104 protein-coding genes (2 of these 104 cut by a window edge) are annotated in these 113,471 nt (G+C 62.3%); 50 read left to right on the forward strand and 54 right to left on the reverse strand.

The genetic code is table 11. The features are described from left to right. The 3 genes from ACQ4LH_RS06230 to ACQ4LH_RS06240 form a co-directional block, all read right to left on the reverse strand. Positions 1–399: the beginning of an iron-containing alcohol dehydrogenase gene (locus ACQ4LH_RS06230; protein WP_430696420.1), read on the reverse strand. Its footprint begins 765 nt before the window's first position; only the first 399 of its 1,164 coding nucleotides appear in the window; it begins with the start codon at positions 397–399; its stop codon lies beyond the left edge, outside the window. Positions 400–468: 69 nt separating this feature from the next. Continuing rightward, a complete protein-coding gene (locus ACQ4LH_RS06235; RefSeq protein WP_430696421.1) occupies positions 469–2,259 on the reverse strand; it encodes an acyl-CoA dehydrogenase C-terminal domain-containing protein in 1,791 nt (596 codons plus the stop codon). Further along, positions 2,256–3,494 carry a 3-hydroxyacyl-CoA dehydrogenase NAD-binding domain-containing protein gene (locus ACQ4LH_RS06240; protein WP_430696423.1) on the reverse strand — a complete coding sequence of 413 codons (1,239 nt, stop codon included), beginning with the start codon at positions 3,492–3,494 and terminating at the stop codon, positions 2,256–2,258. Before ACQ4LH_RS06240 ends, ACQ4LH_RS06235 begins: the two co-directional genes overlap by 4 nt. A gap of 100 nt (positions 3,495–3,594) precedes the next feature. Between ACQ4LH_RS06240 and ACQ4LH_RS06245 the strand changes: the two genes are divergently transcribed. Continuing rightward, on the forward strand, positions 3,595–4,494 hold the full coding sequence (locus tag ACQ4LH_RS06245; RefSeq protein WP_430696424.1) for a LysR family transcriptional regulator: 900 nt from the start codon (positions 3,595–3,597) through the stop codon (positions 4,492–4,494). Positions 4,495–4,562: 68 nt separating this feature from the next. Next, positions 4,563–5,207 carry a methylamine utilization protein gene (locus tag ACQ4LH_RS06250; RefSeq protein ID WP_430696425.1) on the forward strand — a complete coding sequence of 215 codons (645 nt, stop codon included), beginning with the start codon at positions 4,563–4,565 and terminating at the stop codon, positions 5,205–5,207. Between the two features lie 46 nt (positions 5,208–5,253). Here ACQ4LH_RS06250 and ACQ4LH_RS06255 read toward each other — a convergent pair whose 3' ends face one another. The 5 genes from ACQ4LH_RS06255 to ACQ4LH_RS06275 are packed head-to-tail and all read right to left on the reverse strand — an operon-like array spanning position 5,254 to position 10,793. After that, entirely contained in the window at positions 5,254–6,258 is a 1,005-nt protein-coding gene (locus tag ACQ4LH_RS06255) for a caspase family protein (protein WP_430696426.1), read from the reverse strand. Continuing rightward, positions 6,255–7,076 carry an alpha/beta hydrolase gene (locus tag ACQ4LH_RS06260; protein WP_430696427.1) on the reverse strand — a complete coding sequence of 274 codons (822 nt, stop codon included), beginning with the start codon at positions 7,074–7,076 and terminating at the stop codon, positions 6,255–6,257. The genes ACQ4LH_RS06255 and ACQ4LH_RS06260 overlap by 4 nt, the downstream gene beginning before the upstream one ends. Positions 7,077–7,093: 17 nt before the next feature. Then, the gene (locus tag ACQ4LH_RS06265) at positions 7,094–8,203 is read right to left on the reverse strand and encodes an autotransporter domain-containing protein (RefSeq protein ID WP_430696428.1); all 1,110 of its coding nucleotides are present in this window, start codon (positions 8,201–8,203) and stop codon (positions 7,094–7,096) included. Between the two features lie 36 nt (positions 8,204–8,239). After that, positions 8,240–8,899, reverse strand: a complete 660-nt coding sequence (locus ACQ4LH_RS06270) for a hypothetical protein (protein WP_430696429.1) — start codon at positions 8,897–8,899, stop codon at positions 8,240–8,242. Then, the gene (locus ACQ4LH_RS06275; RefSeq protein WP_430696430.1) at positions 8,886–10,793 is read right to left on the reverse strand and encodes a CHASE2 domain-containing protein; all 1,908 of its coding nucleotides are present in this window, start codon (positions 10,791–10,793) and stop codon (positions 8,886–8,888) included. The genes ACQ4LH_RS06270 and ACQ4LH_RS06275 overlap by 14 nt, the downstream gene beginning before the upstream one ends. Before the next feature lie 146 nt (positions 10,794–10,939). On the opposite strand from ACQ4LH_RS06275, the gene ACQ4LH_RS06280 reads away from it, so the two are divergent. Further along, positions 10,940–13,297, forward strand: coding sequence for a putative bifunctional diguanylate cyclase/phosphodiesterase (locus ACQ4LH_RS06280; protein WP_430696431.1), 2,358 nt, complete (start codon positions 10,940–10,942; stop codon positions 13,295–13,297). A 69-nt stretch (positions 13,298–13,366) separates the two neighbouring features. Here the strand turns inward: ACQ4LH_RS06280 and ACQ4LH_RS06285 are convergent, their stop codons facing one another. The 3 genes from ACQ4LH_RS06285 to ACQ4LH_RS06295 all read right to left on the reverse strand — a co-directional run bounded on the left by ACQ4LH_RS06285 (position 13,367) and on the right by ACQ4LH_RS06295 (position 15,989). After that, complete coding sequence (locus ACQ4LH_RS06285; protein ID WP_167143638.1) at positions 13,367–13,537, reverse strand: hypothetical protein; 171 nt, start codon at positions 13,535–13,537, stop codon at positions 13,367–13,369. A 181-nt stretch (positions 13,538–13,718) separates the two neighbouring features. Then, on the reverse strand, positions 13,719–15,209 hold the full coding sequence (locus ACQ4LH_RS06290; RefSeq protein WP_430696432.1) for a flavin-containing monooxygenase: 1,491 nt from the start codon (positions 15,207–15,209) through the stop codon (positions 13,719–13,721). Between the two features lie 177 nt (positions 15,210–15,386). Beyond that, on the reverse strand, positions 15,387–15,989 hold the full coding sequence (locus tag ACQ4LH_RS06295) for a nitroreductase family protein (protein WP_430696433.1): 603 nt from the start codon (positions 15,987–15,989) through the stop codon (positions 15,387–15,389). A gap of 151 nt (positions 15,990–16,140) precedes the next feature. On the opposite strand from ACQ4LH_RS06295, the gene ACQ4LH_RS06300 reads away from it, so the two are divergent. Both ACQ4LH_RS06300 and ACQ4LH_RS06305 read left to right on the forward strand, forming a co-directional pair. Then, the gene (locus ACQ4LH_RS06300) at positions 16,141–17,079 is read left to right on the forward strand and encodes a class I SAM-dependent methyltransferase (RefSeq protein WP_430696434.1); all 939 of its coding nucleotides are present in this window, start codon (positions 16,141–16,143) and stop codon (positions 17,077–17,079) included. Positions 17,080–17,210: 131 nt separating this feature from the next. Beyond that, on the forward strand, positions 17,211–17,864 hold the full coding sequence (locus ACQ4LH_RS06305) for a DUF3313 family protein (RefSeq protein WP_430696435.1): 654 nt from the start codon (positions 17,211–17,213) through the stop codon (positions 17,862–17,864). 11 nt (positions 17,865–17,875) lie between these two features. Here ACQ4LH_RS06305 and ACQ4LH_RS06310 read toward each other — a convergent pair whose 3' ends face one another. Continuing rightward, positions 17,876–18,217 (reverse strand): cupin domain-containing protein, encoded by a 342-nt coding sequence (locus ACQ4LH_RS06310; RefSeq protein WP_090250378.1) that lies wholly within the window; start codon positions 18,215–18,217, stop codon positions 17,876–17,878. Between the two features lie 190 nt (positions 18,218–18,407). On the opposite strand from ACQ4LH_RS06310, the gene ACQ4LH_RS06315 reads away from it, so the two are divergent. Genes ACQ4LH_RS06315 through ACQ4LH_RS06340 form a run of 6 tightly spaced genes read left to right on the forward strand, consistent with a single transcriptional unit; the run spans position 18,408 to position 23,324 of the window. After that, entirely contained in the window at positions 18,408–19,334 is a 927-nt protein-coding gene (locus tag ACQ4LH_RS06315) for a hypothetical protein (protein WP_430696436.1), read from the forward strand. A 60-nt stretch (positions 19,335–19,394) separates the two neighbouring features. Then, a complete protein-coding gene (locus ACQ4LH_RS06320) occupies positions 19,395–20,540 on the forward strand; it encodes an MlaE family ABC transporter permease (protein ID WP_430696437.1) in 1,146 nt (381 codons plus the stop codon). After that, on the forward strand, positions 20,537–21,325 hold the full coding sequence (locus ACQ4LH_RS06325; protein ID WP_430696438.1) for an ABC transporter ATP-binding protein: 789 nt from the start codon (positions 20,537–20,539) through the stop codon (positions 21,323–21,325). Before ACQ4LH_RS06320 ends, ACQ4LH_RS06325 begins: the two co-directional genes overlap by 4 nt. Further along, on the forward strand, positions 21,326–22,243 hold the full coding sequence (locus tag ACQ4LH_RS06330) for an MlaD family protein (protein WP_430696439.1): 918 nt from the start codon (positions 21,326–21,328) through the stop codon (positions 22,241–22,243). Next, the gene (locus tag ACQ4LH_RS06335; RefSeq protein WP_430696440.1) at positions 22,240–22,851 is read left to right on the forward strand and encodes an ABC-type transport auxiliary lipoprotein family protein; all 612 of its coding nucleotides are present in this window, start codon (positions 22,240–22,242) and stop codon (positions 22,849–22,851) included. The genes ACQ4LH_RS06330 and ACQ4LH_RS06335 overlap by 4 nt, the downstream gene beginning before the upstream one ends. Before the next feature lie 35 nt (positions 22,852–22,886). Next, positions 22,887–23,324, forward strand: coding sequence for a nucleoside deaminase (locus ACQ4LH_RS06340; protein WP_430696441.1), 438 nt, complete (start codon positions 22,887–22,889; stop codon positions 23,322–23,324). Between the two features lie 36 nt (positions 23,325–23,360). On the opposite strand, the gene ACQ4LH_RS06345 is transcribed toward ACQ4LH_RS06340, so the two are convergent. Continuing rightward, entirely contained in the window at positions 23,361–23,711 is a 351-nt protein-coding gene (locus ACQ4LH_RS06345; RefSeq protein WP_430696442.1) for an antibiotic biosynthesis monooxygenase family protein, read from the reverse strand. Continuing rightward, positions 23,708–24,055: an NIPSNAP family protein gene (locus tag ACQ4LH_RS06350; protein WP_430696443.1), complete on the reverse strand. Its 348-nt coding sequence runs from the start codon at positions 24,053–24,055 to the stop codon at positions 23,708–23,710. The genes ACQ4LH_RS06345 and ACQ4LH_RS06350 overlap by 4 nt, the downstream gene beginning before the upstream one ends. A gap of 74 nt (positions 24,056–24,129) precedes the next feature. On the opposite strand from ACQ4LH_RS06350, the gene ACQ4LH_RS06355 reads away from it, so the two are divergent. Then, the gene (locus ACQ4LH_RS06355) at positions 24,130–24,873 is read left to right on the forward strand and encodes an ArsR/SmtB family transcription factor (RefSeq protein ID WP_430696444.1); all 744 of its coding nucleotides are present in this window, start codon (positions 24,130–24,132) and stop codon (positions 24,871–24,873) included. 21 nt (positions 24,874–24,894) lie between these two features. Here ACQ4LH_RS06355 and ACQ4LH_RS06360 read toward each other — a convergent pair whose 3' ends face one another. After that, entirely contained in the window at positions 24,895–26,814 is a 1,920-nt protein-coding gene (locus ACQ4LH_RS06360) for a RecQ family ATP-dependent DNA helicase (protein WP_430696445.1), read from the reverse strand. A gap of 166 nt (positions 26,815–26,980) precedes the next feature. Here ACQ4LH_RS06360 and ACQ4LH_RS06365 point away from each other — a divergent pair, with 166 nt between their 5' ends. Continuing rightward, positions 26,981–27,406, forward strand: coding sequence for a hypothetical protein (locus tag ACQ4LH_RS06365; RefSeq protein WP_430696446.1), 426 nt, complete (start codon positions 26,981–26,983; stop codon positions 27,404–27,406). A gap of 63 nt (positions 27,407–27,469) precedes the next feature. Here the strand turns inward: ACQ4LH_RS06365 and ACQ4LH_RS06370 are convergent, their stop codons facing one another. Together ACQ4LH_RS06370 and hslO are read right to left on the reverse strand one after the other, a co-directional pair. Continuing rightward, the gene (locus ACQ4LH_RS06370; RefSeq protein WP_339409045.1) at positions 27,470–29,011 is read right to left on the reverse strand and encodes a phosphoenolpyruvate carboxykinase; all 1,542 of its coding nucleotides are present in this window, start codon (positions 29,009–29,011) and stop codon (positions 27,470–27,472) included. Between the two features lie 297 nt (positions 29,012–29,308). After that, the gene (gene hslO / locus ACQ4LH_RS06375) at positions 29,309–30,196 is read right to left on the reverse strand and encodes an Hsp33 family molecular chaperone HslO (protein ID WP_430696447.1); all 888 of its coding nucleotides are present in this window, start codon (positions 30,194–30,196) and stop codon (positions 29,309–29,311) included. A gap of 216 nt (positions 30,197–30,412) precedes the next feature. Between hslO and ACQ4LH_RS06380 the strand changes: the two genes are divergently transcribed. Next, a complete protein-coding gene (locus ACQ4LH_RS06380) occupies positions 30,413–31,207 on the forward strand; it encodes a phosphatase PAP2 family protein (protein ID WP_430696448.1) in 795 nt (264 codons plus the stop codon). Between the two features lie 42 nt (positions 31,208–31,249). Here ACQ4LH_RS06380 and ACQ4LH_RS06385 read toward each other — a convergent pair whose 3' ends face one another. Next, positions 31,250–31,645 carry an RNA-binding S4 domain-containing protein gene (locus ACQ4LH_RS06385; RefSeq protein ID WP_430696449.1) on the reverse strand — a complete coding sequence of 132 codons (396 nt, stop codon included), beginning with the start codon at positions 31,643–31,645 and terminating at the stop codon, positions 31,250–31,252. Between the two features lie 98 nt (positions 31,646–31,743). On the opposite strand from ACQ4LH_RS06385, the gene ACQ4LH_RS06390 reads away from it, so the two are divergent. Both ACQ4LH_RS06390 and rimK read left to right on the forward strand, forming a co-directional pair. Continuing rightward, the gene (locus tag ACQ4LH_RS06390) at positions 31,744–32,211 is read left to right on the forward strand and encodes an ATP-dependent zinc protease family protein (RefSeq protein ID WP_430696450.1); all 468 of its coding nucleotides are present in this window, start codon (positions 31,744–31,746) and stop codon (positions 32,209–32,211) included. Further along, positions 32,208–33,113 (forward strand): 30S ribosomal protein S6--L-glutamate ligase, encoded by a 906-nt coding sequence (rimK, locus tag ACQ4LH_RS06395; RefSeq protein ID WP_341435648.1) that lies wholly within the window; start codon positions 32,208–32,210, stop codon positions 33,111–33,113. Before ACQ4LH_RS06390 ends, rimK begins: the two co-directional genes overlap by 4 nt. 32 nt (positions 33,114–33,145) lie before the next feature. Here the strand turns inward: rimK and ACQ4LH_RS06400 are convergent, their stop codons facing one another. The 3 genes from ACQ4LH_RS06400 to ompR form a co-directional block, all read right to left on the reverse strand. Further along, positions 33,146–36,916 (reverse strand): EAL domain-containing protein, encoded by a 3,771-nt coding sequence (locus tag ACQ4LH_RS06400; RefSeq protein ID WP_430696451.1) that lies wholly within the window; start codon positions 36,914–36,916, stop codon positions 33,146–33,148. Between the two features lie 68 nt (positions 36,917–36,984). After that, complete coding sequence (locus ACQ4LH_RS06405) at positions 36,985–38,298, reverse strand: ATP-binding protein (protein ID WP_430696452.1); 1,314 nt, start codon at positions 38,296–38,298, stop codon at positions 36,985–36,987. Positions 38,299–38,304: 6 nt separating this feature from the next. Then, positions 38,305–39,039 carry an osmolarity response regulator transcription factor OmpR gene (ompR, locus tag ACQ4LH_RS06410; RefSeq protein ID WP_304870374.1) on the reverse strand — a complete coding sequence of 245 codons (735 nt, stop codon included), beginning with the start codon at positions 39,037–39,039 and terminating at the stop codon, positions 38,305–38,307. Between the two features lie 225 nt (positions 39,040–39,264). Between ompR and ACQ4LH_RS06415 the strand changes: the two genes are divergently transcribed. The 5 genes from ACQ4LH_RS06415 to aguA all read left to right on the forward strand — a co-directional run bounded on the left by ACQ4LH_RS06415 (position 39,265) and on the right by aguA (position 46,142). Then, on the forward strand, positions 39,265–41,589 hold the full coding sequence (locus tag ACQ4LH_RS06415) for a Tex family protein (protein ID WP_430696453.1): 2,325 nt from the start codon (positions 39,265–39,267) through the stop codon (positions 41,587–41,589). 233 nt (positions 41,590–41,822) lie between these two features. Next, a complete protein-coding gene (gene gshA, locus ACQ4LH_RS06420; RefSeq protein ID WP_430696454.1) occupies positions 41,823–43,403 on the forward strand; it encodes a glutamate--cysteine ligase in 1,581 nt (526 codons plus the stop codon). 149 nt (positions 43,404–43,552) lie between these two features. Next, positions 43,553–43,762, forward strand: a complete 210-nt coding sequence (rmf, locus tag ACQ4LH_RS06425; RefSeq protein WP_275960262.1) for a ribosome modulation factor — start codon at positions 43,553–43,555, stop codon at positions 43,760–43,762. A 302-nt stretch (positions 43,763–44,064) separates the two neighbouring features. Beyond that, positions 44,065–44,946 carry an N-carbamoylputrescine amidase gene (gene aguB, locus ACQ4LH_RS06430; RefSeq protein WP_430696455.1) on the forward strand — a complete coding sequence of 294 codons (882 nt, stop codon included), beginning with the start codon at positions 44,065–44,067 and terminating at the stop codon, positions 44,944–44,946. Between the two features lie 89 nt (positions 44,947–45,035). Continuing rightward, positions 45,036–46,142, forward strand: a complete 1,107-nt coding sequence (aguA, locus tag ACQ4LH_RS06435; RefSeq protein ID WP_430696456.1) for an agmatine deiminase — start codon at positions 45,036–45,038, stop codon at positions 46,140–46,142. A 36-nt stretch (positions 46,143–46,178) separates the two neighbouring features. Here the strand turns inward: aguA and ACQ4LH_RS06440 are convergent, their stop codons facing one another. The 9 genes from ACQ4LH_RS06440 to desA all read right to left on the reverse strand — a co-directional run bounded on the left by ACQ4LH_RS06440 (position 46,179) and on the right by desA (position 54,421). Next, positions 46,179–47,900 carry a SulP family inorganic anion transporter gene (locus tag ACQ4LH_RS06440; protein WP_430696457.1) on the reverse strand — a complete coding sequence of 574 codons (1,722 nt, stop codon included), beginning with the start codon at positions 47,898–47,900 and terminating at the stop codon, positions 46,179–46,181. Beyond that, entirely contained in the window at positions 47,890–48,753 is an 864-nt protein-coding gene (locus ACQ4LH_RS06445; RefSeq protein WP_430696458.1) for an MBL fold metallo-hydrolase, read from the reverse strand. The genes ACQ4LH_RS06440 and ACQ4LH_RS06445 overlap by 11 nt, the downstream gene beginning before the upstream one ends. Before the next feature lie 43 nt (positions 48,754–48,796). Further along, positions 48,797–48,988 carry a YgaP family membrane protein gene (locus ACQ4LH_RS06450; RefSeq protein ID WP_430696459.1) on the reverse strand — a complete coding sequence of 64 codons (192 nt, stop codon included), beginning with the start codon at positions 48,986–48,988 and terminating at the stop codon, positions 48,797–48,799. A gap of 20 nt (positions 48,989–49,008) precedes the next feature. Continuing rightward, the gene (locus ACQ4LH_RS06455) at positions 49,009–49,425 is read right to left on the reverse strand and encodes a DUF6691 family protein (RefSeq protein WP_430696460.1); all 417 of its coding nucleotides are present in this window, start codon (positions 49,423–49,425) and stop codon (positions 49,009–49,011) included. A gap of 2 nt (positions 49,426–49,427) precedes the next feature. Next, positions 49,428–49,859 carry a YeeE/YedE family protein gene (locus ACQ4LH_RS06460; protein ID WP_430696461.1) on the reverse strand — a complete coding sequence of 144 codons (432 nt, stop codon included), beginning with the start codon at positions 49,857–49,859 and terminating at the stop codon, positions 49,428–49,430. Continuing rightward, positions 49,859–50,182: an ArsR/SmtB family transcription factor gene (locus tag ACQ4LH_RS06465; protein WP_430696462.1), complete on the reverse strand. Its 324-nt coding sequence runs from the start codon at positions 50,180–50,182 to the stop codon at positions 49,859–49,861. The genes ACQ4LH_RS06460 and ACQ4LH_RS06465 overlap by 1 nt, the downstream gene beginning before the upstream one ends. Before the next feature lie 177 nt (positions 50,183–50,359). Then, the gene (locus ACQ4LH_RS06470) at positions 50,360–51,619 is read right to left on the reverse strand and encodes an OprD family porin (RefSeq protein WP_430696463.1); all 1,260 of its coding nucleotides are present in this window, start codon (positions 51,617–51,619) and stop codon (positions 50,360–50,362) included. Between the two features lie 467 nt (positions 51,620–52,086). Next, positions 52,087–53,058: a GGDEF domain-containing protein gene (locus ACQ4LH_RS06475; protein WP_430696464.1), complete on the reverse strand. Its 972-nt coding sequence runs from the start codon at positions 53,056–53,058 to the stop codon at positions 52,087–52,089. Between the two features lie 175 nt (positions 53,059–53,233). Beyond that, positions 53,234–54,421, reverse strand: a complete 1,188-nt coding sequence (gene desA, locus ACQ4LH_RS06480) for a delta-9 fatty acid desaturase DesA (protein ID WP_430696465.1) — start codon at positions 54,419–54,421, stop codon at positions 53,234–53,236. A gap of 168 nt (positions 54,422–54,589) precedes the next feature. On the opposite strand from desA, the gene dibA reads away from it, so the two are divergent. The 9 genes from dibA to ACQ4LH_RS06525 all read left to right on the forward strand — a co-directional run bounded on the left by dibA (position 54,590) and on the right by ACQ4LH_RS06525 (position 68,350). Further along, positions 54,590–56,878: a phosphodiesterase DibA gene (gene dibA, locus ACQ4LH_RS06485; RefSeq protein WP_430696466.1), complete on the forward strand. Its 2,289-nt coding sequence runs from the start codon at positions 54,590–54,592 to the stop codon at positions 56,876–56,878. A 10-nt stretch (positions 56,879–56,888) separates the two neighbouring features. Continuing rightward, positions 56,889–58,022, forward strand: a complete 1,134-nt coding sequence (locus tag ACQ4LH_RS06490) for an HDOD domain-containing protein (RefSeq protein ID WP_430696467.1) — start codon at positions 56,889–56,891, stop codon at positions 58,020–58,022. A gap of 40 nt (positions 58,023–58,062) precedes the next feature. After that, on the forward strand, positions 58,063–62,541 hold the full coding sequence (locus tag ACQ4LH_RS06495; protein WP_430696468.1) for a PAS domain S-box protein: 4,479 nt from the start codon (positions 58,063–58,065) through the stop codon (positions 62,539–62,541). After that, the gene (locus ACQ4LH_RS06500; RefSeq protein ID WP_430696469.1) at positions 62,534–62,920 is read left to right on the forward strand and encodes a response regulator; all 387 of its coding nucleotides are present in this window, start codon (positions 62,534–62,536) and stop codon (positions 62,918–62,920) included. The genes ACQ4LH_RS06495 and ACQ4LH_RS06500 overlap by 8 nt, the downstream gene beginning before the upstream one ends. Further along, complete coding sequence (locus tag ACQ4LH_RS06505; RefSeq protein WP_430696470.1) at positions 62,913–64,565, forward strand: diguanylate cyclase; 1,653 nt, start codon at positions 62,913–62,915, stop codon at positions 64,563–64,565. The genes ACQ4LH_RS06500 and ACQ4LH_RS06505 overlap by 8 nt, the downstream gene beginning before the upstream one ends. 8 nt (positions 64,566–64,573) lie before the next feature. Beyond that, positions 64,574–65,035 (forward strand): GNAT family N-acetyltransferase, encoded by a 462-nt coding sequence (locus tag ACQ4LH_RS06510; RefSeq protein WP_430696471.1) that lies wholly within the window; start codon positions 64,574–64,576, stop codon positions 65,033–65,035. Positions 65,036–65,120: 85 nt separating this feature from the next. Continuing rightward, the gene (locus ACQ4LH_RS06515) at positions 65,121–66,410 is read left to right on the forward strand and encodes an NAD(P)/FAD-dependent oxidoreductase (protein WP_430696472.1); all 1,290 of its coding nucleotides are present in this window, start codon (positions 65,121–65,123) and stop codon (positions 66,408–66,410) included. An 11-nt stretch (positions 66,411–66,421) separates the two neighbouring features. Next, positions 66,422–66,979: a helix-turn-helix domain-containing protein gene (locus ACQ4LH_RS06520; RefSeq protein WP_430696473.1), complete on the forward strand. Its 558-nt coding sequence runs from the start codon at positions 66,422–66,424 to the stop codon at positions 66,977–66,979. A 24-nt stretch (positions 66,980–67,003) separates the two neighbouring features. Beyond that, positions 67,004–68,350 carry a glutamine synthetase family protein gene (locus ACQ4LH_RS06525; RefSeq protein ID WP_430696548.1) on the forward strand — a complete coding sequence of 449 codons (1,347 nt, stop codon included), beginning with the start codon at positions 67,004–67,006 and terminating at the stop codon, positions 68,348–68,350. A gap of 189 nt (positions 68,351–68,539) precedes the next feature. On the opposite strand, the gene chrA is transcribed toward ACQ4LH_RS06525, so the two are convergent. Next, positions 68,540–69,883 (reverse strand): chromate efflux transporter, encoded by a 1,344-nt coding sequence (chrA, locus tag ACQ4LH_RS06530; RefSeq protein WP_430696474.1) that lies wholly within the window; start codon positions 69,881–69,883, stop codon positions 68,540–68,542. Positions 69,884–70,026: 143 nt separating this feature from the next. Here chrA and pbpG point away from each other — a divergent pair, with 143 nt between their 5' ends. Further along, a complete protein-coding gene (pbpG, locus tag ACQ4LH_RS06535; protein WP_430696475.1) occupies positions 70,027–70,932 on the forward strand; it encodes a D-alanyl-D-alanine endopeptidase in 906 nt (301 codons plus the stop codon). 57 nt (positions 70,933–70,989) lie between these two features. Here the strand turns inward: pbpG and ACQ4LH_RS06540 are convergent, their stop codons facing one another. Then, positions 70,990–72,663, reverse strand: a complete 1,674-nt coding sequence (locus ACQ4LH_RS06540; protein WP_430696476.1) for a putative bifunctional diguanylate cyclase/phosphodiesterase — start codon at positions 72,661–72,663, stop codon at positions 70,990–70,992. A 266-nt stretch (positions 72,664–72,929) separates the two neighbouring features. On the opposite strand from ACQ4LH_RS06540, the gene rep reads away from it, so the two are divergent. Then, positions 72,930–74,939 (forward strand): DNA helicase Rep, encoded by a 2,010-nt coding sequence (rep, locus tag ACQ4LH_RS06545; RefSeq protein ID WP_430696477.1) that lies wholly within the window; start codon positions 72,930–72,932, stop codon positions 74,937–74,939. A gap of 205 nt (positions 74,940–75,144) precedes the next feature. Further along, positions 75,145–75,717, forward strand: a complete 573-nt coding sequence (locus ACQ4LH_RS06550; protein WP_430696478.1) for a xanthine phosphoribosyltransferase — start codon at positions 75,145–75,147, stop codon at positions 75,715–75,717. Positions 75,718–75,729: 12 nt separating this feature from the next. Here ACQ4LH_RS06550 and ACQ4LH_RS06555 read toward each other — a convergent pair whose 3' ends face one another. The 6 genes from ACQ4LH_RS06555 to dadA all read right to left on the reverse strand — a co-directional run bounded on the left by ACQ4LH_RS06555 (position 75,730) and on the right by dadA (position 81,944). Then, a complete protein-coding gene (locus tag ACQ4LH_RS06555) occupies positions 75,730–77,859 on the reverse strand; it encodes an acetyl-CoA hydrolase/transferase C-terminal domain-containing protein (RefSeq protein ID WP_430696479.1) in 2,130 nt (709 codons plus the stop codon). Between the two features lie 114 nt (positions 77,860–77,973). Further along, positions 77,974–78,396, reverse strand: a complete 423-nt coding sequence (locus ACQ4LH_RS06560) for a c-type cytochrome (RefSeq protein WP_430696480.1) — start codon at positions 78,394–78,396, stop codon at positions 77,974–77,976. 110 nt (positions 78,397–78,506) lie between these two features. Beyond that, entirely contained in the window at positions 78,507–79,055 is a 549-nt protein-coding gene (locus ACQ4LH_RS06565; protein WP_430696481.1) for a cupin domain-containing protein, read from the reverse strand. A gap of 102 nt (positions 79,056–79,157) precedes the next feature. Beyond that, positions 79,158–80,231 (reverse strand): alanine racemase, encoded by a 1,074-nt coding sequence (alr, locus tag ACQ4LH_RS06570; protein WP_430696482.1) that lies wholly within the window; start codon positions 80,229–80,231, stop codon positions 79,158–79,160. A gap of 89 nt (positions 80,232–80,320) precedes the next feature. Next, positions 80,321–80,671: a RidA family protein gene (locus ACQ4LH_RS06575; RefSeq protein ID WP_090250506.1), complete on the reverse strand. Its 351-nt coding sequence runs from the start codon at positions 80,669–80,671 to the stop codon at positions 80,321–80,323. Further along, positions 80,646–81,944, reverse strand: coding sequence for a D-amino acid dehydrogenase (gene dadA / locus ACQ4LH_RS06580; RefSeq protein WP_430696483.1), 1,299 nt, complete (start codon positions 81,942–81,944; stop codon positions 80,646–80,648). The genes ACQ4LH_RS06575 and dadA overlap by 26 nt, the downstream gene beginning before the upstream one ends. Positions 81,945–82,099: 155 nt before the next feature. Here dadA and dadR point away from each other — a divergent pair, with 155 nt between their 5' ends. Then, positions 82,100–82,588 carry a transcriptional regulator DadR gene (gene dadR / locus ACQ4LH_RS06585; protein ID WP_090250512.1) on the forward strand — a complete coding sequence of 163 codons (489 nt, stop codon included), beginning with the start codon at positions 82,100–82,102 and terminating at the stop codon, positions 82,586–82,588. On the opposite strand, the gene ACQ4LH_RS06590 is transcribed toward dadR, so the two are convergent. Continuing rightward, on the reverse strand, positions 82,585–82,938 hold the full coding sequence (locus tag ACQ4LH_RS06590; protein WP_430696484.1) for a YkgJ family cysteine cluster protein: 354 nt from the start codon (positions 82,936–82,938) through the stop codon (positions 82,585–82,587). The genes dadR and ACQ4LH_RS06590 overlap by 4 nt on opposite strands. 175 nt (positions 82,939–83,113) lie before the next feature. On the opposite strand from ACQ4LH_RS06590, the gene ACQ4LH_RS06595 reads away from it, so the two are divergent. Continuing rightward, on the forward strand, positions 83,114–84,439 hold the full coding sequence (locus ACQ4LH_RS06595; protein ID WP_430696485.1) for an NAD(P)/FAD-dependent oxidoreductase: 1,326 nt from the start codon (positions 83,114–83,116) through the stop codon (positions 84,437–84,439). A 43-nt stretch (positions 84,440–84,482) separates the two neighbouring features. Here ACQ4LH_RS06595 and ACQ4LH_RS06600 read toward each other — a convergent pair whose 3' ends face one another. After that, positions 84,483–84,728 carry a DUF1127 domain-containing protein gene (locus ACQ4LH_RS06600; RefSeq protein WP_430696549.1) on the reverse strand — a complete coding sequence of 82 codons (246 nt, stop codon included), beginning with the start codon at positions 84,726–84,728 and terminating at the stop codon, positions 84,483–84,485. Positions 84,729–84,910: 182 nt separating this feature from the next. Here ACQ4LH_RS06600 and ACQ4LH_RS06605 point away from each other — a divergent pair, with 182 nt between their 5' ends. Further along, positions 84,911–86,353 carry a PLP-dependent aminotransferase family protein gene (locus ACQ4LH_RS06605; protein ID WP_430696486.1) on the forward strand — a complete coding sequence of 481 codons (1,443 nt, stop codon included), beginning with the start codon at positions 84,911–84,913 and terminating at the stop codon, positions 86,351–86,353. Between the two features lie 5 nt (positions 86,354–86,358). On the opposite strand, the gene ACQ4LH_RS06610 is transcribed toward ACQ4LH_RS06605, so the two are convergent. From ACQ4LH_RS06610 to ACQ4LH_RS06620, 3 genes are all read right to left on the reverse strand, one after another. Continuing rightward, positions 86,359–87,315 (reverse strand): DUF4892 domain-containing protein, encoded by a 957-nt coding sequence (locus ACQ4LH_RS06610; protein WP_430696487.1) that lies wholly within the window; start codon positions 87,313–87,315, stop codon positions 86,359–86,361. A gap of 99 nt (positions 87,316–87,414) precedes the next feature. After that, positions 87,415–88,563: an MFS transporter gene (locus ACQ4LH_RS06615; RefSeq protein WP_430696488.1), complete on the reverse strand. Its 1,149-nt coding sequence runs from the start codon at positions 88,561–88,563 to the stop codon at positions 87,415–87,417. A 239-nt stretch (positions 88,564–88,802) separates the two neighbouring features. Next, positions 88,803–90,296 (reverse strand): aldehyde dehydrogenase, encoded by a 1,494-nt coding sequence (locus ACQ4LH_RS06620; RefSeq protein ID WP_275960227.1) that lies wholly within the window; start codon positions 90,294–90,296, stop codon positions 88,803–88,805. A 251-nt stretch (positions 90,297–90,547) separates the two neighbouring features. Here ACQ4LH_RS06620 and ACQ4LH_RS06625 point away from each other — a divergent pair, with 251 nt between their 5' ends. After that, entirely contained in the window at positions 90,548–90,913 is a 366-nt protein-coding gene (locus tag ACQ4LH_RS06625; RefSeq protein ID WP_339523654.1) for a cupin domain-containing protein, read from the forward strand. Positions 90,914–91,116: 203 nt separating this feature from the next. Here the strand turns inward: ACQ4LH_RS06625 and rpmG are convergent, their stop codons facing one another. Together rpmG and rpmB are read right to left on the reverse strand one after the other, a co-directional pair. Beyond that, a complete protein-coding gene (rpmG, locus tag ACQ4LH_RS06630; protein ID WP_022960960.1) occupies positions 91,117–91,272 on the reverse strand; it encodes a 50S ribosomal protein L33 in 156 nt (51 codons plus the stop codon). A 10-nt stretch (positions 91,273–91,282) separates the two neighbouring features. Continuing rightward, positions 91,283–91,519, reverse strand: a complete 237-nt coding sequence (rpmB, locus tag ACQ4LH_RS06635) for a 50S ribosomal protein L28 (protein WP_090240685.1) — start codon at positions 91,517–91,519, stop codon at positions 91,283–91,285. A 345-nt stretch (positions 91,520–91,864) separates the two neighbouring features. On the opposite strand from rpmB, the gene ACQ4LH_RS06640 reads away from it, so the two are divergent. After that, positions 91,865–93,454 (forward strand): ABC transporter substrate-binding protein, encoded by a 1,590-nt coding sequence (locus ACQ4LH_RS06640; protein ID WP_430696489.1) that lies wholly within the window; start codon positions 91,865–91,867, stop codon positions 93,452–93,454. On the opposite strand, the gene radC is transcribed toward ACQ4LH_RS06640, so the two are convergent. After that, positions 93,451–94,125, reverse strand: a complete 675-nt coding sequence (radC, locus tag ACQ4LH_RS06645) for a RadC family protein (protein WP_430696490.1) — start codon at positions 94,123–94,125, stop codon at positions 93,451–93,453. The genes ACQ4LH_RS06640 and radC overlap by 4 nt on opposite strands. 193 nt (positions 94,126–94,318) lie before the next feature. Here radC and coaBC point away from each other — a divergent pair, with 193 nt between their 5' ends. The 5 genes from coaBC to ACQ4LH_RS06670 all read left to right on the forward strand — a co-directional run bounded on the left by coaBC (position 94,319) and on the right by ACQ4LH_RS06670 (position 100,176). Next, positions 94,319–95,527, forward strand: coding sequence for a bifunctional phosphopantothenoylcysteine decarboxylase/phosphopantothenate--cysteine ligase CoaBC (gene coaBC / locus ACQ4LH_RS06650; RefSeq protein WP_430696491.1), 1,209 nt, complete (start codon positions 94,319–94,321; stop codon positions 95,525–95,527). 29 nt (positions 95,528–95,556) lie between these two features. Beyond that, a complete protein-coding gene (dut, locus tag ACQ4LH_RS06655; RefSeq protein ID WP_430696492.1) occupies positions 95,557–96,012 on the forward strand; it encodes a dUTP diphosphatase in 456 nt (151 codons plus the stop codon). Positions 96,013–96,056: 44 nt separating this feature from the next. Further along, entirely contained in the window at positions 96,057–98,657 is a 2,601-nt protein-coding gene (locus ACQ4LH_RS06660) for a phosphomannomutase/phosphoglucomutase (RefSeq protein ID WP_430696493.1), read from the forward strand. Between the two features lie 31 nt (positions 98,658–98,688). Then, positions 98,689–99,594, forward strand: a complete 906-nt coding sequence (argB, locus tag ACQ4LH_RS06665) for an acetylglutamate kinase (protein WP_430696494.1) — start codon at positions 98,689–98,691, stop codon at positions 99,592–99,594. 135 nt (positions 99,595–99,729) lie between these two features. Further along, positions 99,730–100,176 (forward strand): acyl-CoA thioesterase, encoded by a 447-nt coding sequence (locus tag ACQ4LH_RS06670; RefSeq protein ID WP_430696495.1) that lies wholly within the window; start codon positions 99,730–99,732, stop codon positions 100,174–100,176. 2 nt (positions 100,177–100,178) lie between these two features. Here the strand turns inward: ACQ4LH_RS06670 and ACQ4LH_RS06675 are convergent, their stop codons facing one another. Continuing rightward, the gene (locus ACQ4LH_RS06675; RefSeq protein WP_430696496.1) at positions 100,179–100,772 is read right to left on the reverse strand and encodes a DUF4124 domain-containing protein; all 594 of its coding nucleotides are present in this window, start codon (positions 100,770–100,772) and stop codon (positions 100,179–100,181) included. Positions 100,773–100,795: 23 nt separating this feature from the next. After that, on the reverse strand, positions 100,796–101,437 hold the full coding sequence (gene pyrE, locus ACQ4LH_RS06680; RefSeq protein ID WP_430696497.1) for an orotate phosphoribosyltransferase: 642 nt from the start codon (positions 101,435–101,437) through the stop codon (positions 100,796–100,798). A 93-nt stretch (positions 101,438–101,530) separates the two neighbouring features. Between pyrE and ACQ4LH_RS06685 the strand changes: the two genes are divergently transcribed. Continuing rightward, positions 101,531–102,310, forward strand: a complete 780-nt coding sequence (locus ACQ4LH_RS06685; RefSeq protein WP_430696498.1) for a catabolite repression control protein Crc — start codon at positions 101,531–101,533, stop codon at positions 102,308–102,310. A 134-nt stretch (positions 102,311–102,444) separates the two neighbouring features. On the opposite strand, the gene ACQ4LH_RS06690 is transcribed toward ACQ4LH_RS06685, so the two are convergent. Continuing rightward, positions 102,445–102,816 (reverse strand): DUF4870 domain-containing protein, encoded by a 372-nt coding sequence (locus ACQ4LH_RS06690; RefSeq protein WP_160013746.1) that lies wholly within the window; start codon positions 102,814–102,816, stop codon positions 102,445–102,447. 40 nt (positions 102,817–102,856) lie between these two features. Next, positions 102,857–103,579 carry a ribonuclease PH gene (gene rph, locus ACQ4LH_RS06695; protein WP_090250558.1) on the reverse strand — a complete coding sequence of 241 codons (723 nt, stop codon included), beginning with the start codon at positions 103,577–103,579 and terminating at the stop codon, positions 102,857–102,859. 141 nt (positions 103,580–103,720) lie between these two features. Here rph and ACQ4LH_RS06700 point away from each other — a divergent pair, with 141 nt between their 5' ends. From ACQ4LH_RS06700 to ACQ4LH_RS06725, 6 genes are all read left to right on the forward strand, one after another. Continuing rightward, positions 103,721–104,584: a YicC family protein gene (locus ACQ4LH_RS06700; protein ID WP_430696499.1), complete on the forward strand. Its 864-nt coding sequence runs from the start codon at positions 103,721–103,723 to the stop codon at positions 104,582–104,584. A gap of 49 nt (positions 104,585–104,633) precedes the next feature. Then, positions 104,634–105,254 (forward strand): guanylate kinase, encoded by a 621-nt coding sequence (gene gmk / locus ACQ4LH_RS06705; RefSeq protein ID WP_339523674.1) that lies wholly within the window; start codon positions 104,634–104,636, stop codon positions 105,252–105,254. 114 nt (positions 105,255–105,368) lie between these two features. After that, positions 105,369–105,632, forward strand: a complete 264-nt coding sequence (gene rpoZ / locus ACQ4LH_RS06710; RefSeq protein WP_430696500.1) for a DNA-directed RNA polymerase subunit omega — start codon at positions 105,369–105,371, stop codon at positions 105,630–105,632. Positions 105,633–105,692: 60 nt separating this feature from the next. After that, a complete protein-coding gene (gene spoT / locus ACQ4LH_RS06715) occupies positions 105,693–107,801 on the forward strand; it encodes a bifunctional GTP diphosphokinase/guanosine-3',5'-bis pyrophosphate 3'-pyrophosphohydrolase (RefSeq protein ID WP_430696501.1) in 2,109 nt (702 codons plus the stop codon). A 147-nt stretch (positions 107,802–107,948) separates the two neighbouring features. Beyond that, positions 107,949–108,329 (forward strand): RidA family protein, encoded by a 381-nt coding sequence (locus tag ACQ4LH_RS06720; RefSeq protein WP_090250570.1) that lies wholly within the window; start codon positions 107,949–107,951, stop codon positions 108,327–108,329. Positions 108,330–108,377: 48 nt separating this feature from the next. Beyond that, positions 108,378–109,112 carry a hypothetical protein gene (locus ACQ4LH_RS06725; RefSeq protein ID WP_430696502.1) on the forward strand — a complete coding sequence of 245 codons (735 nt, stop codon included), beginning with the start codon at positions 108,378–108,380 and terminating at the stop codon, positions 109,110–109,112. Between the two features lie 19 nt (positions 109,113–109,131). Here ACQ4LH_RS06725 and ACQ4LH_RS06730 read toward each other — a convergent pair whose 3' ends face one another. The 4 genes in view from ACQ4LH_RS06730 to nuoL are tightly spaced (at most 30 nt apart) and all read right to left on the reverse strand, a layout consistent with a single transcriptional unit that may run on beyond the window. Continuing rightward, entirely contained in the window at positions 109,132–109,983 is an 852-nt protein-coding gene (locus ACQ4LH_RS06730; protein ID WP_430696503.1) for an SDR family oxidoreductase, read from the reverse strand. 30 nt (positions 109,984–110,013) lie between these two features. Further along, positions 110,014–111,489: an NADH-quinone oxidoreductase subunit NuoN gene (gene nuoN / locus ACQ4LH_RS06735; protein ID WP_339523681.1), complete on the reverse strand. Its 1,476-nt coding sequence runs from the start codon at positions 111,487–111,489 to the stop codon at positions 110,014–110,016. 7 nt (positions 111,490–111,496) lie between these two features. After that, positions 111,497–113,026, reverse strand: coding sequence for an NADH-quinone oxidoreductase subunit M (nuoM, locus tag ACQ4LH_RS06740; RefSeq protein ID WP_430696504.1), 1,530 nt, complete (start codon positions 113,024–113,026; stop codon positions 111,497–111,499). A 15-nt stretch (positions 113,027–113,041) separates the two neighbouring features. Continuing rightward, positions 113,042–113,471, reverse strand: partial view of an NADH-quinone oxidoreductase subunit L gene (gene nuoL, locus ACQ4LH_RS06745; RefSeq protein ID WP_430696505.1) — the 3' portion only. Its footprint extends 1,421 nt past the window's final position; only the last 430 of its 1,851 coding nucleotides appear in the window; its start codon lies beyond the right edge, outside the window; the stop codon is at positions 113,042–113,044.

The following is a 113,471-nucleotide window of genomic DNA, read 5'->3' on the forward strand; positions in this document are numbered from 1 at the left end:
CAGGCGCTGGCCTCGGGCATTGCCGACACCGTAAATCTGCGCCAGCTCCTGGCCGCAGTCGGGATGGGCGAGCAGCGCCACCAGCTTGGCCACGTCCATCGAGCTGCCGCCGCCAAAGCCAACGATCAGCTGCGCCTTAAGCGCCCGGGCCTGCTCAACCGCTGCCAACAGAATGGCCTCGGGCGGGTCGGCGACCACCTGATCGAATACCTCGACGGTCAGCTCGGTGCGGACAAAGCCTGGCAGCACGTCCGCCAACAGGCCGAGCTTGCTGATGCCCGGATCGGTGACGATCAGCACCCGTTGCGCGCCGCGCTCGCGGCACAGCTCGGCCAAACGCCGGGAGGCGCCGATCTCGCAGAGAATCTGCGCGGTGGTGGCAAAGCTAAAGGGCAGCATGGGGTGATCCTCTTGTTGTAATAAATGGCTCGCGAGCAGCGTGGCTGGTACCCACGCTACGCGCTTCGGTCAGAAGGCGAAACTCGCCTCATCCATGGCCATCAGGCACGCCGCGCCACCAAGCAAGGCTTCGCGATGGGCACTGGCCCGTGGCAACACCCGACGCAGGTAGAAGTCGGCGGACTGCAGCTTGGCCTGGTAGAACGCTGCCTCACCGTCTCCCGCCTCCAGGGCATCCTGGGCCCGTGCCGCCGCCTGCAGCCAGAAGCCGGCCAACAGCACATAGGCCGAATACTGGAGAAAATCCACCGAAACCGCGCCGATCTCCTGCACATCGCGCTGGCTGGCGGCAATCACCGCGCTGCTCAGCTCGCGCCACTCGCCCAGACGCGTCTGCACTGTTTTAGCCAGTGCGGCCAGGGTCGGCCGGCCCACCTGGGCATCACACAGCTCGCTGAACTCGGCCTGCAACGCCGACAGTTCGGCACCGCCGTCGCCGAGCACCTTGCGGCGGATATAGTCCAGCGCCTGGATGCCGTTGGTGCCTTCATACAGCTGGGTGATGCGGCTGTCGCGCATCAGTTGCTCGATGCCCCACTCGCGGATAAAACCGTGGCCGCCATACACCTGCACCGCGTGGCTGGCGACTTCCTGGCCCATATCGGTAAAGAAGGCTTTAACGATCGGGATCAGCAGCGCCGCGCGCTTGCCGGCGGCCTTGCGCGCGGCGGCGTCCGGATGGCCGTGCTCAAGGTCGAGCTGGCGCGCGCAGTAGGCCGCCAGCATACGGCTGCCTTCGACCAGGCTCTTCTGCGTCAGCAACATGCGCCGCACATCGGGGTGAACAATGATCGGATCGGCCGCCTTGCCCGGCTCAGCCGGCCCGCTCAGCGCGCGCGACTGCAAGCGCTCGCGGGCATAACGCAGCGCGCCCTGAAACGCCGCTTCGCCGATGCCCAGGCCCTGCAAACCGACCTGGAAACGCGCGTCGTTCATCATGGTGAACATGCCGGCCAAACCCTGGTTGGCCTCGCCGATCAGCCAGCCGGTGGCGCCGTCGAAGTTCATCACGCAGGTGGAGGCGCCCTTGATGCCCATCTTGTGCTCGATGGCGCCGCAGGAAAGCGCATTACGCTCGCCGGGCGTGCCGTCGGCCGCGGCGATAAATTTTGGCACCAGCAGCAGGCTGATGCCCTTCACCCCGGCCGGGGCATCCGGCAGACGCGCGAGTACCAGGTGAATGATGTTCTCCGACAGGTCCTGCTCGCCGCCGCTGATAAAGATCTTGCTGCCGCTGACCTTGAAGCGGCCATCCGCTTGCGGTTCGGCCTTGGTGCGCAGCAATGCCAGGTCGGTGCCCGCCTGCGGTTCGGTCAGGCACATGGTGCCGGCCCATTGGCCACTGACCAGCTTGTGTAGGTAGGTGTTTTTCAGCGACTCGCTGCCGTGTTTGTACAGCGCCAGCACCGCGCCCTCGGTCAGCCCGGAATACACCCGGAACGACAGCGAGGCGCCCATCAGCATCTCGTGAAAGTTGCACGCAAGCATCTGCGGCAGCGCCTGGCCACCGTAGTCGCTCGGCCCGGTCATGCTCGCCCAGCCGTTATCAACGTATTGCTGATAGGCCTCGGCAAAGCCATCCGGGGTGCGCACCTGGCCTTCGCTCAGCTGGCAACCTTGCTCATCACTGTTGCGATTCAGCGGCGCCACCACCTCGGCGGCGTAACGCGCGCCCTCTTCCAGCACACCGTCGATCAGCTCGCGATCAAGGCCGTTACCGAGCAGCTCACAGTGGCCGCTGACATCGAACAGCTCGTGCAGCACAAAGCGCATATCGCGCAGCGGGGCTTGGTAGCTCATACCCGGCCCCCCTGCACATCGGCGAAACGCTGACCGCTGGCTGCCAGCTGCTCAATCAACCGTGCCGGCAACCAGTGCTCACCGAACGTCGCCTGCAGCGCCTTCAAGCGGTCATGAATCGCCGCAACACCCTGACTATCCGCCCAGCTCATTGGCCCGCCTTTGTCGGCGGGGAAGCCGTAGCCGTTGAGGTAGACCAGATCGATGTCGTGGCTGTTGGCGGCGATATTCTCTTCGAGAATCTTCGCACCCTCGTTGACCAGCGCCAGCAGGCAGCGCTCGAGAATCTCCGAAGGATCAATGTCGCGGCGGGTGAAGCCCATCTGCTCGGATACCTGCAGCACCAGTGCATCCACTTCAGGGTCATGCTCGGCCTGGCGACTGCCTTCGGCGTAGCGGTAATAGCCCATGCGCGCCTTCTGGCCGAACCGACCGAGGCCGCAGAGGCGGTTATCCACCTGAACCGCCGGATCATTCTGGCCCTTGCCGGCCAGCTCGCGGGCGCGCCATTCCAGGTCGATGCCGACCACGTCATACATGCGGAACGGGCCCATGGCGAAACCAAAACCCTGCAACGCGGCGTCCACCTGATGCGGATAAGCCCCTTCGAGCAGCAGCATGCGCGCCTCGCGCACATAGGTGTGCAGCATGCGGTTGCCGATAAAACCGTCGCAATTGCCCGCAACCACGCTGACCTTGCCGATGCGCTGGCCCAGGGCCACAGCCGCGTCCAATACCGTCGGCGCAGTTTTGGCGCCACGGACGATTTCCAACAGCTTCATGATGTGCGCCGGGCTGAAGAAGTGCAGGCCCAGGACCTGCTCGGGGCGCGCCGTGACGGCGGCAATCGCGTCGATATCCAGCGCCGAGGTGTTGCTGGCGAGGATCGCGCCCGGCTTCAGGGTGGCGTCGAGTGTGCGGAAGATCTGCTGCTTGAGCTCCAGGTTCTCGTACACCGCCTCGATCACCAGATCGGCGTCGGCCAGCGCGGCGTAATCGCCCACCGGGGTGATGCAGGCCAGGCGCGCGGCTGACTGTTCTTCGCTGATGCGGCCCAGTTTGACGTTATGCGCGTTGGTGTCGGCCACCACAGTCATGGCCTGCGCGAGCATCTGCGGATTGTTGTCCAGCCACAGCACCTGGATGCCGGCGTTGGCCAGGCTCATCACAATACCGCGGCCCATGGTGCCCGCGCCGATCACCGCGGCCTGCTGAACCTCAAATGCCTTGCTCATGCCCACCCCTCTGCCAGTTGCCTAAAGAAATTCGCCAACCACCATAAGCAAGGCGTTACTATTTTTGAAATTTAGTCTTGTGATAAGTCGTATTCAGCCAATGAATATCTCAACCTTCGACCTCAACCTCCTGCGCGTGTTCGATTCACTGATGCGCGAGCAGAATGTCTCCCGCGCTGCCGAACGCCTGTCGCTCAGTCAGCCGGCAGTGAGCAACGCCTTGAATCGCCTACGCGAACTGCTCGACGATCCGCTGCTGGTAAGGGTGGGTCGCAGCATGCAGCCGACGCCGCGCGCCCAGGCGCTGGAAACCCCGATCCGCGCCGCCCTGCAGCAGATCGAGCAAAGCCTTAGCGCTGGTGAGGTCTTTGACCCGGCCAGCAGCCGTCAGCACTTCAGCATCGCCGTCACCGACTATGTCGAGCTGATCTGCATGCCACGCCTGCTCAAGCAGCTCAGCCAGCAGGCCCCCGGCATGCGTATCGACATCCGCCACCTGAGCCCTAGCCTGCCGGCCGAGGCGCTGGACAAGGGCGAGCTGGATCTGGTGCTGGGCCGCTTCGAGGAAATCCCAGCGCGCTTTGCTCGTCAGCACTGGATGAGCGAAACCCTGCAACTGGCGCTGCGTCGTGATCATCCCCTAGCCCGCACGACCATGGATCTGCCGACCTTTCTGCAACTGCGCCATCTCTGGGTTCACGGCGGCCAGACCCGCGGCATGGTCGACCAGTGGCTGGGCGAACAGGGCCTGTGTCGGGAGATTCTCTACACCACGCCCAACTACCTGCAGGCCGCGCATATCGTCGCCAGCAGCGAGCTGGCTGCGGTGCTGCCGACCCAACTGGCGCGCCACTTCGCCAGCCTGCTGCCACTGCAACTGTTCGAGCTGCCGTTCGCCCTGGGGCCGTTTCATCTGGAAATCGTCAGCCTGGCCCAGCGCCAACGCGACCCGGCGCTGCACTGGCTGATTGAACAGATCCAGCAGATCGCCCAGCGCTGATCACCCGGCAGCCGCACAAAGCCTTCCTATACTGACGGCTACTGTCGTGCAGTCTTGGGGAATCGATCATGCTGAAATCGGCTTTGGCGTTACTGCTGGCGCTGCTGGGCACACTGGCGCAGGCCCAAACTCTGGAGATCGTGCTACTCGACAATCAGGGCAACCCGCTCAGTGACGCAGTGCTCTGGGTCGAGCCGGGGCCGACGCAAAGCCAATCCGCCACCGCGCTGATGGACCAGCAGAAGCGCCAGTTCACCCCCTATATCCTGCCGGTGCAGGTCGGCACCACGGTGAGCTTCCCCAACTCCGACCCGATCAACCACCACGTCTACTCCTTCTCGCCGGCCAAGCGCTTCGAACTGCGCCTGCACCAGCAGAAGGCCGCGCCCCAGGAGATGCGCTTCGACCAGCCCGGCCTGGTCACCCTGGGCTGCAATATCCACGACTGGATGCTCGGCTTTATCCTGGTGCTCGACACACCCTGGTTTGCCCAGACCGACAAACAGGGCAAAACCCGCCTGGACTTCGATGCCGCCGCCGGACAAACCCTGCACCTCTGGCACCCGCGCATCGCCGACCCGCAGGAAGCCATGAGCCGCGCCGCACCAAATGACGGCGCGCTAACCTGGCAACTCACCGGCGCACTAAAACGCGACCCACGACCGAAAGCTCCCGCCATGCGCCCACAGGGGAAAGGCGGCTACGTGCCTTAATGTCAGATCAGATCAATAACCCGAAGGTATCTGCGCAATGCTGCAGCTAATTCGGCAAACGCTCGAATAGATACTCGCCACCTGCCTCATGCCCGGCTACCGATACAGCGCCGTACTGCGGCTGTTGCGGGTAGTCTTGGCTGACACCACGGCGCACCACCTGATACAGATTGAAACCAGGCACGGTGGCATCCAGCCCCTGCAAGCTACGCAGAAAATGCCAGGCGAAGATCGAATGGCCGTCTTTACCCTCATCGGACACCGGCTCCTCGCCACCGGAAGACAACACCAGTACGCTACGTTTGCGCAGTACCTCAGCGGGTGCAATCCGTCCACCCTGGTAGGTCTGGCCACGCACTAAGGTGCCGGAAAAACAGCTGTCCGAAACCAGCAATACCTGACGCGCGGGAATCGCCCGCAGCAGGGTGGCGATGTCCTGATTGGAGATCCATTGCGCCGCTGTTTTTACCGAGCCATCGCTGGGTATCCAGTAACCCATTTCGGTGTCATCCATCAGGTAGCCATGCCCGGCGTAGTAGACGAATACCGCATCGGCCGGCGTCATTTCCCGCGCCAAGGCGGCCACCGCGCGGACAATATCGGCCTTGCTGGCGTTGTTCAGCACGCGCAGCTCAAACCCCAACACCTGCTTGAGAGTGGCGGCAACTCGCTCAACATCACGGATCGGGGTACGCAACGCGGGGATTGGCGACTGATACTGGTTATTGCCAATCAGCAGTGCTACGCGCCGCTCGATCGGCCGCCCGGCAATCGCTGCCGGCACGCCGCCCAGCGCAGCCTTGGGCAAGCAGTAAGCCTGATCGTCATCGGCGGCGGTGCACTCACGCACATCCACCACCCGCGGATTGCGTCGCAACTCTTCCAGCGCTTCACGGTAGAGCAAGGTACGGGCCTGGTGGCGCTGCAGATCAATGGCTTGCATCTGCGCACGCCCGGGTATACCGCCGGCGAAAGCCGGAGGGCGAAAATCGGCCAGCACTGGCTCGATTAGTACCAGTAGCGCCAAGGCTAACCAAGAAGTTGTTTTCATTGCTCGCCCTCCAAACCCATCAACAGTGCAGGCCAGCGTTGTAGCCAACAACATGCATGGTCGAAGCCGGGCAGCTGTTCCAGACGCCCACCATGGTGAGAGACGAAATACGCAGCTACCGCAGTGGGTACCACCCGATCCGCCGCACCACTGAAATGCAGCGCCCGCGCACGCTGACGTGGCCCATCCAGCGGGTCCAGCGAGCCATGCAAGGGTGACAGCTGCAGACGCCTGGTCCACTCGTTCAGTGCCAGGGGGGCAGCCAGCGTAACCAACAGCTCAACATCATCACGCTGTTGCGCCAGCAGGGTCGCCAACACGCCACCGCCGGAATAACCGACCAAGCGCAGCCGCTCGGCTCCCGCCTGTTTCTTGAGCTCGCTTACCGCCCGGTCCATAGCCTGCAATACCTCAGCGGAGAAACGCCGTTCGCTCCAGTACAAGGGAGAGCACTGGCGCAACTCGCTCGTGCTCAGATACTGGCAAGGGCGCCCCAGGTAGGCGACGGCCACTGCTGTATCGCGCTCGGCAAGCAGCATCGCCAACGGACGAATGGGCGTGGGATCTTGCGGCGGCCTATAGACGGAAGGCCAAGGTGCGCCATCGCCCTCGATATAGAGGGTGAGCGCCTGCGAGGCAGCCGTCTGCCGCAGCAAACCCAACAGGTTGAACGGCTGAGCCACCAGCTCAACCGACGACCAACCCCGCTCCATCACCCAGGCCTCAGTCTTTAGCCGCGAACCCTGTAGTTGAACTGGCTGAGTGCAGCCACCCAGCCAGCACACGCATGCACCCAGCAGCACCAAACGCCAGAGCACTGCGCCTACCACAACAATCAGAATCGCAGGTTAAGGTTGGCCATCCAGGTATTCATATTCTGATTGCCACGGCCTTCCTCTTGCTCATAGGCCAGCCCGGCGCTGACACCATGAGCCAGGGAGAGGTAGTTGACCCCCAAGACCCAGACCCAGGCCTCCCGACCTATAGGATCAGAAGGGGCAAAGTTCTGCGTGGTCGAACGATGTACATCGTCCATATAACGCAGCCCAGCGTACGGCAGCCAACCATTCCACCAGTAACCGACCTGACCACCCAGCTGAATACGGTCAAGTTCATTGGTGGCATCAGAGTTCTGCAGTTTCTGCAGCCCGCCTAACTGCTGCTGGGTCTCACCACGCAGGCGAATATCGTCATACGACTCTTCGGCATGCAGGTAACTGGCCCGCCCACTGAACTGCCAACTGCCTAACCAGCGCTGGTAATTGAGGTTTAGTCCGGCATACCAGCGGTCAACCTCCTGTCGGCTGCTGCCACTGGCATCCAACTCGCCTTCACCAATACCCACACTGGCATCCAGTGCCCAATGCTCATTCAACTGCCAGCCGAGATAAGGCGCGAGCATAAAACCGCGACTAGTCAGCTCGTTTTCTTCTGCACCAATAGCGGTATTGATCCCAGAGATATCTCCGTTATCAATCGCTAGGGAAACGCCCAAGATTAATGCTGGAGAAAGGCCAAAGTCGGCGCCAACAATGTAATTCTGAATATCAAAATCGTTCTTCGTGGTATTACCGGAAATATTGCCATAGCGCTGATCAGTATCTTCGTCCGCAGCACTGGCCCACAGATTCAAACCAGGCAGAGCATCACCTGCAGCCATCCCGCGGCCTGCTGCATTGCCCGCCATCGCAGGCGCGCCAGGGGCAATCCAGCGCCGCGCCAGATTGTCCGAGATGGCAAGAGATTGTTGGCCCGCGGTGGCATTGAACAGCACTTGGGAGGTCGTCGCACCACCACCAAAACACTCTGGATGGTTAGATAAAGACTCCGCAGCAAATATGCCGCCAGAAATATAGTTCGAGTAAGCAGTTAAACAGTTGGCTGAAGAAACGAAGGGAAATAGTAGACACATGCCGGCCAGCGCCAGCCTGAAGGTGGCTTTCATTCAGAATCTCCTACAAGTGCGGTCTTCTTGTTCTGGCTACGGCTCGGCTGCCATCTTGGCGTTATTCACAGCGCGCGCATAAAGGGAGCGGAGCAGCGCCACTTCCTTATCACCAGGGGATTCCTTCTCCATCCGCGTCAGCACCTGCTGCAACAACTCAAACTCACGCAATTCGAAATACCCTGCCAACAGGTATAGCTCTGGATTTCTATCTGTCGCCATTGCGGCTTCACGCAGCTGCGCATAATTTTTTTCCACCGACTCCAGGGTGCCGCCACTCGGCATGCTGCGCAGCCGCACCATCCCCGCCTTGACCTGGGCATCCGGGGCCGGGGTCTTGGCCAGTTGCTTGACCAGCAACTTCGGCAGCTGACGTACCTGAGGCTGTAATGCCGCATCCTGGGCAGTGATGCCGCTGCGGTGCACCTGCAACTCGCCCGGCCCCTGCCAGACCTGCTCTTCGCCACTGTTGAAAAGCACCAGTTGCAGACTGGTTTTCTCCGGCAGAATCAGTCGATCGCCTTCATGTAGTTTGCTAAACACCTGCAGCGTCCTGCTTTCCGTCTGCGCAGGCACACTCAAGGTCACCGTGCCGCTGAGGCCTGTCACCAAACCGACCTCAAGCGCCAGCGCCAGACCGGGCAGCCACAGCACAGAACACAGCCCCGCGCGGCACCACTGTCTAAGCATTTTCATGGTCTCCCTGATGTAGCCCGATGACCTCAAAGACGCGAATCGGCGCTTCGCGGCCCTTGACCCGAATCACCTCGCTGCGCCCGCAACTCACAAGCTCGCCTGCTTCGGCAATACACTCGGCACTGGCCAGAATGGCGCAGCCAAGTTCCTTGGTCATGCCTTCCAGGCGCGAGGCCAGGTTCACCGTGTCGCCAATGGCAGTGAACTCCATGCGCACCGGTGAGCCGATATTGCCCAGCACCACCTCACCACTGTGTAAACCGATGCCTACGGCAAAGGCCGGCAGGTCGCGGCCGGGGAAGCGCTGCTGCATCCAGCCGGCGAATTCCTCGGAGACTTTCTTCAAGGCTAGCGCAGCGCGAATGGCCCGTTGCGCGTGGTCGCCCAACGGTACCGGGGAGCCAAACTCGACCATCACCGCATCGCCAATAAACTTATCGATACTGCCGCCCTCGGCCAGCAAGGGCTCACAAGCGCGGGCGAAATAGGCATTGAGCATCTCCACCACCTCCTTGGCCGTGAGCCGCTCGCTGATACTGGTGAAGTTGCGGATATCGGAAAACAGCACGGTCACCCGCTGCGCCTGACCGCCCAGCTCCGGCCGCTCACCAGAGCTGAGCAGGGCTTCGACCACCTGCTCCGAGACATAGCGGCCGAACATCTGCCGCAGGCGATTGCGCTCCCGCTCTTCGCCAGTCAGGCGCAGCCCCAGCACACCCAGAAAGCTCAGCGACAGAGCCAGCCCCGCCGCACTCTGCGGCAACAACCAACCCAGCCGGAACAGCCACTGACCCAGCGCCAGCAACAGCGCCAGCCCCAGCAACCAGGCCAGCAAGGTTGCCCACACCGGCAGACGCAACACACAACACACCACCAGCAGGCTCAGGACCAGCAGGCCGAATACTTGCCAAACAGTTTCAGGGCTACGCAACAGACGACCGTCGAGCAATGCCTGCAGCACATTGGCATGCACCTCAACCCCACTCATCAGCAGGCTGCGCCCCCCCAGCCAGTCGCTGCTGAACGGGGTGAAGTGAGCATCGTTGAGCCCAGCGGCCGTGGCCCCGAGTAGCACCAGCTTGCCGCGCAAGGCCAGTACCTCAGGATCACTCAGGGCGTCGTCTGCCAACAACCGGTGCAGGGGCAGGCTGTGGAAAGTGCCGGGCGGCCCCAGGTAAGGAATGACGGCCGCCGGCTGATCCAGCTGTACGGCGCGCCCGCCCAATTGCCAAGCTCCGGCGCGCACATCCTGCCCCGCAGCGCGCACAGCCAGCAGCGCAGGCAGACTCAGGTGCGGCAAGTCATCCTGCAACTGCGCTCGCTCCGCCGCAGCAACGGGAGCCAGGCGAAAGCGCCGCACCAGTCCATCGCCCTCAACCAGCAGATCAGCCAGGCCGACATGCGCCTGCAGATCATAATCAGGCAGCGCCAACAGATAATCAGGGCTCGGCAGCAGGTAGTCGCTCACCGCCGCCCCGCTGCCGGAACGACTGGCCACCAGCAGCAATTGACCGCTGGCCAGTTGCTCGCGGAAGGCCCGGTCATAGTCTCTGGCACCCGGAAACTGACCATCGCCCAGCGTGCTCAGCCAGCGTTCGGGGCTGATGCTGTAGAGCATGTCCAGCCCCACCAGCGGTACCCCGACCTGACGCAGGCGCTCGACCGCCACGGCGAGCCGGTCGGTCCAGAACAGCATGGGGGCGTCCGGGTAACGAGCCAGGCTGTCTTCGTCGATGGCCACAATGGCGACCTGCTGCTGTGTATCACGCTGCCCCTGCAGCTGGAATTGCAGATCCAGCAAGCGTCGTTCGCTGCCGTCGAGCAGGCCGGCGCGCGCCAGCCATTCGACCAGCGCGACGCTGAGCAACACCAGCGCCAGCAGCTTCAAGGGCATGCGCCATGCCCGCGCTATTCGCATCCACGCCCCCTTGTGCATACCAGGTGCTGCGCCCGCCCGAGGTCTTTCTATACTCAAGGCATTTCGCCATCGGCGGGCCGACTATCCACAAGCCCGATTATCCACAAGCATAGGCACATGCCATGACCCTGCGCGGCAAGATTCTCGGCTTCTTTCTGCTGCTGTTGCTGGCGGTAATGGTGCTGCTACTGGCGCTGGTCTATCGCTCCACGTATCAGCACACCCTGAGCCAGGTGGCCGGGCAGCTGAACTTTGCCCATGCAGTGCTGAGCAACGAGCTGCAGAGCCGGCGGCAGGCGCAAAGCGCCATGGCCGACTTGATCGCCAAGGATTTCACCCTGCTCGGCGAAATTGCCGACCTGATCGCCAGTCCGCAGCAGGAGGCGCAGTCGCTGTCCGCTGCGCTGGAGTCCTTCGCTTCGCGAAGCCAGGCCAGCTTTGCCCTGGTCAGCGCGCCCGAGGGGCTGATTCTGGCCGGCACCAGTGGCGAACTGCTGCCCGGCGCCCCACTGCCGTGGAATGACCTGTTGGATGAAGACGACCCACAGAGCGCCGATCGCCTGGTGGTATTTGGCGAACGGGTGCTGCATATCAATGCCACGCCGATCTTCGCCCCACGACCCAACCTGATGGGTTGGCTGCTGATGGCCTTCGAGCTGGACGATCAGGCCACTGCACATCTGGCCCGCCTCAGCGGCGCCGATGTCGCCCTGCTCGACGGCAGCGCCGGCCAATACCGGGTGCTCGCCAGTAATCTGCAGGCACTGCCACGGGCCGAGCTGGCCGGCCAGTTGCTGCCGAATGCCGATGGTGTATTTCGCTTCGAGTTGCAGGGCCTGGAACAGGTGGCCCTGCGCGCACCACTGATCGGCACCAGCAGCGAACTGCAGGTGCTGCTGATGCGCTCGCTGTCCGCCGAGCTGGCCGATTACCAGCCGCTGCAATGGCAACTGGCAACCATCTTCGCCATCGCTCTGCTGCTGGCCGGCCTCGGCGCGCTATGGATCGCCAATACGGTCAGTCGGCCGCTGAGTCAGATGGTCGACAACGTGCGGCGCATCGCCAGCGGCGACTATCAGGTACCGATGTCCACCCAGGCCAGCGGCGAAGTCGGCTTGCTCGCTCGCGAATTCGTCGCCATGCAGCAAGGCATTGCCGAGCGCGAAACCACCATCAGCTTTCTCGCTTACCGTGACCCGCTGACCGAACTGGCCAACCGCAACCGCTTTGTCGCCGAACTGCAACAGGCCCTGGCGCATTGCCCGCCGGGCGAAGGTGTGGCGGTGCTGCTGATGGACCTGGACAACTTCAAGGACCTTAACGACACCCTCGGTCACGATGCCGGCGACCACTTGCTCTGCCAACTCGCCGCACGCCTACAGGCGCTGCTACGCCCAGGCGAGCAACTGGCGCGCCTCGGCGGTGACGAATTTGCCCTGCTGATCAGCCCCTGCCAGCCCGGCAGGCTGATCCCCGCCGCCGAGCATTACCGCACAGCCCTGCACGAGCCCTTCGCCGTGCGCGGCATCAGCATGACCCTCAACGCCACAATCGGTATCGCCCTGTATCCGGACCACGGAGAAAGCGCCGGCAGTCTGCTGCAGCATGCCGAAGTGGCGATGTACCTAGGCAAACAGCAGCGCTCGCCCTACGCGCTCTACCGACCAGAACTGGACCGCCACAGCCTGCTACGCCTGGCGCTGATGAGCGAGTTGAAAGGCGCGGTGGAAGGCGGCCAGCTCGGCCTGTACTTCCAGCCGAAACTGAATATTCGCGCGCGCAGCCTATATGGCGTGGAGTGCCTGGTGCGCTGGATTCACCCGGTGCACGGGTTTATCCCGCCGGACGAATTTATCCCCCTGGCCGAGCAGACCGGTAACGTCTGCGCCCTGACCCGCTGGGTGGTGCGTACCGCCGTGGCGCAGAGCCGCGCCTGGCAGGAACAGGGGCTGGAGTTGAAGACCGCGATCAATATCTCCGCACTGGATCTGGCCGACCCCGGCTTTGCCGGCTTTATCGCCGCGCAACTGGCCGAGCATGGTGTGCCGCCATCCGGCCTGATCGTGGAAATCACCGAAAGCGCGGTGATGGCCGACCCGGAACTGGCCATGGGCCAACTGCAGCAGCTGTGCGAGCTGGGCGTGCGGCTGTCGATTGACGACTACGGCACTGGCTATTCGAGCATGGCCCAGCTCAAACGCCTGCCGGTTCATGAGCTGAAGATCGACAAGTCCTTTGTTCTGGACCTGCTGAACAATCCCGATGACGACATCATCGTCCGCTCGACCATCGAGCTCGGGCACAACATGGGCCTGAAGATTGTTGCCGAAGGGGTGGAAACCGAGGCAATTCTCGAACGCCTGGACCAGCTCGGCTGCGACATTGCCCAGGGTTACCTGCTGAGCAAACCGCTACCGCCGACGGCGTTTGCCGACTGGCTGGCGGCGACCCAATGGCAACTGCCGCGCCATACGGGCTAATCCAGGCCAGAAAAAAGGCCGCTGCCGATCACTCGATCAGCAGCGGCCCGGGAAAACGGTGGGCAAAGGTTAAAACGCGTTATCACCAATCAGCATTCCGTGCACAACCATATAGGTCTTGCGCCCGGACTGCAGGGTCAGCGGGCTACGCTCGGCAATCACCCAGCCCTTGGCCAGCAGTTTGTCGATATGCGCCCGCAACTCTGGCAGGTAGCGTTGCTCTTGCTGAAGCGATTCCATTCTGTTCATCCTCTAGAGGACTCCTTTGTGACTACAACCAGGGATACCTGGCCCACTCATCCGTGATATCTGTCACAAAGCATAGTGGCCCTGTGCCTGCTTCTAAAGCGGCAAATGGCCACATATCTGTAGGCATAACGCGCCAAGCTGCTATAGCGTTTGGCTTACATTGCTTTGCAGTTTAGACCGCTGTGGCTGTGGCGGCGGGTTCGCCGACATGCGGTGAGCTGAACTCCAGGTAGCCGTCTTCAACCTTGCCGTAGCGCAACAGCGCCAGGTCCAGCAGGTAGTTCTGATAGAGCTTCCACGGCGCGCGGTCACCCTGGCTGGGAATCTTGTCGGCCGCGCGCTTGATATAGCCGGAAGCCAGGTCGAGGAAGGGTGCGTCCTTGACCTGCCGCGCCGTGTCACGCGGGGTGCACTGGCGCATGCCCGTGGCGTCCATATGGTTGATCAGCCGGCAGAAGTACTCGCTGGAAAGGTCCGCCTTGAGCGTCCAGCTGGCGTTGGTATAACCCAGCACCACGGCGGCATTGGGTAAATCGCGCAGCATAATGCCGCGATAGCCCATGCTCTTGGCCGCATCGAAGGGCACACCATCCACCGCCACTTGCATGCCGCCAAACAGCTGCAGTTCCAGACCAGTGGCGCTGATGATCACATCCGCCGGCAGCTCTTTACCGGACTTCAGGCGGATACCCTTGGCGGTGAAACCGTCGATATGTTCGGTGACCACCGACGCCTTGCCCTCGCGCAGTACCTTGAACAGATCGCCATTGGGCACCGCGCACACCCGCTCATCCCAGGGTTTGTAGCGCGGGCTGAAGTGGCGCATGTCGAAGTCCTTGCCCAGCTGATGCCGGGCCATACCGAGCAACGCCTTGCGCACCAAGCTGGGGAAGGCCTTGGACAGTTTGTAGAAACCCAGCTGCACCGCCACATTGCGCGTGCGCGCCAGGCGGTAGACCCAGGTTTCCGGTAGAAAGCGGCGCAGGAAGGCGGAAATTGGATCGCCCTGCGGCAGACTTATCACGTAGGTCGGTGAGCGTTGCAGCATGGTCACGTGCTTGGCCTTGTCGGTCATCGCCGGTACCAAGGTTACTGCCGTCGCGCCACTGCCAATCACCACCACGTTCTTGCCGCGGTAATCGAAGTTTTCCGGCCACAGCTGCGGATGGATAAACTCGCCCTGGAACTGTTCGCGGCCTTTGAATTCGGGGGTATAGCCCGCTTCATAGCGGTAATAGCCGGTACACATCAGCAGGTGCTGGCAGCTCAACTTGACCGGCTCAGGCTCATCACCGCGCTGCACTTGCAGGGTCCAGGTGGCGCGCTCGCTGCACCAATCGGCCTTGAGCACCTTGTGTTGAAAGCGGATGTGTTCCTGAATGCCGTTTTCCTGCGCGGTTTCTTCGATATAACTGCGGATCGACGGGCCGTCGGCAATCGCCAGCGGGTTGGTCCAGGGTTTGAAGTTGTAGCCGAGGGTGAACATGTCCGAATCGGAACGAATACCCGGATAGCGGAACAGATCCCAGGTACCGCCCAGCGCCGCACGACCTTCGAGGATGGCGAAGCGTTTGCCGGGGCAATGCTTCATCAGGTGATAGGCCGCACCGATGCCGGACAGGCCGGCACCAATGATCAAGACATCCAGATGTTCGGCAGACATGGGGGCTCCTCAGGCTTCTTCTTATGCATGCTGGCCGACGCGTGTCGACCCGTAATGCCCGCCAGATTCACCCCCAATAGCGGTTTTGTCATCCAACCTTTAGTGGTGTGCACAGTCGCAGGCTGACCACAGTTATGGCTGAAGAATGACTAAACCGCTCAGAAACCTGCGCAGCGATCAGAAGCTGTTGCGCAGTACCACTTCGTTGAACGGCAGCTTGCCGATGCGTGGCTTCGGCTCGATGGTCTTCTTGCCGACTGCGACCATCAGGGCAATCACATGGTTTTCGGGCAGCTTGATAAGCTTGGCCACGGCGTCGAAGTCAAAGCCGTCCATCGGGCAGGAGTCCAGGCCCTTGCCGCGCGCGGCGAGCATCAGGGTCTGCGCCATCAGGCCGCAACTGCGCATGGTTTCATCGCGCTGCACCTGCGGCTTGTCGCGGTAATAGGTGTCGATGGCGCCGGCCATATAGGCCTGCACTTCCGCGGGCGCGCCGTCCCAGACGCGGCCGACATCTTCCTGCCAGCTGTCGAGCTTGGCGCACACCACCACCAGCATCGAGGCATCGGTCACCTGCGCCTGGCCCCAGGCCACTTCGCGCAATTGCTGACGCAGCGCCGGATCGCTGACTTCGACCATGCGTACATGCTGCAGGTTGAACGCCGACGGCGCGAGCAAGGCCAGCTGCAGCAGCTCGTCCTTTTCGGCATCACTCAGGGTAAATGCCGGGTCATAGCCTTTGACGGCGCGGCGGCTGCGGATAGCTTCATCTATATGCATGGGAGTTCCTTATATGCAGGTGTGAAAGAGGTCAATGCTAGGCACTTGGCGGGCGTAACGCCAAACGCCTTTCCCGATAACAATGATCGATACAGACGATTCTAGGCGGCCGCCTGTTAAAATCGCCGCCTCGCCAAATTGACCGCAGCCCATGACCCCAGACGCCCTTCTCACCCTGCAGCAACAGCTGCTCAACGCCCTGAATAGCGCGCCCAATGAAACCCGTCGCCTGTTCCACGGCCGTGGTCGCTGCTGGCCGGGGCTGGAACAGATCACAGTGGACTGGCTGCAAGGCGTGCTGCTGGTCGCGCTATTCAAGCCGGTGAGCGATGCCGAACTGGCCGCGCTGCAGCAGATGCTGCTCGAACTCGGCCAATCCGTCGCCTGGCAGCAAAGCGGCGCACACAGCCTGTTGCTGCAGCAGCGCTACCTGCCGGAAAGCCCCACGCAATGGCTGCTTGGCGAGCCCGTTGAGCATTGGGATATCTGCGAACACGACCTGCATTACCGGCTCGACCTGGGCAAAAAGCAGAACAGCGGGCTTTTCCTTGATATGCGTTATGGCCGTCAATGGGTACAAGCCCAGGCGGCGGGCAAGCGCGTGCTCAACCTGTTCGCCTACACCTGCGGTTTCTCGGTGGCAGCGCTGGCCGGTGGCGCGCGTCAGGTGGTCAATCTGGATATGGCCCGGGCCGCGCTCAGCCGTGGGCGGGACAATCATCGGCTGAACCAGCACGACCTGAGCCAGGTGGTGTTTCTCGGCCATGACCTGTTCAAGTCCTGGGGGAAGGTGGCCAAGTACGGCCCCTATGACCTGATCATCATCGACCCGCCGTCCTTCCAGCGTGGCAGCTTCGTGTTGAGCAAAGATTACCCGAAGGTCCTGCGCCGCTTGCCCGAACTCTTGAGCGCTAACGGTGTAGTGCTGGCCTGCAGCAACGAGCCGGAAATCGGCCCGGATTACCTGATCCAGGCCATGGCCAGCGAAGCGCCGGGCCTGCGCTTTAGCGAACGCCTGGAAAATCCGCCGGAATTCCCTGACAGCCAACCGGAAAGCGCCCTGAAGGCCCTGGTGTTTTGCCGCGACTAAGGCTTTGCAGTTGCCCCTAGAGGGCGCTAAAACACAGTTTGCAGACTGCGCTGTGGCCGCTGACAAGTTGACCAACGGTTATGCTAGCTTGGTCTACAGTTATGCCAATTTCCCCCACAGAGAACTCCGGTATGCCATTCAAAGTCCTAGCGCTCAGCCTGTCCGTCACCTTGCTGCTGGCGGGTTGCGCCAGCAAAACCACCCAGCCGTCGCAATACTCGGGCTTTCTCAGTGATTACTCGCAGCTACAGCCGGCGCAATCAGCCAGCGGCGCGCCGGTAATGCGCTGGGTGTCGCCAGATTTCAAAGCGCAGAACTACCGTTCGGTGCTAGTAGAGAAGCCGGTGTTCTATCCCGCTCCAACCCCTAGTGAACAAGTCAGCCAGAAAACTCTGGATGAAATTACCAGTTACCTGCAACAGGCCATGCAACTCGAACTGGCCGGGCAATATCGCGTCGTCCAACAAGCTGACCAGGACACCCTGGTATTACGCAGCGCAATCACCGCAGTAAACCTGTCGGCGGAAGGCCTCAAGGTCTATGAAGTAGTACCGATTGCCCTGCTTGCCGCTGCCGCCAGCACCGCCGCCGGCACCCGCGACCTCAACACCAATATTTATGTTGAACTGGAAGCCATCGACGGCCGTAACAGCCAGCCTATGGCGCGAGTTGTACGCAAGGGCCACGGCCTGCAACTGGAAAACGACAGCACCCAACTGAGCCTCAAGGACATCAAGCCGGCGCTGGATGTGTGGGCCAAGGATGCGCGTAACTTCAAGCCCTAAGGTCTGACGGCTTAGGCAAATACAAAGTATTTGCGCACCGTCTCGACCACCTCCCAGGTGCCCTTCATCCCGGGTTCGACGATAAAGATATCGCCAGCCCGCAGATGAATCGGCGCCTGCCCCTCCGGGGTGATGATGCAATACCCCTCCTGAAAGTGGCAGTACTCCCATTTCTCATAGGCCACCTGCCATTTGCCGGGTGTGCAGATCCAAGTGCCCATGATCTTGCTGCCGTCCGCCGAGGTGTAGGCGTTCAGGTTGACGGTGTGCGGCTCACCGGCGATTCGTGTCCATTTGCAGGCGTCCAGTAACGGAATCGGCTGGGTATCACGCAGTACGGTAATCGGCGACATGCTGGCTCCTGAGGTCGGTCGAACATCAGGCGCCAGCCTAGGACCGCAGGCTGGCCTGGACTGTCCTGAGGTCGACCTTCAGCTGCCTGGAAGCGCAGCCTCCTTGTCCGGGCTGATGGACAAACCGCGTGCTACTTTGAATGGGGCCTGTTGGTTTATTCCCGCCGCTTGCCCGATCCGGAGATGCTTTATGTCCAGTCTTTACCGCTTGGTCACCCGCAGTGATTTTGACGGCCTGGTGTGCGCCGCCCTGCTCAAACACCTCAACCTGATCGACGACATCCTCTTCGTCCACCCCAAGGACATGCAGGACGGCAAAGTGGCGATCACCAGCAACGACATCACCACCAACCTGCCCTATGTACCTGGCTGCCACCTGGCCTTCGACCATCACCTCAGCGAGACCATCCGCAACCAGCCGGCGAGTAATCACCTGATTGATGCCGACGCACCCTCGGCAGCGCGGGTGGTGTGGAAGCACTACGGCGGCCACGAAGCATTCCCGCGGGAGTGGGACGAGATGATGGAGGCCGTGGACAAGGCCGACGCTGCGCAATTCAGCCGTGACGAGATCCTCGACCCGCATGGCTGGGAGCTGCTGAGCTTTATCATGGACGCGCGCACCGGCCTCGGCCGCTTCCGCGACTTCCGCATCTCCAACTACCAGCTGATGATGCAGCTGATCGACTTCTGCCAGACCCACGGCATTGATGAAATCCTCGAACTGCCGGATGTCGATGAGCGTGTAGCGCTGTACCTGGAGCACCAGCGCGAAGCGAAGGCGCAGATCCAGCGCTGCGCCACGGTCTACCACAACCTGGTGGTGCTCGATCTGCGTAACGAGGAGACGATCTATGCGGTCAACCGCTTCGTCATCTACGCCCTCTACCCGCAGTGCAATATCTCCATCCACGTGATGTGGGGCGTAAAGCAGCAGAACACCGTGTTCGCTATCGGCAAATCGATCCTCGACCGCAGCTCCAACACCAATGTCGGCGAGTTGTGCCTGAGCTACAACGGCGGCGGCCACGCCAATGCCGGCACCTGCCAGGTGGCCAACGAGGACGCCGAAGCAGCGCTGCGCGAGCTGATTGCCGAAATTACCGCAGACGGTTAAGCCGCAATGAACCGCAAGCAGGCTGGGCGTAGCCTCAGCTAGAGGGTTAAGCTGTGGCGCATGAGCACAGCCCCCTTTATCACGCCGCTTGAATCCAGCCGCACGGATGCGCCCTCTGGCTTGCGCATCGGCGGCGACTGGACGCTGCCTCACTACGCCAGCCTGGGAGCCGAAGTGCTGGCGCTGCGCGGCACCCTGAACAGCGCTGCCAATATCGATCTGCAAGGCCTGGGCGCGCTGGACACCGCCGGCGCCGCGCTGCTTGTGGAATTGCTCGGCAGCCAGCGCCTGGCGCAACTGGCCAACGATGCCCCGGGCCTGGCCAGCGAGCGCCGCGCGTTGTTGCAGGCAGTGGGCAATGCCATCGCCGATGCCGGCGACGCGCTGCCAACCAAACGTATCCCCGCCTGGCGCGAGTTTTTCGGGCAGATCGGCCAGGCAGTGGAAGAACTCTGGCAGCAGGGCGTGGCGCTGCTCGGTTTTATCGGCATGACCCTGGCGGCAATGTTCGCCATCCTTCTGCGCCCGGGCCGCTGGCGCATCACCTCGCTGGTCGCGCATCTGCAGCAGAGCGGCCTGAATGCCGTGCCCATCGTCGCCCTGCTGACCTTTCTGGTCGGCGCGGTGGTGGCCTTTCTCGGCGCTACGGTGCTCGCCGATTTTGGCGCGAGCATCTACACGGTCGATCTGGTGGCGTTCTCCTTTCTGCGTGAGTTCGGCGTGCTGCTCACCGCCATCCTGATGGCAGGGCGCACCGCCAGCGCCTTTACCGCGCAGATCGGCTCGATGAAGGCCAACGAGGAAATCGACGCCATCCGCACCCTCGGCCTCAACCCGCTGGAGCTGCTGGTGCTGCCACGGGTGTTCGCCCTGCTGATTGCCCTGCCGATCCTCACCTTTATCGCCATGCTCAGCGGCATCCTCGGCGGCGCGGTGGTCTGCGCCCTGAGCCTGGATATCTCGCCGGCCATGTACCTGGCCATGCTGCAGGAAAATATCGCCCTCAAGCACTTTGTCGTGGGCATGGCCAAGGCGCCGGTATTTGCCTTCCTGATCGCCGTGATTGGCTGCCTGGAAGGCTTCAAGGTCACCGGCAGCGCGCAATCGGTGGGCGAGCGCACCACCTCCAGCGTGGTGCAGTCGATTTTCGTGGTGATCGTGCTCGACGCTCTGGCCGCACTGTTTCTGATGGAGATGGGCTGGTGACGGGCGAAGCGATTATCGAAGTACGCAACCTGGTCAACCGCTTCGGCGCGCAGACCGTACACCAGGACCTGGCGCTGGATCTGTACCGCGGCGAAGTGCTTGGCGTGGTCGGCGGCTCGGGCACCGGCAAGTCGGTGCTGTTGCGCAGTATTCTCGGCCTGCGCCGCGCCAACTCCGGCACCGTGCGGGTATTTGGCGAGGAACTGCTGAGCCTGCCACCCGAGCAGCGCTCACAACTGGAGCGGCGGTTTGGCGTGCTCTATCAACGCGGCGCGCTGTTCTCCTCGCTGACGGTGACCGAAAACATCGCCCTGCCGCTGCTCGAACATGCCGGCCTCAAGCGCCCGGCTGCCGAACGCCTGGCCCAGGTCAAACTGGCACTGGTCGGTCTGCCGCGTGAAGCCGGCGACAAATACCCGACCGAACTGTCAGGCGGCATGATCAAACGCGCCGCCCTGGCCCGCGCGCTGGCGCTGGAGCCGGACATCTTGTTTCTCGATGAACCCACCGCCGGGCTCGACCCGATTGGCGCGGCGGCCTTTGACCAATTGATCCTGACCCTGCGCGACGCCCTGGGTCTCAGCGTGTTTCTGGTCACCCATGACCTGGATACGCTTTACACCATCTGCGATCGAGTGGCCGTGCTGGCGGAAAAACGCGTGCTGGTGGCCGACCGCCTGGACGTCGTGGCCGCCACCGACAACCCTTGGATACACGAATATTTTCACGGCCCGCGCGGACGCGCAGCCGAACAGGCCGCCACCGGCGCGCCAGGGAGCAACTGAATGGAACCGCGTGCGCACCACGTGTTGATTGGCCTGTTTACCGTGCTGATGGTCGCCGCCGCACTGGGCTTTGCCCTGTGGTTGAGCAAAGCCAGCTCGGATCAGGAACTGCGCGACTATGACGTGATCTTCAACGAGGCCGTCAGCGGCCTGTCCCAGGGCAGCGCCGTGCAATACAGCGGGATCAAGGTCGGCGACGTGATCAGCCTGCGCCTCGACCCGAATGACCCGCGCAAGGTGCGCGCGCATATCCGCGTCAGCGCCAATACGCCGATCAAGGAAGACACCCGCGCACGTCTGTCGATCACCGGAATCACCGGCGCGGCGCTGATCCAGCTGCACAGCGGCTCGCCAGAGAGTCCAATACTGGTCAGCAAGAACGATCAGCGTGCGGAAATCATCGCCGACCCCTCGCCGCTGTCACGCCTGATGGCCAATGGCGAAGACCTGGTGCTCAGCGTTACGCGCCTGCTCAACCGCGCCAACCAGCTGTTCTCCCGCGACAATATCGGGCGCATCTCGCGCACCCTGGAAAACATCGAACAGACCAGCGCCAGCGTCGCCGAACAGCGCGACGAGCTGCGCACGGCCCTACAGCAGATGAGCAGCGCCAGCCAGGAAGCCGCCGACCTGATGCGCAACGCCAACCAGCTGCTCAGCGGCCAGGGCCGCGAAGCGATGGACAGCGCCAGCCGCCTGATGGCCTCGCTGGAGCGCAGCAGCAGCAATGTCGAACGCCTGCTGACCGATAACCGCGCCGCCCTCGACGGCGGCATGCAGGGCATCGGCGAGCTGGGCCCGACCATTATCGAACTGCGCGAAACCCTCAGCGCCCTGCGCTCCTTCGCCCGCCGCCTGGAGGAAGACCCGGCCGGCTACCTGCTGCGCAGCGACACCATCAAGGAGTTTCAACCATGAGTCGTCTTCGCCTGCTTGCCGCCCTGCTGCTGATCGGCAGCCTGGCCGCCTGCTCGGTATTGCCGAAAAGCCAGGTGCTGAGCATCTACCGCCTGCCGGCCAGCAGCCTGCCCAGCCATGACGCCAGCGCCGATTGGGCGCTGCGGGTGAACAAGCCCTACAGCAGCCAACTGCTCGACAGCACGCGGATTGCCGTATTGCCGCCGGGCGACCAGATCAGCGCCTACCAGGGCGTACGCTGGAGCGACCGCGCGCCGCTGCTGCTGCGTGATCGGCTGATCGACGCCTTCCTCGACGACGGCCGCCTCAAGGCCGTCAGCAGCGATGAAAGCCGCCTGCAGGCCGACCTGGAACTGGACGGCGACCTGCGCGCCTTCCACAGCGAATACCTGAACGGCCGCCCGGCCGCGCGCATTTTGTTCGAAGCCCGTCTGGTGCAGAGCGGCAGCCTGCGCATCCTCGCCAGCCGGCGTTTCGAAGTCAGCCAGGCGGCCAGCGACACTTCGGTGCCCGCCGTGGTCAACGCCTTCGGCCAGGCCGGCGATCAACTGGCCCGCGAAGTGCTGGAATGGACCCTGAACCAGGGTCAGACGGCACAACAGCAGTGAACTGAACACTTCCACCGACAGCGAGAGGCAGGCCCATGGACAAGTTTATGCAAGCAGCCATCGACGAAGCCCGCCAGGGCCTGGCCGAAGGCGGCATCCCGATCGGTTCGGTGCTGGTGCACAACGGCCAGATTATCGGCCGCGGGCACAACCGCCGCGTGCAACAGGGCAGCGCTATTCGTCATGGTGAAATGGACGCCCTGGAAAACGCCGGCCGGCAGAGCGCGCAGACCTACCGCGAGTCGGTGCTCTACACCACCCTCTCACCCTGCTCGATGTGCAGCGGGGCAATCCTGTTGTACGGCATCCCCAAGGTGATCATCGGCGAGAACCAGACCTTCCTCGGCGAAGAAGCGCTGTTGCGCGAACGTGGCGTGCAGCTCGATGTGCTGCACAACAACGAATGCCTGCACCTGATGCAGGACTTTATCGCCGCCCAACCGACGCTGTGGAACGAGGATATCGGCGAGTAATCACCACCAGGGCGCGCCCCAGTCGCGCCCTGACGGTTACAGCAGGTCATGTACCCGGCGCGAGTCACTCGGCGCCTGCTCGCGCTCATGCAGGCCATAATCACGCACCACCTCGGCCACCCGCAGCCGATAGTCGGCGAACACGCCGCCCCGCCCGGCCGTCTGGGCATGGCGATGCACCTCCAGGGTGCGCCAACGCTTGACCGCCGCCTCGTCCCGCCAGAACGACAACGACAGCAGCTTGCCCGGCTGGGAAAGGCTGGCAAAGCGCTCCACCGAGATAAAGCCATCCACCTGTTCGAGTTGCTCACGGATCGCCGCTGCCGTGTCCAGATACTCCGACTCCCGGCCAGCCTGGGGCTGCACCTCGAAGATCACCGCGATCATGCTGCAATCCCCGCGAAGCCAGGCGGAACACCCAGGGTGCCCTCGACGCCTTCAACGAAGGAGCGCTCTTCGCGCAGGATAAAGCGCATCTGTTGGGCCATGGCGAAGTTGGCGCGCCCCTCTGGATCATCCTTGAGCCGCGCCCGATAGGCCTCGTAAGCAGCCAGGCTGGCAAAGCCGATCAAGCCCCAGGCCACATAGTTGCTGCCTTCATGGGGCAGGAAGTAGCCAAGCAACTGGCCGCCGCAACGCGGAATAATGCGCCCCCAGTTCTCCGCATATTCCTTGAAGGCGGCGCGCTGAAACGGGTCTATTTCATAGCGGATTACACACGTGATTTGCATGGGGTCACTCCTCTGATTGGTGGAGGAGACCTTAGCCAATTGCCGCTGCCATATGGTTCGACTAGCATCGAACCATGATCGAAGGCCCCAACATCACCCGTATCGCCGCCCTGCTCGGTGACAACGCCCGCGCCGCGGTGCTGTCCGCACTGATGGCTGATCGCGCGTTGACCGCTACCGAGCTGGCCGATATCGCTGGCGTGACCAAACAGACCATCAGCTCGCACCTGGGCAAATTGCTCGACGCCGGCCTGCTCAGCGTCGACCAGCAGGGCCGGCATCGCTACTTCCGCCTGGCTGGCCGGGAAGTCGCGCAACTGCTCGAATCGATGATGGGCCTCGCCCTGCGCGCCGGACCGCCGCTGCCACGCACCGGACCACGTGACCTGGCCTTGCGCCGCGCGCGGGTCTGCTACGACCACCTGGCCGGTGAACTGGGGGTGCTGGCTTACGAGGGGCTGCTGCGCCGCGAGTTGCTGCAACAGCTGGACGCCGGGCCGGCGCTCACCAACAGCGGGCGTCAGTGGTTTCGCCAGATCGGTATCGACCCCGACGCCCTGGCGCTGCAACGTCGTTCATTTTGCCGGGCTTGCCTGGACTGGAGCGAACGCCGCCATCATCTGGCCGGCGCGCTCGGCGCCGCGCTGTTTGTGCGGATCCAGGAGCTTGGCTGGGCCAAGTGCGTGAACGACTCGCGCGTGGTGGCGTTCACTGCGGCCGGCGAGCAGTCATTCCGCGCCTGGTTCCAACCGGCCCCTGGCGAGCCGCTCAGCCACCCCGCCGATAGCGAAACTACGACGCTGGATGCGCTCGCTTAGTAACCGCTGCAGCGCTTCTTCCTAAGCCTTGAGCCAGTCACGCACCTCGGCGTAGGGATAATCTTCCAGCGCGGCAAACCCACCGAGCTGGCGCGCCTTGAGCTTGGTAAACAACGGCACGCTGATACCGCAGAGAAAGCGCGTCAGGCACTCGACGCTTGGCTCTCTGCCTTTGAGCTCCTGGTGTTTGCGTATAAAGCCGTCGCATAGCCCGCGTGCATCCTGCTCCGCAAGCGGCGGTAAGGCTGGCGGCGCGGGCAGCCGAGCCACGTGCCCACGGCACACTGAACAATGCCCGCATTGTTGCGGCGCGTTGGCGTCCCCGAAATAGGCCGCCAAGCGTTGGCTCAGGCACTGCTCGCTGGCAAACAGCGCGAGCATGGCGTGAATCCGGCGGATTTCGCTGGCCTCCTGCTGGCTGAAATAGCCATGCAGTTCGACGCTTAAAGCCGCCGGGTCGAAACCCGGGTCGAGCAGCGCGTACACCTCGGTCATCTGCTTGCTTTCCAGCTCGACCCAGCCCTTTTCCTGGAAGTAATCCAGGGCCTTGATCACCCGGCCGCGCTCGGCCTGGTGCTGTTGGTAGAGCTGATCGAAATCCACCGTGCACCAGGTGCGCGCGCGTTGCGAGGTGCTGATCAGCGCCTCGACAAACTGCCGCCGCTCGCCGTCGAACTTCTCCAACAACGCTTCGGGTTCCAAGAGGAACTTGAAGCGATATTCGGCGAAATAGGCGTAACGCGGGGCAATGATGCCGCGCAACTCCAGCTGCACCAGCAGGGTTTTCAGTGGCAGCTGGCGGATATTGCTCTGCTCGGAAAGCTGGTTGAGCATCAACTCCCACTCGCCGCCATGACCGCTGGCCAGCAGCTCATCCAGCACACAGCGAATGCCGTCCAGCTCCGGCGTATCGCCATAAACGAAGTTTTCCAGCACGTTGAGGCTGTCGCGGTTGGCCAATACCAGGCAGTCGGAAGGCTGGCCATCACGGCCGGCGCGGCCGATTTCCTGGCTGTAATTCTCGATGGATTTCGGCAGGTCGAAGTGCACCACATTGCGGATATCCGACTTGTCGATACCCATGCCGAAGGCGATGGTGGCGACGATGCAGTTGATCTGCCCGGCCATAAACTGACGCTGAATCGCCTCACGCGCCTCATGCGGCATGCCGGCGTGGTAAGCGCTGGCGGCAATGCCGCGCTGGCTCAGGCGCGCGGCCACCTGCTCGGCGGTCTTCTGCTGGGTCACGTAGACAATACTTGGCTGCCCAGCCTTGGCGCCCAGCCACTGCTCCAGGCGCCGCTGCTTGTCGGCACCACTGACCGGCTCGACCAGCAGGTTGAGGTTGGCGCGGTAGAAGCCGGTAGTGACCACGTCATCGGCGGCGATGGCGAACTTCTTCTGCATATCGGCAATCACCGGCGGGGTAGCCGTGGCGGTGAGCAGCAGCACCTGCGGGATGCCGAACTGGCGTTGATAGTCCGGCAGCTTGAGGTAGTCCGGGCGGAAGTTATGGCCCCACTCGGAAATGCAGTGGGCCTCGTCGATCACCAGCAGGGAGATCGGTACCTGGGCGATAAAGTTGCGAAAACGCTCATTTTTCAGGCGTTCGACCGAGATCATCAGAATCTTCAACTCTCCGGATTTCGCCCGCGTCATCACCGCACTGGCATCCTCGCGGCTTTGCGCCGAGTCGATACTGGCCGCGCTGATGCCACAGCCATGCAGAAACGCCAGCTGGTCTTGCATCAGCGCCAGCAAGGGCGAGACCACCAGGGTCAGGTGCGGCAAATGCAGCGCCGGCAGCTGATAACACAACGACTTGCCAGAACCGGTGGGGAAGATCGCCGCAGCCGAACGCCCAGCCAGCACGGCCTCGACCACGCGTTGCTGGCCGGGGCGCAGCTGGGTGAAGCCAAACACGCGTTCAAGGGTACTCATAACGATCACTCCAGAAAAACCCAGGCGGCACGGCGCTCTGCGCCAAGCCGGTCAAGCCAAACAACGATTAGATAACTAGAGCCAGACCCGCTATTACCAATCCAACTAACAGGCCCGGCAGTGCTGGAGTACATTGAATTCACTGCAGGCAACAAAGGAGGTGAGTATGCAGGTATCTGGTTACAGCGGCAGCTTGCCCCTCTCGACCCAGATCATTAAAAAAGCCGGACAGGCTGCACAATCACCCACGGCTCCGGTGAGCCCTGAACAGGTGAACAAAGCAGTCGACCGCGCCAGTGATCGAGTCGCCGAGCAGCAAGAAAGTCGAGACCTGAGCCAGTCCAACCGGCGTAGCGCCGCCACTCAGTTGTACAGCGCCACCAGCCAGCAGCGGCAAATCGATACATATCTGGCAGTAGCCAGCGAAGGTGAGATCGACAGCCCGCCGAGCAAGGTGGAAACAGCACTGGAACTGCGTGACGATGTACGCCGCTACGAAGTGGCCCAGAACATTGCGAGCGACACCAACCGCCCAGAGCGGCCCGAAGCAGAGCCGGTGAAACCGGAGCCTTATATCAGCACCCGTGCTTGATCTGCCTTTGCAGATGCGCACAAAAAAGCCGCCCTCAGGCGGCTTTTTCTTTGCCACTACAACTTACAGTTGCGGGCCGGCGTTGCGGATGGCGTCGGACACATCGAACTTCTTGAAGTTCTCGATGAACAGACCGGCCAGGCCTTTGGCGGCTTCGTCGTAGGCGTTCTGGTCAGCCCAGGTGTTGCGCGGGTTGAGCAGGTTGGTTTCAACGCCCGGTACCGACTTCGGCACGCTCAGGTTGATGATCGGCAGCAGCTCGGTTTCGGTACCGATCAGCGCGCCGCTCTGAATGGCTGCAATCACGCCACGGGTGGTCGGGATGTTGAAGCGCTTGCCAACGCCGTAGCCACCGCCGGTCCAGCCGGTGTTGACCAGGTAGACCTTGGAGCCGAAGCCGCGGATACGCTTGATCAGCAGCTCAGCATATTCGCCAGCCGGACGCGGGAAGAATGGCGCGCCGAAGCAGGTGGAGAAGGTCGACTTGATGCCGCCGCCCGAACCCATTTCGGTGGAACCGACCAGAGCGGTGTAACCGGAGAGGAAGTGGTAAGCCGCTTGCTCTTCGTTGAGGATCGACACCGGCGGCAGTACGCCAGTCAGGTCGCAAGTCAGGAAGATCACTGCGTTCGGCTCACCGCCGAGGTTCTTCTCGCTGCGCTTCTCGACCAGCTCCAGCGGGTAGGCCGCACGGCTGTTCTGGGTCAGGCTGTCGTCGGCGTAGTTCGGTACGCGGTTCTCGTCGAGCACCACGTTTTCCAGCACGGCACCAAACTGGATGGCTTTCCAGATCACCGGCTCGTTCTTCTCGGACAGGTCGATGCACTTGGCATAGCAACCGCCTTCGATGTTGAACACCACGCCCACGCCCCAACCGTGCTCATCGTCGCCGATCAGGTAGCGGCTTTCGTCGGCCGACAGGGTGGTCTTGCCGGTGCCGGACAGACCGAAGAACAGGGTCACGTCGCCTTCTTCACCGATGTTGGCCGCGCAATGCATCGGCAACACGTCGGCGTCCGGCAGCAGGAAGTTCTGCACGCTGAACATGGCTTTCTTCATTTCACCGGCGTAACGCATGCCAGCGATCAAGACTTTCTTGGCGGCGAAGTTGAGGATCACGCAGCCATCGGAATTGGTCCCATCACGCTCTGGTACGCACTCGAAGTTGGCGACGTTGAGCACTTGCCACTCGTCTTTGCCAGCCGGGTTGTACTGCTCCGGATTGATAAACAGGCAACGGCCGAACAGGTTCTGCCAGGCGGTGGCGGTGGTCATCTTGACCGGCAGGTAGTGCGCGTCGGCAGAACCTACATGAACGTAAGAAACGAAGCTGTCCTGCGCGTCGGAGAACGCTTGTACGCGGTCCCACAGGGCATCGAACTTGTCGGCCGGGAACGGACGGTTGATCGCGCCCCAGGCGATTTTCGCCTCGGTGCTCGGCTCTTGCACGATGAAGCGATCAGCCGGCGAACGACCAGTACGATGGCCTGTGCGTACAACCAGGGAGCCGTTGGCGGCCAGCTCGCCTTCACCGCGACGAAGGGCTTCTTCGACCAGTTGGGCAGCGCTGATGTCGGTGTACACGGCGTTGTTGGCTTGCGTCATGTGGGTCCCCGTCGGCCAAGCGGCCGAGTCTTCCGAACGTTTTGTAGTAGAAAGCTGAGCACTACTACAGCGAAAAAAGTGCGCCGGATTATGCCAGAAAAAGCCGGCTGCGGGTGCAGCCTCTGATCAGATCATTCCGGCACGGTTTACGTGCTATTTGCCCATCAACCTACTTACGATATAGCGAGCTAGAGCCCTGCAAGGCAAAAACAGGAGAGGAAGCGGAGTGTACTTTTGTACATGAGCATTCCGAGCCTGTTTTTAACGCAGCAGGGCCGACGCGCAGCAGATCGTAAATCAGTGGCGCGTATCCGATGGAGCTTCGATGCTGCCATCGATAAACAGTTGCAACACATCGGCGGCATCGAAGAGATAACGCTCGTTGCAGAACTGGCAATCGATTTCCACGCTGCCGCCGTGTTCCTGCACCAGCGCCTCGGCATCGGCCTGGCCGAGGCTAATCAGCGCGCGGCTGGAACGTTCACGCGAGCAGCTGCAGCGGAACTGCAGGGCGCGCGGATCAAACAGACGCAGTGCTTCCTGGTGATACAGGCGGTGCAGCAGGGTTTCGTTATCCAGGCCCAGCAGTTCTTCAGCCTTCAGCGTATCGGCCAGGGCCATGGCGTGCTGCCAGCTGGCTTCACGCTCATCGGCTTCCTTCAGGCGGTCAGCCGGCAGCTGCTGCAACAGCAGGCCGCGAGCACGCTGGCCATCGGCGCTGAGCCAGAAACGGGTGGGCAACTGCTCGGAAGTGGCGAAGTAATTGGTCAGGCAATCGGCCAGGGTCTCCCCTTCCAGATCGACAATGCCCTGATAACGCTGCCCGGATTTCGGGTCGACGGTCATGGCCAGCACGCCATCAGGCATCAGCTCGCGCAGATTGGCATCGGCAGTGATCTGTTCGGCGTGGTAGCGGGCGATACCGCGCAGCTCGCCTTCGCTGGAGCATTCGACCATCAGCAATGGCACTGCACCGGAAGAGCGCGCCTGCAGAATCAGCAGGCCTTCGAACTTCAGCGTACCAATCAGCAAAGAGGCGGCGGCCAGCAGCTCACCCAGCAGTTGGGCAACCGGTGGCGGGTAGGTGTGTTTGGCCAGCACATGGCTGTAGCTGTCGGTCAGGCCGACCAGTTCGCCACGGATATCGCTGTCGTCGAACAAGAAGCGTTGGGAAAAATCAGACATGCCAACTTCACTGAATGTGACTCGGCCCGCGATTTTAGGCGCAAACGCCCGTCCGACCAAGCGCCTCTTATCTATCGGCGCTGCGGGCGGAAGCTATCGATACAAACCCGAGTCACAGTTGCCGACAAAAGGCAGAGCGAATCTTTGCAATCAGAAGACAGAATACCTAGCATGCGCGCCGCCTTAATCCCTTACAGATGACAAGGATGCCACTGCATGAACCCTTCTTTTATTAACCAGCAGTGGCGTATCCGCCCGCTGGTTGCCTGCCATATCGTCGCCCTGCTGCTGCTCGCCAGCTGGCTGTGGGCGCCCGGCCGCGCGCTGTGGGACCAGTTCGACCTGCAGCTGTTTGCCCTGCTGAACGAACCCGTGCATAGCGCCGGGCTGTGGGCGCAGACCTGGGCAATCGGCAGCATGCGCCCGGTGGACATGGGTGTCGGCGTGCTGATGCTGGCCGTGATGCTCAAGGCTGACCTGGTGTTCACCGGCGCTCAGGTGCGCAAAGCGCTGTATGCCTTTCTCGCGGCGCTGATCGTAATGCTGCTGTTTCGCGTGGGCTTCGCCGAGCTGGTCAAGCTGATGGGCTGGCAGCGCCCGAGTGCATCCCTGGTGGTGGAAGGCGCCGCGCGCCTGACCGAACTGTTCCCTACCTGGGAAGAACGCTGGGATATGAAGGACAGCGCCACCCGCAGCTTTCCCGGCGATCACGCCTCGGTGCTGTTGATCTGGGCGATGTTTATGAGTTTCTTCGCGCGCAACTGGCGCTTGCTGCTGGTCTGGAGCATGGCCGTGATCTTTATGCTGCCGCGCCTGGTAGCCGGTGCACACTGGGGCTCGGATGCTCTGGTGGGCGGCCTGTTCCTTGCACTGCTGGGCCTGGCCTGGGCCTGTTTTACCCCGTTCGCCTACAAGGCCAGCGAATGGCTGGAATACGTCACCCAGCCGCTGCTCAAGAGCCTGGCCAAGCTGCCCCTGCTGGGGCGCCTGAGCATCATCAGCGGCCGCTAGGCGGATCTGCGCGGCGGTTTGCCTTGAGCCAGGCGCCGCGCTTTATTCCTGATTGCCGTGAAACTGCTGAAACTGCCGGCGCTGCTTCTTGCTCGGCCGGCCATCGGTCTGCATACCCAGTGCCCCCGCCTTACGCTGCGCGGCAGCCTGCTCGCGGCGCTCGATGCTCTCGGCGGTTTCGGCATATAGCGCCTGGGCTTCCGGTGCCCCACGACGCACCACGGAAAGCGCCTGTACCACCACGCTGCGCTCCTCGAAACCAGTGCGAATCACATAGACATCGCCGACTTTCGGTTCTTTTCCCGGTTTGCAGCGCTCGCCGCGATGGTGCACCTTGCCGCCTTCGATCGCCGCCTTGGCCAGGGCACGGGTTTTATAGAAGCGCGCGGCCCATAGCCATTTATCCAGGCGGACCTTGTCATCGTCTTTATCGCTCATCTGATCCCCATTCATACCCGCTGTGCAGGCGGACATTTTGCCTGATGCAGTTGTCATAAGGGCCAACTAGAATGCCCGCACTTACCATGGATCAGCCTTTGAAGACTTTTGACCAACTGGGCGTAATCGGCCTGCGCGAATGGATCAACCTGCCGGAGCTGGGCATGGTCGGCCTGCGCGCCAAGATCGATACCGGCGCGAGCACTTCCTGCCTGCATGCCAGCGATATCCAGCCGTTCGACCGCGATGGCGAACCCTGGGTGCGTTTTACCGCGCATCTCGGCACCCTGGTGCAGCGCCGCCACCGCTGCGAGGCACAACTTGTGTCGGTGAAAACCATCAAAAGCTCCAACGGCCACAGCCAGTCGCGTTATGTGATCCACACCAACATAACCCTGGGCGAGCGCGAATGGCCGGTGGAATTCACCCTGACCTGCCGCAAGACCATGCGCTACCGCGTGCTACTTGGCTCCAAGGCACTGATTGACGGACAGCTGCTGGTCAATCCGGCGCTGACCTACGTACAAAACAAACCCACCCTTGCTGAACCTTCTGGTGACCAATGAAGATCGCCGTGCTGTCGCGCAACCCGCGCCTGTATTCCACCCGCCGCCTGGTTGAAGCCGGGCAGCTGCGGGGCCACGAGATGGTGGTGATCGACACCCTGCGTGCCTATATGAACATCGCCAGCCACAAGCCGCAGATTCACTACCGGGGCAAGCCGCTGGAGGGCTTTGATGCGGTAATCCCGCGAATCGGCGCCTCGGTGACCTTCTACGGCTGCGCAGTGCTGCGTCAGTTCGAGATGATGGGGGTGTTCCCGCTTAACGAGTCGGTGGCCATCGCCCGCTCGCGGGACAAACTGCGCTCGCTGCAACTGCTGTCACGCCGCGGTATCGGCCTGCCGGTCACCGGTTTCGCTCACTCGCCGGACGACATCGCCGACCTGATTGACATGGTTAACGGCGCGCCGCTGGTGATCAAGGTGCTGGAAGGCACCCAGGGCATCGGCGTGGTGCTCTGTGAAACCGCCACCGCTGCCGAGTCGGTGATCGAGGCCTTTATGGGCCTCAAGCAGGACATCATGGTGCAGGAGTACATCAAGGAAGCCGGCGGTGCGGATATTCGCTGCTTCGTGGTCGGCGACAAGGTGATCGCCGCAATGAAGCGTCAGGCCAAGCCAGGCGAATTCCGCTCCAACCTGCATCGCGGCGGTAGCGCCAGCCTGATCAAGATCACCCCGGAGGAACGCATGACTGCCATCCGCGCGGCCAAGGTCATGGGTTTGAGTGTGGCCGGTGTGGATATCCTGCGCTCCAACCACGGCCCGCTGGTGATGGAAGTCAACTCATCCCCAGGCCTGGAAGGCATCGAAACCACCACCGGCAAGGACGTCGCCAGCCTGGTGATCCAGTACCTGGAGAAAAACAGTGGTCCACACCTGACCCGTACCAAAGGCAAGGGGTGAGCCGGACATAGGCCGCCCCAAGCACAGCAAGCCTATAGCTGGTGCTGCTGCATCCAGGCCTGGAAATCCGCCTCTTTCAGCGGCCGACTGAAGTGATAGCCCTGCCCCAGCGAGCAGCCATGCTCACGCAGGCTGTCGAGCTGCCACTGGGTTTCGATACCTTCGGCCACGCACTCCAGGCCCAGGTTGCGGGCGATCACCAGAATGGTCTGCACCAACATCAGGCCGCTGCCATCTTCGCCGTCCATGTCCCAGGTAAAGCTGCGGTCAATCTTCAGACGATCCAGCGGTAAGCGCTTGAGGTAGGTCAGTGAGGAGTAACCAGTGCCGAAATCATCAATGGCGAAACGCACGCCCAGCGCCTTGAGCGCCTGCATATTGGTGATGCACTGCTCGACATCCTCAAGCAACACCCCTTCGGTGATTTCCAGCTCCAGCGCCGTGGCCGGCACCTGATGGCGTTGCAGGCATTCGCTGATGCGCGCGACACAACTACGTTGGCGCAATTCACGCGGGCTGAGGTTGACCGCCAGCACCAGCTGCGGCCAGTGCGGTAACCAGCGCGCCAGCGCTGCGCAGGCCTGTTCCAGCACCCAGGCACCCAGTTCCTCGATCAAGCCGGTCTCTTCGGCCAGCGGAATAAAGTCGCCGGGCATGATCTCACCGCGCTCCGGATGCACCCAACGCAGCAGCACTTCGGCGCCAGCAATACGCTCGGTGACCAGCGCCAATTGCGGCTGAAACACCAGATGCAGCTGATTGCGCTGCACCGCCTGACGCAGCTCGCTCTGCAGTTGCAGACGCTGATCGATGGCCGCCTGCATTTCCGGGGCGAAGAAGTGCAAGGCGTTACGCCCGCCCTGCTTGGCCCGATACATGGCGGTATCTGCCTGCTTCAGCACGTCGGCGGCAACCTGGCTGCCGAACGGATGCAGGGCGATGCCAATACTGGCGCTGATCGACAGCTCATGACCGTCGATCCAGCAGGTGCCGACCAGACTTTTCAGCAGTTTTTCCGCAGTGATAGCCGCCGCTTCCGCCGCCAGTTGCGGGTTGCTGTCGAGCCCTTCGAGCAGCACCACAAACTCGTCGCCGCCCATCCGCGCCAGGGTGTCTTCAGCGCGCAAGCCACTGGCCAACCGCGTGGTGACTTCACGCAACAGACCGTCGCCGACCAGATGGCCGAGGCTGTCGTTGACCGTTTTGAAGTGATCGAGGTCGATAAACAGCAGCGCGCCCAAGGTGTTTTCGCGCTGCTCGCGGTCCATCGCGTGCTGTAGCCGGTCCAGCAGCAGGCGCCGATTGGGCAGCCCGGTGAGCTCGTCGCTGAAGGCCAACCGTTCGATCTCACGCTGATAGCGCTGACGGTCGGAAATATCGGTGACGCTGCCGCGAATCAGCACCGGCTCACCGGGCATGCGCACCAGACGCACCTCACAGGGGATCTGCCGGCCCTTGCTGTCGCGGTGCAACCAGTCGAATACCGGTGCCTCACCGGCCATTGCCCGCTGTAAATACACCTGGCCGAGATCGGCGGTCAGCTGGCCGTCCGCCTGCTTGCTCGGGCTCAGTTCAAATACGCGCTTGTTGGCAATTTCTTCGCGGCTGTAACGCAGCAGTCGCAGGGCATTGTCGTTGCACTCGACCAGCGTGCCGTGCAGGTCGAACAGCATGATCGCCTCGGGCGCATTCTCGACAATAGTGCGGTAGCGCGCCTCGGCTTGCAGGCGCTGGCTGATGTCCTCGACCAGCAGCAGGAACATACGCACCCGCCCGGTGCTGTGGCGCACCGCGCGCAGGCTGACGCGGGTGTGCACCAGGCTGTCGTCGGCGCGGCGGAAACGTTTTTCCAGTTCAAAACCTTCACGGCTGCCGCTGAGCACCTGATCGAGCAGCGGCTGCTCGACCAGCAGATCGTCTTCCAGCGACAACTCTTCCCAGCTGCAGCCCAGCAGTTGTTCGCGGCTGAGCCCGAGAATGCTGCAGAGCTTGTGATTGACCTCCTCCCAGGCGAGATTCGGGCTGGTCAGGGCCATACCGATCAACGGCGCTTCGAAGAACAGGCGCAGCCGTTCATCACGCTCGCGCAGCTGCTGTTCGGCGTATTTGCGCGCACTGACGTCCTGCAGCGCGCCATACACCCGCACCAGCTCGGCACCGTCGCGCTCGGTAACGCCACGAATGCGCAGCCAGCGCGTCTTGCCCTTGGCGGTGAGCAGGCGCACTTCGATATCGAATTGCTCCAGCCCATCGATCAATTGTTGCAACACCTGTTCGGCCAGCACCCGGCCGCTGGCATCCAGGTAACTCAGGGCACCATTGAGGTCAGGTGTGCCGTTTTTCGGGTCCAGCTCGTAGATGCGAAAGCAGCCGGCGCTCCAGTCCATATCCTGTTCCGGCATGTTCAGCACCCAGCCGCCGAGGTTGGCGATGTGCTCGGTCTGGCTGAACAGGTAGCTCTGCTTGAGCAGTTCGTCACTCTGCGAGCGCACCTGGGTGGCCAGTTGCTCGCGAGCGGTCACATCACTCTGCAGGGCGACAAAATGGCTGATGCCCTGCTCATCGCGCATCGGCGCGAGGGTGAATTCATTCCAGAACTGCTGGCCGTCCTTGCGGTAGTTGCGCAGCACCACATCGCAGCCCATGCCGTCGCGCACCGCCTGCTGCAGACGGCTCAAGCCCTGTTGCTGATGATCATCACGCAGCAGAAAGTTCCAATTGTTGCCCAGGGTTTCCTCGCGGCTGTAGCCGGTAATCTGCTCGAACGCCGGGTTGCAGTAGATCAGCGGCAACGCCGGCTGGCGCGCGTCGGCAATGATCACCCCCAGTGGGCTGGCCTCCAGCGCCAGGTTGGCCAGGGCCAGCTGCTGCTGCATCTGCGCACTGCGCGCCAGCGCCTGACGCAGGTCACTCAGGCTGCGCCCCACCAGCAGCGTGGCGAGCATAAACAGCAGCACGCTGAAGTGCAGTTCCAGACGTTGCGGGTCAAGCCAGGCCTCACTATTCACCAGACCGCGCAAAAGCGGCAGGATCAGCACCATCAACACACTGAGCACCGCGCCGCAGAGGCCGCCGGCAAAACCCCAGATCAACGCCAGACCAAGCATCATTACGCCAATCAGCGGCAGATTGAGGGTCAGCGGCAGCACCCCAAGCAACCACGGCATGCCGATTAACAGCAGCACCAGCAGCGGCAAGGGTGGTAACTGGCGCAGCGCCTCGGGTACTTGCTCGCAACCGCTGAGCACCGGCGCAGCCAGCCAGCCGCGACGACGCAACCAGGGCGTCAGGTAAGCCAATAGGGGGATGGCAATGGCCAGGGCGGTGAGGCTATCGGCCAGCCATAGAGTCATGCTGCCCGTGAGCAGATCCTCCAGCAGCGCATGGCCGAGCAGCATGAGATTACCCTGCACGCCCAGCGACACCGGGAGGATTGGCAACAGCACGCCGAGCAGCATAAAACGCAGCAAATGACTGAGGTCAGGCAAGGCTGGATCAAACGGGCGCAACCGCAACAACAGCCAGGCCAGCGCTACGCCAAGGGTTTCCGGCAGGGCATAGAGCGGGGCCCACTGCCATTCCAGCCCCCAGAGCGGGGTCGACAGCATGGCATTGAGATACACCGCCGGCAGCACGCGCGGCCCCCACCACAGGACAAAGACCAGCGCCAGGGCAAACGGTGGATACCAGAGCGCCGCCCCATCGGCGAACTGGGTCGCCAGGGAAAGCCAGGTGGCCAGATGGAGCAATGGCAGCGGCAGCAACCAGGTCCATGGAGAGAGGCGGTGGGGAACTGCAGGCATGCTGACCTCATGTCATCGCACTGAGAAAGCATAGTTCAGCGCAACGAGGGCAGCATGCCAGGGTTTTCTTACACAGCGTCGCGCGGCAACAGCAGCCCCAGAGGCAGACAGACCCGCGCTTCCAGCCCACCGCCGGAGCGGTTACGCAACTCGACACTGCCGCCATGCAGCGCGGCGATGCGCTTGACGATAGCCAGCCCGAGCCCGGCACCCTGGCCGCCACGGGCACGGTCGCCACGGATAAAGGGGTTGAAGATGCTGCCCAGCTCGGCCGGATCGATGCCCGCGCCGCGGTCCAGCACGCTCAGCACCACATAGGGGGCGCTGTGGTCGCCGGACAGGGAAACCGCCACTTCCACCGCATTACCGCCGTAGCGCAGAGCATTCTCGATCAGGTTGACCAGCAGCCGCTTGAGCGACACCCGGCGCAACGGGAAGGCTGGCACGGACTCCAGGCACATGCGCACGACTTCCTGCTTCTGGTTGTAGGGCGCGACTACTTCGCGGATCAGTTCGAGCAAGTCGAGCTGCTCCAGCGGCTCGTCACGGCCATCGCGGATAAAGGCGAGAAACTGGTCGAGGATCGCATCCATGTCCTCGATATCGCGCACCATGTCCTCGGTCAGCTCCGAATCGGTGTGCAGAAATTCCATGGACAGGCGCAGCCGAGTCAGCGGCGTGCGCAGATCGTGCGACACCCCGGCGAGCATCAGCTCCCGCTCGCGAGCGGCCTGTTCAACGTCTTCAGCCATCTGATTAAAGGCCCGGTACACCTCGGCCATCTCGCTCGGCGTATCGCCCACTGGCAGACGCACGCTGCGGCCTTTACCGATCTGCCGGGCAGCAAACACCAGGCGCTTGAGTGGCGCGCTGAGCTGGCGCACGAAAATCCACGCCGCCGCCGTCGACAACAGACCGATGGCAAGAAACCAGCCGAGCACACTCCAGATCCGCTGGCCACGCAACGGATGCGGATACAGTGGCACCCGCAGCCAATCGTCACCTAGCGCCGGCGCATGCACCCAAAGCGCCGGCGGGCTCTTGGCGCGCACCCGCACTTCGGTGTCCGGGCCCAGTTCGGTTTGCATCTGCCGGGCAAAAATCTCGCTGTACGGCCAATGCTGCTCGGTGGTGGGCACCTCTTCATACGGCACGCGCTTGAGCCCGGCCGCTTCGGCGATGGTCGCGCGGTCTTCCGGATCCGCCGCCCAATAAGCGCGCAGGGTCAGCGCGGCGCCGTGGCTGTACTGGCGGTCGACCAGCACGTCCTCGTTCATCATCAGATAAACCAGGGTCAGCGCCTTGGAGAACAGCACCACGATCAGCACCAGCCACAGCGTGCGGGCGAAAAAGCTTTGCGGGAACCAGAGAGGGGTTTTCATCAAGATCTATTTATTACCATCCGGCACGAAGACATAACCCACGCCCCAAACCGTCTGGATATAGCGCGGTTTGGACGGGTCCGGCTCGATCAGCCGGCGCAGACGGGAAATCTGTACGTCGATGGAGCGCTCCAGGGCGTCCCACTCGCGGCCACGGGCCAGGTTCATCAGTTTGTCGCGGGTCAGCGGCTCGCGGGCATGCTGCACCAGCGCCTTGAGCACGGCGAACTCGCCGGTGGTGAGCATATGCACCTCATCACCCTTCTTCAGCTCGCGGGTGGCCAGGGACAGTTCGTATTCGCCGAAACTAACGCTTTCGTCTTCGCTGCCTGGCGCGCCCGGTACTACCGGGGCCTGGCGACGCAGCACGGCCTTGATCCGCGCCAGCAGCTCGCGCGGGTTGAACGGCTTGGCCAGGTAATCGTCGGCGCCCAGCTCCAGGCCCTGAATACGGCTGGCTTCATCACCCTTGGCGGTGAGCATGATGATCGGCACCTGGTTGTTCGCCTCGCGCAGGCGACGGCAGGCGGACAGGCCGTCCTCGCCCGGCAGCATCAGGTCGAGCACTACCAGATTGAACAGTTCGCGGGCCAGCAGACGGTCCATCTGCTCGACGTTTTCCACCGCACGCACGCGGTAGCCCTGCTCCTCGAAGAAGCGCTCTAGCAAGCGACGCAGACGGGCATCGTCATCGACGATAAGGATTTTTTCGCCTTCAGCGGGAAGTGCAGTGCTGCTCATTCAGGGCTCCTTGACCAGGCCTCCGCCGGGCGCGGGCGCGCTGGCAGGGTGCAATGGCCGGCATTATGGCTCAGGAGCCGCAGCCGACGTGCAGCCCATTGTTAGCAGATTTTTCCCCGACTGGTTCCCGGCGCACTGCCGGGCAGTGTTTATAATGCGCGGCTTTCGTGTCTGGCCCGTGGTCTGCGTGGCTGGTTTTTCGTTTCAGTGTGGGTAGCTTTTTATATGCTCAGCATCAACAACCGCATCGCCGAAGAACTGGGCGTACGCCCGCAACAGGTCGCCGCCGCCGTAGCGCTGCTCGATGAAGGCTCCACCGTGCCGTTTATCGCGCGTTACCGTAAAGAGGTCACCGGCAGCCTGGATGACACTCAGCTGCGCAACCTGGAAGAACGCCTGCGCTACCTGCGCGAACTCGACGAGCGCCGCGCCAGCATCCTCGCCAGCATCGAGGAGCAGGGCAAACTGACCCCTGAACTGACCCGCGAGATCAACCTGGCCGAAACCAAGACTCGCCTGGAAGACCTGTACCTGCCGTTTAAACAGAAGCGCCGCACCAAGGGCCAGATTGCCCTGGAAGCCGGCCTCGGCGAGCTCGCCGACGCACTGTTTAACGACCCCGAGCTTAATCCCGAGAGCGAAGCCGAGCGCTTTATCGACGCCGAAAAAGGCTTTGCCGACATCAAGGCCGTGCTCGAAGGCGCTAAATACATCCTGATGGAGCGCTTCGCCGAAGACGCCAACCTGCTGGCCAGCATGCGCAGCTACCTCAAGGACAACGCCATCCTCAGCGCCCGCGTAGTCGCCGGCAAAGAGAACGAAGGCGCCAAGTTCCGCGATTACTTCGAACACGACGAGAAGCTCAAGGGCGCGCCCTCGCACCGCGCCCTGGCGATCTTCCGTGGCCGTAACGAAGGCATCCTCAGCGCCAGCCTGAAAGTCGGCGACGAGCTGCCCGGCAGCATGCATCCGTGCGAAGGCATGATCGGCGAGCGCTTCGGCATCAGTGCCCGTGGCCGCGCCGCCGATAAATGGCTAGGCGAAGTGGTGCGCTGGACCTGGAAGGTCAAGCTCTACACCCACCTGGAAACCGACCTGTTCGGCGAGCTGCGCGAAGCGGCGGAAGACGAGGCGATCAACGTGTTCGCCCGTAACCTGCACGACCTGCTGCTGGCCGCGCCGGCCGGCCCGCGCGCCACCCTGGCGCTGGACCCGGGCCTGCGTACCGGCTGCAAAGTGGCGGTGGTGGATGCCACCGGCAAGGTGCTGGAAACCTCCACGGTGTACCCGCATGCGCCGCGCAACGACTGGGACGGCACCCTGGCGATCCTCGCCAAGCTGTGCGCCAAGCACGCGGTCGACCTGATCTCCATCGGCAACGGCACCGCCAGCCGCGAGACTGACAAACTGGCCGCTGACCTGATCAAGAAGTTGCCGGGCCTGAATCTGACCAAGGTCATGGTGTCCGAGGCCGGCGCCTCGGTGTATTCCGCCTCGGAACTGGCCGCCAAGGAGTTCCCGGACATGGACGTGTCGCTGCGCGGCGCCGTGTCCATCGCCCGTCGCCTGCAGGACCCGCTGGCCGAGCTGGTGAAGATCGACCCGAAATCCATCGGTGTCGGCCAGTACCAGCACGACGTTTCCCAGCTCAAGCTGGCACGCTCGCTGGATGCAGTGGTAGAGGACTGCGTAAACGCCGTCGGCGTCGATGTGAACACCGCCTCCGCCGCGCTGCTGGCACGCATCTCCGGGCTGAACACCACCCTGGCGCAGAATATCGTTGCCTTCCGCGACGCCAACGGCGCGTTCAACAGCCGCGCCGACCTGCTCAAGGTGCCGCGTCTGGGCGACAAGACCTATGAACAGGCCGCCGGCTTCCTGCGTGTGATGAACGGCAGCAACCCGCTGGATGCCTCCGCCGTGCACCCGGAAACCTACCCGCTGGTGCAGCGCATCGCCGCCGATACCGGCCGCGATATCCGCTCGCTGATCGGCGACTCGGGCTTCCTCAAGCGCCTCGACCCGAAGCAGTTCACCGACGATAAATTCGGCCTGGTAACCATCGGCGACATCCTCAGCGAGCTGGAAAAACCCGGCCGCGACCCGCGTCCCGAGTTCAAGACCGCCGAGTTCCAGGAAGGCGTGGAAACCCTCAACGACCTCAAATTGGGCATGATGCTCGAAGGCGTGGTGACCAACGTGACCAACTTCGGCGCCTTCGTCGATATTGGCGTGCACCAGGACGGTCTGGTGCATATCTCGGCGCTGTCGGAGAAGTTCATCAAAGACCCGCACGAGGCGGTCAAGGCCGGCGACGTGGTCAAGGTCAAGGTCATGGAAGTCGACATCCCGCGTAACCGCATCGCCCTGTCGATGCGCATGGGCGACACGCCTGGCGAGAAAATCGAAGGCCCGCGTGGCGGTGCACGTGGCAGCAAGCCGGCCGGCAATGCGCCGCGCAGCGAACGCCATTCCAGCCAGGAAAAGCCGGCTCCGGCCAGCGGTGGCATGGCGGCGCTGTTTGCCAATGCCAAGCAGCTGAAGAAATAAGCCAACGCCCGTCGGTACACGGACATACGCCGTATGTCCGTGCTTTCGGCAGTGCCACGCACCCTGCCCTCCCGCGTCGTCCTAACGCAAAAGCACTGCGCCCAGCTATAACCTTCTTCGCCCGCCTCGGGTTATAAAGCGCTATCGACCGCTGAAAGCGGTTTTCTCGCCCCCTTGTAGAGCACGCTTGTCGTCCCCATATTGAGGCGACCGATGCGTGAAGGAATGCAATCTTGAGCGACCTGTTACCCCGCCGCCTGGCCCAGCTTGGCGAGCGCGCCAACCTCTCCCTGCTTTCCCAGTGCCTGCACGGGATCGAGCGCGAATGCCTGCGCGTCGATGGCGATGGCCAGCTGGCGCTGACCCCGCACCCGGCCGCCCTCGGCTCGGCGCTGACCCACACGCAGATCACCACCGACTACTCCGAATCACTGCTGGAATTTATCACCCCGGCCGAGCCTGATCCGGCCGCGACCCTGGCCGATCTGGAGCAGATCCACCGCTTCGCCTACAGCAAGCTGGACGGCGAATACCTGTGGAGCCCGTCCATGCCCTGCGCCCTGCCGGACGAAGAGACGATCCCTATCGCCCGTTACGGCAGCTCACATATCGGCGAACTCAAGTACGTCTACCGCAAGGGCCTAGCCCTGCGTTACGGCAAAACCATGCAGTGCATCGCCGGCATCCATTACAACTTCTCCCTGCCGGAAGCGCTGTGGCAGCTACAGCAGCAGGCCGAAGGCGATACGCGCAGCGCACGGGATTACCAGTCGGCGCGCTATATCGCGCTGATCCGCAACTTCCGCCGTTACAGCTGGCTGCTGATGTACCTGTTCGGTGCCTCACCGGCGCTGCACAAGGGCTTTATGCGCGGCCGCCCGCACCAGCTGCAGGAGCTGGATGGCGAAACCCTTTACCTGCCTTATGCCACCAGCCTGCGCATGAGCGACCTGGGCTACCAGAGCACCGCCCAGGCTGGACTGACGCCTTGTTACAACGATCTAGTCAGCTACACCGACAGCCTGCGCCAGGCCGTCGGCACGCCCTACCCGCCCTACGTGGAAATCGGCGCGAAGAAGGATGGCCAGTGGCTGCAACTGAACACCAATATCCTGCAGATCGAAAACGAGTACTACTCGAACATCCGCCCCAAGCGCGTGACCTACAGCGGCGAGCGGCCGATCCAGGCGCTGATGGCCCGTGGCGTGCAGTACGTCGAAGTGCGCTGCCTGGACATCAACCCGTTCCTGCCGCTGGGCATCGACCTGACCGAATCGCGCTTCCTCGACGCCTTCCTGCTGTTCTGCGCACTGTCCGACAGCCCGCTGCTGGAAAGCGGCGAATGCCATGCCTGCACCGACAACTTCCTGGCTGTGGTCAAGGAAGGTCGCCGTCCAGGCCTACAGCTGCAACGCAATGGCCAACCGGTGATGCTGCAGACCTGGGCCGATGAGTTGCTCGAACAAATCCGCCCGCTGGCCGAACTGCTCGACCAGAACCAGGGCGACAACGCCCACCGTCTGGCCTTGCAGGCGCAGCAGGCCAAGGTCGCCGATGTCAGCCTGACGCCTTCCGCTCAAGTGCTGGCGCAGCTGCAAACGGGCCTGAGCTTTACCGAGTTCGCCCTGCGCCAGAGCAAGCTGCACGCCGAATACTTCCGCAGCCACCCGTTAAGCGCCGAACAGCAAGCAGCCTTCGAGGCCAGCGCCGCCCAGTCGCTGCAGGACCAGGCCGAACTGGAAGCCCAGGAAGAAGGCGACTTCGACAGCTTTGCCGCCGCCTATCAGGCCAGCATCCTGGCCCTCGCGGTTTAAGCCAAAAGAATGCCGGCTCGCGCGCAGCCGGCATTTCGCCAACTGCATCACATAAACCGCCAGCGGTGGCAAAAGCGGGATCAGCGGCGCAGCCCTGCCCAGGCGATGCGGCTAGCATTGCACGGGTAAATCCACTGCGAGCTGCCACCATGGCCTGCGCCGACCTCAACACGGAAGATGACCAGCACTGGAGCCTGGAAAGCCTTAACAAAGCTTACCAACAGGGCTACATGGCAGGGCTGACTGGGCAAACCAACACTCCGCGCGGGCTCGCCGCCGATGTGCTGATCGCCGCCTGGGAAGCCGGCTGGGACGACGGCCACGAGCAATTCGAGCTGCACAAACGTTACAGCGCCTGACCCCTCGCTCTACCCAACCCTCATCTGCACACCCCGTTAATGCCCGCAGCACTTCAATCTGCGCGGCGGCGTATCGCCTTGCCTTTGATCGGTACTCGCTTTATTGCAGCGAAATAATTCGATTTTTATTCGATATAAATCAATAAAAACTCGATAACCGCTTTATATTTTGCTTTTAAAGCCGATTTTTATCGGATATAAATAGGCCATCCACTGCCATGACTCACCCGCGAGGCATGGCACAGTCGCCGGCCTCTGCTAGTGTCAGATGACCGCCCCAACTGCTCTTGAGGTGCCAAATCATGCCCCGTATCGTTACCGTCGCCGCCACCCAGATGGCCTGTTCCTGGGACACCGCTGCGAATCTCGCCAACGCCGAGCGGTTGGTGCGTCAGGCCGCCGGCAAGGGCGCGCAGATCATCCTGCTGCAAGAGCTGTTCGAGGCGCCGTACTTCTGCCAGAAGCCCAACCCGGACTACCTACAGCTGGCCACCCCGGCCGAGAGCAACCCGGCGATCCTGCACTTCCAGAAAATCGCCAAAGAGCTGCAAGTGGTACTGCCGATCAGCTTCTATGAACTGGCCGGTCGCGCGCGCTTCAACAGCATCGCGATCATCGACGCCGACGGCAGCAATCTCGGGATTTATCGGAAAAGCCATATCCCGGACGGCCCGGGCTATCACGAGAAGTACTACTTCAACCCCGGCGACACCGGCTTCAAGGTGTGGAACACCCGCTACGCCAAGATCGGCGTGGGCATCTGCTGGGACCAGTGGTTCCCCGAGTGCGCGCGCAGCATGGCCCTGCTTGGTGCCGAGATTCTGTTCTACCCGACCGCCATCGGCACCGAGCCGCATGACCCGAGCATCAGCTCGCGCGACCATTGGCAGCGCGTGCAGCAGGGCCACGCCGGCGCCAACCTGATGCCGCTGATCGCCAGCAACCGCATCGGCCGTGAAGACCAGGGCGATTACCACATCAACTTCTATGGTTCGTCGTTTATCGCCGACCAGTTCGGCGCCAAGGTGCAGGAAGCCAACGAAACCGACGAAGCAGTGCTGATGCACAGCTTTGATCTGGATCAGCTGGAGCATATCCGCAGCGCCTGGGGCAGCTTCCGCGACCGCCGCCCGAACCTCTACGGCCCGCTAAAAACCCTCGACGGCCATCTGGCCTCCGAGTAACAACGCCCCTGTAAGAACGCCCCTATAAGATGGGAGGTGACGCGCAGCGTTAATACCCATCCGTCCCCGCTCAATGTTTTGGTGAATTTATGACAACCCTGACGACTACCCCACGCGCCGACGGCTTCCGCATGCCCGCCGAGTGGGAAAGCCACAGCCAAACCTGGATGGTCTGGCCCGAGCGCCCGGACAACTGGCGCCTGGGCGGCAAGCCCGCGCAAGCCGCGTTCACCGCCGTGGCCAGGGCGATTGCCGAGTTCGAACCAGTGACCGTGTGCGTGTCCGCCGGCCAGTATGAAAACGCCTGCGAACGCCTGGCCCACGCCAATATCCGCGTGGTGGAAATCACCACCGACGACGCCTGGGTGCGCGACACCGGGCCGACCTTCGTCACCAACAAAAACGGCGAAGTGCGCGGTGTGGACTGGGCGTTCAACGCCTGGGGTGGCCTGAATGGCGGCCTGTATGCCAACTGGGTGCGTGATGACCAAGTGGCGCGCAAGATTCTGCAGATCGAAGGCTGCGCGCGTTATCGCACCGACGATCTGATCCTCGAAGGCGGCTCGATCCATGTCGACGGCGAAGGCACCCTGATCACCACCGAGGAATGCCTGCTCAACCCCAACCGCAACCCGCACCTGAACCGCGAGCAGATCGAGCAGTACCTGGCCGATCACCTGGCCATCGACACGGTAATCTGGCTGCCGGACGGTCTGTTCAATGACGAAACCGACGGCCACGTCGACAACTTCTGCTGTTACGTGCGCCCCGGTGAAGTGCTGCTGGCCTGGACCGACGACGCCACCGACCCCAACTACCCGCGCTGCCAGGCCGCCATGCGCGTGCTGGAAAGCGTGCGCGATGCCAAAGGTCGTCAGCTGGTCGTGCACAAGATGCCGATTCCCGGCCCGCTGTATGCCAGCGATGAAGAGTGTGCGGGAGTAGATCTGGTGGCCGGTACTCAGGAGCGCGATCCATCGATCCGCCTGGCCGGCTCCTACGTCAACTTCCTGATCGTCAATGGCGGCATCATCGCGCCCAAGTTCGACGACCCCAAGGATGCCGAAGCCGAAGCAATCCTGCGTCGCCTGTTCCCCGAGCACCGCGTGGTAATGGTGCCGGGCCGGGAGATTCTTTTGGGCGGCGGCAATATCCACTGCATCACCCAGCAGCAACCCGCGCCGCAACAGCGCTGAGCCCTATGACCGGGCTGTGCTGTGCACAGCCCCTTATTAAAGAGGCCTCGCCGCTTGGGCAACGCTTGCCGGATCAAGCACCTGCAAGGCTTGGTACTGGCTGATAAACACCTGCCCGCCAAAACGCTCGATAAAGTCCGAACGCTGTAGCCGGTCCATCACCGGGCCCTTCACTTCAGCCAGGTGCAACTGCACGCCAGCGCTCTGCAGGCGCTCGCTGATGGCCTCCAGGGTATCCAGCGCGCTGGCATCGATCTGATTAACTCCGGAGCACATCAGCACCAGATGGCGCACGTCCGGGCGCTTGGCAATCAGCGCGCCGATGCGCTCTTCCAGGTAACGCGCATTGGGGAAGTACAGGCTTTCATCGACGCGCAACGACAGCACGCTGGGGCTTTCCACGACTTTGTAGCGTTCGATATTGCGGAAATGCTCACTGCCCGGCAGCTGACCGACCACCGCCATATGCGGTCGGCTGGTGCGCCAGAGAAACAACAGCAACGACAGACTCACACCGAGCAGAATGCCGGCCTCGACCCCGTACAACAGCACGCCGAGCAGCGTTGCCAGTTGCGCCATCCCTTCCTGCGGCGAGTAACGCCAGATGCGGCGCAGGCCGGATACATCAATCAGCCCCACTACCGCGACAATAATGCTCACGGCCAACACCGCTTGTGGCAGGTGCTGCAGCAACGGCGCCAGGCCCAACACGGCCGCCAGCATCAGGCCGGCGGCAAATACACCAACCAGCGGGGTGGCCACATTGCTTTGCAACGCCAGCGCCGAGCGCGAGAAGCTCGCCGCCACCGGCATGCCGCCACTGCAGGCGGCGGCGATATTGGCCGCGCCCTGGCCGAGCAGTTCCTGATCAGGATTGATCGACTGACGCTTGCGCATCGCCAGGCTCTGGGCGATGGACACCGACTCGACAAAGCCCACCAAAGCAATCAGCAATGCGGCCGGCAACAGATCACGCAGCAAGCTCAGCTCCAGGCTTGGTAGGGCCAGCGGCGGCAAACCCGCCGCCACCGTGCCGACCACGCGCACGCCATAGGCCTCCAGTTGCAGCAGCGCGCCCAGGGCCATCGCCAGCAACATCAGCAGCAACGCACTCAACTGCCGAATGCGCAGCGCCAGCGCTTCAGACAAACCGAACATGCCAAGGTTACGCAGCAGCACCAGCAACGCCAGGCTGCTCAAACCCAGCAGCAGCGTCGGCAGATGCAGCGCCGGCAACTGCGCATACAGCGCTGGCAGCACCTGCAACAGCGTCAGGCCATCGGCCGAAATGCCCAGCAGGTGCTTGAACTGGCTGACTGCAATCAGCAACGCCGAGCCGCTAACAAAGCCGGAAATCACCGGATGGCTAAGAAAGTTGGCGACAAAGCCCATCCGCAGCAGGCCCATCAGCAACAGCAATACGCCGACCAGCAGAGTCAGGGTGGTGGCCGCCAGCAGATAAGCCGCGCTACCGGCAGCAGCCAATGGGGCCAAGGCCGCCGCAGTCATCAGCGAGAGCACTGCCACCGGTCCGAACGACAGCGCCACGCCAGGGCTGGCGCCAATCAAGGCATAAACCACCAGCGGCAGAATGCTCGCGTATAACCCCACCACCGCCGGCAAACCAGCCAACTGCGCATAGGCCAGCGCCTGCGGCACCAGCAGCAGACAGACCAGGCCGGCGGCCAGCAGATCGCGACCGGCCTGGTCGCGGTCGTAGCTGCGCAAGGTATGGATCAGCGGCCATTTAGAGAACATTCAACGGAACCTTGAGGTAACGCACGCCATTGTCTTCGGCAGGAGGCAGATGACCGGCGCGCATATTCACCTGCACGGCAGGCAGCATCAGCGCGGGCATCTCGAGGCTGGCATCGCGGGCCTGGCGCATGGCGACAAAAGCTTCTTCATCGATGCCCTGGTGCACATGCACGTTATGCGCGCGCTGTTCGGCCACCGTGGTCTGGTAGCAATGCTGCTCGCGCCCCGGCGCCAGGTAATCGTGGCACATAAACAGCCGGGTACTGTTTGGCAGGGCAAACAAACGGGCAATCGAACGGTACAGCACGCGCGCATTGCCGCCGGGGAAGTCGCAACGCGCGGTGCCGTAATCCGGCATAAACAGGGTGTCGCCAACAAACGCTGCATCGCCGATCAGGTAAGTCATACAGGCCGGCGTATGTCCCGGGGTATGCAAAGCGCGGGCAGCTAAGGTGCCGATCTGAAAAGCATCACCATCCTCAAACAGCTGGTCGAACTGGCGACCATCGACGGCGAATTCGCTGCCGGCATTGAACAGCTTGCCGAAGGTGTTCTGCACCACGCGAATCTGCTCGCCAATTGCCAATTGCCCGCCCAACGCGGCCTTGAGATAGGGCGCGGCGGACAGATGATCGGCATGCACGTGGGTTTCCAACAACCACTGCACGCTAAGCCCCTGCTCGCGCACGTAGGCGATCAAGCGGTCGGCACTGGCGTGGGCGGTGCGCCCAGCAGCGGCGTCGTAATCCAGCACCGAATCGATAATGGCGCACTGCGCGGTGGCCGGATCACTGACGACATAGCTGTAGGTCGAGGTGGCAGGGTCGAAAAAAGCCTGAATTAGCGGGGACATGGCAGCTCCAGCCGACCGGCCAAAGCCGGTCAGCACTCCAGCGTTAGGTCTTGGTCTTACAGGTACTGACACCCAGCAGCGGGTACAGCGGACAGAAACGAAACAGACCGGTTGCCAGCGGCACGATGCCGATCAAGCCCCAGAGGCCAATCACGCCGCTCAGGCTCAAGCCCAACAGAATCAGACCTGCGGCAATGCGCAGGCTACGGTCGAGGGTGCCAACATTTGCTTTCATAGTGATCTCCCGATCATCAATTACCCGCGCCGGCGTTCCAGCGCAGCAAACACAACCATTCCCACCAGCATGGCCGCCACGAACAGCAGCACCTGCCAGCGTCCGGTGAGCAGAATCGCCACGGCCGGCCCCGGACAGATGCCGGCAATCCCCCAGCCGATGCCGAACAACAGGCTGCCGCCGATCAACCGACGATCCAGCTCACGCTTGCCCGGCAACTGCATCAGCGCACCTAGCAGACTGCTGCGCTGCGAGCGCGCCCAACTGAACGGCAGAAACGCCACGCCAATCGCCGCCATCATCACCAGGGCCAGCGATGGGTCCCAGGCGCCGGCCAGGTCGAGAAACGCCAGCACCTTGGCCGGGTTGGCCATACCTGCGCTAAGCAGCCCGATGCCGAAAATCACACCAGCGAGAAACGCCAACAGCTTGCGCATATTCAGCCCCCCAGCAGATGACGCAGGACAAACACTGTGGCGAACCCGGCGGCCATAAATGTCAGGGTCGCGGCCAGTGAACGCGGCGACAGCCGCGATAAACCGCAGACGCCATGCCCGCTGGTGCAACCGGCGCCATAACGGGTACCGATACCCACCAGCAGGCCGGCAACCGTCAGCGCCAGCCAGCCGCTGTCGATCTGAATCTCCGGCAGGCGGCTAAACAGCTGCCAAAGCAGCGGCGCGAGCAGTACGCCCAACAGAAACAGACCTTTCTCGCCACACCCTTCGCCACGCTCCAGCAAGCTGCCGAGCAGGCCACTGATGCCGGCAACCCGGCCATTCATCACGACGAACAGGCTGGCTGCCAAGCCGATCAGCGCGCCACCGGCCATGGCGCTCCAGGGTGTGAAGTTGTACCAGTCGATACTCATCAATGGTCACCGGCGCAAAACAGCTGATACAGGGTGTTGATCACCGCCAGCGCGGCCGGACTGCTGATGCAGTAATAGATCTGCTTGCCCTCACGGCGGGTCGCCACCAGCCCTTCACGGCGCAGCACCGCGAGCTGCTGGGACAGGGTCGGCTGCTGAATACCCAGCAGGGTTTCCAGCTCGCTGACATTGCGTTCGCCCTGGGAGAGCTGGCACAGCAGCAGCAGGCGATCTGGATTGCTCAGAGCTTTGAGCAGCTGCCCCGCCGCATCGGCATTAGCGCGCAGTTGCTGGATATCGAGCGGAGGATGTTCAGGCGTCATGGCAAGCAGCTCAGTTAAGATAAAAACAATCTATTCTTTTATATATTGAATGGCAAGTCCGCCCGCGACACCGCACAGAGGTAAATCACAGGCGATAAAAAACCCGGAACAGAGTCCGGGTTTCTTGGGTTGCTCAAGCCAAGCTGGATGCAACAGCTCAGCCTGAAACCGCCACAATCAGAGCAGTGGCAGGGTGTAGCTGACGATCAGGCGGTTTTCGTCGATGTCACGGCTGAAGTTGTTGCGCATGGTCGCGTTGCGCCACTTGATACCGAGGTTCTTGAAGGTGCCTTCCTGAACCACATAAGCGATATCCATGTTGCGTTCCCACTCTTTACCCTCTGAAGCTGCGCCGCGATCAATATTGTCGCCAGTCAGGTAGCGGGTCATAAAGGTCAGGCCGGGGATGCCCACGGATGCGAAATCGAAGTCATAACGGGCCTGCCAGGATTTCTCGTCCTTGGCTGCGAAGTTGCCGATTTGCACATAGTTGACCAGGAACGGATCAGTGCCACCTACATAGGCGAAGCCCGTGTCACCGCTCATTTTCTGGTAGCCCAGGCCAAATTTATGAGCACTCAGGCTGTAGGTAACCATCGCACCGAATGCCTTGTTATCAACATTGCTCAGGCCATCATCGGTGGAGCGGGCATAACGCACGTCGGTCTTCAGGCTCTGCTTGTCGCCCAGCGGCAGTACATGCACCAGATTGAAGGAATGCTGTTTGTACAGGTCTTCCAGATTGGAATAGTAATAACCAGCCGTCAGATCCTTGGTGAGCTTGTAGTTACCGCCAGCAAAGACGAACTCGTTGGACTGATTGACAGCACCACCTTTAATGCTGATACCGCTCAAGGAGTAGGTGTTCAACACCATGTCTTCATAGTCTTGCGAGTTGCGGTTGTTGACCTCATCGAGGTAACCCGCATCCAGGGTCAGACCATCAATTTCCTGGGATACCAGGTTACCGCCGCGGAAAATTTGCGGCAGCAAACGGCTATCGCTGGAGGCGATCGCCTGGTTCTTGAACTGCATCTGGCCGACGCGCAGGGTGCTTTTGGAGACCTTGGCCTTGGCAGCTACAGCCAGACCGGAGTAGTTGTCTTGGGAGCCCTTGGAGGAGCTATCCGGAACCAGCAGACCACTACCTGCAGTACCATCTCCCGAGTCCAGCTTAAATCCGAGCATGCCGATGGCGTCGAGACCGAAACCGACGGTGCCTTCGGTGAAGCCCGACTCAGCGCGCAGGATAAAACCTTGGGCCCACTCTTCTGACTTGTGCTGGCCCGCGTCTTCACGGAAATCACGGTTGTAGTAGAAGTTACGCGCTTCGAGGCTGGCTTTGCTGTCACCAATAAAGTCGGCGTGTGCGACTTGGCTCAGGGACAAGCCCAGGGTGCTGGCAGCGACGGCCAGGGCCAGGGAGGTCTTTCTCATTATGTGTTCTCCAGTTGTGTGTGGTTGCACATCGGCGCGGGTACTGTCTTCAGCCTATGAAGTGGCAGGCGCGCACCGAATTCGGGTGTATTGCAGGCCAGGCAGGCAAACGAGCGCCGCAGCCAGGGCCGGCCGTGCAATACAGAAAATCAGGTGAGCGCGTGAAGGCAGTCAGCGCGAACTGGGAAATGAGGACATAGCAGCGGACAGGTACAAATCATGGCGCAGGTCTCTTCATTTTTATTGTCGGCCGATGATCCAGGCCGTTATGCGCTGAGCCCTACGCAGATACTGTGCCAGCGGCTTAAAAAAGCTCGCCAGGCCTTCTATTACAAGGTTCTCCAGGTTCCACAGAGAATTTAGGCAGGACTGCTGAAGGGGGAATAAGCGGTTTTTTGCCTATAGCGAAAAGCAAACAGGCGGGTTATCGCCAGCACGACGACCCGCTGGCATACCAGCGCGCGCGATCAATCAACCACGACCTGGTTTTTACCCTGGCGTTTGGCTCGGTACATCGCGGCATCGGCCCGCGCATACAAGGCATCCAGACTGACATCGTCAGGCCGCAGGCTGGTCAGGCCCAGACTCAGGGTCACCCCGAAGGTCGTAGCCTCATGATTGAAGCTCAGGCGACGCACCTCGCGCTGCAAGCGCTCGGCAATCTGCTCGGCCAGCACCGGCTCACAGCGTGGAAACAGCGCGGCGAATTCCTCACCGCCGATACGACCGAACAGATCGCCCCGGCGCAGCGTGGTGGCGCCGCTGTAGGCCAGACGCTGTAGCACCTGATCACCCATCTGATGGCCATAGCGGTCGTTGATCTGCTTGAAGTCGTCGAGGTCGAGCAGGAGAAAGGCCAGCGGACTGCCATATTCGCGGGCTTGCTCGAACTCGCGCTGGGCGCATTCGAAGAAGTGCCGGCGATTGCTGCTTTGGGTCAGCACATCAGTGGTGGCCAGGCGGTGCAACTCGCCTTCGAGCTGTTTCTTCTCAGTGATGTCTTCGGCGATGCCGACGATGATATGCGGCTTGCCTGGCGAGCTTTCACGGCTGACAAAGCACTTGTCACTAAGCCAGCGCAGCTGGCCGTCGCCACGGATGATGCGGTACTCGCGAGCCTCGACCGCACCGGTTTCCAGAACCTGGGCGAAGCTTTCAGCGGCGTAGTCGAGATCGTCGGGGTAAATGCTGTTGCGCCACTCTTCATAGCCGCCCAGCAGCAACGCAGCAGAGCGGCCGAAGATTCGCTCGTAGGCGGGGCTGACGTAGATCACCCGCTGGGCATCCCAATCAAACGCCCAGAGCACGGCATTGACGCTGCCCAGCAAGGTGCTGAACAACTGCTCGCGCTCCTGCAGACGCGCCACCTCGCCGCGGGTGTGCAACAGCGCCAGGGTCAACTCTTCATGTTCGAGCTGCTGTCTGCTGACTTCGTCCATAGCCATCGCCAGTGCACTCAGTTACCGGGCAATGACTGAAGCATACGCCAGAAATAAAAAATGGTCGGGAGGCATTTTTAACGTCGCGCAGCGACGGCCCGGAGGATGGCCGCCACGAATGGCAGGCCATAACAAAAGCCCGCCGAGTGGCGGGCTTGAGCAACACAGGAGGGCGTTAGACGGCCCCGGCCGGACGCAGCGAATAGGTTTTCAGCTGCTCGGCGAACTCGCGCAGCGACTGAATACCGCTGGCTTCGGCGTCATTGACCCACTGCTTGATGGCTTCGAGCATGTCGTGGCCATTGGCGCTGGTTTTCACCCAGATCTGCTGCAGGGCAAGGCGCTTCTCGTAGATCACCTTGAGTGCCTGGCTCTGCTCCAGCATGCGCTGGATGCGCGCCTGGTGGCCTTCGTCGAGCAGGCTCGGCTCACGAGACAATAGACGCTTGGCACGGTGGAAGTGGTGACGAACCGAAGCATCGGCCTTGGCCAACTCCTGCTGCACCAGCGGCGCGATCACCAGCTTGCGGTACTGCGCCATGATCTGGAAACGGTTGTTAAGGATGGCCATGGCGGTGTCCATATCCAGGCTACGCTTGCCTTCCACCCGGTGGGCGATGGGCGCAACGCGCTGCACCTTGGCCAGGCCGAGCATGCTGAACAGCTTGATCCAGAACCAGCCCATGTCGAATTCCCACTTCTTCACCGACAGCTTGGCCGAGTTCGGGTAGGTGTGGTGGTTGTTATGCAGCTCTTCACCGCCGATCAGGATGCCCCAGGGCAGCAGATTGGTCGCAGCATCGCGGCATTCAAAGTTGCGATAGCCGACGGCATGGCCGAGGCCGTTGATCACGCCTGCTGCCCATACCGGGATCCACATCATCTGGATCGCCCAGATGGTGATGCCCGCAGCGCCGAACAGTGCGAGGTCGATCACCGCCATCAGGCTGATACCGGCCATGGGGAAACGCGAGTAGAGGTTGCGCTCGACCCAGTCTTCCGGGCAGTTCTTGCCGTAGATGCGCAGGGTTTCCGGGTTTTTCGCCTCTTCGGCGTACAGCTCGGCACCGGTACGCAGCACGGTGCTCAGGCCCTTGATCACCGGGCTGTGCGGGTCATCGACGGTTTCGCATTTGGCGTGGTGTTTGCGGTGGATCGCGGTCCATTCGCGGGTGTTCTGCGCCGTGGTCAGCCACAGCCAGAAACGGAAGAAGTGCTTCAGCGCCGGGTGCAATTCGAGGGCGCGATGCGCCGAGTAGCGGTGCAGATAGACCGTGACGCTGACGATGGTCACGTGCGTCATCAGCAGAGTGACTGCGATCAACTGCCAGACCGACAGGTCAAGAAAACCGTTGTACCACATGGATCATGTGCCTCGTGCAGAAGGAAAGACGCCGCTGATTTTTAGCACACGTCGCCGACCATTATCCCTGACCGGGATCAGAAAACCAGTTGGTCTTTTGCATAAGAATGTTGCCCCCTTATCAGCATCTATACTGCCGGTCTTAGACAAAGGACTGACTTAAACCCCATGAATGCACCTCAAGGCGCTTGGCGCCTGACTCTCAGCTATATGCTCGCCGCTGGTCTCTGGGTGCTGTTCAGCGACGGCTTGCTGGTCGCCCTCGGCCTGTCGTTGCCGCAACTGGAACGCGCGCAACTGTCCAAGGGGCTGGCGTTTGTGCTGCTTACCGCCGGCCTGCTGTACGCCGTGCTGCGCACCCACCACGCACACCAGCGCCAGACGCATCAAGCCTTGCAGCGCAGCGAGAAGCGCCTGCATCAGGCACTGGAAGCGGCCAAAGACGGCATGTGGGACTGGGATCTGCAAACCCAGACGTTGTATTTCTCCCCGGGCTACACCGCCCTGCTCGGCCTTCACACCAAGGCCCTGGGCGATGATCTGCAGCAGTGGCTGCAGCGCCTGCACCCGGATGACCGTGGGCTTTTCGAGCAGAACCTCGAGCAGCGCCTGGCCGCACGCAACCCCGCGCCCTATGAGGTTAACTATCGCCTGCGGCACCAGGACGGCAGCTACCGCTGGATTCAATCACGCGGTCGTCTGCTGTTCGACGAGCATGGCCAGGCCGAGCGCCTGATAGGCACCGCCAGCGACATCACCCAGCGGCGCAAGGACGAAGACAGCCTGCGCCAGGCCGCGGCGGTATTCGATGCCACCCAGGAAGGCGTGCTGGTTACCGATGCGCAGCAGCATATCGTCCACTGCAACCCGGCTTTTACCCGCATCACCGGCTACAGCCAGGCGGAAATCCTCGGTCAGTCGCCGAGCATGCTGAAATCCGGGCGGCACGATAAAACCTTCTATGACAGCCTGTGGAATGCCCTGCAAAACCGCGGCGCGTGGAGCGGCGAGGTGTGGAACCGGCGCAAGAGCGGCGAGATCTACCCGCAGTGGCAATGCATTCGGGTGATCCACGATGAACTGGGCGAGATCAGCCACTACGTCGCGGTGTTCTCCGATATCAGCGCGCTGAAGCGCTCGCAACGGGAGCTGGATTATCTGGCGCATCACGACCCGCTGAGCAACCTGCCCAACCGTCTGCTGTTTACCGAACGCGTCGAGCGTGCCCTCGAGCGCGCAAAAATTGATGAACAAGGCGGCGCGGTGCTGTTGATCGACCTCGACCACTTCAAGAACATCAATGAAAGCCTCGGCCACAACATTGGTGACCTGCTGCTCAAGGACGTCGGCGAGCGCCTCAGCCAGCAGCTCGGCAAACGCATGACCCTGGCGCGCCTGGGTGGCGATGAGTTCGGCCTGCTCGATGAAAGCTGCAGCAGCGCCGAACAGGCCGCAGTGATTGCGCAGCGTCTGCAGGCGTGCCTGACCCAGGCCTTCAAAATCAACCAGCAGGAGCTGTTCGTCACCGCCAGCATTGGCATCAGCCTCTACCCCGCTGAGGCCGCGGATGTCGGCCAGGTGCTGCGCAACGCTGATTCAGCGCTGTTCAAGGCCAAGAGCAGCGGCCGCGAAAACTACGCCTTCTACAGCCAGGAGCTGACCGAACACGCCCGCCAGCGCGTCGAACTGGCCAGCGCCCTGCGCCATGCTCTGGATCACCAGGAGCTGCGCGTCTATTACCAACCGCTGATCTGCCTGGGCAGCGAGGAGATGATCGGCGTCGAAGCCTTGGTGCGCTGGCAGCACCCGCAACGCGGGCTGGTCGCGCCCGGAGAATTTATCCCGATTGCCGAAGAAACCGGACTGATCGGCGCCATTGATGCCTGGGTGCTGGAGCAAAGCTGCCGGCAGATGGTCGCCTGGCAAATTGCCGGGCATAAGCTGAGATTTGTCGCAGTGAATGTTTCCAGCCGCCTGTTTAGCCGCGGCGAGCTGGACCTGAAAGTGGCCGAGGTGCTGCGCAATACCGGCCTCGACCCCGCGCATCTGGAGCTGGAAGTCACCGAAAGCGCGGTGATGGACAATCCCGACGCCGCGCTGGCCTTGCTGCAACGCCTGCGCGCTCTAGGCATTCGCCTGGCGATTGATGATTTCGGCACCGGCTACAGCTCCCTGGCGCGCCTCAAGCGCCTGCCGGTACACAAGCTCAAACTCGACCAAAGCTTTGTCAGCGGTCTGCCGCATGATCAGGACGATGTGGCGATCACCCGCGCGGTTATTGCCCTTGGCCACAGCATGGGGCTTAAAGTGCTGGCCGAGGGCATTGAACAACCCGAACAGGCCGAATTGCTTCGGCAACTCGGCTGCGACCACGCCCAGGGCTACTATTTCGGCCGTCCACAACCGGCAGAACAGCTGGCCACCCACTTGGCGCTATGCGCCGTGACGACGGACTAAGGCAGAAAGCATGCGTGTAATGATTCTTGAGGACGACAGCTGGATCGCCGATCTGCTCAAGCAGATCGTCCTCAGCCTACGCCCCGCCAGTCAGGTGGTGTGCCTGGATAGCGTCAGCGCCGCCCTGCGCGAATGGCAGCAGCGCCCTGCCGACATGGTCATCTGCGACTGGAATCTGCCGGACGGCCCCGGCACCCTGCTGCTTGAGCAGGTGCGCCGCGACAATAGCAGCACGCCGCTGGTGGTGATCACCGGGCGTTCCGACCGCGCCAGCGTAATAGCCGTGCGTGCGTTGAAGATCAGCGCTTTTATCAGCAAGCCGTTTCAAGCCGCGCATGTCGCCGCCAGCCTGGAAACCCTGCTACCCGCAGACAACGGCGAACTGCAGCGCCCGATCAGCGATACCCAGCATGACCTGCTCGATCACCTGCGCGGCCTGCCCAGCAGCGCCTTGCAACTACCGCTCAAGGCGCATGTACGTGATCGATTGCTGCAGAGTTTCAAAGGCGAGCAGATCGATCTGCGCGAGCTGGCCAGCGAGTGGCAACACGACCCTGCGCTCAGCGCGCGCCTACTCGCGGTGGCCAATAGCAGCGCCTACAACCAGGCCGGCAAACCCTGCACCAGCCTGCTCGAAGCACTGCAGAAGCTGGGCGCCACCAACAGCCTGAACCTGGCCATGGGCCTGGCATTGCGCCAATGCAGCGCGCTGGATAACGCCCTGCTGCGCATGCTTGCCCAGGCGCACCTAGACAGCACCGAGTTGCTGATCGAACGCAGCACCAGCCTCGCCCGCCAATGCGCCATCGACCCTGCGCCCTTCCACAGCGCAGCGCTGCTGCACCGCATGGGCGAACTGTGCGTGCTGTACCTAGCGCAGGCGTGGCAAGACAGTGGGCAGAGCTTCAGCGAGGCCCAGGTGATGCAGGCCATCGACCAGTTCAGCGGCCCCTTTGCCATCAGCATCAAGGCACAATGGCAATTACCGATGCACCTGCGTGAGCTGATCGGCGCGTGCTACGGTCTGCCGAGCAATAACGTCAAACGAGAAAACATTCTGATGCGCCTGGCCGCCTGCGAGCTCAGCAGCGCAGCCGATGATCCTGAACTGGCGCGCCTGCGCCGCCTGGCGGGGCTGACCTGAATGGTGTTCTGGGTGCATAGCCGGGTGATGGAGCTGATGAATGCTTAGGCGGCTTATGCCCAGCATGATCCACTGGGTCGTCGGCCTCGGCAGCCTGGGGCTGGCGATCTTCTTTAGTGTGCTCGGCGGCTTTGCCCTGAACGAGCGGGAAACCCTGTGGAACCTGCAAATCGCCAGGCAGCATGAGCTGCAAAGCCTGACGCTGCGCAACAGCCAGCAGGAGCTGCAGCAACAGGCGCAGCTGCTGGCCGAAACCATCGCCGCCGACGCCTGGCTGGTCGAGCTGGTGCGCCAGGCTCATGCGCTGCAGAGCACTGAACCAGTCGATACGCAAAGTCTGGCCATCATCCGCAACCAGCTATACACCCGCCTCGCTCCGCGCTGGCGCAACCTGCAAGGCATTCGCCCATTCACCCTGTATATCCACCTGGCACCTAAGGCCGAGGTGTTGCTGCGGGTGCATGAACCGCAGTGGTTTGCCGACTTCCCCGCTGCGCAACGACCCATGCTGCTCGACAGCCTGCAGCAATCATCGGCGAGCGCAGGCCTGACGGTAGATGGCGAAAAGCTCAGCATGCGTGCCATCGTGCCGCTGCAGATCGACAACCTTGAGGGCCGGCTCAGCGTCGGCGCGCTGGAGGTCAGCCTCGATGTGCTGGGCAACCTGCAACAGCTGGACAGTGAGCTGCAGGCCGGGGTTGCTCTGCTGCTCAAACATCAGGCACAGGCCTCCGGTAACAGCGGCGAGACTCTCCGCACACCGGTTGCAGGTAGTGATTATTGGCACCTGGCGGGTTTCTCTCAGGTGCAGGTGCAACACTGGCAGGCACAAAACCTCCTGCCCCCGCCCGAGGCAGGTAACACCTTCAAACTGCTCGACGATCAGGGCCACACCTACCTGCTCAACCAGGTGCGCCTGAACGGCTATCAGCCCAATGCTGGCTTGGTCAGCGCCGTGGTGGCGCTGACCTGGCGCGATGTCACTGCGCTGTACAGCCTGCACCAGCGCGACAAACGCTGGTTGGTGATCAAGTGGCTGCTGGCCTGGCTCGCCGCCGAAGCGCTGCTGCTGGCCTTGCTGCAGGCCACCCGCCACAGCAGCCAAGTGGTCATGCGGCGTCACCACGCCGAGCTGCAGCACAAGCACCAGCAGACCGAGGAATCGCGACAACTGCTGGCGCTGATCACCCAGACGCAGGCGGCCTATATCAACGCAGATAACCAGCGCGAGGCCTTCGACACCCTGCTCGGGCGGATTCTTGAGGTCAGCGCCAGTCAGTTCGGCTTTGTCGGTGAAATCCGCCACGACCAAGCGGGCGCGCCCTTTCTGCGCACCTTCGCCATCAGCAATATTGCCTGGGATGCACAAAGCCGCGCCTTCTATGCCGCCCATGCACCGCAGGGCCTGGAGTTTCGCAACCTCGACACCCTGTTTGGCCAAGTAATCCGCAGCGGCCAGGTGCTGATCAGCAACGACCCAAGCAATCACCCGCAAAGCGCCGGCTTGCCGCCAGGGCACCCACCGCTGCAGGCGTTTGCCGGCCTGCCCATTCATGCCAATGGTGAGCTGCTCGGCATGCTCGGCCTGGCCAACCGCGAGGGCGGCTACAGCGAGCAATTTGCCACCCAGCTGCAACCGCTGCTGACCACCCTCGGCCAGTTGCTCGAAGCCCTGCGCCGCGACAGCCAGCGCGCGCAAACCCAGCAGCGCATGCAGCGCCAGCAAGCCGCCTTGCGCGCGCTCAACGAGATTGCCGCGCTGCCCAAGCTGAGCACCCACGAGCAGCTGCGCCAGGCCCTGCAGCTGGGGTCCGAGTTCTATGGCATGCCCATCGGCATCATCAGTCAGATCGACGCGGACGCCTACCGAGTAAGGGTTCAGGTATCGCCACCCGACACCTTGCAGGACGGCCAGTGCTTCACCCTCGGCGACACCTATTGCAGCATCACCTTGCGCAGCAACGATGTGCTGGCCATTGCCGCCATGGGCCAAAGCGAATATGCGGCTCACCCCTGCTACCCATTGTTCGCCCTGGAAAGCTATATCGGCACCAGCATCTGGGTCGCCGGCAAGCGCTTCGGCACCCTGTGTTTCGCCTCAAGCGAAGCGCGCGCTACGCCATTTGACGATGCCGACGAAGAATTCATGCGCCTGTTCGCCCGTTGGGTTGGCGCCACCCTGGAGCGCATGCGCCATGAAGAACAGACCCGCGAGGCGCGACGCTTTCTGCAGGCGGTGCTTGATTCGGCCACCGGTGTGTCCATCATCACCACCGACTGCAGCGGCCTGATCACTCTGTTCAACTCCGGCGCCGAGCGCCTGCTGGGCTACCGCAGCGCCGAAGTGATCGGCCTGCACAGCCCGGCGCTGTTCCACCTGGCCGAGGAAATACAGGCGCGTGGTCAGCAGCTGAGCCAGCAGCTCGGCACCGAAGTCAGCGGTTTTGCGGTGTTTACCCGCCTCGCCGACCAGGGCGAGCCGGAAACCCGCCAGTGGACCTACCTGCGCAATAATGGCGAGCAGCGCATCGTCAACCTCACGGTCAGCGCCATGCGCGATGCCGAGGGGGTGATCACTGGCTACTTGGGCATCGCCAGCGACATCAACGACCTGCACCAGACCACCCGCGCCCTGCAAAAGAGCGAGAGTCGCTTCCGCGGCCTGGTCAGCAGTTTGCCAGGGGCGGTGTACCGCTGCCGCAACGATGAAAGCTGGTCGATGAGCTACCTCAGTGAGGAAATCCAGGCGCTCAGTGGCTACCCGGCCAACGACTTTATCAACAACCGCGTACGCAGCTTCTCCAGCGTGGTGCACCCCGACGACTTGCCGATCACCTACCGAGCGGTAGCGGCGATTGAGCGACAGGAATCCTTCGAGCTGACCTACCGCCTGCTGCACGCCGACGGCCACAGCGTCTGGGTGCGGGAAAAGGGCCGCGGCGAATACGACAGCCACGGCGAGCTACAGTGGATTTCCGGGTTTATCTGGGACATCAGCGACCGTAAGGCCGTGGAAGACCAGCTACGCCTTAGCCAGCAGCGTTTCAGCAACGCCTTTAGCCTTGCGCCCCAGGGCATGGCCCTGGTGTCGCTGCAAGGGCAGTGGCTGGAAGTTAACGATCAACTCTGTGAAATGCTCGGCTACAACCGCGAGCAGTTGCTGTGCAGCGACTTCCAGCAGATTACCCACCCCGACGATCTGGAAGCCGACCTACATAACGTAGAGGAGCTGCTGGCTGGTGAGATCAGCTCCTACCAGATGGAGAAACGCTACCTGGATAGCCAGGGGCGGATCATCTGGGTACTGATGAGCGTGTCGCTGGTGCGTGACAGCGACGATGCGCCGGTGCATTTCGTGGTGCAGATTCAGGACTTCAACGAGCGTATCGCCGCCGAAATGGCCATCCGCGAGCGCGAGGATTATCTGCGCACCCTGCTCGACAACGTGCTCGACGCGATCATCACCATCGACCAGCAGGGTTATATCGAGACCTTCAACCACGCCGCCGAACGCATCTTCGGCTACAGCCATCTGGAGGCCTCCGGGCACCGGGTGACGCTGCTGATGCCCGAGCCGCAACGCTCGATGCGCGCGCGCTACCTCAGCTATTACCTGAAAACCGGCATCAGCCAGGTACTCGGCAAGGAAATCGAGCTGACCGCCATGCGCAGCAATGGTGAGACCTTTACCGTCGAGCTGGCCATCTCGCAGATCAGCCACCAGGGCGAACGGCGCTTTATCGCGGTTATCCGCGATATCGAAGAGCGCAAACGCATGGAGCGGATGAAGAACGAATTCGTCTCCACCGTCAGCCATGAACTGCGCACGCCGCTCACCGCGATTGCCGGCTCTCTTGGCCTGGTCAATGGCGGCGCCCTCGGCGCCGTGCCAGCGAGCATGCAGCAAATGCTGCAGATCGCCCAGGACAACAGCCAGCGCCTTAACCTGCTGATCAACGACCTGCTCGACATGGACAAACTGGTGGCCGGCAAGATGCTCTTCGAGCTGCACGATCAAGCGCTGCAACCTTTGCTGGAGCAGGCCATCGAAGAAAACCAGCCGTACGCCAGCCACTACCAGGTGCAACTGCAGCTACAAGGCCCGGCCACCCAGGCCCGCGTGCGCGTCGACAGGCTGCGCCTGGCCCAGGTGCTGGCCAACCTGCTGTCGAATGCGGCGAAGTTCTCGCCTCAGGGCCAGCGCGTCGACATCAGCCTGCGACAACAAGGCGAGCGCATTCGTGTCAGCGTGACCGACCATGGTCCCGGTGTGCCGGAAAACTTCCAGGCGCGGATTTTCAGCAAATTCTCCCAGGCCGACGCCACCGACACCCGGCAGAAAGGCGGCACCGGCCTGGGCCTGGCGATCAGCAAGGAAATCATCGAACGCATGGGCGGGCAGATCGGTTTCGACTCAAGCCCAGGCCACGGCGCGACTTTCTGGTTCGAACTGACTACCCTGCCCCTAGAGGCGACGCCCGAATCGCCCGCCAGTCCCGAGGAAAATCGGCATGCCTGAGTTGCAACGCATCTTGCACGTGGAAGACGATCCATCGATCCAGGCCGTGGCCAAGCTGGCTCTGGAAGCGGTGGGTGGCTTTCAGGTGCTCAGCTGCTCATCCGGCCAAGACGCCCTGGATCAACTGCTGGGTTTTGCCCCGGACTTTATCCTACTGGATGTGATGATGCCGGACATGGACGGCCCGCAAACCCTGGCGCACATTGCCCGGCTGATCGACATCAACCAGGTGCCGGTGGCCTTTATGACCGCCAAGGTACAACCGGCGGAAATCGCCCATTACCGCAGCCTCGGCGCCCGCGATGTAATCATCAAACCCTTCGACCCAATGCAGCTGGCCGCGCAGGTGCGCAAGATCTGGAGCCTGGCCCATGAGTAAAGGCAAGAGCGCCGCCGATGAGCTGCAGCAGCACCTGCAGCAGTTGAGCAATGCCTTCGCCCTGCGCCTGCAGGTGGAGCTGCCGGCCCTCGCGCAGAACGCCGAACGCCTGCTGCACGCCGCCGACCCGCAGGAGCAGCTGCAGTATCTGCAGAGCCTGCGCGACCAGCTGCACAAGCTGGCTGGCGCCGCCGGCACCTTCGGTTTCAGCAGCCTTGGCCAGCGCGCCCGTGAACTGGAGCAGGAAGCCGATCAGTGGCTGGAAACCCTGCAGAAGGAACAACAGAGTCTGCAGGATTTCAGCCGCAGCCTGCAGCAACTGGCGCGCCAGCAGTTCCACGCCGAACGCAGCCAGGAGCCCGCCACCCGAGCGGTCAAGCCGCCACGGCCGAACAGCAGCGCGCGGCGCATCTATATCCTCGAAGACCAGCACTCGATTGGCGAAAACATGCGCCTGACGCTGAACAACTTCGGCTACCACGCCGAACACTTCAGCCATATCGCCGACCTCGACCACGCACTGCAGCAGCAACTGCCCGATGCACTGATCGTCGACGTCAACCTGCCCGACGAAAGCCTCACCGGCCTGGAATATGCCGCTGGCCTGCAACAACGCCTGGACGAGCCGCTGCCGCTGCTGGTGATCACCACCCAGGACGATTTCGCCACCTACCTGGAAGCCGTGCGCGTCGGCGCCATGGGTTTTTTCACCAAACCGGTGGACATTCCGCAGCTGGAAAACCGTCTGGAGCGCTGCTTCGCCCAGCAACAGGGCGAGCCGTACCGGGTGCTGATCATCGATGACGACCGCGAACTGGCCAGCCGTTTCAGCCTGATTCTGCGCGGCGCCAATATGCTGGTGGAAATGCTCCACGAGCCGGCGGAAATCTTCGCCCGCATGCGCAGCTTCAACCCCGAAGTGGTGCTGCTGGACGTGAGCATGCCCGACTGCACCGGCCCGGAACTGGCGCAGATCATCCGCATGAACGACGACTGGCTGCGCGTGCCTATCGTCTACCTGTCGGCGGAAACCGATATCAACCGGCAGATGAACGCGCTGATCAAGGCCGGCGATGATTTCGTCACCAAACCGATTTCCGACAACGCCCTGGTCGCCGCCGTGTTCTCCCGCGCCCAGCGCGCGCGTCTGCTGAGCAACGCGCTGTCGCGCGACAGCCTCACCGGGCTGCTCAAACACGCCGATATCAAGGAACAGGCGGCGGTCGAACTGGAACGCGCGCTGCGTAGCGGCAAGCCGGCCAGCGTGGCGATGCTGGATATCGACTTCTTCAAGAAGGTCAACGACAGCTACGGCCACGCCGCCGGCGACAATGTGATCCGCGCCTTGGCCAACCTGCTGCGCCAACGCCTGCGGCGTATAGACAGCCTGGGCCGCTATGGCGGCGAAGAGTTCCTCGTGGTGCTACCCGACTGCCCCGCGGATCAGGCGTTGCGGATTCTCGATGAGATTCGCCAGCGCTTTGCCGAACTGCATTTTATTGCCGGCGGCCAACAGTTCTCGGTAACCCTGAGCGCCGGCATTTCCTCCACTGAAGATGCGCCAACCGGTGCTGACGACCTGCTGGATAAGGCCGATCGCGCGCTCTACGCCGCCAAGCACAACGGGCGCAACCAGGTGCGCTAAACCCGCCAATGAACCCACCCATTCATATCCGCGCGTGCAGCGCAGCGCAGTTGCCGATGGCCCTGCTGCTCGAAGCCGATCCGCACCTAGCGCATGTGCAGGCCTACCTGGCGGACAGTCACTGCTACCTCGCCGAACGTGATGGCGTGGCCGTCGGCGTCTATGTGTTGCAAGCACGCCGCCCCGGCACGCTGGAGCTGATGAATATCGCCGTCGACCCAAGCTGTCAGGCCCAGGGCATCGGCACACAACTGCTGCAACATGCCCTGCACTGTGCCAAGCAGCTGGGCGCAACACGCCTGGAAGTGGCCACCGGCAGCTTTGGCCACCAACTGACCTTCTACCAGCGCGCGGGCCTGCGGGTGTACGCCGTCGAGCCGGATTACTTCCTTAAAAACTACCCCGAGCCGCTATTCGAACAGGGTTTGCAGCATAAGGATCGTCTGCGTTTAGCCATCGATCTCGACTAGGCCAAACGTCTTCGCGCTTGGCTTTATGAAATTTGTAGCGTAGATTTTCATGAAATTATTCAAATAGAATTTCATGAGGCGCGCCATGTTCAAACAATCCGCCCAGCATATCGGCACCTACTACGCCGGCACCTACCCCGGTGCCATCCCCCTGCGCCCGCGCCTGCAGGAAGCGTTGCAATGCGATGTGCTGATTATCGGCGGTGGCTTCAGCGGCCTGCACAGCGCACTGCGCCTGGCACTCGCCGGCAAGAAGGTGGTGCTGCTGGAAGCCAGTCGCCTGGCCTGGGCCGCCTCCGGACGTAACGGTGGTCAGGCGCTGCCGGGTTGGTCCTGCGACATGCCGCCGTTCGAGAAGGCCCTTGGCCTGGAACGCGCCCGTCGCCTGTGGGACAGCATGGTCTGGGCCGCCGAGGAAATGCGCGAGCTGCCCGAGCGGCACAACTTCGATATCGATTACCGCACCGGCGCGATCTACACCGCCGTGCTGCCGCGCCGTGTGCGCCAGTTGCAGGACAGCCTGGAAGAAGCCGAGCAGAAATACGGCTATACGCAGCTGAGCTTTATCCCCAAGGAAGAATTGCCGCAGTGGATCGCCAGCCCACGCTACCTGGCCGCCCTGCATGACAGCGGCGCTGCGCACCTCAACCCGCTGAAACTGGCCCAAGGCCTGGCCGATGCCATCGAGAAGGCTGGCGGAAAAATCTTCGAGCAGAGCAAGGCGCTCGAATACCACGAAACCGCCGAAGGCTATGTGGCACGCACCGACCACGGCGAGGTGCGCAGCGAGGTGCTGGTACTGGCCTGCAATGCCTATATCGACAAGCTCGATGCGCAACTGTCGAAGCGCCTGCTGCCGGTCGGTTCCTACCAGGTCGCCACTGCGCCACTGGACCCGGAGCTGGCGCGCTCGCTGTTCCCGCGTGGCACCTGCGCCATCGACAACCAGTTTGTACCGGACTACTTCCGCGTCACCCCGGATAATCGCCTACTGTTCGGCGGTGGCTGCACCTACCTGGGCGGCATCCCGGCGGACGTGCCGACGGCCACCCGGCCCTATCTGGAGCGGGTGTTCCCGCAGCTGCGCGGGGTGCAGATCGACTACGGCTGGGGCGGGCATATCGACTGCACCATGCACCGCACCCCGGACGTCGGCCGCAGTGGGCAGAAGTACTGGCTACAAGGCTTCTCCGGCCACGGCATCCTGCCGACCCTGGCCGCCGCTCGCGCGGTCAGCGATGCGATCCTCGGTGACGCTGACCTGCTTGAGCTGTACCAGGGCCTGAGCAATCCACGCTTCCCTGGCGGCGATCTGCTGGCGGCGCCGATCGAGGCCGTGGGCAAAGCCTGGTATCGCCTGCGCGATGTAATTTAAGGAAGTTGACCATGGATATGCAGGAAGAAGTCGAAGGTCTGGCGATCCTGATCCGCGACCTGCGTAAGCACAAGAACCTCACCCTCGGTGAGCTGGCCGCTCGCATCGACCGTTCGGTGGGCTTTCTCTCCCAGGTCGAGCGCGGCCTGTCGCGCCCAACCGTGGCCGACCTCACCGCGATCAGCGAAACCCTCGGCGTGCCGACCACCTACTTCTACAGCCTGAGCAAACCGCGCGACGTGTCCTGGGTCACCCGCCCCGGCGAGCGCCGCACGCTGTATTACGCCGGCGGCATCACCGACGTGCTGGCCTCGCCAACCATGGCCGGCGGCTTCTCCATGCTCGAAAGCCGTTTGGATCCTGGCGCCAGCAGCGGCGACGGACATTTGAACGACAGCTCCGAACAGGGCGGCTTTGTTCTCGAAGGCGAGCTGACGATCTGGTATGGCGACGCCGCCGAGCCGGTCACCCTCGGCCCGAACGACAGCTTCCAATTACCGCCGCACGCGCAATTTCGCTACGCCAACCTTTCCGATTCCACCACACGAGTGCTCTGGGTCTTCACCTGACCCGCGCAGATAGCCGCCATGACAATAACAACAGCATTCCCCGACCTGCTCAGCGAAGTCCGCGCCTTCCGCAGCGCCCACCCCGAGGTGCGCTATGTCGACCTGATCAGCCTGGACATCCCCGGGCATTTCTACGGCAAGCGCTACCCCATCGACATGCTCGAGAAGGTCGCTGCAGGCAGCCCGCTGAAAATCCCGCAGAACTGCGTGCTGCTTGGCGTGCAGGGCGGTCTGCACCCGATTGGCGACTACTGCTTCAACGACGGCGACCCGGACGCACCGCGCCGGCTGATCCCCGGCACGCTCAAGCCAGTGCGCTGGGAAAGCCAGCCGCTGGGGCAGATGCTGATCAGTTCCGACGGCACCGCCGCACCCATCGAATTCGAACCACGTGAAGTACTCGCTCGCGTGCTCAAGCGCCTGGCCGCACGCGGTATCCGTCCGGTGGTGGCGTTCGAGCTGGAGTTCTACCTGTTTGATCGCAAGCTGCAGGACGGCCTGCCGCAGTTCCCCCGCGACCCGCTGTGCGACGATGCCGATGACCAGCCGAATATGCATATCGAACGCCTGTCGCGCTTTGCCGATGTGCTGCACGAGATCGTCGACGCCGCCAATGAGCAGGGCGTGGACGCCAACGTGATTACCGCCGAACTCGGCCCTGGCCAGTTCGAGATCAACTTCGGCCATTGCGACGACGGCCTGCGCGCCGCCGACTGGGCCGCTTTGTTCTGCCGCAGCACCCGTGGCGTGGCACTCAAGCACGGCCAGCGCGCCAGCTTTATGAGCAAGCCCTACCTGCATGCGCCGGGCAGCGGCATGCATGTGCACGTCAGCCTGTATGACGCCGCCGGCAACAACCTGCTCGACGGCGACAACCAGCGCCCGCTGCGCCACGCCGTGGCCGGCTGCCTGGAACTACTGCCGCACTGCATGCCGATCTTCGCCGCCAACCACAACGCCTTCCGCCGCTACGGCGCCATGGTCAACGCCGCCAGCCGCGCCAGCTGGGGCTTCGAGGACCGCGATGCGTGCATTCGCATCCCCGAATCAGACGGCAAGAACCTGCGTATCGAACACCGCCTGGCCGGCGCCGACGCCAACCCCTATCTGGTGCTGGCCGCCATCCTCACCGGTATGGAGCACGGCCTAGATGCCGGTAAAGAGCCGATTGCCCCGCTCAACGAAAACCGCCAGAGCGGCATCGACTTCCCTCAGGACATGCTCGGCGCGGTCAGTGCCATGCGCGATCACCCAGTGGTCAACCAGGGCCTGGGCAGTGAGTTCGTGATGGTCTATTGCGAGAACAAGCGCCAGGACCACCTGGCCTTTATGCAGGAAGTGAGTGCGCGGGAATACCGCTGGTTTATGTAACAGGTCGTTGAAAACTACCTACGTTGGCAATACTGCGTTAAAAACAGGCTCGGAATGCTCATTTACAGCTCGTAAACTCCGCTTCCTCGCCTGTTTTTGCCTTGTATTGCCGGCCTCGCCTACGTTTTCAACAACCTGTAAACCGTAACTGCGCCGCGCGCCCATTGCCTCGGCAGCGGGCGCGCGACTTCAACGCAATAGATACACCGCCAGCCCGGCCAGTGCCGACACCAGCAGCACCTCCATCACCCCACGCTTGAAACGCAGCAACGCCAGCGCCGCCGCCACGGCAAGCAGCGCAGACGGCCAGTCGAAAGTCCCGGCGAAGCCTTGCGGCCAAAGCACGTGATAGGCAAAGAACAGCGCCAGATTAAGGATCACTCCGACCACTGCGGCAGTAATCGCAGTCAGGGGTGCAGTGAACTTCAGCTCGCCATGGGTCGATTCCACCAGCGGCCCACCCGCGAGAATAAATAGAAAGGACGGCAGAAAGGTAAACCAGGTGACCAGCGCCGCCGCCACTGCGCCGCTGACAAAGGCCGAATCGCCACCGAACACCGGCTGCAGATAAGCCCCGACAAAGGCCACGAACGCCACCACCATGATCAGCGGCCCCGGCGTGGTTTCGCCCAGGGCCAGGCCATCTATCATCTGCGTCGGGGTCAGCCAGCCGTAATGGCCGATCGCGCCCTGGTAGACATACGGCAGCACCGCATAGGCGCCGCCAAAGGTCAGCAGCGCTGCCTTGGTAAAGAACCAGGCCATCTGCGTCAGCGTGCCATCCCAGCCATACAGCCAGGTCAGCAGGCCCATCGGCAGCAACCAAAGCAGCGCTCCCACCACCAGCAACAGCAGCAGGCGTGATGCGCGAAAACGCGTATGTACTAGCGACGGGCTATCATCGTCGATCAACGCCGGGCCGTAGCTCACATCCGCCGCTGCATGCCCGCCCCCCAGGCTGAACTGCTGCGGCAGCAGGCGGCCGCCCAGATAACCAAGCAGGGCTGCGCCAATCACGATCAACGGAAACGGCAGGTTGAAGGCAAAGATGGCGACAAAAGACGCCCCGGCAATGCCCCACAGCCAGTTGTTCTTCAGCGCCCGTGAGCCGATGCGCCAGGCCGCCTGCATCACAATGGCGGTAACCGCCGGTTTGATCCCGTAGAAGATCCCCGCCACCAGCGGCACATCACCGAAGGCGATATACAGCCAGGACAGGCCGATCAGGATAAACAGCGACGGCAGCACGAACAGCACCCCGGCAATCACCCCGCCCCAGGTGCGGTGCAGTAACCAGCCAATATAGGTGGCCAGCTGCTGCGCCTCTGGCCCCGGCAGCAGCATGCAGTAGTTCAGCGCATGCAGAAAACGCCGCTCGGACAGCCAGCGGCGCTTCTCCACCAACTCCTGATGCATGATCGCGATCTGCCCAGCCGGCCCGCCAAAGCTGATCAGGCCCAGTTTCAGCCAGAACCAGAAGGCTTCGCGCAGGCTGACGGCGGGCGGCGCAGGCTGTACAGAGGATTCGGACATGCGGGCAACTCACGGCAATAAAAACGGTCGCACTATAGCGCGAGCGCATGACGATTTAAGCCGGCATGGCTCAAGCCCCGGCACGGATTTCCGTATACTTGGCAGCGCTGCGCCCTCCTTCCAACCTGCCCGTGAAGCTCTCTGTGAAAATCCGCCACTCGATAGTAAGCCTGCTGCTGATCTGCAGCTGCGTTGTAGTTGCATCGAACATCCAGGCCGCCCCCGCCAAACAACAGGACCTGGCCGCCGGCAGCGCCCTGCTGGTCGATCTGCAGACCAATCAGGTGCTCTACGAGCGCAACGCCGACAGCGTGGTGCCGATTGCTTCGGTAACCAAGCTGATGACCGCCATGGTCACCCTCGACGCCAAGCTGCCGCTGGATCAGCAGCTGCCGATCATGATTCGCGACACCCATGACATGCGCGGCGTGTTCTCCCGCGTGCGCGTGGGCAGCGAACTGAGCCGCCGCGACATGCTGTTGCTGGCCCTGATGGCCTCGGAAAACCGCGCTGCCGCTAGCCTGGCGCACCACTATCCGGGCGGCCACTCGGCCTTTGTCGCGGCGATGAATGCCAAGGCCCGCGCCCTGGGCATGAAGAATTCGCGCTTTGTCGAGCCCACCGGCCTGTCGGAGCACAACGTCTCCAGCGCCCGCGACCTGGTGCTGATGCTTAAGGCCGCGCGCCAGTACCCGCTGATCAGCCAGTTCAGCACCACCTCGGAAAAGACCCAGGCATTCCGCAAACCCAACTACACCCTGGGCTTTCGCAACACCAACAACCTGGTGCGCAAGCCCGGCTGGAGCGTGCAGCTGAGCAAAACCGGCTACACCGGCGAAGCCGGCCGCTGCCTGGTGATGAATACCGTGATGAATAACCGCCCGGTGGCCTTCGTGGTGCTGGATGCCTTTGGCAAATACACCCACATGGCCGACGCCAACCGCCTCAAGCGCTGGCTGGAAACCGGCAAGGTCACTGCCGTGCCGCCAGCGGCCATCAGCTACCGCCAGCAGAAACTGGCGCAGCGCCAGGCCAAAGCCGCGCAGTAAGCCCTTAAAACAAAAAGGCCCGCAGTAAGTGCGGGCCTTTTTCCATCAGCGAGTAGCTCAGCTGTTGCTCAGACCAAGCAAGGGCTGACGCATGCCAAACACCAGAAAGCGCGCCAGCTCGGGGAGCGGCAAAGCCTTGCTGATCAGGTAGCCCTGCACCTGATCGCAGCCGTATTGGCGCAGCAGCGCCAGTTGTTCGGCGTTCTCTACGCCCTCGCCCACCACCTGCAGATTGAGGTTGTGCGCCAGGTTGATCATCGCCCGCACCAGTTGACGGTTCTCCGCGCGCTCGCCCATGCCGCCGACAAAGCTCTTGTCGATCTTCAGCAGGGTGATCGGCAGGTTATTCAGGTGGACGAAGGAAGAGAAACCGGTGCCAAAGTCGTCCAGCGAGAAGCGCACACCGAGACGACCGAGGGCCAGCATGGTCTGCTGCACCTGATCACTGCGGCGCATCACCGCGGTTTCGGTCAGCTCGAACTCCAACCACTGCGCGTCCACGCCGCGCTCTTCGATCAAGCGGCTAAGGGTTGGCAACAGCTGGCTATCCTGAAACTGACGGAACGACAGGTTGATCGCCATATGCAGTGCCGGCAGACCGCGCCCGCGCAGCCACTGCATATCGCGTAGCGCGCGGCTGATCACCCAGTAGCCGAGTGGCACGATCAGCCCGCTTTCCTCGGCCAGCGGTACAAATTCGTTTGGGGCCAGCAGACCATGTTCGCTATGACGCCAGCGCACCAGCGCCTCCAGTCCGACGATGCGCCCGGTCTGCAGGCATAAACGCGGCTGGTAATGCAGCTCCAGCTCGTCACGGCGCAGGGCGCGGCGCAGTTCGCTTTCCAGGTCAGCCTGGTTGCGTGCGCTGCGGTTAATCCGCTCGTCATAGATATGAAAGGTGCAGCCCTGCTGGCTTTTGGCCTGTTGCATGGCGATATGCGCATGCCACATCAGCGGGTCGGCGCTGCCCTCGGCGCGGGAATGGGCCAGGCCCAGGCTGCAACCGATCAGCAGGCTTTCGCCGTCAATCCAGTAAGGCTCGCCGAGGGCTTCGGTAATCTGTGCGGCCAGACGCTCGGCGCGCTGCGGATCGCGGCGGCTGTCGAGCAACAAGGCAAATTCATCGCTGCCCAGCCGGGCAACTTGGTCGCCTGCCTGCAGCTGTGCCTTGATCCGCGCCACCACCTGCAGAATCAGGCTGTCGCCGCCCTGATAACCAAGGGCATCGTTGGCGTGACGGAAGTTGTCCAGGTCGAGATGGCCGAGGGTCAGGCCACGGCCTTCATATTCAGCCAAGCGCGCGGCGAGCAGGGTCTGAAAGCCCTGGCGATTGGCAATCCCGGTCAGCGCGTCCTGCTCGGCCAGGCGGTGCAAGGTGTCATTGAGGTTGCCGCGTTCGCGCACATAGCGCAGGCAGCGGCGCAGCACCTCGGTGCTGAGCTGGTTGCGCACCAGCCAGTCACACACGCCCTCGGGCTCGGCTTCAGGCTCGGCATCCAGCAGCAGGACAATCGGTAGGGAACAGCGCCCGGAGGCAGGCAGGTATTTGGCGGTGGTCAGGAGCAGGGCGTTGCTGGGTTTATCGAACAGCGCGCTGGCCGCCTCCCAGGAGGGCGCGGTAATCAGCGCATAGCCACTGCCGAGCGCACTCAGGCGTTCACGCAGCAGCTGCGCCCAGCCCGGCGTTTCCGCCAGCAGGAGCAAGCGTAATGGTTCGACGAACGCGGACAAACAACTTCCCCCACAGCACAAATAAAGAGCATTGAAACCGCTCGGATGCGTCGTAATCGACGTCTAATCACGCACATCCTTGTGTCAGTGGCGCGCGCCCTGCGGCATGGCAAGGACCCGAAAGTGGCACCAGAGTACTGGATTAGGAAAATTAACCAAGCCTGGCGGTTTGCCATTATGTGCGCTACGACACACTTCCAGATGGTCACGGCAGAAACCGCCAGGCCTGTTAAAATGCGCGCCCATTCCGCCTGACGATTGACTCCATGTCCCGACTGAACCCCCGGCAGCAGGAAGCCGTGAACTATGTCGGCGGCCCACTTTTGGTGCTCGCCGGCGCAGGCTCCGGCAAGACCAGCGTGATCACCCGCAAGATCGCCCACCTGGTGCAGAACTGCGGCATCCAGGCCCGCCATATCGTCGCCATGACCTTTACCAACAAGGCCGCGCGCGAGATGAAGGAACGTGTCGGCACCCTGCTCAAGGGCCCCGAAGCCCGCGGCCTGACGGTGTCGACCTTCCACAACCTGGGCATGAACATCATCCGCAAGGAATACGCGGCGCTGGGCTACAAGCCGGGTTTCTCGATCTTCGACGAGGGCGATATCAAGGCGCTGCTGTCGGACATCATGCAGAAGGAATACTCCGGCGATGACGGCGCCGACGAGATCAAGAACTACATAGGCAGCTGGAAGAACGAGCTGATCCTGCCCGAGCAGGCCCTGGCCGAGTCGCGCAACCCCAAGGAGCAGACCGCCGCCATCGTCTACCTGCACTACCAGCGCACGCTCAAGGCGTACAACGCGGTGGACTTCGACGACCTGATCCTGATGCCGGTGAAGCTGTTCCAGGAGCATCCGGACATCCTGGAAAAATGGCAGAACCGCATCCGCTACCTGCTGGTGGACGAATACCAGGACACCAACGCCAGCCAATACCTGCTGGTGAAGCTCTTGGTGGGCATGCGCAACCAGTTCACCGTGGTCGGCGACGATGACCAGTCGATCTACGCCTGGCGCGGCGCGCGCCCGGAAAACCTGATGCTGCTGAAAGAAGATTACCCCTCGCTGAAGGTGGTGATGCTAGAGCAGAACTACCGCTCCACCAGCCGCATCCTCAAGTGCGCCAACATCCTCATCGCCAACAACCCGCATGCCTTCGAGAAACAGCTGTGGAGCGAGATGGGCATGGGCGACGAGATCCGCGTGATCCGCTGCAAGAACGAAGACGCCGAATGCGAGCGGGTGGCCCTGGAGATTCTCACCGAGCATCTGCGCACCGAGCGCCCCTATAGCGACTACGCCATCCTCTATCGCGGCAACTACCAGGCCAAGCTGATGGAGCTGAAGTTGCAGCACCATCAGATTCCCTATCGCCTGTCCGGCGGCACCAGCTTCTTCGCCCGCCAGGAGGTGAAGGACCTGATGAGTTACTTCCGCCTGCTGGTCAACCCGGATGACGACAACGCCTTTCTGCGGGTGATCAACGTGCCGCGCCGCGAGATCGGCTCGACCACCCTGGAAAAGCTCGGCAACTACGCCACCAGCCGCAAGATCAGCATGTACGCCGCCGCCGGCGAAATCGGCCTGGGCGAACAGCTGGACGCGCGCTATACCGAACGCCTGGCGCGTTTTACCAAGTGGATGGACCGGGTGCGCCAGGAATGCGCGCAGAACGACCCGATTGCGGCGATCCGCAGCATGGTCATGGACATCGACTACGAGAACTGGCTGCGGCAGAACGCCTCCAACGACAAGATCGCCGACGCGCGCATGGGCAACGTCTGGTTCCTCGTTGAAGCGCTGAAGAACACCCTGGAGCGCGACGAAGACGGCGAGATGACCATCGAGGATGCCATCGGCAAACTGGTGCTGCGCGACATGCTCGAACGCCAGCAGGAGGAAGAAGACGGCGCCGAAGGCGTGCAGATGATGACCCTGCACGCGTCCAAGGGACTGGAGTATCCGTCGGTGTATATCCTCGGCGTGGAGGAGGAAATTCTCCCCCACCGCTCCAGCATCGAGGCCGATACTGTTGAAGAAGAACGGCGTCTGGCCTACGTCGGCATCACCCGGGCCAAGCGCAACCTGACCATGACCTTCGCCGCCAAGCGCAAGCAGTACGGTGAAATCATCGACTGCTCGCCGAGCCGTTTTCTCGATGAACTGCCGCCCGAGGATCTAGTCTGGGAAGGCCTGGAAGACGCACCACCCGAGGTCAAGGCTGCCACCGGCAACTCGGCACTGGCCAATATGCGCGCCATGCTCAAAAAATAGCCGGGAGCTATTTTTAACGCTGCTTGCGACGGCCCGAATGGAGGCAACCAAGGATGGCAGGCCATAAAAAATGACCGGAGTCATTTTTAACGTCGCTTGCGACGGCCCGCAGGGTGGCCGCCAGGGATGGCAGGCCATAAAGAAATAGACTTGTTCAGTAGCCCGACGCAGAGCGGGCAGCACATCACTTAATGAGGGTTACCGCGTGGAAGCGCTAAAACAGAAGATTCGCGACGAAGGCACCGTGCTCTCAGAGCATGTGCTCAAGGTCGATGCCTTTCTCAATCACCAGATCGACCCCAAGCTGATGCAGCAGATCGGCCATGAGTTTGCCCAGCGCTTTGCCGGGCAGAACATCACCAAGATCGTCACCATCGAAGCCTCGGGCATCGCCCCGGCGGTGATGGCCGGCCTGGAGCTGGGCGTGCCAGTGATCTTCGCGCGCAAGTACCAGTCGCTGACGCTTAAGGACGATCTGTATATCTCCAAGGTGTTTTCCTTCACCAAGCAGACCGAAAGCACCCTGGCCATTTCAGCCAAGCACTTGAACGCCAAGGATCATGTGCTGCTGATCGACGACTTCCTGGCCAACGGCCATGCCGCCCGCGCCCTGATCGACCTGATCGGCCAGGCCGGCGCGAGTGTTGCCGGTATCGGTGTGGTGATCGAGAAGTCCTTCCAGCGCGGCCGCGCCGAGCTGGATGCGCAGGGCTACCGTGTCGAGTCGCTGGCGCGTATCGGCTCGCTCAAGGATGGTCAGGTCAGCTTTCTCGACTAAGCCCGCAACGCCTCAGCCGGTGGCCCGCAAGCCGGCCAACAGCAGGCGCCGTTGCACACGCTGGCGCAGCCCCTTCGGCTGGGTCAGTGCCATGCGCTGCAGGTGCGCGCTGTATGCGCCGGGCGCTGGCGCGCGCAGCACTGCAGCGGCCAACTCCAGGGCACAGGCGAATCTCAGTTTGCTCTTCAGCCAACTCAACGCGCGCAACAGATCACGCTCCTCGTTATCGAAATCACAGCCCAAGGGGTATTCGGCGAACAGTCCTGGATGACGGTTCTGCACCGCCTGCAAGCGCCCGGGCAGGTTGTCGGCGAAACGCGGATCTAGGCGGAAATCCTTGGGCAACTTGCCGGCCCGTTGCGCCTGCTCGATCAAGCCCGGCTGAAAGCGCGAGTCGCTGATACTGAGCAGCGCTTCTATCACCTGGGAGTCGGTCTTGCCGCGCAGATCGGCGATGCCGTATTCGGTCACCACCATGTCGCGCAGGTGCCGTGGAATGGTGGCATGGCCATAGTCCCAGACGATATTCGAGCTGATCTGGGTGCCCGCCTGGCGCCAGCTACGCAACAGCAGAATCGAGCGTGCGCCCTGCAAGGCATGGCTCTGGGCAACGAAGTTGTATTGCCCACCAACGCCGCTGAGCACTCGTCCGTCTTCCAGCTGATCAGCCACCCCGGCGCCCAGCAAGGTCATGGTGAAGGCGGTGTTGATAAAGCGTGCATCGCGGCGCTGCAAACGCTTGAGCGCTTCCTGGTTATGCAGCTCGTTGATAAAGCAGATGCCCGTCATGGCAAAGCGCTCCAACTGCGCTGCGCTCAATTCGCACAGGCGTTGGTAAAAGGCTTGCGGCCCGAGAAAGAAGCCGCCGTGTAGCACCACGCCGCCGCGCGCCCGTCCCAGGTGCTGCTGCAATACCTGCTGGGTGTGCGCATCGCGAAGGTCGCTCAACAGCTGTTGCCCGTCGGGCATTAGCAGGCGGCCCTCGGCCCAGCAAATGCTTTCGGCCAGCAAACCGCTGGCCTGCAACCCTTGCAGCGCTTGGGCATCCAGTTGCGGCGCGAGGCCGGCATCGAGCAGGGCCTGCAGGCTGCGCGGCAACCCCTGATCATCCAACGCACCGCCAGAGGCCAGCTGCTGCAGATGCAATTCGGGGTATACCGGACGGCGCACGATGCCGGCATCGGCCAAGGCCAGCAGACCATTGACGAACATCTCGCTGCAGCCGTACAGGCCCTCGCTAAATGGCTGCAAGCCGCCATCTTTAGCGATTTCGGGGGCCCAATGAATGGTGCAACGCAGTTCATCCAGCAGCGCCCGATACGCCTGGTTATCCGCCTGGCGCGCGAGCAAGGCCGCGGTCAGCGCATCGCCCATGGCGCCGATGCCGATCTGCAGCGTGCCGCCGTCGCGCACCAGGGCGCTGGCATGCAGGCCGATGCAGTGATCCTGCAGGGTGACCGGCATATTCGGTGTGGAGAACAGCGTGCTGCAGTCCTCTTCCAACACGTGCAGGTCGAAGCTGCGCCGCGATACTTCGGCATCGCCGGCCATGTAAGGCAGCGCGCTGTGTACCTGGGCCAGGCACAGAATGGTTTCACCGGCGGCGCGGCGCTGCTCCAGCAGCGGCAGCAGATCCAGGGTGATATCCGGGTTGCAGCTGAGGCTGAAATGCTCCGGACGCTGCGGGTCCTGGGCGACCAGTTGGGCAAGCAGGTTCAGGCCTTTGTCATTCAGGTCGCGGGCAACATGGCTGTAATTGCTGCTGATGTAGTTCTGCTGCGTCGTCGCGCTGTCGAGCAGGCTGCCCGGCTGCAGGAAGAACTGCTCGACGCGCACGTTGGCCGGCAAGGTATCGCGCTGCAGGTCCGCGAGAAAATCCAGCTCGGGATAATCGCCATAGATACGCTCGACAAACGGCTCAAGCAGGCGGCTCGGCAAACCCGCAGCGGCCCGTGGGCGGCCCAGACATAGCGCGGTGTAGATGGTCAGCTGACGCTGCGGCAGTTGCTTGATCCGCACGTAAAGTGCGTTGACCCACTGATTCGGCTTGCCCAGCCCCAGAGGCAGGCCAAGGTGAATAGGGCCGTCGATGGCGCTGAGGACGTGGTCGACCGCCTGCTCGATGGAACACGTCTTCGTCATCGGGTTCTCTCCTGGCATCGGGAACGGGGCTCTCGCCCATTATTGCCGCAACGCCGCGCCAGAACGAAAAAGCCGCCCTGGCAGGCGGCTTTTTCTACAGCTTTCAGCGAATGCTTACAGGCCGGACATCTTCTGGATTGCGCCACGCAGCTCGTCATCCGAGCAATCGGCGCAGGTGCCTTTCGGCGGCATGGCGTTGATGCCGGCAATCGCGGTTTTCAGGATACCGTCGATACCACCTTCTTTATCAGCACGTGCCTTCCAGGCTGCGGTGTCGCCAATTTTCGGCGCACCCAGAATACCCGGGGTGTGGCAGGCACCGCAGTGCTTGGTGATGATGTCATCGGCAGTACGCGCACCGCCGCCAGCAGCAACGGCTACAGCACCTACGCCCTTGCACTCTTCACCCATTACGCAGACTTGACCTACCGGCTTCAGTCGCTCGGCAATGGCTTCGTCGGTCGTGGCTTGAGCAGTCACTGCCCACAGGGCCAATACGGTAGCCGGTGCTACCAGGAGCTTTTTAATCAGGTTCACGGTACACCCTCTTCGTGGCTAGTCACGCTCGCGGCCACGGTTTCGCGAGCGGGCGTCAGTATAACGGCAAGCTGCTGCCGCCGAAACAACCCATATTGTCGCAGGGTTATTTAGAAATTGGCCGGCGTAGTCGCGCTGATCAGCCGTGCGGGTTGCTCGAACGGATTGCGGAAACGGTGCGGTTTGCTGCTCTCGAAGTAGTAGCTGTCGCCCGGCTCGAGGATAAAAACCTCGTCGCCCACGGTCAGCTCCAGCTTGCCTTCGACCAGCATGCCGGCCTCTTCACCTTCGTGGGCGTACATCTCGTCGCCGGTGTCGGTGCCGCTGGGGTAGGTTTCATCAAGAAAGGCAATGGCTCGGGTCGGATGCGCCTTGCCCACCAGCTTCATGGTGATGGCCCCGCTGCAGATATCGGTGAGTTCGGCGGCGCGATAGACCACCTGGGCCTGGCTATCCTGCTCCACATCCAGGGAGAAGAACTCCACCAGTGACATGGGGATACCCGCCAACACCTTTTTCAACGAACTGATCGAAGGGCTTACGCTGTTCTTCTCGATCATCGAAATGGTGCTGTTGGTGACGCCCGCCCGCTTGGCGAGTTCACGCTGGGAAAGGCCTTTGAGTTTGCGAATGGATTGCAGTCGAACACCGACGTCCAATGCTGGAGTCCCCCTTGGGATAGATACGGAAAAGTCGCCGTATCATGGCATAGCGTTCGGAATTTACAACACTCGCGTTCAAACTCGTCTACAGCGCTGCAGTTAACCCCCAAGATAGAGCAGCGGCGCCCGCCGCAGGTTGCAGAATAACTGGTAGGGAATGCTGCCGGCCTGGGCGGCCACGTCGCTGGCCAGCACCTGTTTACCCCAGAGTTCGACACGGCTGCCCAGGCCCGCTTGTGGCAGATCGGTCAGGTCTACGGTGAGCATGTCCATCGACACGCGGCCGATCAGGCGGGTCAGTTGGCCGTCCACCGCCACTGGCGTACCGGTCGGCGCGTGACGCGGATAGCCGTCGGCATAACCCATGGCGACCACGCCAACGCGGGTCGGCCGCTCGCTGACAAAGCGCGCGCCATAGCCCACCGGCTCGCCGGCCGGCAGTTCGCGCACGCTGATGATCTTCGATTCCAGGGTCATCACCGGCTGTAGGCGTGCTGCCACGGCCTGCGCCTGTTCGAACGGACTGGCGCCGTAAAGCATTATGCCGGGGCGCACCCAGTCACTGGGTACGCTAGGCCAACCCAATACGGCTGGCGAATTGCGCAGGCTAACCTCAGCGACAATGCCCTGGCGCGCCTGCTGGAAAACCTCCAACTGCTCATCACTGCGCGGGCAATCCAGTTCATCGGCGCGGGCGAAGTGGCTCATCAACACGATTTTTGCCACCTTGCCGCTGGCCAGCAGGCGCTGGTAGGCAGTCTGATAATCGGCCGGGTGCAGGCCGACGCGGTGCATGCCGCTGTCCATCTTCAGCCATACCGTCAGCGGGCCACGAACAGTGCTGCGCTCAATTGCCTCCAACTGCCACAGCGAATGGACCACGCACCACAGCTCGTGCTGCTCGATCAGCGGCAATTCGTCGGCCTCGAAAAAACCTTCCAGCAACAGAATCGGCCCGCGAATGCCGGCCTCGCGCAGTTGCAGCGCTTCCTCGATACAGGCCACGGCAAAACCATCGGCCTGCTCCTGCAACGCCTGCGCACAACGCACCGCGCCATGGCCGTAGGCATCCGCCTTGATCACTGCCAGGGCGCGTGCGCCGCTGACTTCACGGGCCAGTTGGTAGTTGTGACGCAAGGCTTGCAGATCAATCAGTGCACGGGCAGGACGCATGATGTTCTCGGCTATCAGCAGTTTTCAGGTTATAAAAAAGCCCGGTGTGATGGCCGGGCAAACACTTATCGCAAACGGGATGGGCCGATTTACAGGGCGGCCACGATCATCATTTCCACCAGCACCTCAGGCTTGTACATCTTCGCCTCGACGCAGGCCCGCGCGGGTGCAGCACCAGGCGCGACCCAAGCATCCCAGACCTGATTAAGCCCGGCATAGTCGCGATCCATGTCCTTCAGGTAGATGGTCACGGAGAGGATCTTCGACTTGTCGCTGCCGGCCTCAGCCAGCATGCGGTCGGTGTTGGCCAGGGTTTCGCGGGTTTGCTGCACGATGTCGCCGCTGTAGTCGTCCGCCAGCTGGCCGGCCAGGTAGACCGTGCCGTTATGGATGACGATTTCGCTGTAACGGCTTTCAGTGTGCAGGCGCTGTACTGACATGCTTATGACTCTCCAGGGAACGGCTGTAACGGGAAATATCCAGACCTTCGGCGCTGATCTGCGGGCGCTTTTTCGCCATCAGGTCGGCAAGCAGGCGACCGGAGCCGCAGGCCATGGTCCAGCCCAGTGTGCCGTGACCGGTGTTGAGGAACAAATTACGCAAGCCGGTGGCACCGACAATCGGCGTGCCGTCCGGGGTGGCCGGACGCAGGCCGGTCCAGAACTCGGCCTGGCTCAGATCGCCGCCTTGCGGGTAGAGATCGGCGGTGATCATTTCCAGGGTGGCGCGGCGACGCGGGTTGAGGCTCAGGTCGAAGCCAGCAATTTCCGCCATGCCGCCGACGCGGATGCGGTTGTCGAAACGGGTGATCGCCACCTTGTAGGTTTCATCGAGGATCGTCGAGGTCGGCGCCATCGCCACATTGGTGATTGGCACGGTCAGCGAGTAACCCTTGAGCGGGTACACCGGTGCCTTGATGCCCAACGGCTTGAGCAGTTGCGGGCTGAAGCTGCCGAGCGCCAGCACGTAGCGGTCGGCGGTTTCCAGCTTGCCGTCGATCCACACGCCATTGACCCGATCACCCACGGCGTCGATGCGCTGAATGTCCTGACCGAAGCGGAACTCCACCCCCAGCGCCTTGGCCATCTCGGCCAGTTTGGTGGTGAACAGCTGGCAATCGCCAGTCTGGTCGTTGGGCAGACGCAGCGCGCCGGCCAGTTTGTCGGTAACGGCGGCCAGGGCCGGCTCAACGCGGGCAATGCCAGCGCGGTCGAGCACTTCATAAGGCACACCGGATTGCTGCAGCACGGCGATGTCTTTCGCCGCGTTGTCCAGCTGCGCCTGGGTGCGGAACAGCTGGGTGGTGCCCAGGCTGCGGCCTTCATAGGCGATGCCGGTTTCCGCACGCAGCTCGTCGAGGCAGTCGCGGCTGTACTCGGACAGACGCACCATGCGCTCCTTGTTCACCGCGTAACGGCTGGCGGTGCAGTTGCGCAGCATCTGCGCCATCCACAGGTATTGGTCGATATCGGCGGTGGCCTTGATCGCCAGCGGCGCATGTTTTTGCAGCAGCCACTTGATCGCTTTCAGCGGCACGCCCGGCGCAGCCCAAGGCGAGGCGTAGCCAGGGGACACCTGGCCGGCGTTGGCGAAGCTGGTTTCCATGGCCGGGGCGCTCTGCCGATCGACCACCACCACTTCAAAGCCCTGACGCGCCAGGTAATACGCACTGGCTGTACCAATCACACCGCTACCGAGAACTAAAACCCGCATGCCGCTCTCCTCGCCGCGACAATGCGCGACGGATAATTCCTGAGATCACAATTGAGCGCAGTATAGGAAGAGATCAGCAGTGCTTTTCACTATATAAATAGCTATATTTGGCGACAATTCTTGGCAAAATCGCCTTCTACAGAGGGGTATCCACCGTGCGCACCCAACATCAGAGCCGCCGCGAACTGGACAAGATCGACCGCAATATCCTGCGCATCCTGCAGGAAGACGGGCGTATCAGCTTTACCGAACTGGGCGAGCGGGTCGGTCTGTCGACTACGCCCTGCACCGAGCGCGTACGCCGCCTGGAGCGTGAAGGCATCATCATGGGCTACCACGCCCGGCTCAACCCGCAGCAGCTCAAGGCCAGCCTGTTGGTGTTTGTCGAGATCAGCCTGGACTATAAGTCCGGCGATACCTTCGAGGAGTTCCGCCGCGCGGTGCTCAAGCTGCCGCACGTGCTCGAATGCCACCTGGTGTCCGGCGACTTCGACTACCTGGTGAAGGCGCGGATCAACGAGATGGCCAGCTACCGCAAGCTGCTCGGCGACATCCTGCTCAAGCTGCCGCACGTGCGTGAGTCGAAGAGCTATATCGTGATGGAAGAAGTGAAAGAGAGCCTGAGCCTGCCGATTGCCGACTAGACCAGTACCTGGCGCGTGGTAGCGATCAGCTGATGCACCTGCTTTGCCACCGCTGGCTCGATCATCTGCTCCGGGCCCTGACCACGCGGGCATGGCAAGCTCGGCGTGGTGCCGAACAGCCTGCAGATCAGCGGGCGCTGGTCATACACCTGACAACCTTGCGGGCCCAGGTGCACGCAATTGAACTCGGCCAGCGCGGCGTCATGCTCGGCATCGCTTTTCACCGGCAGCCGCGACATCTCCTCGGATGAAGCCGTGACCGGGCCACAGCAATCGTGGCAGCCGGGCACGCAGGCAAAACTGGGAATCTGCAAACGCAGCTGGTCGATCTTGCGGCTGGTGCAACTCATCGGCAACGCTCGGAAAAATACCCGCGCATGTTAACCGCCAGCCTCCGCCCTGCGCCGGTAAACGACGACCGGCAACCGGGAAAAACAGTTTTTACCGCCGCCCCTCTTGGCTAGTGGCAAGTCCCGCGCTTATCCTGCGTCAAATTTTAACAACACCTAAAACAGGATTTCGCACATGAACGCCCGCGTTCACCAGCCGCAACAGCACGCCGTGCACAGTGATCAGCACGCTCCCTCCTACTACGCCGCCACTGCCAACCAGCAGCTGGCCTACCCGCCGCTGGCGGGTGAGGAGCTGGCTGATGTGTGCATTGTCGGTGGCGGGTTCTCCGGCCTGAACGCCGCTATTGAGCTGGCCCAAAAGGGCTTCTCGGTGGCGCTGGTGGAGGCGCACCAAATCGGCTGGGGCGCCAGCGGGCGCAATGGCGGGCAGCTGATTCGCGGCGTCGGCCATGGCGTTGAGCAGTTTGAATCGGTGATCGGCCGGGAAGGCGTGCGGTCTATCAAGCTGATGGGGCTGGAAGCGGTGGAAATCGTTCGCCGTCGGGTCGAACAGTTCAATATCGACTGCGACCTGACCTGGGGCTACTGCGACCTGGCCAACAAACCCAGCCACCTCGCCGACTTCGCCGAAGACATGGCCGAGCTCAAGCAGCTGGGTTATCGCCACGAATTGCGCCTGCTGCAACCGGAACAGATGCACGAAGTGGTCGGTTCCAACCGCTATGTCGGCGGCATGATCGACATGGGTTCCGGCCACCTGCACCCGCTTAACCTGGCCCTCGGCGAGGCAGCTGCCGCCGCATCGCTCGGCGTAAAGCTGTTCGAACATTCGGCAGTCACGCATATCGACTACGGCCCGCACGTGACGGTGCATACCGCCAAGGGCAAGGTGCGCGCCAAAACTCTGGTGCTGGCCTGCAACGCTTACCTCAATGGCCTCAATAGCAAGCTGGGCGGCAAGGTGCTGCCTGCCGGCAGCTACGTGATCGCCACCGAGCCGCTGTCCGCAGCCGAGGCGCAGGCGATCATTCCGCAGAACATGGCGCTGTGTGACCAGCGCGTAACAGTCGATTACTTCCGCCGATCCGCCGACAACCGCCTGTTGTTCGGTGGCGCCTGCCACTACTCGGGCCGCGACCCAGCGGACATCGCCGCCTATATGCGGCCAAAGATGCTGGCGGTGTTCCCCCATCTCGCCGACGTGAAGATCGACTACCAGTGGGGCGGCATGATCGGTATCGGTGCCAATCGCCTGCCGCAGATCGGCCGACTCAAAGAGCACAACAACGTGTTCTACGCCCAGGCCTACGCCGGCCACGGCGTGAATGCCACCCACCTGGCCGGCAAGCTGCTGGCTGAAGCCATAAGCGGCCAGCAAGGTGGCGGCTTCGAGCTATTCGACAAGGTGCCGCATATGACCTTCCCCGGCGGCAAACACCTGCGCTCACCACTCCTCGCACTGGGCATGCTCTGGCATCGGCTGAAAGAGCTGGTCTGATCGCCCTACGCAGCAGGCCGCAAAAGCCTGCTGCGCACTCCCCTCACAGCTTCCAGAACGGCAGAAAAGCCTCGCGCCTGGCCTGTTCGCGGCCAAGCCCGACATCCTTGAGCTGCTCATCAGTCAGCGTCAGCAGCGCCCGCCGCGTTGTCAGACGCAGCCAGAACGCGCCCCAACGGCCTACAGCTGGCTTAGCCGCGCCCACCCGAGCATACAGATGCCCGCCAGCGGACTCTTGCTGCAACTCGCCTGATTTCATTGTCAGCCTGACATCACTTAAACCGTTCATCGCCTGCTCCTGCCCGTAAGCCTGATGGGAGATCATGATGAGTGACGCGGAAAAAGCATGACAGATCCAAAAATGTACTTTTAAATCCATACAGATTTCAGCTAACAGACTCTGAATGGTGGATTTATCGCCAATCTGTACTGGCTTAGTGCAATACACAGAGAAACCGCGAGGCAACTGTTATGACGCTTTACGTCAACCTGGCCGAATTGCTCGGCGCGCGGATTGAGCAGGGCCTCTATCGGCCCGGTGATCGCCTGCCCTCTGTGCGCGCCCTGAGCCTGGAACATGGCGTCAGCCTGAGTACGGTGCAGCAAGCCTATCGCCACCTGGAAGATCAGGGCCTGGCCATACCCAAGCCGAAGTCCGGCTACTTTGTGCCGCAATCCCGCCACCAGCCGGCGCTGCCCATGGTCAGCCGCATGGCCCAGCGCCCCGTGGATGTATCGCAGTGGGATCAAGTGCTGGAGCTAATCAGCCGCTCACCGGGACAAGAGGGTCTGCTGCAACTCGGTCGCGGCCGCCCGGATATCGACAGCCCGACGCTCAAGCCGCTGCTGCGTTCGCTGTCGCGCCTGAGCCGCCGCCAGGACGCAACCAGCCTGACCTACGGCTGCATTTACGGCCACCTGGGTATGCGTGAGCAGATTTCGCGACTGATGCTCGACTCCGGCTGCAGTCTGTCGCCCGAGGAAATCATCGTCACCACCGGTTGCCACGAAGCGCTCTCGGCGGCGATTCGTGCGGTGTGCGAGCCGGGCGATATCGTTGCGGTCGACTCACCGAGCTTTCACGGCGTGATGCAGGCGCTCAAGGGCTTCGGCATGAAGGCGCTGGAACTGCCCACCGACCCGATCACCGGGATCAGCCTGGAAGCCCTGGAGCTGGCACTCGAGCAATGGCCGATCAAGGCCATCCAGCTGACCCCGACCTGCAACAACCCGCAGGGCTACATCATGCCCGAGGCCAACAAGCGCGCCCTGCTCGCCCTGGCGCAGCGCTATGACGTGGCGATTATCGAAGATGACGTTTACGGCGACCTGGCCTACAGCTACCCGCGCCCACGCAGCATCAAATCCTACGACGAAGATGGTCGCGTGCTGCTCTGCAGTTCGTTTTCCAAAACCCTGGCGCCCGGCCTGCGCATCGGCTGGATTGCCCCCGGCCGCTACCTGGATCGTGTGCTGCACATGAAATACATGGGCACCGGCAGCACGGCTCAGCTACCGCAGCTGGCCATCACCGAATACCTGGAAGCCGGCCACTACGAGCCACATCTACGCCGCATGCGCGCGCAGTACCAGCGCGGGCGCGACCTGATGATCGACTGGGTCAGCCGCTATTTCCCTGCAGGCACGCGGGTCAGCCGGCCGCAGGGCAGCTTTATGCTGTGGATTGAACTGCCGACAGGCTTCGACAGCCAGCGCCTGAACCGCGAGCTGCTGCAACACGCCATCCAGATCGCCCCCGGCAGCATCTTTTCCGCCGCTGGCAAATACCGTAACTGCCTGCGCATCAACTACGCCGGCAAACCCACCCCGGAGCTTGAACAGGCGATTCGCCAGACCGGCGAATGCGTGGCCGCACTACTGGCCGAGCAGCAGCTAGCACCTGGAGAAGACTGAGCGCGCTACTCAGGCAGCTCAACCAACTCGACCCGACGATTGAGCGCGCGGCCCTCCTCGCTGCGATTGCTGGCCAACGGCGCCGCCATGCCTACGCCCACGGCTGTCAGGCGTTCGCCTGCAATACCATGCTGCTCGGCCAGCGCCTTGACGATGGACTGCGCGCGCCGCTGCGACAGCTCGCGGTTGTAGTCCAGCGCGCCCTTGGCATCGCTGTGACCGACCACCAGCACCTTGAGCGCCGGGCTGGCCTTGAGCAGTTTGGCGATTTCCTCCAGCTGCGCGGCGGAGTCGGCGCGCATGCTGGCCTGATCGAAATCAAAGAAGATCCCGTACAAGGCCACTTTGCCCTTGGCGTCGATATCCGCCTGCATGGCTGGCGCTTCGACCACTACCATGCGCTGCTCCATGGCCTGTAGCTCGAGCACCTCGAGCTGGACCATGCTGCGGCCCTTGTTAGGCCCGCCGCCGGCCTGGTTCAGCACCACATAGAGCGCGGCGTAAACATCACCTTGCGGGCGCGCCAGCTTGGCAAACAGGTAGCGCTGCTGCTGATGGTATTCACGAAAGGGCGCAGTGGTGGTCACCGCATGGTTGAAATTGCGCCCACCGCATTGCTCTCGCTCACAAGCGAAAAGCAGCTCGAATCCAGCGTCTTGCAGGGCCTGCTGGTAGTTGCGCTGCACCTCAAGAGGCGCGCGTTCTGCAGGCGCGCGGTAGGTCAATTGGGTCAGCTTGCCCTCCAGCACCAGGGTCGCCTCGGCATTTTTCGCCAGGCCGCCATAGACCTTGGCCGGAGCACGCAAAAAGGCCTTATCGGTAAACGCCTGAGTGGCATAGCTGATGATTTCCGCACCCTCATAGCGCGGAATCAGTGGGTGATCGCTGCTGCCCGGCAGGTCATCGGCCTGCACACTCAGGGCCCAGACCACGCTCAGGCACAAACCGATAACACTGCGCATAACCTGCCTCCCGCCTTGGCGCAGACCACCGGCGGCCGCACCTGCCAGCAACGCTAGCCGGCAATTGCGGGCTGCGCCACGGCCCCTGCCCAACGGTGTTCAAGCCTTGACCGTCGCTACCTCAGTGAATGCACCGCGCTGAAACGCCAGCCAGACAAACACCGCAGCGCCAATAGCCATCAGTATTGGCAAAGCATGGCCGCTGATCCACTGGCTGGCGGCACCGGTCGACAGCGGCCCGAGCAGACAACCCGCGCCCCAGAGCAGGGCGATATGCGAGTTGGCGCGCACCAGCGCATCGTCGCGATAACGCTGGCCGACCAGAATCAGCGACAGGGTGTACAGGCCGCCTGCGCTGGCGCCAAACAACACCAGCACCGCCCAGATCAGCGGAGTGTGCAGCAATGACGGAATGCTCAGGCTCGACAGCAACAGCACCACTCCACAACAGCGGAATAGCGTTTGCCGTGGCACCCGGTCGGCCATCCAGCCAATCGGCAGCTGCAGCGCAGCATCGCCAACCACCACCGCACTGACCATGATCAACGCCATCTGCTGGGCAAAGCCCTCACGCACCAGGTACACCGGCAACAGCGTTAGCACCATGGCCTCGAAGGCGGCAAACAGTACCACCGCCCAGGCAATCGCCGGCGAAGTGCGGCAGAACGCCAGGATGCCGCGCCCGGACGCACTCTGCGCATTGACCTTGGGCGCCCCATCGCGGCCTAACAACAGCAGGCTGCCGCCCACCAACAGCGCAGCGGAGAACCAGAAGCCGCGGTCACTTTCCGTACCCAGCAGGGTCAGCAGCAGCGGCCCGCACAGCTGACTAAGCGCAAAGCCGGTGCCATACAGCGCCACCAGACGACCACGCAGACGGTCCTCGACCAGCTGATTGATCCAGCTTTCGCCGAGCACAAACACCACGGTCAAGGAGATGCCAATCAGTAAGCGCAGCAGCAGCCACAGCGGATAGCTCGGCATCACGCTAAGCAGTGCAACCGACGCAGCACTAGCCAGCAGGCACAGGCGTAGGGTCTGCGGCGTGCCGAACCAGCCGGCCAGGTGCCCAGTCAGGCGCGCGCCGAGCAACACACCAACGGCCGGCATGCCCGCCATCACGCCAATGGCAAAGGGGCCATAACCCCAGGACTCAAGACGAAACGACACCAGCGGCAACGTCACACCCAGCGCCAGCCCGACGATCACCACCGCCGCGCTGACGGCGAAATAGGTCATCCAATTCATTTTTCTCACTCCATTCCCTGGCCCGCTCGGCACCCGCTACGCAGATGCAAAACGGCCGGGCTCCATAGGGAACCCGGCCGAAATGGGTTTAGTGGCGCCAACCCAATCAATCAAGAGCTACGGGACTAAGGCCAAGCAAGGCGCCCCGGAGCTTTTAATGCTCACGTACTGCAGTACGTGAGCATTAAAAGCGAGGACGCAACGCAGCATGGTCGACGGCCCGAAGGTCGGCGGGAGCGTTACAGTTTGATCCAGGTCGCCTTAATCTCGGTGTACTTGTCGAAGGCATGCAGCGACTTGTCGCGACCGTTGCCGGACTGCTTGAAACCACCGAACGGCGCGGTCATGTCGCCGCCGTCATACTGGTTGACCCACATGCTGCCAACGCGCAGGGCCTTGGCTGCCAGGTGCGCCTTGGACAGGTTGCTGGTCCAGATGGCTGCAGCCAGACCGTAGATGCTGTCGTTGGCGATCTGGATGGCTTCCTCGGTGCTGTCGAACGGAATGACCGTTAACACCGGGCCGAAGATTTCTTCCTGAGCGATGCGCATGGCGTTGTGCGCGTCATCGAAGATGGTCGGCTCAACGTACTGGCCGCCGGTTTCTTCCAGGGTGCGCTTGCCACCGCAGAGCAGCTTGGCCTGATCCTTGTGGCCGGCGTCGATATAGCCGAGCACCGCATTCAGGTGGCCAGCGTCGACCAGTGCGCCGACCTTGGTGTCCGGGTCCAGGGCGTGACCGGCTTTCCAGTCCTGCATGGCTTCCAGCACCATGGGCATAAATGTGTCTTTGATCGAACGCTCCACCAGCAGACGCGAGCCGGCGGTGCACATCTCGCCCTGGTTGAAGCAGATCGCCGCAGCAGCAGCCTCGGCGGCGGCCTTGAGGTCCGGCGCATCGGCGAAGACGATATTCGCGCTCTTGCCGCCGGCCTCCAGCCAGACGCGTTTCATGTTCGATTCGCCAGCGTAGATCATCAGTTGCTTGGCGATCTTGGTCGAACCGGTGAACACCAGGGTGTCGACGTCCATATGCAGCGCCAGGGCCTTGCCGACGGTGTGGCCGTAACCTGGCAGCACGTTGAGCACACCAGCCGGGATTCCGGCATCCAGCGCCAGCTGCGCCATGCGCAGGGCGGTCAGCGGCGATTTTTCGGACGGTTTGACGATCACCGAGTTGCCGGTGGCCAGGGCCGGGCCGAGCTTCCAGGCGGTCATGATCATCGGGAAATTCCACGGCACGATGGCCGCAACGACGCCTACCGGCTCACGGGTCACCAGACCCAATTCGTCATGCGGGGTGGCGGCCACTTCGTCATAGATTTTGTCGACCGCTTCGCCGCTCCAGCGAATCGCCCGCGAGGCACCCGGCACATCGACACCCAGGGCATCGCTGATCGGCTTGCCCATGTCGAGGGTTTCCAGCAGCGCCAGTTCTTCAGCGTGCTGATCCATCAGGTCGGCAAAGCGAATCATCACACGCTTGCGCTGCGCCGGGGCCATACGCGACCAGACGCCAGACTCAAAGGTGGCGCGGGCATCCGCCACGGCCAGCTCGGCATCGGCCAGATCACAGCTGGCCACCAGGCCGAGCAAGCGACCGTCAACCGGGCTGATGCACTCGAAAGTGGCCCCGGAGACAGCGGCGCGGTACTCGCCATGAACAAAGGCACGGCCTTCGATCTTCAGGTTGTTGGCGCGCTGCTCCCAGTCGGCACGAGTCAGGCTAGTCATTCGAACATCCTCTATCGCTAGTAAAGCGCCGCAGGTCGGCCGCACGCGCTGTCAATTATTCTGCATGGGCCTCACGACCCAATCCTGCCGGCAACACTAAACCAGAGGCCTGCACACTTCCAATATTTTTTACAAAAACTGGCAAATCCGCCTTGTTATGTGTGCTTTATTAAACATAGACTGCCGAAATCGCCACCCAACCGACAACAAGTCTGGCCTTAACAGGCGCTCAATCCCTACCGGACATGCTTATGAATATCGAAAAGATCGTCGACTTCGCCACCGCCACTACCACGCCCGAACATTACCGTCCGGCTGCAGAGAAAGTGCTCAAGGGCGACCCCGAGCAAAGTGTGCGCAACCACTACGGTAGCCCGTGCGGTCAATTCAATACGGGAATCTGGGAAGGCGGCGTCGGCCACTGGACCATCAACTACACCGAACACGAGTACTGCGAGATTCTGCAAGGCGTCTCGGTGCTGCGCGACAAGGACGGCAATGCCAAGACCCTGCGCGCGGGCGACCGTTTCGTCATCCCAGCCGGCTTCTCCGGCACCTGGGAAGTGCTGGAGCCGTGCCGCAAGGTCTATGTGATCTTCGAGCAAGCCAGCAACTGATAGCTATTCATGCGTCACCCCTTCGCCCGCCTTGCGCGGGCTTTTTATCGCCTGCCATCCCTGGCGGCCACCCTACGGGCCGTTGCTACGCACCGTTAAGAATGGCCCCGGCCATTTTTTATCGCCCAGGGTTTACCAAGCCAAATCGCAGGCAAGAAAAAGCCCGCTATAAAGCGGGCTTTTTCGGCAAGGAGCCAGATCAATTACTTGATCTTGCCTTCCTTGTACATCACGTGCTTACGCACAACCGGATCGAATTTTTTAATTTCGATTTTGTCCGGAGTGGTGCGCTTGTTTTTGTCGGTAGTGTAGAAGTGACCAGTACCGGCACTCGAGATCAAACGGATCAATTCACGCATGACTTTCTCCTTAAACCTTTTCGCCGCGAGCGCGCAGCTCGGACAGAACGACGTCAATACCACGCTTGTCGATGCAACGCATGCCTTTGGCAGAAACGCGCAGACGCACGAAACGGTTCTCAGACTCGACCCAGAAGCGGTGATGCTGCAGGTTCGGCAGGAAACGACGACGGGTTTTGTTGTTTGCGTGGGAAATGTTATTCCCGGTTACCGGACCCTTACCGGTAACTTGACAGACTCTCGACATGCCTCAGCCCTCTAAAACCACATGCCCAACCCGGCATGGGTTGGCCGCTAATATTCAATCTTGGCGCGCAGCGCCGCGTATCTCGAGGGTCTTACCGGCCGTACCTGAAAGCGCAAGAACCGGGCCCCTACAAAAGAGCGCTGCTTTATACCAGAAAGACCCCAGTGCAACAAGGTTAAACGTACTTTACCAGGCAAAGACCAGCCCGCAATTCCGGCGCCCAGGCCAGCCAGCAACGGCAACAGCGCAGATCGACCGCTCGTCGCCAAGACTGATTGCCCTGCCGCCGGATAATGGCCTAGGGTAAGACCCTCGCCCGCGCGCCTACCTTTTCAGGAGTTTGCCATGCGTCTTGCCACCCTACCGCTGCTGCTCGCCCCGTTACTGGCTCCCGCCCTGGTCCAGGCCAGCACGCTCAGCGTCTGCACGGAGGCCAGCCCGGATGGTTTCGACGTGGTGCAGTACAACTCCCTGACCACCACCAACGCCTCGGCCGACGTGCTGATGAACCGCCTGGTGGATTTTGATGCGCTCAGCGGCACGCTAAAGCCAAGCCTGGCGCAGGCCTGGGAGGTCAGCCCGGACGGCCTGAGCTACAGCTTCACCCTGCGCACGGATGTGAGCTTTCACCAAACCGAGTATTTCACCCCCAGCCGCCTGCTGAATGCCGATGACGTGCTGTTCAGCTTTCAGCGCATGCTCGATCCGGCGCACCCGTGGCACAAGGTCGCCCCCAGTGGTTATCCACACGCCCAGTCGATGCAGCTGCCAAGCCTGATCAAAAGCATCTACAAGACCGGCGAACACAGCCTGCGCTTTAGCCTTAACCGCCCGGATGCGACCTTCCTCGCCACCTTGAGCATGGGCTTCGCCTCTATTTATTCCGCCGAGTACGCCGCGCAACTGCTGGCGGCCGGCACCCCGGAAACGCTCAACAGCCAGCCGATTGGCAGCGGGCCGTTTGTCTTCAAGCGCTTCCAGAAGGACGCCAGCGTGCGTTACAGCGCCAACCCAAGCTACTTCGCGGGCAAACCTGCGGTGGACAACCTGGTGTTCGCCATCACCCCCGACGCGAATGTGCGCCTGCAGAAGCTGCGTCGCGGCGAGTGCCATATCGCCCTGTCGCCGAAACCGCAGGATGTGCAGTCCATCAGCGGCGATAGCAATCTACAGAGCGCGCACACCGCTGCCTTTATGACCGCATTCGTCGGCATCAACAGCCAGCACCCGCCGCTGGATCAGCCCGCCGTGCGCCAGGCGATCAACCTGGCTTTCGATAAGGTCAGCTACCTCAAGGCCGTGTTCGAGAACAGCGCCGAGGCCGCCAACGGCCCCTACCCGCCCAACACCTGGAGCTACGCTAGCGAACTGCCCGGCTACGCCCACGACCCGCAGAAAGCCCGCGACCTGCTCAAGCAGGCCGGCCTGGCCGATGGCTTCAGCACCACCATCTGGACCCGCCCTACCGGCAGCGTGCTCAACCCCAACCCGAGCCTGGGCGCGCAGTTGCTGCAGGCTGACCTCGCCAAAGTCGGCATCAAGGCCGAAATCCGCGTGATCGAATGGGGCGAACTGATTCGCCGCGCCAAAGCCGGCGAGCATGACCTGCTGTTTATGGGCTGGGCCGGTGACAACGGTGATCCGGACAACTTCCTCACCCCGCAGTTTGCCTGCGCCTCGCTCGAATCCGGGCTGAACTTCGCCCGTTATTGCGACCCGCAACTGGACAAGCTGATCGCCGATGGCAAAAGCACCAGCGACCAGACGCAGCGCAGCCGGATATATAAAGAAGCGCAGCAGATCATCCAGCAGCTGGCGCTATGGCTACCGCTGGCCCACCCGACCGCCTACGCACTGACGCGCAAGCAGGTCGAGGGTTATCAGGTCAGCCCATTCGGTCGCCAGGACTTTTCCAAAGTGCGACTGGCACCTTAGAGCCAACCGTACTCGGCCATCGACAGCGGCTCACCGTCGCCGACGATAAAGTGGTCGAGTACGCGCACGTCCACCAGCTCCAACGCCTCTTTCAGGCGACGGGTCAACACCCGATCCGCCTGACTGGGTTCGGCGACACCGGATGGATGGTTATGGGTCAGGATCAGCGCCGCCGCGTTGTGCGCCAACGCGCGCTTGACCACCTGCCGGGGATAGACACTGGCACTGTCGATGGAGCCGTGAAACAGCGCTTCGAACGCCAGCACACGGTGCTTGGCATCGAGAAACAAGCAGCCAAACACCTCATGCGGCTCATGCCGTAGCAGCGCTTTTAGGTAATCACGCACGGCCTGCGGGCTTTCCAGCGCCGAATCGCGGCGCAATTGCTCGGCCAGATGCCGCCGCGCCATCTCCAGCACCGCCTGCAACTGGGCAAACTTGGCCGGCCCCAGGCCCAGACGCTGACTGAACGAAGGCAAATCCGCCTGCAGCAAGGCCCGCAGACTGCCAAAATCACTCAATAGATGGCGCGCCAGGTCCACCGCACTTTGCCCGGCTACACCTGTACGCAGAAAAATCGCCAGCAACTCTGCATCGGTCAGAGTGCCTGCACCCTGCGCCAGCAGCTTTTCCCGCGGACGCTCTGCCGCAGGCCAATCACGAATACTCATCACACCTCCTTGTGTGTGTTACCAGGCGCGGCAAACCGCCGCGCCCGAGTGCCGCAAAGCCAAGCCTGGCAAGCGCTTGGCAGCGCTACTCCGCTGCAGGCTCTGTGCTATCGTAGCCCAACTTTTGCGCGGCGCCTGGCCTGGGGAGGTGTCGGCGTCGCGGTGTATATCCATCTTTATCAAAGGCAGGCCTATGCAGCGGCTGTATCGGAAACGCATCATTGTTGGCGTGGGCGGCGGTATTGCCGCGTATAAAAGTGCCGAGCTGATTCGCCGACTCAAGGACCAGGACTCCGACGTGCGCGTGGTCATGACCAAAGGCGGTCGCGAATTCATCACCCCGCTGACCCTGCAAGCGCTCTCCGGGCATCCGGTGCACCTTGATCTGCTCGACCCCGAAGCAGAAGCCGCCATGGGCCATATCGAGCTGGCGCGCTGGGCCGATCTGGTATTGATTGCCCCGGCCACTGCCGACCTGATGGCGCGCCTGGCCCAGGGCGTCGCCGATGACCTGCTGACCACCCTGGTGCTGGCCACCGATGCCCCCGTCGCCCTTGCACCGGCAATGAACCAGGCCATGTGGCGCGACCCGGCCACCCAGGCCAACGCTGCACTGCTGACTGCGCGCGGCCTGCATCTGTTTGGCCCCGCCGCCGGCAGCCAGGCCTGCGGCGATGTCGGCCTGGGCCGCATGCTCGAAGCCGAACAGCTGGTGCAATGCGCCGCCGACTGCTTCCAGCACCAGGCACTGACTGGCAAACATGTGCTGATTACCGCAGGGCCGACCCAGGAAAACATCGACCCGGTGCGCTATATCACCAACCACAGCTCCGGCAAGATGGGCTTCGCCATCGCCGAAGCAGCCGCCGAGGCCGGTGCCAAGGTCACTCTGATCAGCGGCCCGGTACACCTACCAACGCCCGAGCGCGTCACCCGCATCAACGTCACCAGCGCCCGCGATATGCTCGCCGCCTGTGAAGCTGCGATGCCCTGCGACCTGCTGATCGCCGCAGCTGCGGTGGCCGATTACCGCCCGGAAGTGGTCGCCCAGCACAAATTGAAAAAAGACCCCACCAGTGGTGATGGTCTGCTCCTGCAAATGGTCCGTAACCCGGATATTCTCGCCACCCTGGCGGGGCGCAGTGATCGGCCGTTCAGCGTCGGCTTTGCAGCCGAAACCGAGAATCTGCTGGAGTACGCCTCGCGCAAACTGCGCGACAAGAACCTCGACCTGATTGTCGCCAATGACGTGGCCAACCCCAGCATCGGCTTCAACAGCGAAGAAAACGCCATCACCATCATCGACCGTGAGCTCCAACAGAGCAGCTTCGCCCAGACCAGCAAAAGCAAGATTGCCCGCCAACTGGTGAGCTTTATTGCCGACCGCCTGGCCCGCAGCTGACGCCCCACTCACTGACTACAGAGCCTGATATGCACGCCTTACAAGCCAAGATCCTCGACCCGCGCCTGGGCAGCGAATTTCCTCTGCCGCATTACGCCACCCCAGGCTCCGCCGGCCTCGACCTGCGCGCCATGCTGAAACAGGAGCTGGTGCTGGAACCCGGGCAAACCGTGCTGATTCCCACCGGCCTGTCGATCTACATTGGCGACCCTGGCCTGGCCGCGATGATCCTGCCGCGCTCAGGCCTGGGCCATAAACATGGCATCGTCCTCGGCAATCTGGTTGGACTGATCGACTCGGACTACCAGGGCGAATTGATGGTGTCCTGCTGGAACCGTGGGCAGGCGCCATTCACCATCGCCATCGGTGAACGTATCGCGCAACTGATTCTGGTACCGGTGGTGCAGGCCCATTTCGAGCTGGTCGAACAGTTCGATGAGAGCCAGCGCGGCGCAGGCGGCTTCGGCCACTCCGGTAGCCATTGATCGCCGTAACTTAATTCCAGGATGAATTGCCGAGGAGGCGCTGCATGAAACTCTTCAAGCGCACTGCCAAGGACGCTGACGGGGTAACCCCCAGCGCCCAGCTGACCAGTGCCCCCGCCGAACCCAAAGCGGCCAAGAACAACCTCAACACCCTGTTGCCCGGGGTGCTGGCGGCTGTTGTCGGCATCATTCTGGCCGGTGCACTGCTCTGGTTCGGCCCGCTCAACAGCGCCCACCAGCAGCAGCTGCAGCAACTCAGCCAAGCCTGGGGCGGCGGTCAGGCGACCGTACTGCAGAAAGCCCTGCAACAACTCAGCGCCGACACCCAGGCCGCCGCGCGCAACCCGCAGCTGCTGCAGGCCCTGCAAAGCCAGGACATCAACCAGATTCGCGCCGCCGAGCGCAACCTCAGCTACTGGCATGCAGTGGTCGACGTGCACCTCAACGCCCGTGCCCAGGCTGTACAGGACATGGGGCGCAGCGCGCCGATGAACTTTGCCGCGCTGGACATGCTGCGCCGCGCAGAAAACGGCCAGACGCCGGCACCGGAGGCCTACAAAGTGGGCCAACGCTGGCTGGTCTACAGCGCCGCACCGCTGCGTCTGAGCGAAGGCGAACCGCTGCACGGCACTCTGCTGCTGGTCGTCGACCTTGAGCGCCTGCTGGCCACCCTGCCGGTGATGCCCGCCGAAATCGGCCAGATCCAGCTGATCCAGCAGTTCAACAATACCGCCGCCCAGGTACTTGCCCAACGCGGCCAGGCTGAAGGCACCGCACAGGCATTCAGCACCGGCAATCCCAACTGGACAGTCAGCTTCACCCCCGGCCCGTCGCTGACCAACTCGGTGTTCTCGCCGCTGCTGCTGGCCATCGCCGGGTTGCTGGCCCTGGCTGGCGCCATTACCGGCCTCTATCTGGTGCAGAGCAGCCTGCAACGCCATCTGCGCGCCGACGTGCTGCAGCTGGGACAGATGCTCAAGGAACTGTCCGCCGGCAAGGCCGTCAAAGCCTTCAGCTTGACTCTGCCGGCCTTGGATATCCTCGCGCAGAACCTCGCACGCATGCCGCGCCGCGCGACTGAACCTGCTGTCGCGCTAGCCGCTGGCACAGGTACAACCAATCCAGGACCCGCCACCATGCAAAAGCCCACCAACGCTATGGTCGACCCGCTATTCCAGGACACCGATATCCTCGACATCGATATTCTCGACGAAGACCAGGACCTGCTCGGCCTCGATGAGCCAGCGCCGGCCCCCGTGCAGGCGAAACCGCCCAAGCTGCCAGCGGATATCTTCCGCGCCTACGATATTCGAGGCGTAGTCGGCCGCACCCTGAATGCCGAAACTGCCTACTGGATCGGCCGCGCCATCGGCTCGCAGAGCCTGGCTCAGGGCGAGCCAAATATCGCCGTCGGCCGTGACGGCCGTCTGTCCGGCCCGGAGCTGGCGCAACAGCTGATCCAGGGCCTGCTCGATTGCGGCTGTAGCGTCAGTGATGTCGGCATGGTGCCGACGCCCGTGGTGTATTACGCCGGGCATATCCTCACCGGCAAATCCGCGGTAATGCTCACCGGCAGCCACAACCCGAAGGACTACAACGGTTTCAAGATCGTTATCGCCGGCGACACCCTGGCCAACGAACAGATCCAGGCCCTAAAAGCGCGCATCGACAACAACGACCTGGCCAGCGGCGTCGGCACGGTTGAGCAGGTCGATGTATTGGAGCGCTACTTCAAGCAGATCCGCGATGATATCGCCATAGCCAAACCCATGCGCGTAGTAGTCGACTGCGGTAATGGCGTGGCCGGGGTGATCGCCCCGCAACTGATCGAGGCGCTGGGCTGCTCGGTGATTCCGCTGTACTGCGAAGTTGACGGCAACTTCCCCAATCACCACCCTGATCCCGGCAAGCCGGAAAACCTAGTGGACCTGATCGCCAAGGTGAAAAGCGAGAAAGCCGATATCGGCCTGGCCTTCGACGGCGACGGCGACCGCGTGGGCGTGGTGACCAATACCGGCGCCATCGTCTACCCGGACCGCCTGTTGATGCTGTTCGCCAAGGACGTAGTGTCGCGCAACCCCGGCGCCGACATCATCTTCGACGTCAAATGTACACGTCGCCTGACCCCGCTGATCAGCGGTTACGGCGGCCGCCCGGTGATGTGGAAAACCGGCCACTCGCTGATCAAGAAGAAGATGAAGGAAACCGGCGCGCTGCTGGCTGGCGAAATGAGCGGGCATATCTTCTTCAAGGAGCGCTGGTTTGGCTTCGACGACGGCATCTATGCCGCCGCGCGCCTGCTGGAAATCCTCAGCCAGGATCGCCGCGACGCCGACCACGTGTTCAACGCATTCCCGAACGATATCTCCACCCCGGAAATCAATATCCAGGTCACCGAGCAGAGCAAGTTCAGCATCATCGAACGCCTACAACGCGACGGTGTGTGGGGCGAAGGCAATATCACCAACCTCGATGGCGTGCGCGTCGACTACCCCAAAGGCTGGGGCCTGGTGCGTGCCTCCAACACCACACCGGTGCTGGTGCTGCGCTTCGAGGCGGAAACCGAACAGGAACTCGAACGGATCAAGGAAGTGTTCCGCGCCCAGCTATACAGCGCGGTGCCGGACCTCGACCTGCCGTTCTGATTGATTAGCGAATTTTCTACTGGAGCCCTGCATGACCCTCGAACGTGATGCCGCCACCAACGTCGCCAAGGTACTGTCCGAAGCACTGCCGTATATCCGCCGCTTCGTCGGCAAGACACTGGTGATCAAATACGGCGGCAACGCCATGGAAAGCGAAGAGCTCAAGCAAGGCTTCGCCCGCGACATCGTGTTGATGAAGGCGGTCGGCATCAACCCGGTAGTCGTTCACGGCGGCGGCCCGCAGATCGGTGATCTGCTCAAGCGCCTAAGCATCGAAAGCCACTTTGTCGACGGCATGCGCGTCACCGATACCGCGACCATGGACGTGGTGGAAATGGTCCTCGGCGGCCAGGTCAACAAGAGCATCGTCAACCTGATCAACCAGCACGGCGGCAGCGCCATCGGCCTGACCGGCAAAGACGCTCAGCTGATCCGCGCCAAGAAGCTCCAGGTCACCCGCCAGACCCCGGAAATGACCCAGCCGGAAATCATCGATATCGGCCACGTCGGCGAAGTCACCGGGGTCAACACTGACCTGCTGAATATGCTGGTCAAGGGCGACTTTATTCCAGTCATCGCGCCAATTGGCGTTGGCCCGGATGGCGAGTCGTACAACATCAACGCCGACCTGGTGGCCGGCAAGGTGGCCGAGGCGCTGAAAGCCGAAAAGCTGATGCTGCTGACCAATATCGCCGGCCTGATGGACAAGCAAGGCCAGGTGCTCACCGGCCTGACTACCGAACAGGTCGACAGCCTGATCGCCGACGGCACCATCTACGGCGGCATGCTGCCGAAGATCCGCTGCGCCCTGGAAGCGGTGCAAGGCGGCGTGACCAGCGCGCATATCATCGACGGCCGCGTACCGAATGCGGTGCTGCTGGAAATCTTCACCGACAGCGGTGTCGGCACATTGATCTGCAACCGTAAACGTCACTAAGCTCCTGCCTGCAATGCGAATCAGCCGGGTAATCCTGGCTGATTCAGCCGCCTGATAGCCTGCTACAACCCTTGCAGCAGGTCGCCGCAACACCGAAGCTCAGTGATCCCTCACTGCCAGCCAGAGGTGTACCGCATGCCAACCGCGCCATCCCGTGAAACCTTCAGCTTTTTCCACACGCTGCGCGTGCGCTGGGCCGAAGTCGACCCGCAGAGCATCGTGTTCAACGGTCACTACCTGACCTACGCCGATGTCGCCATCACCGAATACTTCCGCGCCCTGGGCATTCGCTACCCGGATGACCTGAGCCGCGACGGCGGTGACTTCTTCGCGATCAAGACCGTACTGGAATACCTGGCACCCGCGCGCTTCGATGATCAGTTGCAGATCGGCATTCGCGTCGCCCGCCTGGGCCGCTCGAGCCTGAGCTTTGCCATGGGCATCTGGTGCGGCGAGCAGGCGCTGACCGCTGGCGAAGTAATTTACGTGCACGCGGACAGCGCAAGCCGCAGCAGCAGTCCGCTACCGACATGGTTGAGGGAAAAGATTCTGGCCTTTGAGTGCTGCGCGCCCGAGCAATAAGGCTACTGGTTGCGGCCCAGCAGTTCCTTGAGCCGCTCGCGGTCGGCATTGAAGCTGCTGTCAGCTTCTTTGCGCGCGGCCTGATAACGCTGGATGTCGCCCTTGAGGCGCTCCTGCTCGGCCTTCTGGTTATCGATTTGCGCTAGCAGATGCGCCGGCACTGCACGCCCGGCACGCTCATGATCGGCGGCCTGGCTCTGCAGATTGGCCTGCTGGGTGCGCACTGACTGCAGGTTGCCGCGCGCCCCACCGATCAAACCATCTAGCTCGGCCAGCTTGCGCTCACGCGCGCGTTCCACGTCTTCCGGAGTGCTGTATAGGCGCAGTAACTGCGCATCGGAGCTGGCGCGAGCCTTGTCGGCGAGAATGCGCTTCATCTCCTCAGGGCTGGGAGCCGGCGGAATCACCTGGATCACTCGCCCCTGGTCATTCAGCACTTCATACCCTTTGCTGATGTGCTCCGGCGGCACGCCCTGACGGCTGAGCACCGTGGTGCCTTTGTCATCGACGTAGCGGTACAACTCAGCCGCACCCGCCACAACCGGCAGCAGTAGGCCTAGCAACAGCGAACAGCAGGTCAGGGCAGGTCTATGCATCGATGCAGCACCTTATCGACAGGTTAGATTCCGTATTCCGCGCGGTAGGCTTCTACCGCTGGCAGATACTGCTTGAGTTCAGCATCCTCTGCCAGATATTCCAGTACCTGCTCGAGTGACACAATGCTCACCACCGGCATGCCGTAGTCGCGCTCGACCTCTTGAATCGCCGACAACTCGCCTTTGCCGCGCTCCTGACGATTCAGTGCGATCAGCACACCAGCCGCTTGCGCGCCCTGAGCCTGAATGATCTGCATCACTTCACGAATCGCCGTGCCAGCGGTAATCACGTCATCGATGATCAGCACACGACCCGCCAGCGGAGCGCCCACCAAGGTGCCACCTTCGCCATGATCCTTGGCTTCCTTACGGTTGAAACACCAAGGCATATCACGCTGATGGTGCTCAGCCAGCGCCACCGCAGTGGTCGCGGCCAGCGGAATACCCTTGTAGGCCGGACCAAACAGCACGTCGAAGTCGATGCCGCTGTCTACCACGGCTGCGGCGTAAAAACGCCCGAGCTGCGCCAGGGCCAAACCGCTGTCAAACAGCCCGGCATTGAAGAAATAAGGACTGATGCGCCCGGATTTGAGGGTGTACTGACCAAAGCGCAGAACCCCACGCTCGATGGCAAAACGGATGAAATCACGTTGATACGCTTGCATGAAAAAGCCCCGGACAGCACGGATTTACTAGGTAATTTAGCTAATAGAGGTGAGCTCGGGTATCATACACGCACGTGATTTTGGGGGCCATTTATGCGGATCATCAGTGTGAACGTGAATGGTATTCATGCTGCAGTCGAGCGCGGTTTGCTCAGTTGGCTGCAAGCACAGAATGCCGACGTCATCTGCCTGCAGGACACCCGCGCCTCCGCCTTTGAACTGGACGACCAAGCCCTCCAACTGGATGGCTATTTCCTCTATGCCTGCGATGCAGAAGTGCCCAGCCAAGGTGGCGTGGCGCTGTATTCGCGGTTGCAACCCAAGGCGGTAATCAGCGGCCTCGGCTTTGAAATGGCCGATCGCTATGGGCGCTACCTGCAGGCCGATTTCGACAAAGTAAGTATTGCCACCATGCTGATGCCTTCGGGGCAGCAGGGTGATGAAAGCTTGAATCAGAAATTCAAGTTTATGGACGACTTCACCCATTATTTGGACAAGCAGCGCCGCAAGCGCCGCGAGTACATCTATTGCGGCTCGTTCTACGTGGCGCATCAGAAGCTCGACGTGAAGAACTGGCGCGACTGCCAGCAATCACCGGGCTTCCTCGCCCCGGAACGCGCCTGGATGGATGAAGTGATTGGCACCATGGGCTATGTCGATGCGCTGCGCGAAGTCAGCCGTGAAGGCGACCAGTTCAGCTGGTGGCCAGACAGCGAGCAGGCCGAATTGCTCAACTTGGGCTATCGCTTCGACTATCAGCTGCTCACGCCCGGCATGCGCCGCAGCATCCGCAGCGCGCGCCTGCCGCGCCAGCCACGTTTCTCGCAGCACGCGCCGCTGATCGTTGATTACGACTGGATGCTCAGCGTCTAGCCTGATCAGCAGACAGCAAAAAGCCGGCTAAACGCCGGCTTTTTATGATGTGCCATCCCTGACCACCACCCTGCGGGTCGTCGCGATGCGACGTTAAAAATCGCTCCCGGCGATTTTTTGCATCTGCGTAACGCTTATTTCACTAAGCGCCAAGCAAAGGGATAACGATAGGCCTGGCCTTCATTGGCCTTGATCCCGGCAATAATCGTCAACACCAGCGCCGCGATGCTGACCAGCACCAACAACGGGAAGCCCACAACAACGACCATCAACAGGAAGCACAGCAGCGCGGCCAGGGCCACGCTGATCTGGAAGTTCAGCGCTTCCTTGCCTTGAGCATCGACGAACGGATCAAGATCCTTCTTGATCTGCCAGACGATCAACGGCCCAAGCAGATTACCAAAGGGAATCACCAGCCCGAGAAAGGCAGCGAAGTGGCAGAACATCGCCCATTGGCGGGCTTCAGGACCGGGAACCGGCTGTGGCGCTTGGGACTCGTCGCTCATGGTGCTTCTCCTTGCGTTACGAACCTGTAGTACAGCTCAATCAGTCAGCCAGAGCCGCTTGCTGCAGCTCGAACAGCTCAGTCATACCTTTCTGCGCCAACGCCAGCATGGCGTTCAGCTCAGCCGGCTGGAATGGTGCGCCTTCGGCAGTGCCCTGCACTTCAATAAAGCCACCGGCGCTGGTCATCACCACGTTGAGGTCGGTTTCGGCGGCGGAATCTTCCAGATAATCCAGATCCAGCACTGGCTCGCCCTGATACATGCCTACTGATACGGCAGCAATCATCTGCTTGAGCGGATCACCACCTTTCAGACCGCCACGTTTCTTGATCACTTTCAGCGCGTCGACCAGGGCCACCATGGCACCGGTAATAGACGCGGTGCGGGTGCCGCCGTCAGCCTGGATCACGTCGCAGTCGACGTACAGGGTGTTCTCGCCCAGCTTCGACATATCCAGCGCGGCGCGCAGCGAACGGCCGATCAAACGCTGGATTTCCAGGGTACGGCCGCCCTGCTTGCCACGGCTGGCTTCACGCTGGTTACGGTCGCCAGTGGCGCGCGGCAGCATGCCGTACTCGGCGGTCAGCCAACCCTGGCCCTGGCCCTTGAGAAAGCGCGGAACTCCCGACTCGACACTGACCGTGCAAATCACTTTGGTATCGCCAAATTCCACCAGCACCGAACCCTCGGCATGCTTGGTGTAGTTGCGGGTGATGCGAATCGAGCGCAACTGATCGGCGGCGCGGCCACTAGGACGTTTCATCTAGGAATTCCTGCTCTGAATAAAAAATCTGCTCGGCATTATAGGGCCGTAAGCCCGTAGCGGGTGTGCCGAATTGGGAGCGCCCGACGCACTGCGCTACAATCCTGCGCCTTTCGTTCCAACTTTTCGCGAGGTTCACCCATGATCCACAGCATGACAGCCTTCGCCCGCGCCGAGCAGGCCGGTGCCAACGGCACCCTGAGCTGGGAGCTGCGCTCGGTCAACCATCGCTACCTGGAACCCCATCTGCGCTTGCCGGAAAGCTTCCGCGACCTCGAAGGCGCGGTACGCGAAGCGCTGCGTAACGGCCTGTCGCGAGGCAAAGTCGAATGCACCCTGCGCTTTAGCGACGATAATGCCGGCAAAGCCCTGCAAGTCGACCTGGAACGCGCTGCACAGCTAATCGCCGCCGCCGAAAGCGTGGCTGGCCTGATCAAGCAGCCGGCCGCACTCAACCCATTGGAAGTACTTGGCTGGCCAGGCGTACTGGTGGCCGATGCAGCCGACCCGCAAGCATTGAATCAGAGCGCCCTGAGCCTGTTCACCGAGGCGTTGACCGAACTGAAGAACGGCCGCGAACGCGAAGGCAGCGAGCTGGCCAAGCTGCTCAATGAGCGCCTGGACAGCATCCTCGAGCAGGTAGTTGCCCTGCGCGAACTGGTACCGCAGATGCTCGCCGGACAACGCCAGAAGATTCTCGACCGCTGTGCCGAGATGCAGGCCGAGCTGGACCCACAGCGCCTGGAGCAGGAACTGGTGATCCTCGCGCAGAAAAGTGATGTCGCCGAAGAGCTGGACCGCCTCAGCACCCATGTCAGCGAAGTGCGCCGCGTGCTGAAAACCGGTGGGCAAGCCGGCCGGCGCCTGGATTTCCTCATGCAGGAACTCAACCGCGAAGCCAACACCCTCGGTTCCAAGGCCTTCGACACTCGCAGCACCCAGGCGGCGGTAAACCTTAAAGTGCTGATCGAGCAGATGCGCGAACAAGTGCAGAACATCGAATAAGCCCGACCGCCACTGCTACTCTCTGAACAACGCGTTCCAGGATTGATCCATGAGCATAACCACCGGCACCCTCTACATCATTTCCGCCCCGTCCGGCGCGGGCAAGACCAGCCTGGTCAAAGCGCTGATCGACAGCGAGGCGCAGATTCGTGTGTCCGTCTCGCACACCACCCGCGCCATGCGTCCTGGCGAAGTGGACGGGGTGAACTACCACTTCGCCAGCCGCGAGCAGTTTCACGCCATGCTCGACAAGACCGAGTTCCTCGAACACGCGGAAGTCTTCGGCAACCTCTATGGCACCTCGCAGGAATGGGTCAAACAGACCCTGCGCGAAGGCTTCGACCTGATTCTGGAGATCGACTGGCAAGGCGCGCAGCAAGTACGTCGGCTGATGCCGGAAGCCAAATCAATCTTTATTCTGCCGCCGACCCAGGAAGCGCTGCGCCATCGCCTGACCAACCGCGGCCAGGACAGCGGCGAGATCATCGAGCGACGCATGCGTGAAGCCGTCAGCGAGATGAGCCACTACGTCGAATACGATTACCTGCTGATCAACGACGACTTCGCCCACGCCTTGAGCGATCTGAAGGCGATTTTCCGCGCCAATCAGCTGCTGCAAGGCCCGCAACAGCAACGCCACAGCGGTTTGCTCAGCGAGTTACTGGTCTGACTTATCGCGCTGCGACAAATCAAAGCTTCCCTTAATGCTGGTGATTTTTTAGACTATCCAGTCCGCTCGCCCATTTGGGCCCAGCTCTATTACGCATTTGCTACGAGGAACACCATGGCCCGCGTTACCGTCGAAGATTGCCTGGATCACGTTGATAACCGCTTCGAGCTGGTCATGCTCGCTACCAAGCGTTCGCGCCAACTGGCTACCGGTGGCAAAGAGCCGAAGCTGGCTTGGGAAAATGACAAGCCGACCGTAGTCGCGCTGCGCGAAATCGCCGCTGGCCTGATGAGCTACGAGGTCATCGCGCAAGACGATATCGTCGAAGAAGAACCACTGTTTGCTGCATTCGAGGAAGAGGCTAACGAGCCTCTGTAAGCCTATGCCGGGTCGACGTCGTCAGGCGCAGGGTCATCTGAATCGGCAAGGGGAACGCCCATGCCGAGCATAGACGCCCTCGCCGACAGACTTTCGAGCTACCTCGACGGCGACCAGGTCAATCTGGTTCGCCGCGCTTATTTCTACGCCGAACAAGCCCACGACGGCCAACGCCGCCGCAGCGGCGAAGCCTACGTCACCCATCCCCTAGCAGTGGCGAGCATCCTGGCTGACATGCACATGGACCATCAGAGCCTGATGGCAGCGATGCTGCATGACGTGATCGAAGACACCGGTATCGCCAAAGAAGCCCTGGACGCCCAGTTCGGCGAATCCGTGGCGGAACTGGTTGATGGGGTCAGCAAACTGACCCAGATGAACTTCGAAACCAAGGCCGAGGCCCAGGCCGAGAATTTCCAGAAGATGGCCATGGCCATGGCCCGCGATATCCGGGTGATTCTGGTCAAACTGGCCGACCGCCTGCACAACATGCGCACCCTGGAAGTGCTGTCCGGCGAAAAACGCCGACGCATCGCCAAGGAAACCCTGGAAATCTACGCACCGATTGCCAACCGCCTGGGCATGCACAGCATGCGCATCGAGTTCGAAGACCTGGGCTTCAAGGCCATGCACCCGATGCGCTCCGAGCGCATCCGCACAGCGGTCAAGCGTGCTCGGGGCAACCGCAAGGAAATCGTCAACAAGATCGAAGAGTCGATCACCCACTGCCTGGCCCGTGAAGGCATGGAAGGCGAGGTGATGGGCCGCGAGAAGCACCTCTACGGCATCTACCAGAAGATGCGCGGCAAGCGCCGGGCGTTCAACGAAATCATGGACGTCTACGCCTTCCGCATCGTCGTCGATAAGGTCGACACCTGCTACCGCGTGCTTGGCGCCGTGCATAACCTGTACAAGCCCCTGCCCGGCCGCTTCAAGGATTACATCGCAATCCCCAAGGCCAACGGCTACCAGTCGCTGCACACCACGCTGTTCGGCATGCACGGCGTACCGATCGAAATCCAGATCCGCACCCGCGAGATGGAAGAGCTGGCCAACAACGGCATTGCCGCGCACTGGCTGTACAAATCCAACGAGGAAGACCAGCCCAAGGGCAGCCACGCCCGCGCGCGGCAGTGGGTCAAGGGCGTGCTGGAGATGCAGCAACGCGCCGGCAACTCGCTGGAATTTATCGAGAGCGTGAAGATCGACCTGTTCCCCGACGAGGTCTACGTGTTCACGCCCAAGGGCCGCATCATGGAGCTGCCAAAAGGCTCCACGGCGGTCGACTTTGCTTACGCGGTGCACACCGACGTCGGCAACACCTGCATCGCCTGCCGCATAAACCGCCGCCTGGCGCCGCTGTCGCAAGCCCTGGAAAGCGGTTCGACGGTGGAAATCGTCACTGCGCCGGGTGCACGACCAAACCCGGCCTGGCTGAGCTTCGTGGTCACCGGCAAGGCGCGCACGCATATTCGCCACGCCCTGAAACTGCAGCGCCGCTCGGAATCCATCAGCCTTGGCGAACGCCTGCTGAACAAGGTGCTCGCCGGTTTCGACAGCCGCGTCGACAAGCTTTCGCCCGAGCGGGTGCAGGCGGTGCTCGCCGAATACCATCAGGACGTCATCGAAGACCTGCTGGAAGACATCGGCCTGGGCAACCGCATGGCCTATGTGGTGGCGCGCCGCCTGCTCAGTGACAGCAACGAAGCCCTGCCGAGCAGCGAAGGCCCACTGGCAATTCGCGGCACCGAGGGCCTGGTGCTGAGCTACGCCAAGTGCTGCACGCCAATTCCGGGCGACCCGATTGTCGGCCACCTGTCCGCCGGCAAAGGCATGGTGGTGCACCTGGACAGCTGCAAGAACATCGGCGAGATCCGCCACAATCCGGAAAAATGCATCCAGCTGTCCTGGGCCAAGGACGTTACCGGCGAGTTTAATGTCGAGCTGCGTGTCGAGCTTGAGCACCAGCGCGGCCTGATCGCCCTGCTGGCCGGCAGCGTGAATGCCGCCGACGGCAATATCGAGAAGATCAGCATGGACGAGCGCGATGGCCGCATCAGCGTCGTGCAGCTGGTGGTCAGTGTGCATGACCGTGTGCACCTGGCCCGAGTGATCAAGAAGCTGCGCGCCCTGACCGGGGTAATTCGCATCACCCGTGCGCGCGCCTGATCGGCCAAGCCCAAAATTGAACAGCGCAATCAGCCGCCAGCTGTACTTTGACAGCCGCTGTGGCTTTCACCCAACCTAGGCAATCTAACTGGCAGCGCGCCCATGTGCGCTGCAGTGTTCCTCCACATCAGCTTTACAGGAGTTCCCATGAGCAAGAGCGTTATCACCAGCGACAAGGCCCCAGCCGCAATCGGCACCTACTCCCAGGCGATCAAGGCGGGCAACACCGTGTACATGTCCGGGCAGATCCCGCTGGACCCGAAAACCATGGAACTGGTGGAAGGCTTCGAAGCCCAGACCGTGCAGGTGTTCGAGAACCTCAAAGCAGTCGCCGAAGCTGCAGGCGGTTCGTTCAAGGACATCGTCAAGCTGAACATCTTCCTCACCGACCTGTCGCACTTCGCCAAGGTCAATGAAGTCATGGGCCGTTACTTCGAGCAGCCCTACCCAGCCCGTGCGGCCATCGGCGTAGCCGCCCTGCCACGCGGTTCGCAGGTGGAAATGGACGCTATTCTAGTTCTCGAATAAGCCCCTCGGCGGGGCCGCTGCCCCGCCCTTCCCTCTTGAGGACGCCGCATGCGTTGCCTGTTTGTTGCCCTGCTCACCGGCGTCCTGCTCAGCGGTTGCGCCAGCACACCGCAAGACCCAAGCGGCACCTGGATCAACCAGGCAGCCATTGAAGCTGCCGTCGAAAGCGGCAACCTGCGCGAAGCCCTGCTGGCCTACGGCCCCAATCTGGAATGGCAAATCGACAACCAGCGTCAGCTGGCCAGCTTCAGCAATGGTTTCGAGCGCGGCGAAGGCAGCTTCGCGCGCCAGGCCGATGGCCAGCTGCGCGTGCAGTTCTACGGTGACTTTCAGGAAACCCTGAACCTCAGCGACGATGAGCTGGTCCAGGCGCAAAGCGATACCTGGCTGGAACAACGCTTTGTCCGCGCACCTGCCGCGCCAGGGCCGCTGGCGCCACCGGGAAGCAGCTTCGAGCAGGCGTTGTACAGCGCCTACCTGGGCGGTACCTGGTTGATCGAGGAAGGCCTCGGCGAAGGCGGCCTCGTACTGTTCCAGGCCGATGGCAGCCTGCAGGGCCTGCCAGGCGCAGAGCGTTATGCGTTGTGTCTCGCGGGTGACTGCGCGGCCATGAGCGGCGAATTCGACAGCCTCTGGCTGCAACTGGGCGACCAAGGGCAAAGCTGGCTGTTCGAGCGTGAAGGCGATCAGTTGCGCGTCTTTGAAGCGCTCAACCGCTCACAGATCGATGAAATGCCCAGCTACTACAAAGGCCAGCAGCGCTGGCTGTTGGTCAAACGCTAAACCCGCGCAAAACGCCAAGCTACAGCTGCTGCAGAATCACCCGGTAACCCTCGCGGTAGCTCGGATATTGCGGCGCCCAGCCCAGGGCGCGGGCGCGGGCGTTGCTGCAACGCTTGCTACCTGAGCGGCGTACCGTCGACTGCTCGGACCAATGGCTGACATCCAGCTGCTCGCGCAACCAGGCCACCACCTCGTGCAGCGGCGCCGGCTGATCGTCGACGCCGATATAGCAGTCATCCAGCGCCACGCCTCGGGCATCGGCCTGCAGCAGATAGGCCAGTAGCCCCGCCGCGTCATCGACATGGATGCGGTTGCCATACAGCGGCGGCTCACTGACCACCCGATAACCCTGGCGCACCTGCTTGAGCAACCATTCGCGGCCTGGGCCGTAGATGCCGGTGAGGCGTACCAGGCTGACGGGCAGCCCGCTATGCAAGGCCAGCTGCTCGGCCTCGCGCATGATCCGTCCGGAGTAGCTATCAGCCTCTGCAGGCGAGTTTTCATCCACCCACTCGCCGAGCTGTTGGCCATACACGCCGCTGCTGGAGACAAACAGCAGGCGCTTGGGCCGTTGGCCCTGTTGCGCCAGCCAACCCAGCACGCGGCGCAGGCCGTCGACATAGGCGGAGCGGTAGCCGGCCTCGTCGTGTTCGGTGGCGGCCGCGCAATACACCAGGTAATCAAGCGGTTCGCTCGGCCAGGCGGCCGGGCAGGCATCGGCATGCAGATCACCGGCAACCGGGCGAATGCCCTGCGGCAGCAGCTGAACGCTGCGGCGCAGGCCGTACACCGTCCAGCCTGCAGCGCTTAGCTGCTGACCCAGACGGCTGCCGACATCACCACAGCCGGCGATCATCAGTGTCTTACTCATCGTTGCGTATTCCTTAGGCTCTGTTGCTCATCAGGGCAACAGTGCCACCAAGCTGGCCTGCTGCACCAGCTCCAACAGCGGCTGCGGATACACACCGAGGAAGAACGCCAGCACGGCGACGAACAGCAGCATCATGCCGCCGGCGCGCTGCGCCCAGTTGAACGGGGCATCGTGACGGCGCAGATTCGGCTCGACCATAAACAGGGTGACCATCACCCGCAGGTAATAGAACACGCCAATGGCGCTGCCGATTACCAGAGCGGCGAGCAGCCACCACTGCTGCGATTGCACACCGGCGGCGACCACATAGAACTTGCCGATAAACCCAGCCGTCAGCGGAATACCGGCCAGTGACAGCATCATCACAGTGAGCACAGCGGTCAGGTACGGACGGCGCCAGAACAGCCCGCGGTATTCGTAGAGGGCATCGGCATCACGACCGTTGTAGGGCGTCGACATCAGGGTGATCACGCCGAACGCACCCAAGCTGGTCAGCACATAGGTGGCCAGGTACACGCCAACCGCTTCCACGGCCAAGCCCTTGCTGGCAATCAGCGCCACCAGCAGGTAGCCAAAGTGAGCGATTGAGGAATAACCGAGCAGGCGCTTGAGGTTGTTCTGCAGCAGTGCCAGCAGGTTGCCGAAGATGATCGAGGCGATGGCGATTAGCGTCAGCAGGTCATTCAACCAGCCGCCTGCGGTGGCCGGCGACATCTGATACAGACGCAGCAGCACGGCAAACACCGCGACCTTACTGGCGGTGGCGAGGAAGGCTGCCACCGGAGCCGGCGCGCCCTCGTAAACGTCCGGCGTCCACAAGTGGAACGGCACCAGCGACAGTTTGAAGGACAGGCCAATCAGCATCATGCCCACGCCCAACTGCGCCAGCATGCTCGGCAGGCCATCGGCAGCCAGCTTGGCGCCGATGCCGGCGAAGGTCAGGTTGCCCGACTCGGCGTACAGCAGCGCCATGCCGAACAGCAGAAACGCAGAGCCGGCGGCGGACAGCACCATGTACTTGATGCCGGCTTCCAGCGAACGCTTGTTGAAGAAGGCGTAAGCGATCATGCCGTAGGTCGGCACCGAGAGCAGTTCCAGGCCAATAAACAGGCCTGCCAGATGCTGCGCGCTGACCAGCACCAGACCGCCGGCGGCGGACAGCAGCATCAGCAGGTACAGCTCTTCACGGTTGCCTGGATAGCCCTTGCCGGACTCACCGCCCAGGTAGGCGTGGGTCAGCGTCACACAGGCCAGGGTCGCGGCCAGCACCAGAGCCATGTAGTAGCAGGCGAATTTATCCACCAGCAGCAGCGGCGTAACCTCAATGGGCGTTACGCCCAGGGCCGGCAGAAGCGACAGCAGCGCCAGGTTGAGGCCCAGCACCGAGAGGCCGAAGGTCAGCGTGTGGTTGCGCTTCCAGGCGATGGCCAGCATCACCAGCACCACCGTGGCACTGGTGATCAGCAGCGGCAGCAGCGCGATAAAGTGTTGAGTCGTGAATTCCATACGCTACTTACCGGGCCGGAACAGGTTGATTGAGGGCACTACCCAGCCACTGCTGCACGCCTTGCATGCTGGCGGCGGAGGTGTCGAGCACCGGCTGTGGGTAAACACCGAGCAGGATCAGCAGCACAGCGAGGCCGAGCACCATGCTCAGCTCACGTAGCTGCAGGCCAGGCAAGGCAGTGTCCGCCTTGGCCGGGCCGAAGTAGGCGCGGTGAATCATGATCAGCGAGTAGACCGAGCCGAACACCAGACCGGTGGCGGCCAATACGGTGACCCATGGCGCGCTCTGGAAGCTGCCGATCAGAATCAGGAACTCACCAACGAAGTTACCGGTACCCGGCAGGCCCAGCGCCGCAGCGGCAAAGAACAGGCTCAGCGCCGGCAGCCAGGGCATACGCGCCCAAATGCCGCCCATCTCACGCATATCACGAGTATGCAGGCGCTCGTACAGCTGACCGCAGAGGATAAACAGCGCCGCGGCGGACAGGCCGTGGGCGAGCATCTGCACCACAGCGCCCTGCAGGGCAATCTCGCTGGCCGAGTAGATGGCGATCAGCACAAAGCCCATGTGCGACACGCTGGAATAGGCCACCAGACGCTTGATATCGGTCTGCGCGAACGACAGCAGCGCGCCGTAGATGATGGCGAACACGCCGAGCCACTGGGCGATTGGCGCAAACTCGGCCGAGGCATTGGGGAACAGCGGCAGGGCAAAACGCATCAGGCCGTAGGCCGCGGTTTTCAGCAGGATACCGGCCAGATCCACCGAGCCGGCTGTCGGCGCCTGGGCGTGGGCGTCCGGCAGCCAGGAGTGGAACGGCACCACAGGAAACTTCACCGCGAAGGCGATAAAGAAGCCGAGCATCAGGATGTACTCGGTGCCGGCCGCCATCTTGGTGGTCAGCAGATCGGCATAGTTGAAGGTCAGCACACCGGTCTGGTCGAAGTGCACAAACACCAGGCCGAGGATCGCCAGCAACATGATCAGGCCGCTGGCCTGGGTGAAGATAAAGAACTTGGTGGCGGCGGTGATGCGGGTCTTGCCGTCACTGCCGCTATGACCCCAGAGCGCGATGAGGAAATACATCGGCACCAACATCATTTCCCAGAAGAAGAAGAACAGGAACAGATCGACAGCGAGGAACACGCCGACCACGCCGCCGAGAATCCACATCAGGTTGAGGTGGAAGAAGCCGACGCGGTTCTGGATCTCGTTCCACGAGCAGAGCACCGAGAGCACACCGAGCAGGCCGGTGAGGCTGATCATCAGCACCGACAGGCCATCCAGCGCCAGGTGCACGCTGATGCCGAAACGCTCAATCCACGGCACCTGGAACTCGGCCGCCCACTGCGGTGCAGCACCCGGCGCCGGGGCCAAGCTGAAGTCGCCAGTGGCCCACAGCCACAGACTCAGACCGAATAGCAATGCCATGGTCAGCAGGGCGATCCAGCGCGGCAGGATGTTGCCGAAGCGCTCGCACTGCCAGCACAGCAGGCCGCCGATAAAGGGGATCAGGATTAGCCAGGGCAGAATCATGACGGGCTATTTTCCTTAATTCAGAAACAGGAGAACGGCGAGCACCAGCACGGCGCCCCCGGCTATCGATGTGGCGTACCAGCGCACCTGGCCGGTCTCGCTGCGGGCCAGCAAGGCGTGACCGCCTCGCGCCAGACGCGGAATCAGGCCAATGCTGCGGTCAATCGGGTCATGCCCGAGCAGGCGGCAGACCAGCAGATACGGCTGCACAAACAGCTTGTCGTAGAGCCAGTCGAAGCCCCAGGCGGCGAACCACCAGGCCGAGAGGAAACGCCCCGGCGCACTCTGCGCCACCGCGGTGGCGAAACTGCGTTTGCCGAGGAACAGCAGTGCGGCCAGAACGATACCGATGATCGCGATGGCTCCCGAGACGATTTCCAGGCCGATGCGGCCGTCACCACCGGCATGGCCGACGCTCTGCGGCAACACGCCGGCCAGCGGTGGG

Source organism: Pseudomonas peli (genome assembly GCF_050563605.1).
GTDB classification, from domain to species: Bacteria; Pseudomonadota; Gammaproteobacteria; order Pseudomonadales; family Pseudomonadaceae; genus Aquipseudomonas; species Aquipseudomonas peli_A.

Excerpts from the sequence above, each read along its gene's own strand:
- ACQ4LH_RS06235 (WP_430696421.1), bottom strand. The coding sequence starts at position 2,259 with ATGAGCTACCAAGCCCCGCTGCGCGATATGCGCTTTGTGCTGCACGAG.
- ACQ4LH_RS06240 (WP_430696423.1), bottom strand. The coding sequence starts at position 3,494 with ATGAGCAAGGCATTTGAGGTTCAGCAGGCCGCGGTGATCGGCGCGGGC.
- ACQ4LH_RS06245 (WP_430696424.1), top strand. The coding sequence starts at position 3,595 with ATGAATATCTCAACCTTCGACCTCAACCTCCTGCGCGTGTTCGATTCA.
- ACQ4LH_RS06250 (WP_430696425.1), top strand. The coding sequence starts at position 4,563 with ATGCTGAAATCGGCTTTGGCGTTACTGCTGGCGCTGCTGGGCACACTG.
- ACQ4LH_RS06255 (WP_430696426.1), bottom strand. The coding sequence starts at position 6,258 with ATGAAAACAACTTCTTGGTTAGCCTTGGCGCTACTGGTACTAATCGAG.
- ACQ4LH_RS06265 (WP_430696428.1), bottom strand. The coding sequence starts at position 8,203 with ATGAAAGCCACCTTCAGGCTGGCGCTGGCCGGCATGTGTCTACTATTT.
- ACQ4LH_RS06270 (WP_430696429.1), bottom strand. The coding sequence starts at position 8,899 with ATGAAAATGCTTAGACAGTGGTGCCGCGCGGGGCTGTGTTCTGTGCTG.
- ACQ4LH_RS06275 (WP_430696430.1), bottom strand. The coding sequence starts at position 10,793 with ATGCCCTTGAAGCTGCTGGCGCTGGTGTTGCTCAGCGTCGCGCTGGTC.
- ACQ4LH_RS06280 (WP_430696431.1), top strand. The coding sequence starts at position 10,940 with ATGACCCTGCGCGGCAAGATTCTCGGCTTCTTTCTGCTGCTGTTGCTG.
- ACQ4LH_RS06285 (WP_167143638.1), bottom strand. The coding sequence starts at position 13,537 with ATGGAATCGCTTCAGCAAGAGCAACGCTACCTGCCAGAGTTGCGGGCG.
- ACQ4LH_RS06290 (WP_430696432.1), bottom strand. The coding sequence starts at position 15,209 with ATGTCTGCCGAACATCTGGATGTCTTGATCATTGGTGCCGGCCTGTCC.
- ACQ4LH_RS06295 (WP_430696433.1), bottom strand. The coding sequence starts at position 15,989 with ATGCATATAGATGAAGCTATCCGCAGCCGCCGCGCCGTCAAAGGCTAT.
- ACQ4LH_RS06300 (WP_430696434.1), top strand. The coding sequence starts at position 16,141 with ATGACCCCAGACGCCCTTCTCACCCTGCAGCAACAGCTGCTCAACGCC.
- ACQ4LH_RS06305 (WP_430696435.1), top strand. The coding sequence starts at position 17,211 with ATGCCATTCAAAGTCCTAGCGCTCAGCCTGTCCGTCACCTTGCTGCTG.
- ACQ4LH_RS06310 (WP_090250378.1), bottom strand. The coding sequence starts at position 18,217 with ATGTCGCCGATTACCGTACTGCGTGATACCCAGCCGATTCCGTTACTG.
- ACQ4LH_RS06315 (WP_430696436.1), top strand. The coding sequence starts at position 18,408 with ATGTCCAGTCTTTACCGCTTGGTCACCCGCAGTGATTTTGACGGCCTG.
- ACQ4LH_RS06320 (WP_430696437.1), top strand. The coding sequence starts at position 19,395 with ATGAGCACAGCCCCCTTTATCACGCCGCTTGAATCCAGCCGCACGGAT.
- ACQ4LH_RS06330 (WP_430696439.1), top strand. The coding sequence starts at position 21,326 with ATGGAACCGCGTGCGCACCACGTGTTGATTGGCCTGTTTACCGTGCTG.
- ACQ4LH_RS06335 (WP_430696440.1), top strand. The coding sequence starts at position 22,240 with ATGAGTCGTCTTCGCCTGCTTGCCGCCCTGCTGCTGATCGGCAGCCTG.
- ACQ4LH_RS06340 (WP_430696441.1), top strand. The coding sequence starts at position 22,887 with ATGGACAAGTTTATGCAAGCAGCCATCGACGAAGCCCGCCAGGGCCTG.
- ACQ4LH_RS06345 (WP_430696442.1), bottom strand. The coding sequence starts at position 23,711 with ATGATCGCGGTGATCTTCGAGGTGCAGCCCCAGGCTGGCCGGGAGTCG.
- ACQ4LH_RS06350 (WP_430696443.1), bottom strand. The coding sequence starts at position 24,055 with ATGCAAATCACGTGTGTAATCCGCTATGAAATAGACCCGTTTCAGCGC.
- ACQ4LH_RS06355 (WP_430696444.1), top strand. The coding sequence starts at position 24,130 with ATGATCGAAGGCCCCAACATCACCCGTATCGCCGCCCTGCTCGGTGAC.
- ACQ4LH_RS06360 (WP_430696445.1), bottom strand. The coding sequence starts at position 26,814 with ATGAGTACCCTTGAACGCGTGTTTGGCTTCACCCAGCTGCGCCCCGGC.
- ACQ4LH_RS06365 (WP_430696446.1), top strand. The coding sequence starts at position 26,981 with ATGCAGGTATCTGGTTACAGCGGCAGCTTGCCCCTCTCGACCCAGATC.
- ACQ4LH_RS06370 (WP_339409045.1), bottom strand. The coding sequence starts at position 29,011 with ATGACGCAAGCCAACAACGCCGTGTACACCGACATCAGCGCTGCCCAA.
- hslO (WP_430696447.1), bottom strand. The coding sequence starts at position 30,196 with ATGTCTGATTTTTCCCAACGCTTCTTGTTCGACGACAGCGATATCCGT.
- ACQ4LH_RS06380 (WP_430696448.1), top strand. The coding sequence starts at position 30,413 with ATGAACCCTTCTTTTATTAACCAGCAGTGGCGTATCCGCCCGCTGGTT.
- ACQ4LH_RS06385 (WP_430696449.1), bottom strand. The coding sequence starts at position 31,645 with ATGAGCGATAAAGACGATGACAAGGTCCGCCTGGATAAATGGCTATGG.
- rimK (WP_341435648.1), top strand. The coding sequence starts at position 32,208 with ATGAAGATCGCCGTGCTGTCGCGCAACCCGCGCCTGTATTCCACCCGC.
- ACQ4LH_RS06400 (WP_430696451.1), bottom strand. The coding sequence starts at position 36,916 with ATGCCTGCAGTTCCCCACCGCCTCTCTCCATGGACCTGGTTGCTGCCG.
- ACQ4LH_RS06405 (WP_430696452.1), bottom strand. The coding sequence starts at position 38,298 with ATGAAAACCCCTCTCTGGTTCCCGCAAAGCTTTTTCGCCCGCACGCTG.
- ompR (WP_304870374.1), bottom strand. The coding sequence starts at position 39,039 with ATGAGCAGCACTGCACTTCCCGCTGAAGGCGAAAAAATCCTTATCGTC.
- ACQ4LH_RS06415 (WP_430696453.1), top strand. The coding sequence starts at position 39,265 with ATGCTCAGCATCAACAACCGCATCGCCGAAGAACTGGGCGTACGCCCG.
- rmf (WP_275960262.1), top strand. The coding sequence starts at position 43,553 with ATGGCCTGCGCCGACCTCAACACGGAAGATGACCAGCACTGGAGCCTG.
- aguB (WP_430696455.1), top strand. The coding sequence starts at position 44,065 with ATGCCCCGTATCGTTACCGTCGCCGCCACCCAGATGGCCTGTTCCTGG.
- aguA (WP_430696456.1), top strand. The coding sequence starts at position 45,036 with ATGACAACCCTGACGACTACCCCACGCGCCGACGGCTTCCGCATGCCC.
- ACQ4LH_RS06440 (WP_430696457.1), bottom strand. The coding sequence starts at position 47,900 with ATGTTCTCTAAATGGCCGCTGATCCATACCTTGCGCAGCTACGACCGC.
- ACQ4LH_RS06445 (WP_430696458.1), bottom strand. The coding sequence starts at position 48,753 with ATGTCCCCGCTAATTCAGGCTTTTTTCGACCCTGCCACCTCGACCTAC.
- ACQ4LH_RS06450 (WP_430696459.1), bottom strand. The coding sequence starts at position 48,988 with ATGAAAGCAAATGTTGGCACCCTCGACCGTAGCCTGCGCATTGCCGCA.
- ACQ4LH_RS06455 (WP_430696460.1), bottom strand. The coding sequence starts at position 49,425 with ATGCGCAAGCTGTTGGCGTTTCTCGCTGGTGTGATTTTCGGCATCGGG.
- ACQ4LH_RS06460 (WP_430696461.1), bottom strand. The coding sequence starts at position 49,859 with ATGAGTATCGACTGGTACAACTTCACACCCTGGAGCGCCATGGCCGGT.
- ACQ4LH_RS06465 (WP_430696462.1), bottom strand. The coding sequence starts at position 50,182 with ATGACGCCTGAACATCCTCCGCTCGATATCCAGCAACTGCGCGCTAAT.
- ACQ4LH_RS06470 (WP_430696463.1), bottom strand. The coding sequence starts at position 51,619 with ATGAGAAAGACCTCCCTGGCCCTGGCCGTCGCTGCCAGCACCCTGGGC.
- ACQ4LH_RS06475 (WP_430696464.1), bottom strand. The coding sequence starts at position 53,058 with ATGGACGAAGTCAGCAGACAGCAGCTCGAACATGAAGAGTTGACCCTG.
- desA (WP_430696465.1), bottom strand. The coding sequence starts at position 54,421 with ATGTGGTACAACGGTTTTCTTGACCTGTCGGTCTGGCAGTTGATCGCA.
- dibA (WP_430696466.1), top strand. The coding sequence starts at position 54,590 with ATGAATGCACCTCAAGGCGCTTGGCGCCTGACTCTCAGCTATATGCTC.
- ACQ4LH_RS06490 (WP_430696467.1), top strand. The coding sequence starts at position 56,889 with ATGCGTGTAATGATTCTTGAGGACGACAGCTGGATCGCCGATCTGCTC.
- ACQ4LH_RS06495 (WP_430696468.1), top strand. The coding sequence starts at position 58,063 with ATGCTTAGGCGGCTTATGCCCAGCATGATCCACTGGGTCGTCGGCCTC.
- ACQ4LH_RS06500 (WP_430696469.1), top strand. The coding sequence starts at position 62,534 with ATGCCTGAGTTGCAACGCATCTTGCACGTGGAAGACGATCCATCGATC.
- ACQ4LH_RS06505 (WP_430696470.1), top strand. The coding sequence starts at position 62,913 with ATGAGTAAAGGCAAGAGCGCCGCCGATGAGCTGCAGCAGCACCTGCAG.
- ACQ4LH_RS06510 (WP_430696471.1), top strand. The coding sequence starts at position 64,574 with ATGAACCCACCCATTCATATCCGCGCGTGCAGCGCAGCGCAGTTGCCG.
- ACQ4LH_RS06515 (WP_430696472.1), top strand. The coding sequence starts at position 65,121 with ATGTTCAAACAATCCGCCCAGCATATCGGCACCTACTACGCCGGCACC.
- ACQ4LH_RS06520 (WP_430696473.1), top strand. The coding sequence starts at position 66,422 with ATGGATATGCAGGAAGAAGTCGAAGGTCTGGCGATCCTGATCCGCGAC.
- chrA (WP_430696474.1), bottom strand. The coding sequence starts at position 69,883 with ATGTCCGAATCCTCTGTACAGCCTGCGCCGCCCGCCGTCAGCCTGCGC.
- rep (WP_430696477.1), top strand. The coding sequence starts at position 72,930 with ATGTCCCGACTGAACCCCCGGCAGCAGGAAGCCGTGAACTATGTCGGC.
- ACQ4LH_RS06555 (WP_430696479.1), bottom strand. The coding sequence starts at position 77,859 with ATGACGAAGACGTGTTCCATCGAGCAGGCGGTCGACCACGTCCTCAGC.
- alr (WP_430696482.1), bottom strand. The coding sequence starts at position 80,231 with ATGCGTCCTGCCCGTGCACTGATTGATCTGCAAGCCTTGCGTCACAAC.
- ACQ4LH_RS06575 (WP_090250506.1), bottom strand. The coding sequence starts at position 80,671 with ATGTCAGTACAGCGCCTGCACACTGAAAGCCGTTACAGCGAAATCGTC.
- dadA (WP_430696483.1), bottom strand. The coding sequence starts at position 81,944 with ATGCGGGTTTTAGTTCTCGGTAGCGGTGTGATTGGTACAGCCAGTGCG.
- ACQ4LH_RS06590 (WP_430696484.1), bottom strand. The coding sequence starts at position 82,938 with ATGAGTTGCACCAGCCGCAAGATCGACCAGCTGCGTTTGCAGATTCCC.
- ACQ4LH_RS06595 (WP_430696485.1), top strand. The coding sequence starts at position 83,114 with ATGAACGCCCGCGTTCACCAGCCGCAACAGCACGCCGTGCACAGTGAT.
- ACQ4LH_RS06600 (WP_430696549.1), bottom strand. The coding sequence starts at position 84,728 with ATGAACGGTTTAAGTGATGTCAGGCTGACAATGAAATCAGGCGAGTTG.
- ACQ4LH_RS06605 (WP_430696486.1), top strand. The coding sequence starts at position 84,911 with ATGACGCTTTACGTCAACCTGGCCGAATTGCTCGGCGCGCGGATTGAG.
- ACQ4LH_RS06610 (WP_430696487.1), bottom strand. The coding sequence starts at position 87,315 with ATGCGCAGTGTTATCGGTTTGTGCCTGAGCGTGGTCTGGGCCCTGAGT.
- ACQ4LH_RS06615 (WP_430696488.1), bottom strand. The coding sequence starts at position 88,563 with ATGAATTGGATGACCTATTTCGCCGTCAGCGCGGCGGTGGTGATCGTC.
- ACQ4LH_RS06620 (WP_275960227.1), bottom strand. The coding sequence starts at position 90,296 with ATGACTAGCCTGACTCGTGCCGACTGGGAGCAGCGCGCCAACAACCTG.
- ACQ4LH_RS06625 (WP_339523654.1), top strand. The coding sequence starts at position 90,548 with ATGAATATCGAAAAGATCGTCGACTTCGCCACCGCCACTACCACGCCC.
- rpmG (WP_022960960.1), bottom strand. The coding sequence starts at position 91,272 with ATGCGTGAATTGATCCGTTTGATCTCGAGTGCCGGTACTGGTCACTTC.
- rpmB (WP_090240685.1), bottom strand. The coding sequence starts at position 91,519 with ATGTCGAGAGTCTGTCAAGTTACCGGTAAGGGTCCGGTAACCGGGAAT.
- ACQ4LH_RS06640 (WP_430696489.1), top strand. The coding sequence starts at position 91,865 with ATGCGTCTTGCCACCCTACCGCTGCTGCTCGCCCCGTTACTGGCTCCC.
- radC (WP_430696490.1), bottom strand. The coding sequence starts at position 94,125 with ATGAGTATTCGTGATTGGCCTGCGGCAGAGCGTCCGCGGGAAAAGCTG.
- coaBC (WP_430696491.1), top strand. The coding sequence starts at position 94,319 with ATGCAGCGGCTGTATCGGAAACGCATCATTGTTGGCGTGGGCGGCGGT.
- dut (WP_430696492.1), top strand. The coding sequence starts at position 95,557 with ATGCACGCCTTACAAGCCAAGATCCTCGACCCGCGCCTGGGCAGCGAA.
- ACQ4LH_RS06660 (WP_430696493.1), top strand. The coding sequence starts at position 96,057 with ATGAAACTCTTCAAGCGCACTGCCAAGGACGCTGACGGGGTAACCCCC.
- argB (WP_430696494.1), top strand. The coding sequence starts at position 98,689 with ATGACCCTCGAACGTGATGCCGCCACCAACGTCGCCAAGGTACTGTCC.
- ACQ4LH_RS06670 (WP_430696495.1), top strand. The coding sequence starts at position 99,730 with ATGCCAACCGCGCCATCCCGTGAAACCTTCAGCTTTTTCCACACGCTG.
- ACQ4LH_RS06675 (WP_430696496.1), bottom strand. The coding sequence starts at position 100,772 with ATGCATAGACCTGCCCTGACCTGCTGTTCGCTGTTGCTAGGCCTACTG.
- pyrE (WP_430696497.1), bottom strand. The coding sequence starts at position 101,437 with ATGCAAGCGTATCAACGTGATTTCATCCGTTTTGCCATCGAGCGTGGG.
- ACQ4LH_RS06685 (WP_430696498.1), top strand. The coding sequence starts at position 101,531 with ATGCGGATCATCAGTGTGAACGTGAATGGTATTCATGCTGCAGTCGAG.
- ACQ4LH_RS06690 (WP_160013746.1), bottom strand. The coding sequence starts at position 102,816 with ATGAGCGACGAGTCCCAAGCGCCACAGCCGGTTCCCGGTCCTGAAGCC.
- rph (WP_090250558.1), bottom strand. The coding sequence starts at position 103,579 with ATGAAACGTCCTAGTGGCCGCGCCGCCGATCAGTTGCGCTCGATTCGC.
- ACQ4LH_RS06700 (WP_430696499.1), top strand. The coding sequence starts at position 103,721 with ATGATCCACAGCATGACAGCCTTCGCCCGCGCCGAGCAGGCCGGTGCC.
- gmk (WP_339523674.1), top strand. The coding sequence starts at position 104,634 with ATGAGCATAACCACCGGCACCCTCTACATCATTTCCGCCCCGTCCGGC.
- rpoZ (WP_430696500.1), top strand. The coding sequence starts at position 105,369 with ATGGCCCGCGTTACCGTCGAAGATTGCCTGGATCACGTTGATAACCGC.
- spoT (WP_430696501.1), top strand. The coding sequence starts at position 105,693 with ATGCCGAGCATAGACGCCCTCGCCGACAGACTTTCGAGCTACCTCGAC.
- ACQ4LH_RS06720 (WP_090250570.1), top strand. The coding sequence starts at position 107,949 with ATGAGCAAGAGCGTTATCACCAGCGACAAGGCCCCAGCCGCAATCGGC.
- ACQ4LH_RS06725 (WP_430696502.1), top strand. The coding sequence starts at position 108,378 with ATGCGTTGCCTGTTTGTTGCCCTGCTCACCGGCGTCCTGCTCAGCGGT.
- ACQ4LH_RS06730 (WP_430696503.1), bottom strand. The coding sequence starts at position 109,983 with ATGAGTAAGACACTGATGATCGCCGGCTGTGGTGATGTCGGCAGCCGT.
- nuoN (WP_339523681.1), bottom strand. The coding sequence starts at position 111,489 with ATGGAATTCACGACTCAACACTTTATCGCGCTGCTGCCGCTGCTGATC.
- nuoM (WP_430696504.1), bottom strand. The coding sequence starts at position 113,026 with ATGATTCTGCCCTGGCTAATCCTGATCCCCTTTATCGGCGGCCTGCTG.